This is a genomic window from Sphingomonas phyllosphaerae 5.2, from assembly GCF_000419605.1.
Classification (GTDB): Bacteria; Pseudomonadota; Alphaproteobacteria; order Sphingomonadales; family Sphingomonadaceae; genus Sphingomonas; species Sphingomonas phyllosphaerae_B.
The window spans coordinates 2764356-2875158 of the sequence record NZ_ATTI01000001.1; the positions used below are offsets into that span (position 1 = coordinate 2764356).

Genomic DNA, 110803 nt, shown 5'->3' on the forward strand with positions numbered 1-110803 from the left:
GTGGTGCTGGTCGATTCGATGGCGATCTGCGAGTATTTCGAGGAGACGGTCGAGCGGGTGGCGATGGTCAACGGAACCGCCGCCAACCGCGCCGAGATACGCCGGCTTGTTGCGTGGTTTGACACGCATTTCTACCGCGACGTGACGCAGCCGTTGCTGGACGAGCGGATGATCAAGCGGATCGCGCACCGTACGGCACCGGACGCGTCGCGGTTGCGCGAGGCGATGAAGTCGGCGGTCGGACATCTCGATTACATCGACTTCCTGCTCGATCATCGGAAGTGGATCGCCGGCTCGACGATAAGCCTCGCCGATCTTGCCGCCGCGGCACAGATCTCGGTCGCCGACTATCTCGGCGGGATCGACTGGGCGGGTCATGCGCTGACCAAGGCGTGGTATTCCGCGTTCAAGAGCCGGCGCAGCTTCCGCCCGCTGCTGGCCGAACGGATCAGCGGGATCGAACCGCCGAGCTATTACGAGAACCCCGACTTCTGATGCATGCCACTCACGACCCCGCCGCTCTGCCCGCCCCGGAGATCGCCTTTGACGATTTCCTCGCGGTCGACATCCGCATCGGGACGATCGTGGCAGCGGAGCCGTTCCCGGAGGCGCGCAAGCCCGCGTACAAGCTGACGATCGACTTCGGCGGCACGATCGGCATGAAGCGGTCGTCCGCGCAGATCACCGAACATTATACCTGCGCGGAACTGCCGGGCCTGCAGGTTGCGGCGGTGGTGAACTTCCCGCCGCGGCAGATCGGCCGTTTTATGTCGCAGGTGCTGACGCTCGGCTTCCCCGATGCCGACGGCAAGGTGGTGCTATTTCATCCGGGCATGCCGGTGCCAAACGGCGGACGGCTGTTCTGATGCGGCAGGCACACGGGCAATTGATGATAGCCACCCGCGGGCAAGGACTTGTCGAGGTGACGCGGGAAGTCGCAGCGTGGCTGGATCAGCAAGGCGTTGCGGATGGCTTACTCACCGTTTTCTGCCGTCACACCTCCGCCTCGCTGACGATCAACGAGAACGCTGCGCCAGCGGTTCGTCGGGATCTGGAGCGCTATTTCGCGCGACTCGCGCCCGAATCGCGGGAGTATGAGCATGACGACGAAGGACCGGACGACATGCCCGCGCATCTCAAGACGGCGCTGACAAACGTCTCGCTTTCAATGCCCGTGACAGGTGGTCGGATGGTGCTGGGGACGTGGCAGGGCATCTATCTGTTCGAACACCGCACCGCGCCGCACCGCCGGACGCTCGCGCTGCATGTGATCGGGGAATAGCTGATCGCTCTTCCGGCCCGAAGCTCGCAACGGCAAGAGCTAGTCTAGCAATCCCGGTAATCCGACCTCCGTCGTTGACCCGGAGTCCAGCGCTGGTGCTTTCGTCACCGTTGAGGTCGGCGCGATTTTGATGAATTTCAGTGCAGCGAAAATTCGGCGCATTTGGCTGCTTGCGCACCAAGGCGCGTTTTCCAAGGAGGCGTCAGCGCGGCTCCGCCAACGTCAGGATCGACACCCCCGTCGGCATCGGCACGCGCCCAACCAGGTGCCGCTCGAGCCGGAAAATTCGCTCGAACAGCGCGTTGAGCGGCGCGACGGGCGGTGAGTCGTCGCTGTCGTCGCGTCCGGTAAGTCGCCCTGCAACCCGCGCAGCCGCAGCCAGCGGGAACAGCAGCGAGTTGAAATAGGTGAGCCCCCGCTCCTTCAGCCCCGCCTCGTGAAGTGCACCGAGCAGCGTCATCTTGGAATAACGGCGGTGGTGATGGTTGACCACGTCGTGTGCGCTCCACATCCACTGGTGCGCGGGCACCGCGATCAGGATCTTGCCACCGGGCGCAAGACACGCGCGCATCGCCGCAAGGGCGGCGACATCGTCCTCGATATGCTCCACGACATCCAGCACCGCGATCAGGTCGTAATGCCCGCGCGGCACACCCGGCAGTTCGGGCAACGGCGCAACCGCGACCGGCTTGCCCAGCCGCTTGCTGGCGATTTCGCGCGCCGCCGGATCGATCTCGATGGCATCGACCTCTCCGAACCCCGCCAGCATCGGCAGGTTGTGGCCGGTACCGCACCCGATTTCGAGAATGCGCGCCTGCTGCGGCAAGCGCCCCTCGCGGGTCAGATAGTCGGCGAGGATGTCACGGCGCGCGCGATACCACCAGTGCGTGGAATCATGCTCCGCCATGCGATCGTAGACGCGGCGATCCATCAGCAAGTGACCTTGTTCAAGCGAAGACCCAGAAGCGATTGAGCGCGAAGGTGACCAGCGGGGTGACGAACAGGATCGGCACCAGCGGCCACCACGTCGCGCCATGCAGCGGCCCGGTCAGCAACCACACGAAGAAGGTGTTCATCGCGAAACTGACCAGCGACACGATGAAGAAACGCCCGCCGGTCCGCGCCAGATTGTCACGATCCCCCACGCCGCGAAAACTCCAGCGGCTGTGCATCACATAACCCGACAGCATCGCTACAAGATAGCCAAGCACATTGGCGACCAGCGGCCAGATACTACGATCCGGCAGCGGCCACCGCGCTTGGCCGTAGGTAGCAAGCGGCCAGTAAACGACCGCGTAGAGCGCCGTGGCCGCACCGCCGGTCAACCCGAAGCGCACCAGCTGCCAGAACAGCGCCTGCCATTCCTCCGCCTTGCCGTCCGATCGCAACGTCGTCACACCCGCCCTTTCCGCCCGCCCGCCTAGGGCCGCGCACCGTCGCTGGCAATGGCGCGCTGCGTGGTCGTCAGGGGATCAGGCGATCGGCACGCAGTTGCTCGAACAGCTTGAAGAACGCATCGTCGGTCGGCTGATAGCCGGCGAAGCCGAGCCGCCGGCTCTTCGACATGTCCGTCACCACCTCGAACGGGCGCCCGAGATCTGCATCGGTGTGCCAGGGCGACGCCAGCCGCGCGAGTTCCGGCTCGGCCAACCCCTCGCGCATCGCAATCTCACGCCACCGCCCGGCATCGTCCGCCATCTGCTCCTCCAGCGGACGCACGCTGCCGTCGAAAGGCGCCGCCTCCACCCCGAACCATTCCGCAATCCGGCCCCACATCCATTGCCAGCGGAAGACGTCGCCGTTGACGACGTTGAACGCCTGATCGTGCGCCGCCTCGGTCTCCGCCGCCCACAACAGGTGGCGCGCGAGTTGCCCCGCGTCGGTCATGTCGGTCAATCCGCTCCACTGCGCCGCCGACCCCGGAAATCGGAACGGCCGCCCGCTCGCGCGGCACAAGGTCGCATAAACCGCCAGCGTCGTCCCCATGTTCATGGCGTTGCCGACCGCCTTGCCGATCACGGTATGCGGGCGGTGCACGCTCCACGTGAAGCCGTCGCGTGCCGCCGCGGCGAACAGCTCATCCTCCTGCGCGTAATAGAAGTTCTCGACGTTCAGCCGACCCTGTTCCTCGCGGAACGGCGTCGCCGGCAACTCGCCTTTTCCGTACGCCTCGAACGGGCCGAGGTAATGCTTCAACCCCGTAACCAGCGCGACGTGGCGTGGCGCGCTTGGCTTGGGCAAGCCATCCAGCAGGTTGCGCACCATCGCGGCGTTGACGCGGATATTTTCGGCCTCGCTGTCCTGCCGCAACCACGTGGTGACGAACACCGCATCGGGATGAAGGTCGGCCAGCGCCGCCGCGGTTGCTGTCGCATCCTGAAGATCGGCAATGACCGGCCGGACGCCGGGTTGCCCGCTCGGCCGTCGCGCAAGCCCATAGACCGTCCAGCCCTGCTCCACCAGCAGCGCCGCCGTCGCACTGCCGACGATCCCGCTCGCGCCCACCACCAATGCCGTCCTGCTCATCTGCATCTCCTTGTTACATCAGAGCTAGGCAGCGTAGGGCGCACGTTCCAGACGGCACCATCCGGTGCCCGGGGTACCAGGAGGTCACCATGCAGCCGGGAAGCCCGGACACTGAATGGCGCGAAGATTGCGCACCGCGTCGCGTCCTGGAACTGTTCGCGACCAAGTGGACAAGCATGGTGCTGCACACGCTCCATGCGCGCCACGGCGGCACGGCGCGCACCGGCGTGCTGCTGCGTAGCCTGCCGGGCATCTCGAAAAAGATGCTGACCCAAACAGTGCGCGACATGGAGGCAAGCGGCCTGCTTGATCGCCACGTGCACAGCACCACCCCGCCGATGGTGGAGTATCGACTGACGCCCCTGGGGAAGCGCTTTGTCGAGCCTGTCGAGCTGCTCTACGGCTGGGGGCGCGACAATGCCGATGCGCTCGACGCTTTGGTACCGCGCGCGCGATCGCGGCGCGAGTAGCTCCTGCGCGACAATCGCCGCCCGTTGCCGTTTGCCGGCCCGGCTCGTAAGCACCGGCACATCGACGGGCCGCGCGGCGGCGTGAAGGGAAAGTGTTGACCAACGATCTGTTGTCGCCCGCCACGCGCAACCGTGCGGCGCGCCTGCTCGACCGCCATTGGATGCGCCTGACACTGCTGGCATGGGCCGGCATCGCGATCTGGTATCTGTGGCAACGCTGGGCGGCGATCCACTGGCTGTCGCTGGGCGATACCGACGACAACATGCGTTTGATGCAGGTCCGCGGGCTGTTGAACGGCCAGGGCTGGTTCGACCTGCGCAACTATCGCCTCAACCCGCCGGGCGGCTTCAACATTCACTGGTCGCGGCTGGTAGACCTGCCGATCGCCGGCCTTATCGTGCTGCTACGCCCCTTCGTGGGCGCCGCGGAGGCGGAGCGGCTGGCATGCGGCATCGCACCGCTGTTGCCGATGGCGGTGACGCTTGCGGCGCTCGGCGCAACGCTGCGGCGTCTGGTGCACCCGTTCGCCTGGCCGCTCGGCCTCGCGCTGTTCCTCGCCACCAACGTCTGCCTCGGCATGTTCATGCCCGACCGGATCGACCATCACGGCTGGCAGCTGGCGATGCTCGCGATCACCGTTGCGGGCTTGTGCGACCCGCGGCGCGCGCGGGGCGGCATGCTGGTCGGCGCCGCGACTGCGGTGTCGCTGACGATCGGGCTGGAGATGCTTCCCTATGCCGCGATGGCCGGCGCGATCATCGCGCTTGCGTGGATCTGGGAGCGCGGCGAGCGCGAGCGGCTGGCGCTTTACGCGCTGGCGCTCGCTGGCGGCACCGCGGCGGGGTACGCGGGCTTCGCGTCCTACGCCAACCGGATCTACCGCTGCGACGCGCTGACCCCGGTCTACGCCTCGACGGTCGTGTTGGCCGGCGGGCTGCTGCTCGCGCTGGCGATGCTGTCGCCGCGTCGCCCGGTGGTGCGGCTGGTGCTGGCGGTCGCAGCCGGCGCCTTGATCGCCGCGTTCTTCGCAATTGCCTTTCCGCAGTGCCTCGGCCGCCCGGAGCAGGTCTCGAACGAACTCTACACCAGCTGGCTGTCCCAAGTCCGCGAGGCCAAGCCGATCTACCGTCATCCCTTGCGCGTCGCGCTGCCGATCGTGACTTTGCCGCTGATCGGGCTGATCGGTGCGTTGTTGGCGACATGGCGTGCGCGCCGGCAGGCGAGCCTGCGCGGCTGGGCGTGTGTCGCGCTGTTCGGCGCGTTCGCGGCGCTGATGCTGCTGTGGCAGGCGCGCGCCGGGCCGGCAGCGCAATTGCTTGCGATCCCAGGTGCGGCGGCGCTGGCGTGGATGGCGGTGCCGTGGCTCGCCGCGCCGCGTTTCTGGTGGGCGAAGGTTGCCGCAGCCGTCGCACTGTTCGTCATCGTCTCGGGCAGCTTCACGCAGATCGTCATCGACAGTTTCAAGGTCGACCGTCCCAGCGCCTATGTCCGCCGCGTCAACAAGGCCACGGGCCGATGCCTGACGATTCCAGCGATGCGGCCGCTGGACCGATATCCGGCGCAAACGGTGTTCACCTTCGTCGACCTGGGGCCACGGCTCATCACGCTGACGCACCACGATGCCATTGCGGGTCCGTACCATCGCAACGGCGACGCGATCCTCGACGTCCACCACGCCTTCCTGCGTTCGCCACAGGAGGCCCGCGCCATCATGAAGCGCCACGGCGCGACGATGTTGCTGGTGTGTCCGGACATGGCCGAGTCTACCAACTACCGTGCCAAGGCTCGCGGAGGCTTCTACGACCGGCTGGCCAAGGGCGAGCATTTCGACTGGCTGGTGCCGCTTCCAATCAAGAAAGGTTCGCCGTTCCGGGCATTCAGGGTGGAGTGATCCGGATAGCGCGCAAAGCCGGAGCGTAGGACGCGATCGAACGCCGGTTATCTCCGGTGAAGGTGCCTCCCTCGACCGAGGCCGGGTGACGCGAGCGCGAACGAGGCACGAGCCGACGGCTCCGGAAATCAACGCGAGCCCACGCCGGGGCGGGTCAAGCTACCGTAGCTGCTCCATGATCCCATCGATCACGAACTGCACGGCCAGTGCTGCCAGGAGCACGCCGAGCAACCGCGTGATGACCGCCTCGATCTTCACGCCCATCACGCGCATCAGCGGCCCGGCCGCCAGCAGCGACAGCAACATCAGCAGCAGGTTCGCGGCCAACGCAGCCATGACGACCGCCGTCTGCTCGATCCCGTTGCTGCGCGCCGTCAGCAGCATCACCGATGCGATCGAGCCCGGCCCGGCGATCATCGGCATCGCCATCGGGAAGATCGAAACGTCGTCGGCTTCTTCGGTGGTGATCTTGGCGGCGCGATCCTCGCGACGCTGGGTTCGTTTTTCGAACACCATCTCGAGGGCGATGAGGAACAACATGACGCCGCCCGCGATCCGGAACGACGCGAGTTCGATGCCCAGCGCACGGAGCAAAGGCTCGCCCGCCAGCGCAAAAACCAGCAGGATCAATGCCGCGACCACTACCGCGCGCACCGCCATCGCACGGCGATGCTCCGCCGTCGCGCCTGCCGTCAAACCCGCGAAGATCGGCGCGCAGCCGGGCGGGTCGATGATGACGAACAGCGTGACGAACGCCGAGACGAACAGTTCGAGCATCAGAGCGCCCGCATCACAGCGCGGGATCGATCGCGACGCCCGCGCGCCGCGAGGCCGCGACCAGCGTGTTGCGCATCAGCACCGCAATCGTCATCGGCCCGACGCCGCCGGGCACCGGGGTGATCGCCCCGGCGACCTCCGCCGCGCGCGGATCGACATCGCCGACCAGCCCCGCCTCCGTGCGGTTGATGCCGACGTCGATCACGGTTGCCCCGGGCTTGATCCAGTCGCGCTGGACGAAACCCGCAATGCCGACCGCGGCGACGACGATGTCCGCCTGCCGCACATGGCCCATCACATCGCGCGTCCGGCTGTGCACGGTGGTGACGGTGCAGCTTTCCCGAAGCAGCAGCGCCGCCATCGGCTTGCCGACGATGTTCGAACGGCCGATCACCACCGCCTCCAGCCCGGCGAGGTGCGGATGGATGTCCTGGAGCAGCATCAGGCAGCCGAGCGGGGTGCACGGCACCAGCCCGTCCAGCCCGGTCGCCAGCCGCCCGGCATTGACCGGGTGGAAACCGTCGACGTCCTTGTCGGGATCGATGCGGGTGATGACCGCACGTTCGTCGATGTGGCGCGGCAGCGGCAGCTGCACGAGGATGCCGTCGACGGCTTCGTCGGCGTTCAGCCGGTCGACGAGCGCGATAAGCTCCGCCTCGCCGACATCAGGCGACAGGCGGTGCTCGAAGCTTTCCATACCTGCCGCGACCGTCGCCTTGCCCTTCGAACGGACGTAGACCGACGACGCCGGATCCTCGCCTACCAGCACCACGGCCAGCCCGGGCTTACGCCCGGCGTCCCGCGTGAAGGCGGCGGCGGCGGTCGCGACACGGTCGCGCAGGGTGGCGGCGAAAGCTTTGCCGTCGATGATGCGGGCTGTCATGGCACGATCGCATAAAGCGAAGCGGCGGTGCGCGCCAGCGCTTGCGGATCGCCGGCGATCGTCAGTCGCTTCGTCCGCGCGGTCTGGCCGGCGACCAGCGTCACGTTGCGCTTCGCTACGCCGAAATGCCGCGCTACCAGCGCGATCAACGCCGAATTCGCTGCGCCATCGACCGGCGCGGCGGCAAGCCGCGCGCCAAACTGCGTGTCATCACCGGCCAGCAGGGCATCGCGACCGCCACGCGGCGTCACCCGTACCGCGATCGCGATGCCGTCCGCCGTCTGCCGCCAAGCCGTCAGATCGCAGCGCCCGTCGCCGCGCTGACGGCGATGTTGTTCAGGATGATGTTCAGGATCGCGAGCAGCACCAGCACCACGGCCGGCGCGAAGTCGATCCCCCCGGTATTGGGCAACATCCGCCGGATCGGACGGTAGAGCGGCTCGCTCAAGCGATCGAGTCCCTCGTACAGCGAGCGCACGAAGTTGTTCGAGGTATTGACCACGTTGAAGGAGATCAGCAGCGACAGGACGAACTGCACGATGATGATCCACCATACGAGGTTCAGGATCACCTGCAGGATCTGGATGATGGTGAGCGTCAGCACGCGATTGCGTCTCCGAATGGGTGTATCGGTAATATAGATCACCGAAGGGCCGGGCGAAAGGCCGCGGCTAGCGGCGGATCAGCGTTCCTGCGCCGCGCTTGGTAAATATCTCCAGCAGCATGGCATGGGGAATGCGCCCGTCGAGCACCACCGCGGCGTCCACCCCGGCCTGCACCGCCGCCACGCACGTCTCCAGCTTGGGGATCATGCCGCCGCTGATCGTGCCGTCGGCGCGCAGCGCGGCGACCGCGGCGGGATCGAGATCGCTGACCAGATTGCCCTGCTTGTCGAGCACGCCGGCAACGTCGGTCAACAGGAAGAAGCGTGCCGCCCCCATCGCCGCCGCGATCGCACCGGCCATCGTATCGGCGTTGATGTTATAGGTGTGACCGTCCGCGCCGATCCCGATGGGGGCGATCACCGGGATGATGCCGTCACGGCTGAGCGAATCGATGATGCGCCGATCGACCGCGACCGGCTCGCCGACGAAACCCAGGTCGACCTTGCGCTCGATCCCCTGCAACGGATCGGGCGCGCGGCTGCCGACCTTCTCGGCTTGCACCAGCCCGGCGTCCTTCCCCGAAATACCGACCGCACGGCCACCGGCGCGGCCGATCCAGCCGACGATCTCCTTGTTGATCGATCCGGCGAGGACCATCTCGGCGATCTGCGCGGTTTCGGCATCTGTGACGCGCAACCCGTCGACGAAACGCGACTCCACTCCCAGCCGCTTGAGCATGCGCCCGATCTGCGGGCCGCCGCCGTGCACCACGACCGGGTTGATCCCGACCGCCTTCAGCAACACGACGTCCTCGGCGAAATCGGCCTGCGCTTCAGGATCGCCCATCGCATGCCCGCCGTATTTCACGACGAACGTCTTGCCGGCGTAGCGTTGCAGGTACGGCAGCGCTTCGACCAGGGTTTCGGCCTTCAGCGCGGGCGACAGGTTCGGATCGGTCATGCCGGCGCCATAGCGGCGGCGGGGCCGGCGCGAAAGGTCAGGCGTCCAGCCGCCGCCCGACCGCCACCATCAGGTAGATCAACGGCGGGACCAGCGCGATCGACAGCACGACCTTCGCCAGCATCTGCCCTGCCATCAGCCAGCCGACCGCCGACATGCCGAAGGCGATCGAGATGAACAGGATCGAGTCGACGATCTGGCTCAGCGCGCTGGCGGTCGCGGCGCGAAACCACAGCAGCTTGCCGCCCTCGCGACCCTTCAGCCACGAGAAGATCGTCACGTTCAGCGTCTGGGACACGCCATAAGCGACGATCCCGCCCGCCCAGATCCACGGCGTGGCGCCCATCATCTGGTTGAAGGCGGCGAGATGCCCGGCGTTCATCTCCGGCGCAGGCGGCAGCACCAGTACGACAAGCGTCAGCACCATCGAGACGAGCAGCGGCACGAACCCCATCAGCACCAGCCGGCCGGCCATCCTTTGCCCATGCAATTCGGCAATCGCGCTCGATGTAACGACCAGCAGCAGGAAAGCGAAAATTCCTGCCTCGACTGCCAGCGGCGGCAGCCCCACCAGCGGCCCGAGTTGCGAGATCGTGCCGAGCGACACCTGTTTGTTGCCCAAAACGCCCGCGATGCAGACCATTCCGCCGTAGAAGATCGAGAAGGCGAACAGCGAGCGGGGGATCGGGGCGGCGGCAGCGGGTTCCATGCCGTTCCGTAGCGGGAGCGACCGGCCACGGGCAAGGACTTGCGTCGATCCCGCTACTCCCTGCCTATCGTTCTTGGCTGGCGATCATGCCCGGTGCATGTCATGGCGCGGACCTTCGGCTGCGAAGAAGAAAAATGCAAAGAATCCTCATCGGTCTGGCGGGCATCGTCGTCATCCTGCTGCTCGCGGTGCTGCTGTCGGCAGACCGGCGCGCGATCCGCTTGCGGATCGTGTCCAGCGCGTTCGCGTTGCAGGCCGCGATCGCGGTGATCGTGCTTTACTGGACGCCGGGGCGCGCGGCCTTGGCGGGCGCATCGTCGGGGGTGGCGGCGCTGCTGGGCTATTCGCAAAAGGGTACCGAATTCCTGTTCGGCAACCTCGCCAGCCCGGCCGTGGGCGGGCAGAGCTTTGCGATCGCGGCGCTTCCGGTCATCATCTTCTTCGCCAGCCTCGTCTCGATCCTCTACTATCTCGGCGTCATGCAATTCGTGGTTCGCTGGATCGGCGGCGCGATCGAAAAGGTGATCGGCACCAGCAAGGTCGAGAGCCTGTGCGCGGCCGCCAACATCTTCGTCGGGCAAAGCGAATCACCACTGGTGATCCGCCCCTATCTGGCCGGGCTGACCCCGGCGCAGGTGTTTACCGTCATGACCAGCGGGATGGCGGGTGTCGCGGGCACGATCCTGGCTGCCTATGCATCGATGGGGATCAGCATCGACTATCTGCTCGCCGCCAGCTTCATGGCCGCGCCCGGCGGCATCCTGATGGCCAAGATCATCATGCCGGAGCGCGTGATGGCGCCCGAAGGCGAACTGCCGCTGGGCGACGTGCCCGACGAGGCGCGGCAGATCGCGCTGGCGGAAGCGCGGATCAGCGGGCGCGGTCCCGCTGCGCTGCTTCCGGAGGGCACGCCCGGCGAGCCGCTGCCCGAAGCGACGCACGACGAGGAAAAGCCCGCCAACCTCATCATGGCCGCCGCACAGGGTGCGCAGACCGGCGTGAAGCTGGCGGTGGCGGTCGGCGCGATGGTGCTGGCGTTCGTCGCGCTCGTCGCACTGGCGAACGGGCTGCTTGGTGCGGTCGGCGGCTGGTTCGGGCATCCGGAGCTGAGCTTCCAGGGGTTGCTGGGCTATGTTTTCCAGCCGGTGATGTTTTTGCTGAACGTGCCGTGGAACGAAGCCGGGATCGCCGGCGGGCTGTTCGGCGAGAAGATCGTGTTGAACGAATTCGTCGCCTACATCGACCTCGGCAAGCAAGCGGCACAGCTCTCCCCGCGCACGATCGCAGTGGTGACGTTCGCGCTGTGCGGCTTCGCCAACTTCAGTTCGATCGCTATCCAGATGGCGGTGACCGGCAGCCTTGCGCCCAACCAGCGGCCGACGATCGCACGACTGGGGCTGCGCGCGCTGGCGGCCGGGAGCCTCGCCAACCTGATGAGTGCAGCGCTCGCGGGGCTGCTGATCGGCTGAATCTCAGCACGCGAGCGGCTCATTCGCGTCGTTGCGAGTGCCGTGACGCATGACGTTGCCCACGCCACGATCGTAGTGGCGGCACGTGGTCCGCCACCTCATCAAAAAGATTGCCGTTCCGTCATCCCTAAGTCGACCCGGAGCCGCACTTCCGACGCCCTTGATCGACAGCGAACCGCCGATCGATCCGGGAGACATCACCCGATCCGGGGAGACGCAACTCGCCCCTCCGCCGCGAATTTAGGCGCGCGGCCCAACCGCGCCGCCGCGGCTAGATCCAACCACCGCTTACCGCCCAGTTGAACAATCAAGAAAAAAGGCCGCCGGATCGCTCCGGCGGCCTTTTGCACGCAACCGTGAAAGTCGAATCAGGCGATGCTGATCTTGGTCGCGCTACGGCGACGGCGCAACGCCGCGCCGACCACGCCGAAGCCCAGGATCATCGTCATCCAGGTCGTCGGCTCGGGCACGCCGCTCGTCACCTTGATCGAGTTCAGCTTGAAGGAGTCGTTCCGGTTGTCAGGGCCATTGACCGAGCCGCCGATGATCCAGACGTTGCCCGCCTTGTCCGGCGACAGATTGTAGTTCTGCGTCGCAGTATTGTACTTGGCGCTGTCGCTGTTGAACCAGAAGTTGCCCGACTGCTTGCTGGCATCGTAGCCGAGGCCGTTCGTGATCGAGTTCAGCATCGTGCTCGTCATCGTCGCGTTATAGTTGCCGGCTGCGCGTGCGATGAATGCATCGTTGTCGCTGTAGTTGTTGCCGTTGATCGCGAACGGGTTCAACACCGCCGATTGAAGCGACACAACCTTGTCGAACTGCAGAACGACGAACTCCCACCCGTTGAGATTGTCGATCGTGTGCACGTTGCTGCCGACCTCGCCCGCCTGCAGAACGCCGAGGCCGTTCGCGCCCCACGATGCGAGCGCCGACGCGGTGTAGTTGCCGTCGAGGCCGCGCGTCCAGGCGGTCGCCTTCACGTTGAGCGTCTGCTTGTTGTCGGTCGAGGTGACGGTATAATTGATGCTGTTGTACGCCGTGTTCGTCTTGATCGCGGCGGCGCCAGACTTGCCCACCGCGGTGTCGATGATGAAGTCGGCGGCCTGTGCCGGCACTGCGGCGACGAGCGCCCCGGCGGCGAGCGCGACGTGCGCGAAACGAATCATTGAATTTTCCCCTTCGAAACTGGTCTTTCGTTGACAACTGTCTCGCCGGTTCGTCGCGCAGACGCAACGACGTGCCGCAGTGCACACGTCTCAATAGGAGACAAGTCAGCGGGTTATGCCTGATGCTGGCATCGCACGCGTCGAGCGCCTATGTGCTCCGTGATGACCGAGATCACCGTCGCCGCGCTGCAACTCGCCTTCTCCGCCGATATCGACGCGAACATCGCCAGGGTGTCCGAAGCGGTGCGCGAAGCGCATGGCCGCGGGGCGCAGGTGATCCTGCCGCCCGAATTGTTCGAGGGTGAATATTTCTGTCGCGTCGAGGACGAGGCGCTGTTCGCCAATGCCGCGCCCGTGAACGAGCACAAGGCGGTGCTGGCGATGCAGGCACTGGCCGAAGCGCTCAAGGTGCACATCCCGACCAGTTTCTTCGAGCTCGATGGCCCGCACCATTACAATTCACTGGCGATGATCGGGCCGGACGGCGAGATCCAGGGTGTCTATCGCAAGAGCCACATTCCTGACGGTCCGGGTTATGAGGAGAAGTTCTACTTCCGCCCTGGTAACACCGGCTTCAAGGTGTGGAACGGCCCGCGCACGCAGGGGCACCAGACGAAACTCGGCGTCGGCGTCTGCTGGGACCAATGGTATCCGGAGACGGCGCGGGCGATGATGCTGATGGGAGCCGAGCTACTGTTCTATCCGACCGCGATCGGCAGCGAGCCGCACGACACCTCGCTGGATACCGCGCGGCTGTGGCGCCGCGCAATGGTCGGCCATGCGGTATCGAACGTCGTGCCGGTGATCGCCGCCAATCGCGTTGGGGTCGAACACGGCCAGACCTTCTACGGCACCAGCTTCATCACGGACGAGCGCGGAGACATTCTTGCCGAGCTGGGCCGGGAGGAAGAGGGCGTGATCGTCGCGACGATCGATCTGGCCCGCGTACGACGCCACCGCGCCGCGTTCGGCTTCTTCCGCGATCGTCGACCGGAACTGTACGGTCGGCTGGTGCAGGATATCTGACCGCCGCCCCCCAGCTCGATCAGGGACGCAATTCCAGCGCGCGGGCGAACACTGCCTCGAACATCGCTGGCGTCAGCCGTCCGGTATTCTGATTTTAGCGTGAGCAATGATAACTGTCGATCAAGACGCGTCCGTCAGGCACGCGGTGCTCGGCGAGGTGCGCAAAGCGTGCCTTGGGAAGCCGACCGCCCAGCACCTTCACCGTCGACTGGTGTGCGATCTGCCCCAACGCCACGAACACGCGCGCGTTCGGCAACGCCTCGACCTGCGCGGCGAGATATCCGCGGCAGGTGCGCACTTCCTCGGGCGTCGGCTTATTGGCGGGCGGCAAGCACTTGACCGCATTGAGGATCATCGCGCCGCGCAGCCGCACGCCATCGTCGGGGCGTGCCGCGAACTCACCGTCCAGCAATCCGAAACGCGCCAGCGTGCCGAACAGCAGCGGCCCGGCACCGTCACCGGTGAACGCGCGTCCGGTGCGGTGCGCGCCGTGCATCCCCGGCGCCAATCCGACGATCGCCAGCCATCCATCGGGATCGCCGAACGCCGGCACGGGGGCGTTCCACCAGTCAGGATGCCCTGCCCCCACCTCTTCCCGGAAAGCGGCCAGCCGCGGGCACAAGGCGCAGTCACGCGGCGGCTCGGTGTCGGGCAGCGAAGGGGGTGCGAAGGCCATGCCGGTGCGATAGGCGCAGCACGGTGAGCGGTTCAATCTATCTCGTCGCACTCGGCTCGAACCGTCGCGGGCGGCACGGGCCTCCACGTGTGGAGGTCATCGCGGCGCTCGCGCTGCTCGGCGGGTGCGCGTCGCCGATCGTCGCCAGCGCGCCGCTCGGCCCGTCGACGCGCACCTTCGCCAACGCCGCTGCCTTGATCGCCAGCGACGAGGCACCGCCGGCGCTGCTCGCGCGGCTGAAGGCAATCGAGCGCGCGTTCGGCCGACGCAACGGGCGGCGCTGGGGGCCGCGCGTGATCGACCTCGACATCATCGCCTGGTCGGGGGGGCGCTGGCGCAGCGCGACGCTCGCCATCCCGCATCCGGCGTTCCGAACGCGCGCTTTCGTGCTGACGCCGGCCTGTGCGATCGCACCGCAGTGGCGCGATCCGGACAGCGGGCTGACAATGCGTCAGCTTCATGCCCGGTTGACCCGCGCGCGCCCCGCCCCTAACCGGCTTCGATCCGTGTGAGGGTCCGTAGCTCAGTTGGTAGAGCAAGCGACTTTTAATCGAGAGGTCCCGGGTTCGAGCCCCGGCGGACCCACCACACGGATGCGGCACGCAGGCACGTTCTGTGCGCCAGCCTGCCATCGGCGTTGAGGCCCCTAAGTCGAACCCGCGCAGCCCCGGGCACCACCTTGCAGCGGCGTAACGGTTCTACCGCCGTCATTAGGCCCGCGGTCGGTGGGAAGGTCGACAGCGGTCATCGGTGAAGTGCGAGCCTCGCGCCTAGTAGATATCGCGGCAATAGCGCCCGTGCGCGGCAAGTTCCTCCAGCCGCTCGTCCCCGAGTATCTCGCGTAGCGCTGCATCGACTCCGCTCGCCATTCCCGCCAGGCTTCCGCAGACGTAGATCGCTGCGCCACGTGCGATCCAGTCGGCAACCGCGTCCGCCGCTTCGGCGACCAGGTGCTGGACGTAACGCCCGCATTCCGCGTCGCGCGAGAAGGCGAGATCGACGCGCGCCAGGACGCCGGCCGCTTCCGCTGCGCTGAGCTCCGCCGCGAATGGCCGATCGCTGCCGCGCGCGCGCTCCCCGTACAGCAGCCAGCACGCCGCCCCGCCGGTCGCTACCCGCGCCCGCAGATGCGCCATCAACCCGGCGAGCCCGGTGCCGTTGCCGATCAGGATCAGCGGCGTCGCGGCATCCGCGGGGGGCATGAAGCCGGGATTGTCGCGTACGCGCAGTCGAACGACGTCCCCGACCTGCGCGGTGGCGGTCAGCCAGCCAGAGCCGACCCCAAGCGAGCCGTCCCCGGCGCACATCTGCCGCACGAGCAACTCGATCACGCCCGACGCGGCGATCGACGCGACCGAATAGTCCCGGTGCGCCAGGGGCAGGGTGGCCGCCGTGCCGTCATCCGGCAGGCTCCGGTCGCGCAATGCGGCGAGCGCGGTCGCATCGGCCTCGCGACCGGTCGTCGCCAGCCACTGCGCGACTCTCGCCGGATCATGTCGCGGCATCACCTCGGCGATCGCGCCGGGCGTCCAGTCGGTGGGCGCATCGGGCGTCAGGACGAGGTGGTACATCGCCGCGCCGGGGCTGCCGGGGTTCACATGCGTGCGCCTGGCCAGCGTCCACGGCTGGTAGGCGGCCGGCGACCAGTCGGGCTGGATGGCATGACCGGCGATGGCGGCGAGTTGCTGCTGCCAATGCCGTTCGGCATCGCGATCGTCGCCATCGACCTCGACCAGATCGAACAGCCGTCGCGCGCCGCCAGCATGTAGCCACGCATCCAGACGATGCCCGAATGCGCAAAAATCGGGATATTCGCGGTCACCGAGTGCGAGCACCGCATAGTCGAGCCCACGCGCCACCGGCGGCGCCGTCATCACTTGCGCTTCGAAGCGGCGGGCGCGGTCGGGCGCATGACCCTCGCCATAGGTGGAAACGACGAACAGCGCGCGCGACGCCTTGGCCAGCATGTCCGGCTCGAGCCCGGCGAGCGCGCGGACGGTCGCACCCGGAAAAGCCGCCGCGCTCAGCCGCGCCAGGCGTTCGGCATTGCCGGTCTGCGAGGCGTGAACGACCAGCATACCCGCACCCGCGTCGCTCGTGACCGGGTCTGGGCTGAGCGCGATCGCGGAGAGGGCGCGCCTGGTACGCCGCCGTGCGAGATAGAGCAGCAACCCGGTCACGGTGAACAGCGGCATAGCCAGGCTGGAGAACAGCATCACGATCCGCCCCGGCAGCCCGAAGAATTGCCCGGTGTGCAGCGCGTAGAAATTGCCCGCGACGATCTCTCCGACGTCGCGCTCGGCGTAGCGATCCGCTTTCACCAGCGCACCGGTCTGCACATCGAAGCGCAATTCATCGGTCATCCGGTCGAAGCGCGCACCGCGCGGCAAGACCCGCATCACGACGGGCTTGTCGCCCTTGGCAGGGCTGATCGCGACCCGCTCATAGCGTCCACCATCGCTGCGCAGGAACCCCGCCCACGCCGGCTGCAGCGGCAGCGAAGCGCCCTTCGCTTCGTCGCGGCGCGCCTCGCGTGCGCCGCCGGCCTTGCCGGTCAGCACGTAGCGCGCGCCCTGCCGATACCAATCGTAGCTCCACGTCAGCCCGGTCAGCGCACTCAGCAAGTAGAAGATCACGACCCAGCCGCCGACCACCGCGTGCAGCGCGCGATGAAGGTTGCGACCGGTCTTGCGCAGGTCGAGTACGAACCACGCCCGCCAGTCGAGCGCACGGCGCGGCCAGCGCAGGTACAGCCCCGACAAAGCGAAAAAGATCAGTGCCATCGCGGCAAAGCCGGTGATCTGCCGCCCGATGCCGTTGGGGCCGCCGGGCAACGCCAGCCACCGGTGGAGGTCCATTACGGTGCGGAAGAACCGCTCGCCGGTGGGATGGCCCAGCAGCGCGCCGGTACGGGGATCGACGAACACATGCTCGCCGCGTCGCTGCCCCTTCGGTGGAGCAAGCGTCACCTCGGCGGCCAGACGCGGGTCGCGCTGCATCACGAGTTGGGTCACCGCCGCCCTGCGCTGTCGCGTTACCGCCGCGGCCAATGCGTCTGGCGATAGCGGCGGCATCGCGGACGGCGCCAGCGTTACCACCCCGGGGCTGAGCGCCGCCATGATCTCGTCCTCGAAACTCATCAGCGCGCCGGTGACGCCCATCACCGCCAGCACGAAGCCAGCGGTGATGCCGAGGAACCAATGGATCTGGAACAGAATGCGGCGGGTCATCAGCGACGTGCCGCCGCGACGCTGCGGTTCCAGTCACCGATGATGGTCTTCATATCTGCTCTATCCCCCTGCTACGGGGGACTTACACTAATGATAGAGCTTCGCAATAGCCGAGCTTAGAAGTCCGACCACTCCTCGTCCGCAACTGCCAGCGCGTTCCCGCGCGTGCCGGTGACAGGGCGGCGAGCGGTACGGGCGAGATCGCGGCCGGCCTGGGCGGCGCGCGCCTGCAGATCGTGGACCGGCGACGCGGCGACCGCCACCGGGATGGCGCGTGCGCGGCCATCGATGCGGAAGCGTGAAACTTCGGCCATCAGCCGGTCGGCTTCCTCGGCAAGGCTGCGCGCGGCGGCGGTCGCCTGCTCCACCATCGCGGCGTTCTGCTGCGTGACGCCGTCCATCTCGGAGACGGCGGTGTTGACCTGCTGAAGCCCGGTCGCCTGGTGCTCGGCGGAGGCGGCGATCGTCGAGACCAGCGTGCTGACCTCACCGATCCGGGCGATGATCCGCTGGAGCGCCTTGCCGGTCTCGCTGACCAGCGCGACGCCGGCGTCGACCTGTTCGGTGGAAGCGTGGATCTTGACCTTTACGTCCTTGGCAGCGTCGGCGGAGCGCTGGGCGAGTGCACGCACTTCGCTGGCGACGACGGCGAAGCCCTTGCCTGCATCGCCGGCGCGCGCAGCCTCGACCCCGGCGTTCAGCGCGAGCAGATTGGTCTGGAAGGCGATGCCATCGATAACGCTGATGATTTCGCTGATCTCCGACGACGACCGCTCGATCCCGCCCATTGCGGCGACGGCGCGGCGCACGACCTCGCCGGAGCTTTCCGCTTCGGTACGCGCGTCGCCGACCGCGGTGTTGGCGCGACGGGCGCCGGCCGCGGTCTCACGGACCGTGCAGGTGATCTCCTCCATCGCGGCCGCAGTTTCCTCGAGCGATGCGGCCTGCTGTTCGGTGCGCTGCGACAGGTCGTCGGACGCCTGGCGAATGTCGGCCGAGCCACTCTTGATTCCGTTGGCAGCGCCGGTCACCGCCCCGATCGCGTCGGCCACCGCCGACATCGCACGATTGAAGTCACGCCGAAGTGCTTCGTAATCGGCCGCGAACGGCGTCTCGAGGCGATGCGTCAGGTCGTTGTCGGCAAGCCGCCCCAGTCCGTGCCCGAGCGCATCGACGACCTCGCGCTGCGCCGCCGAGGACAAGGCGAGCGCCTGACCGTTGCCGCGGAACACCTCCATCGCCTTGGTCATCCGTCCGACGCAATCGCGCGATTTGGTGTAGCGGATCTCGCTGGCGTAGTCGCCGCGCGCCAGTGCCTCCATACGCACGACGGTGTTGACGTAGGGATCGCAGACCAGCTTGCGCGAGGCGATCGCCACAAGGCCGACCAACGCCACAATGCCGGCGACGATGCCGACCGCGACGGTGCTCGACACGCGTCCTGCCGCCAACCCGCCGGTCGCGGCGAGCGCGATCAGCGCCGAGCCGGTGTAGACGATGCCGAGTGCCGCGAACTTCGTTCTGATCGGCGCATCATCGCGAAACCAAGCGATCATCGTTGTCCCTCCATTGCGCACCATTCTTGAAGCCTGCTTAGCCGTCATGCTTGAAATATATGTTAATTCCGTCGGCTCTCGTGAGCTGAACCGAAGCGTCGCCAAAAAGTTGTGCCGCGTGACAGACAAGCGGAAGACAAAGTATGATACGATCGATCCTGATGGGCGCGGTGGCAGGTGCGCGAGCGATGACACCCCTCGCCGCCCTGGCTTTGGCGACACGTGACAAGGGTGGGCGTGCCTCGCTGCTCTCGGCCGGGTCACTGGCGTTGGCGGCCGGCGAACTGGCAGGCGACAAGCTGAAGCAGGCGCCCGACCGTGTCGAACCGGCGGGTATCGCGGGCCGGCTGCTGAGCGGGGCGCTGGCCGGTGCCGCATGTGCGCCGCGCGGCGAGCGGGCGATCGGCGCGATGCTCGGCGCCGCAGCCGCGGTCGCTGCATCGCACCTTACCTTCCGGCTGCGCGCTGCCGCCGCCGAACGGTACGGCCAGACCGCAAGCGGGCTGATCGAGGATGGGCTGGCGGTGGGCAGCGCGGTGTTGCTGGCGCGACGTTGATTTTCTTGCACGGCGATTGCGACGAAGATGCGCTTCGTGAGTTTTGCGCCTGAAGGCAGAAGGGGAAAAGCTCATGGTTGACGATCGCAACGCCCGTATCCGCGAACAGGCCTATCGCCTGTGGCAGCAGGAAGGCGAGCCGCACGGTCGTGACCGCGAGCATTGGGAAGAGGCCGAGCGCGCGTTCGCGGGTGAGGGCCCGGTCGCCGACGAGATCGATCCGAAAATCGAACCTGATGCGGGCGCTTCGGCGTCCGAGATCGGTGCAGATGTCGCCGACGCATCTGTCGGGCAGCAGCAGCCCGAGGCGGCGGAGGTCGGTGCGGGGTCGCCAGCGCCTGTCGCGGCCGCCAAGCCCGCTGCGGCGAAGAAGCCTGCAGCGCGGCGCAAGCGCGCCAACTGACACGCGCGCCGACGCGCGTCGGCGATGCCATCATGACTGCGCCATTTTCCTCCTGACGGGAGCACATCGTTGCACGACTTGCCGGACCGGCTCCTGCCGGGATCGCCCTATCCGCTTGGCGCCACGTTCGACGGCGAAGGGGTCAATTTCGCGGTATTTTCCGCCAATGCCGACGCGATCGACGTCTGCATCTTCGATTCCGCCGGAAAGCGCGAGTTGCAGCGCCTGCCACTGACCGAATGCACCGACGAGGTGTGGCACGGCTATTTGCCCGATGTCGGCCCCGGGCTCGTCTACGGGCTGCGTGCGCATGGCCGCTATGCGCCCGAAGAGGGCCATCGCTTCAACCCCAACAAGCTGCTGCTCGATCCCTATGCGCGCCGCATTCAGGGGCAGATCAAGTGGACCGACGCGCTGCACGGCTATCGCATCGGGCATCGCCGCGAGGACCTGTCCTTTGACAAGCGCGACAGCGCGCCGGCGATGCCGAAGTCGGTGGTGGTCGACGACCATTGGGATTGGTCTCGCGACCGGCGGCCGAACACGCCGTGGGCGGAGACGGTGATCTACGAGGCGCACGTCAAGGGGATGACGAAGCTGATGGAACTGGTGCCCGCGCGCGAGCGCGGGACCTATGCCGCACTCGGACACCCAGCCGTGATCAAGCACCTGCAACGTATCGGCGTGACCGCGATCGAGCTGTTGCCGATCCACACCTTCACGCAGGATCGCTTCCTGCAGGAGAAGGGTCTGCGGAATTACTGGGGCTATAACACCCTTGGTTTCTTCGCGCCGGAACAGAGCTACATGGCGTCGGAGCATCAGGACGAGTTGCGGCGCGCGGTCCACCGGCTGCACAAGGCCGGCATCGAGGTAATCCTCGACGTGGTCTACAACCACACCTGCGAGGGCTCGGAAAAGGGGCCGACGCTGTCGTGGCGCGGGTTGGACAACGCCAGCTACTATCGACTGGTCAAGGACGAGCCGCGTTACACGATCAACGACACCGGGACCGGCAACACGCTGAACATGAGCAAGGCGCGCGTGATCCAGATGGTCGCGGATTCGCTGCGCTATTGGGCGACCAGCTTCGGGATCGACGGGTTTCGCTTCGATCTCGGGCTGACTCTGGGTCGCGAGGAGCATGGCTTCGATCCCGGCTCGGCCTTCTTCGACGTGCTGCGGCAGGACCCGGTACTGGGCCGATTGAAGCTGATCACCGAGCCGTGGGATGTCGGCCCGGGCGGCTATCAGCTCGGCAATTTTCCGCCCGGTTTCGCCGAGTGGAACGACAAGTACCGCGACACGGTGCGCGAATATTGGCGCGGCGAACCGGGCAAACGTCCCGATCTCGCGGCGCGGCTGTCGGGTTCGGGCGATCTGTTCGACCGGCGGGCGCGTCGCCCGTGGGCGAGCGTCAATCTGCTCGCCGCGCATGACGGCTTCACGCTCGCCGACACGGTGATGTACGAGGAGCGCCACAACGAGGCGAACGGCGAAGACAATCGTGACGGTCACTCGCACAATGCCTCGTGCAACTGGGGTGTCGAGGGGCCGACCGACGACGAGGCGGTGAACGATGCGCGCGGCCGCGTGATGCGCTCGATGCTGACCACGTTGCTGACATCGCTCGGCACGCCGATGCTGGTCGCGGGTGACGAATTCGGGCGCACGCAACAAGGCAACAATAACGCCTATTGCCAGGACAATGAGATCAGCTGGCTCGACTGGAAGGCAGCGGCGACCCCCGACGGGCAGGCGCAGATCGAATTTACCGGACGCCTTGCCGAGTTGCGCCGCCGCTTCCCGGTGCTGCGCAGCCCGACCTTCCTCTACGGCGAGGAAACAGCCGCGGGCGGCGTAAACGACATCGAGTGGTGGGACGAACGCGGCGCGCAGCTATCCCCGGAGGACTGGCAGAACCCGGACGGCCGCGCGCTGATGATGCGCCGCGCCATGGCGACTGCGGACGGCGAGATCGAGGCGGTGTCGCTGCTGCTCAACGCCTCTGGCGACCCGGTCACCTTCCACTTCCCGACCCCGCACGCGACGCGCACCGTGCTGGTCGACAGCGCGAAACCGGAACAGGGTGAGGTGTCCGTGGAGGACAGCTACGAGGTCGCGCCACAAGGTGCGGTGCTGGTAACGTGGCGGACGGCGGCATGATGCGCTGGGGTCCGGAGCCGCTGCCGAACGGCGGCACGCGCTTTCGGTTGTGGGCACCCGATGCAGAAGGCGTGACGCTGGAGCTGGACGGCATCGACGAGGTCGCGATGACGCGCGGCGAAGACGGCTGGTACGCACTCGACCGCGCGGAAGGGCCGGGCACGCGCTATCGCTTCCGGGTCGGGGATCAGGCGGTGCCGGATCCGGCATCGCGTGTGCAGTCGGGCGGGGTCCACGGGTGGAGCGTGGTGCCGGAAACGGCGTTCGAATGGCAGCATTCGTCGTGGCGGGGACACGCTTTTCACGAATTGGTGATCCTCGAGTGCCACGCGGGAACGCTGGGCGGCTTTGCCGGCGTCATGGACCGGCTGCCCGCGATCGCCGCGACCGGGATCACCGCGATCGAGCTGATGCCGGTCGGCGCGTTCGGCGGCACGCGCGGCTGGGGCTATGACGGCGTGCTGCCCTATGCGGTTCAGGAGGATTACGGCTCCCCCGCCGATCTGCGCAGGTTGGTGGACGCCGCGCACGGACTGGGCATCAGCGTGTTCCTCGATGTCGTCTACAACCACTTCGGACCGGACGGGAACTACCTCGGCGCTTATGCCGCGGACTTCTTCGATGCCGCGGTGCACACGCCGTGGGGCGGTGCGGTCGCGGTGGAGCGCGCGCCGGTCGCGCGGTTCTTCGTCGACAATGCGCTGATGTGGCTGCGCGACTATCGTATCGACGGGCTGCGCTTCGACGCGGTCCACGCGATCCGCAACCCCGGCTTCCTCGATGCGATGGCGGCCGAGATCCGCGCCGCGCTGCCCGATCGCCCCGTCCACCTCGTGCTGGAGAACGAGGAGAACGACGCGGCACGCTTGCGCGACGATGCGTTCGACGCGCAGTGGAACGACGACTTCCACAATGTCATGCACGTGCTGCTGACCGGCGAGAGCAACGCCTATTACGCCGACTTCGCCGATCGCCCCGCCGAGCGGCTGGCGCGGTGCCTGGCGGAAGGTTTCATCTACCAGGGCGAAGGCTCCGCCAATCACGACGGCGCGGTGCGCGGCACGCCGAGCGCGCATTTGGCGCCGACGCGCTTCGTGGCCTTCCTCCAGAACCACGACCAGGTCGGCAACCGCGCGTTGGGTGAACGGCTGCTGTCGCTGACCGACACGGCCAAGCTGCGCGCCGCGACCGCGCTGCTGCTGCTGTGTCCGCAGATTCCGCTGTTGTTCATGGGCGAGGAAGAAGGAAGCGCCACGCCGTTCCTGTTCTTCACCGACTTCCATGACGAACTCGCGGACGCGGTGCGCGAGGGGCGGCGCAAGGAGTTCGCCAAGTTCGACGCCTTCGCCGACCCGCAGGCGCGCGAACGCATCCCCGATCCCAATGCCACGAGCACCTTTGCGGCCTCGATCCCGCAGCCCGGTCAGGACGCCGCCGAATGGCGCGTCTTCTACACGGAATTGCTGACGCTGCGCCGCGACCGGATCGTCCCGCAGCTGGGTGGCGCGCAGTCGGTCGGCGCGCAGGCGCTGGGCGAGGCCGCCGTCGTGGCGCGCTGGCGGCTCGGCGACGGAACGACGCTCGGGCTCGCAATCGATCTCGCCGACGAACCCGCGACACTGCCCGGCGGGGCCGACCCGATCTTCACCTGCGGCGATCGCTTCGTCGCATGGATCGAGGCGTGACCGACCTCGATACGCGCGCGGCGGCAGCCGGACTGTCGCGCGACTGGGAGGATGCCGACGGACGCCCGCAACGGGTCGACGACGACGTGCTGGAGGCGATCCTCGCCTGCCTCGACACCACGCCGCCCGAGGCGCCGTTCCTCTCCGCCGACGCCGGGCAGCCGATCGCGCTGCCCGGCGGCGTGACCGGCACCGCCGAGTTGCTGCTCGACGATGGCCATCGCCTGACGCTGCCGATCGGCGAAGACGGTGCGCTCCCGCCGGTCGAGCGTGTCGGCTACCACCGGCTGCTTGCCGGCGACCGCGCGTTCACGCTCGCGATTGCGCCACGTCGTTGCGCGTTGCCGCCGCGCGGCTGGGGTGTCGCGGTACAGGTGCCGAGCCTGCGCGGCAGCACCGACAGCGCGTTCGGCGACGCCGGGGCGCTGACCGAAGCCGCCGCGGCCTTTGCACGCGTCGGCGCGCAGGCGCTGGCGATCAGCCCGACCCACGCGCTGTTTCCTGCCGACCCGACACGCTTCAGCCCCTATTCGCCCTCGACCCGGCTGTTCCACAACGTGCTGCTCGCCGATCCGGGGCTGATCGGCATCCCGCTTCCCCCTGCCCCCGCCGCCGCCGCCGCCACTGCATTGATCGACTGGCCGGCGGCGGCGCGGGCGCGGATGGCGCAGTTGCGCGCCGCGTTCGAACTGGCGAGCGAAGGTGCGCTGTCGGCGGCGCGCACGTACCGGCGGCAACGCGGTGCCGCGCTGGAGGCGCATGCGCGCTTCGACGCGCTGCACGCGCAACTCGGCGGGAACGGCTGGCAGGACTGGCCGGCCGAATATCATGATCCGACAGGCGAGGCGGTAATCCGCTTCGCCGCCGAGCATGAGCACGACGTCGCGTTCTTCGCCTTCCTGCAATGGCTTACCGATCTCGGGCTCGCCAGTGCGCACCGCATCGCGAAGGAGCGGATGGCAACAGGCATCGTCGCCGATCTGGCGGTGGGGATGGATGCGGGCGGCAGCCATGCGTGGAGCGCGCGGGCCGAATTGCTGACCGGGCTGACGGTCGGCGCGCCGCCCGATCCGCTCGGACCCGATGGCCAGAACTGGGGGATTACCGCGCTCGACCCCTTCGCGCTCCAGCGCACCGGCTTCAGCGCCTTCATCGATACGTTGCGCGTCGCGTTGGCGCACGCCGGCGGCATCCGCATCGACCATGCGCTGGGGCTGGAGAGGTTGTGGGTGATCCCGGCCGGCGAAGGCGCGGATCGCGGCGCATACCTGCGGATGCCCGGCGACCACATGCGCCGTATCGTCGCGATCGAGGCGCACCGCGCCGAGGCGCTGGTGATCGCGGAGGATCTGGGCACAGTGCCGCCCGGCTTCCGCGACACGTTGGCGCAGCGCTGCATGCTCGGGATGCGCGTGCTGCCGTTCGAGCGCGACGAGGATGGCGGGTTCACCGCGCCTGCCGCATGGGACGAGCCGGCCGTGGCGATGAGCGGCACGCATGACACTGCGACACTTGCCGGCTGGTGGCGCGAACGCGACATCGACTGGGCCGAGCGGCTGGGGCGCAGCGGCGGCGACCGCCCGCGGCGCGCCGCCGAACGCGCCGCATTGTGGCACGCGATGGGCAAGCCCGGCGATCCGCCGGCCACACCGCCGATCGATGCGCTGCTCGCGCACGTCGCCAGTGCACCCTGCCCGCTCGCGATCTTCCCGCTGGAGGATCTGCTCGGGCTCGAGGAACAGCCGAACCTGCCCGGCACGATCGACGAACATCCCAACTGGCGGCGGCGGATGGACGCGCCGACCGCGGCGCTGCTCGCGCGCCGCGATGTCGCGCGCCGCATCCATTCGCTCACCGCGGAGAGACACGCATGACCCCCCGCGCCACCTATCGTTTCCAGTTCCACAAGGACTTCACCTTCGCCGACGCCGAGGCGCTGGTCCCCTATCTCGACGATCTCGGCATCAGCCATCTCTACGCATCGCCGATCACCACCGCGGCACCCGGTTCCACGCACGGCTATGACGTGATCGATCCCACGACGATCAACCCCGAACTGGGCGGCGAGCCGGCGTTCCGCGCGCTGGTGGCGGCGCTGCGCGCGCGCGGGATGGGCGTGATCATCGATATCGTCCCCAACCACATGGGCGTGGCGGGCGAGGCGAACCGTTGGTGGCACGACGTGCTGGCGCGCGGACCGGCAAGCGACCATGCCGCGGTGTTCGACATCGACTGGCGCGCGGCCGTGGTAGTGCCGGTGCTCGGCGCACCGCTGCAGGAAGCGCTCGCCAACGGCGACATCGCGCTGGAGAAGGTGGAGGGACGCTGGCACGTCGTTGCATACGGCGAGCATCGCTTCCCCGTCCGCGACGAGGACCAGGCGGACGCCGACGCCGTGCCGCTCGCCGAACTGCTTGCGCGCCAGCATTACCGCCTCGCCTACTGGCGGGTCGCCAACGACGAACTCAACTGGCGGCGCTTCTTCTCGATCAACGAACTCGCCGGGGTGCGGATCGAGGATCCCGCCGTGTTCGAGAAGACGCACGCGCTCTACTTCCGCCTTCACGACGAAGGATTGATCGATGGCGTTCGCATCGACCACGTCGACGGGCTGACCGATCCGATCGGATACACCCGACGCCTGCGCGAGCGACTCGGCCCGGATGCGTGGATCGTGATCGAGAAGATCCTCGCCGCGGGCGAGCCGCAGCCGCTCGGCTGGGGGGTAGACGGCACCAGCGGCTACGACTTCATGGAACAGGTCGCCGCGCTCCTCCACGATCCCGCCGGTGCCGAACCGCTCGGCGCGTTGTGGGAAGAGGTCAGCGGGCGCAGCGCCAGCTTCGAGCCAGAAGAGTTCCAGGCACGGCAGGACCTGCTGGCATGGCAATTCTCCGGGCAGCTCGATGCCTGCGTCGCCGCCTTCCATGCATTCGCACCCGACGGGATCACCGCAGCGATGCTGCGCCGCGCGATCGAGCGGTTGCTGTGGGTGTTCCCGGTCTATCGCACCTACGGACCTGCCGCGCCGGAGAGTGATGCCGCGATCCGCGAACTGGCGCGCACGCGCGTCGCCGAGCTGATCCCGCCCGGCGAGGCGCACGTCGTCGACCTGATCCTGTCGTGGCTGGCCGGCGACGGCGACGCGCAGACCGCCGATGCGGTGCGGCGCTTCCAGCAATTGTCCGCTCCGATCGCCGCCAAGGCGGTCGAGGACACCGGCTTCTACCGTTACGGGCGGCTGCTGTCGCGCAACGACGTCGGCTTCGATACCGAGCGGATGGGCATGGCCCCGGCCGACTTCCACGCGCTGATGACCGAGCGCGCCCGTGACGTACCGCGCGCGATGCTGACCACCGCCACCCACGACCACAAGCGCGGCGAGGATACGCGCGCGCGCCTGGCGGCGATCAGCGCGCAGCCGGGCATGTGGCGTGACGCCGCGCTGGCGTGGCTGGACCGCGACGACGGAGGGGTCGACGATGCCGACCGCTACATGCTGTTCCAGTCGCTGGTCGGCGCATGGAGCGGCGACGGCGCGAGCGCCGACTTCGTGGAGCGGATCACCGCGTGGCAGCAGAAGGCGCTGCGCGAGGCCAAGCTGCGATCGTCGTGGGAGGCCCCGGACGACGCCTATGAGCAAGCCGCCGCCGCGCTGGTCTCGGCGCTGCCGGACGATGCAGCGGCGCTGGCGCTGATCGAGCGGACCGTTTCCGCGCTCGACACGGTCGCGCGCGCCAACACGCTGGCGCAGGTGCTCCTGCGCTACACGCTGCCGGGTGTGCCGGACCTTTATCAGGGCACAGAGTTCGCGGACCTCAGCCTGGTCGATCCCGACAACCGCCGGCCGGTCGATTACGCCGCACGCCGTGCTGCGCTTGCCGGCGACCCGCCGCCCAAGCTGCGGCTGATCGCGGCGCTGCTGCGGCTGCGGCGCGACGACCCCGTACTGTTCGCGGACGGCGACTATGCGCCCGCCACCGTCGATGGTGCCGACGGCGCGCACCTGCTCGCGTTCGAGCGCCGCCTCGACGGACGTATGCTGCGCGTCGCCGTCGCGCTCCACGGACACCGCCCCGATCCGGGGACGCGCATCGCCTTCGCCTCCGGCCACGTCGCCACTGCGAGCGTGCTGTTCGGCACCAATCCGATCTGGTACGAACTGGCCTGAGCCGACCCCGTAAGCCGTCCCGCGATGGAACGGCGGCGACCGGCGCGGGAGACGGGTGGTGCCGCGCGGCACGCGAGTCACGCAATTGTCGTACATGGGGTGCACGGGAACGCTTGGCTTGGCGGGCGCTCCGTGCTTCGGGGCGCCCTGCATGTTTTTACAATTCGTTCGGGATGGAGTTTGATGTTCGCTTGGTTCCAGCGGCTGCTGCCGAAGACGGGCAATTTCTTCGAGCAATTCGAAGGACATGCCGCCATCGGCCTGTCTGCCGCACGCGCGACGGCACGGTTGCTGGAGGGCGGCCCGGATCGTCCCGCGCTGTTCGCCGAGATCAACCGGCGCGAACATGAAGCCGACGAGATCACCCGCGACGTCCTGAAAAGCGTGCGCGCGACCTTCCTGACGCCATTCGATCGTGGCGCGATCACCGCGTTGATCGGCGCGCTCGACGATACGATCGACGAGATGTACGCCGCCGCGTCGGCGATCGACCTGTACGGCCTCACCGATTATGCGCCCGAGATGCGCGAGATGGCGGCGGTCGCGGTCGAGGCCGCGGAACTGTCCGTCGAGGCGATGCCGCTGCTGCGTGACGTCAACCGCAACGGCGGGCGGCTCCACGAACTGACCGAGGCGCTGATCCGCCTGGAGGGCAAGGCCGACGAATTCCACGCTGCCGGGCTGCGTCGCTCGCTCCAGCAATATGGCCAGACCGATACGCTGCGCTTCGTGGTGGAACGCGAGATCTACAAGCATCTCGAACGCATCCTCGATGCCTTCGAGGATGTCGCCGACGAGATCGACGGCATCGTCATCGACCACGCCTGATCGCCGGTCATGCACGAACTCGCTTTTCCGCTGCTGGTCGGCCTGATCGTGGTCGCACTGGCGTTCGACTATCTGAACGGCCTGCACGACGCCGCCAATTCGATCGCGACCGTCGTCGCCACGCGGCTGCTGTCGCCGGTCCGGGCGGTGGCGTTCGCGGCGTTCTTCAACTTCGCCGCCTATTTCCTTACCCTTGCCTTCCCCAGCTTGCACGCGGTGGCGGAGACGATCGGCAAGGGGCTGATCGACAAGGACGTCGTTACCCCCGGGGTCATCTTCGGCGCGCTGGGCGGCGCGATGACGTGGAACGTCGTCACCTGGCTTAAGGGTATTCCGTCGTCGAGCAGCCACGCGCTGGTCGGCGGGCTGGTCGGCGCCGGCGTCGCGCATGCCGGGTGGACCGGTGTGAAATGGGCCGGGCTCAACAAGACGCTGATCGCGATCGTGCTGTCACCGATGATCGGCATGTTCCTGGCGATGGCGGTGATGCTGATCTCCAGCTGGGCGCTGCGCCGGTCGACCGCACCGCAGGCGGAGCGCAGCTTCCGCACCTTGCACCTGATCTCGTCGGCCGCCTACTCGCTGAGCCATGGCCTGAACGACGCGCAGAAGACGATGGGGATCATCACCGTCCTGCTCTATTCGACCGGATATCTGAGCGGTCCGTTCGAGGTACCGCATTGGGTGGCGATCAGCTGCTATATCGCGATCGCGCTCGGCACGATGACCGGCGGCTGGCGGATCATCGAGACGATGGGATCGCGCATCACGCGCCTGTCGCAGCACCAGGGTTTCAGCGCCTCGGCGGCCGGATCGATCGTGGTCTTCACCGCCTCGACGCTCGGCATCCCGGTATCGACCACGCACACCATCACCGGCTCGATCATCGGCGCAGGGGTCTCGCGGCGCGCATCGGCGGTGCGCTGGGGCGTCGCCAAGAACGTGGTGGTCGCGTGGATCATCACCATCCCCGCTTCCGCCGCGGTGGGCGCGCTGGTCTATTCTACGACGCTGCTGTTCTGATCGGATCGAAAACGGCCGTTACGGATTGGTAACAGTAGCAAGGGCGTTGATGGAGATCAGGTTGCGGCGCGTGTTACTTGTTCCCGTGCTACTCGCCGCGGGATGCGCGCGCCACGATCCGGCGCCCGCGCCGCCGCGCATCGACACCACGATCGCGCCCTTCCCTGACCAGACCTCGACAATCGTCGTGCCGGTGACGGCCGACCTGCGGATGCTGGAGCGCGGGCTCGACCAACGCACCCCGCGCGTGCTGTGGACGATCGACGAGCATCGCGACAAATGCGTTCGCGGCAAGCGGGTCAATCTGGGCATCGGGCGCGTCAAGGTGACGCCCGACCTCGGCTGCCGGATCATCGGCGAGGTGACGCGCGGCACGATCCGCGTCACCGGCGTGGGCGACCGGCTGAACATCACCATGCCGGTCTCGGCCGTCATCCATGTGCGCGACGTCGGCGGGGTGTTCGGCGAAACGGTGACCGCCCGCGCGATCGTGAACGCGACCGGGCGGCTCGGCCTGGCAGGCGACTGGCAGCCGCGCGCCACGCTCGACCTCGCCTACGACTGGCGCGAGCCGCCGGGGATCGACATCGCCGGGCAGCGCATCAGCTTCACCAGCCGCGCCGACGAAAAACTGAAGCGCGTCGTCGCCAAGCTCGAGCGCGACCTGCCCAAGGAAGTCGCCAAGCTCGACCTGCGCACGCAGCTGGACGGTGCGTGGCGGCACGGCTTCACCGTGATCGAACTCAGCAAGCGCAACCCGCCGGCATGGATGCGCATCGCGCCACGCGCGCTCGGCTTCGGCGGCTACAAGATCGAAGGACGGCAATTGCGCCTGACGCTCGCGGCCGAGGCGCTGACGCAGACCTTCGTCGGGCCTCGTCCCGCCGATCCGGCGCCGACGCCGCTGCCTCCGCCGTCGCAGGTCAAGGGTCAGCCGGGCCTGCGCTTCTTCATCCCCGTGCTCGCCGACTATGCGCAGCTGGAGCCGATCGTGCTGCGGACGCTGCGCAAGCTGGCAGCGAAGGGCATCACGCTTACCGGTGTCGGCCCGGTCGACGTCGCATTCGGCAAGGTCACCGTCTATGCCACCACCGACAACCGGCTGGCGGTGGGCGTCGTCGCCAAGGTGACCCCGCGCGACAGCAAACTGCCGGCGACCACCGGCGAGGCGTGGCTGACGGCGCAACCGTACAACGAGGAGGGCTCGCAGCTGGTGCAGGCGCGCGACGTGCAACTCGCGGCGGACACCGATTCGACGGCGGTCGACCTGATCGTCAGCCTGCTGGACGCCACGCAGGTGCAGCAGGCGGTGGCGCTGGCGCTTCGCCACGATTTCGCACCCGATTACCAGCGCGTGCTCACCAAGGCGCAAGCCGCCATCGGCGCACGACGACAGGGCGACTTCTTTCTGTCGACGGAGGTGTCGCGGGTTACCACCGGGCGGCTGCAGGTCACCGGCGCGGGGTTGTTCCTGCCGGTGCGCGCGGAGGGTACGGCGCAGATCGCATATCGTCCGCGTTGACGGCCGCGCGGCACGATCATCGCGCCGCGCCGCCCGCCGATCAGAAGCGCCAGCCGATCGCGACCTGCAGGATCGGCCACACCTTCACCTTGTCGACGTCGTCCTGCAACGAGATCCGCTCACGCTCCAGCGCCGCCTTGAAGTCGGCATCGTTGCGGGCGGTGCCGCTCGCCTGGAACTGCTCGAGCTTGAACGCGCCCTGGAACAGCACGCCGATCTCGCTTCCGACGAAGAAGCCGCGGCGGTTCTGCCCCGCCCAGCCGAGCGTCAGCGCGGGCGAAAACTTCTTCGGCGTCGCACGTCCCGACAGGCGCCCGACTTCGGCGGCGGTGAAATCCTGGTCGCCGATCGTCACCTCTTCGTCCGGGGTCAGCCCGACGGTGATGCGGTTACGGTTGATCCGCGCGCCGGCCGACACGCGGAACGCGCCCCCGAACGGATAGACGTCGAGCATCGCGCCATAGCTTTGCAGCCGGAACTTGCCGTCATATTCCAGATCGTCCGACTCGGCTGTGCCGTTGACGGTCAGGAACCCCGCCCCGCCCCGCACGCCGACGTGATCGTTGAAGCGTACCGCCAGCTCCGGTCCGATGCCGAGCGTTCCCGCGGTCACCGCCGCGCGCACGTGTGTGCCGCCATCGGCAGCGGCGTCCTGCTGCGCCATCGCCGGCGTCGCGGCCAGCACCAGCCCGGCCGCCGCAGCGACCATCGATAATCTACGCATGATATTCCCCCTGACGTCCGCCCCCCCGGGCGGTACGCGCACGCCTGTGGAGGAACGCGCCGCACACGTCATACCCCGAACGGATTAGGCTGCGCACGATAGCGCAAATGCGCGACGCCGCGGACGAGCGATAATGTCGAAATAGGCAGATCCGGTCGGACGCGAGATCGAACGTCTGCCACCTGTCAGCCGACGCAACCGCTTTCAGCTTCGGCTTCGCAGCGGGACTCGCGTTGTCGAAGCAGGCGGATCGAAGCGCTGCGAGGGCCGAACGGCGAAACTTCCCCATGCGGCCTCGTTTGGCCGACCCTGCCAAAACCCCGGCGCAGCGTGAGGTGCCCCTTCACCTGCCGCGGGTAAGTAGCGGAACGCTCAGGTCCGGGATGACGGTTTCGGCGCGGCCGTCCGGTTTGCAAGGGGCGCTGGACGGGCCGGACACGCCGGCCGCGCGGTCCGGTTCCTCGGGCTTGGCACATCTCGCCTATTCACAAGCTAACCGAACCGCGCACCCACTTCGGCACGCGCCGGTATCCGACTTTCACTACCGTCGGGTCGGTGCCGAGGGGTCGGATCGTCCCATGCCGCAGTTGCGACGCGGCCGTTCAGAAGCCGGCGTAGTCGCTAAAGCGCGTGATCGTCGGGTCGAACTTCAACACCACCTTGCCGGTGGCGCCGTGGCGCTGCTTGGCGACGATCAACTCGGCAAGGCCGTAGACACGCTCCATGTCGGCCGCCCAGCGCGCGTGATCCTCGAACACCTTCGCCTCATCGCCTTCCATCGGACGCTTCGGCTCGCGCTGCGCGGTGTAATAATCCTCTCGGAAGACGAACCACACCATGTCGGCGTCCTGCTCGATCGATCCCGATTCGCGCAGATCCGACAGCATCGGGCGCTTGTCCTCGCGGCTTTCCACCGCACGGCTCAGCTGCGACAGCGCCAGCACCGGGACGTTCATGTCCTTGGCCAACGTCTTCAGCCCGCGCGAGATTTCGGAAATTTCCTGCACGCGGTTGCCGTCGCCCTTGCCCGACCCGGTCAGCAGCTGGAGGTAATCGACCACCACCAGCCCGATCTCGTTGTTGTGGCGCCGCTGGAGCCGCCGGACACGGGTGTGAAGCGACGCGATCGTCAGGCCGCCGGTATCGTCGATGAAGAACGGCAGGTTTTCCAGCTCGGCCGCCGCCGCCGCCAGTTGCTCGAACTCGGCCTTGCTGATCTTGCCCATGCGCAGCGCCTCGGAACTGATCCGCGACTGTTCGGCCAGGATACGCGTCGCCAGCTGGTCGGCGCTCATTTCCAGGCTGAAGAACGCGACCTTCGCGCCGACCGACTTGGCCGGCGGGATGCCGTCGCGCATGTCGCGCATCCAGCGCTGCGCGGCGTTGAACGCGATGTTGGTGGCCAGCGAGGTCTTGCCCATGCCGGGGCGCCCGGCGAGGATCATCAGATCCGAGTGGTGCATGCCGCCGATCTTCGAGTTGATCGAATCGAGCCCGGTGGTGACGCCGCTGAGGTTCCCGCCCCAGTTCAGCGCCTTCTCCGCCATCTTCACGGCCGCTGTACTGGCCTGCGCGAAGCTCTTGACGCTGTTCTCGGCACCGCCGTCCGCGGCGACGCGGTAGAGCTCTTCCTCCGCGGCCTCGATCTGCGCGCGCGGGTTCACTTCCTCGCTGGTGTCCATCGCGCGATCGACCATCGAATGACCGACCGACACGAGCGTGCGCAACATCGCGAGGTCGTAGATCTGCGTCGCGAACTGCCGCGCGCCGATCAGCCCCGCGCCCGAGCCGGTCAGGCTGGCAAGATAGGCGACCCCGCCCAGCTCCTTGATCCCCTCGTCCGCCTCGAACATCGGCCGCAGCGTGACGGGGGTGGCCAGCATGTCCTGCGCGCGCAGCCCCTTGATCGCGGCGAAGATTCGCCCGTGGACCGGTTCGTAGAAGTGCATGGGCTCCAGCCGGTCGACGATGTCGTCGGCAAGGCGATTGTCGATCATCATCGCGCCCAGCATCGCCGCCTCCGCCTCCACGTTGCGCGGCAGGTGGACGGGTTCGGCCGGGGCCGCGTGAGGAAATGCCAGAGTCGCCATCCCCCAGCCTATAGCCGCACGGCCCGCCGCCGGAAACGCGCTTGCGATGAAGCGGCCTGTGGAAATCGCGGACGATCGTCTCTATCGCCACGCGGATGGCCGATCCGCGGATCATCGACATCACATTGGACGAGCACACGATCCTGTGGCGCTCGGCCGATATCGAGCAGGAACGGCGGATCGCGATCTTCGACCTGATCGAGGCCAATCATTTCGCGCCGCAGCGCGCGCATGCCGACGGCTATGCCGGGCCCTATCGCGTGACGCTGGGCGTCGAGGAAGGTCGGCTGGCGATCGCCATCGCGCGCGAGGATGGCGCGCATTTGGAGATGCTGGTGCTGGGGCTGGCGCGTTTCCGCCGCCCGATCCGCGACTATTTCGCGATCTGCGACAGCTATTTCCAGGCGATCCGCCAGTCCACGCCGGCGCAGATCGAGACCGTCGACATGGCACGCCGCGGCATCCACAACGACGCCGCCGAGCTGCTGCGCGAGCGGCTCGACGGCAAGATCCATATCGATTTCGACACGGCGCGGCGGCTGTTCACGCTGATCTGCGTCCTGCACATCAAGGCTTGAGATACATATCATGTGGGGTTTGGGACGGCTCGTGCTGTTTCTGGCGGCGTTTGCGCTGGCCGGCGTCGCGGGATGGCGACTCGCGATGCGCTGGACGCCGTCGCTGGAGCGCTATCCCGTGCAGGGCGTCGACGTTTCGGAGACGACCGGCACGATCGTGTGGCCGGTGCTGAAGGGCGCCGGCGCGCAATTCGGCTATGCGGTGGCGACCGTGGGCGCGACGACCCGCGACCGCAACTTCCAGGCGAACTGGGACGCGATGGCGCGCGTCGGCATGAAGCGCGGCGCGATGCACGTCTTCTCGTTCTGCCAGTCGCCGCGCGTGCAGGGCGACGTGTTCAATACCGTCGTGCCGCGCGATCTGCGCGCGCTGCCCGCGACGATCGACTTCGCCTACGATCCGCAGTGCGGCGACCGCCCGGAGCGGGCCGCGCTGTTGGCGGGCGTGCGCGCGATGATCGAGCGGGTCGAGGCGCATACCGGCACCGCCGTGATCCTGCGCATCGCCCCCGACGTGGAAGGCGACTACCACCTGACCGAGGCGATCGACCGGCGTTGGTGGGCGGTGGGCAATTTCCTGAAGCCGGGCTATGGCGCGCGCGGCTGGACGATCTGGCGCGCGAGCGATGTGCGCCGCATCGACGGCGTGCAGGGCCCGGTCGACTGGAACGTGGCCGTACAAGGAGCCTTTGCGCGATGACCGACGAAGCAATGCGCCTGATCGCCGCCGCGCGTACCGCCGCCCGCCACGCGCACGCGCCCTATTCGCGCTTCGCGGTCGGCGCGGCGGTGCTGCTGACGGATGGCAGCATCGTGACGGGCGCCAATGTCGAGAACGCCAGCTACGGCTTGTCGCTGTGCGCCGAAACGGTGGCGATCGCGACCGTGTCTGCTCAGGGGCGGCTGCGCGAGGTCGTCGCGGTCGGGGTGATCGGCGGGCTGATGGACGCCGCAGGCCAGGTGACCGGCGACACGCCGGTGCGACCGTGCGGGCGCTGCCGGCAGGTATTGAACGAAGCCGCGCAGCTCGGCGGGCGCGACCTGGGCGTACATTGCGCGGGCGCGGACGGGGATGACGTGGCGAGCTATCGACTCAGCGAGTTGCTCCCCGATGCGTTCGGGCCAGCCGATCTCGGCATCGCCTGATCCGACGCCAGCGCGGGCGTCCCGATGCGATGACGAACGTCGCGGCGCCCTTCCTTCGCAGCGGCGGCAGCCGGATGGTGCGGGCGGTCGGACTCGAACCGACATGTATTGCTACGGCAGATTTTGAGTCTGCTGCGTCTACCATTTCGCCACGCCCGCGCGTGCGACCGGGCGGCCTATACGGCAGAGATATGACGATGGCTAGGTGTCGCCGTCTTGACCCGTCGCCCGCTTACACGTCATCGGAATCCGCATAGGAGAGACGCATGAGTGACACCGTGTACCCCGCCCCCACCGGAACCGGCGACAGCATCGACCGCACCGGAGCCGATGCTGCGTGGCAGCGCGCGGTCGCCGATCCCGACGGCTTCTGGCGCGAGGAGGCACGACGGATCGACTGGATCACGCCGTTCACGCAAGTGAAGGACACGTCGTTCGACGAGGCCGACTTCCGCATCCGCTGGTTCGCGGACGGCACGCTCAACGTCTCCGCCAATTGCGTCGATCGCCACCTTGCGACGCGCGGCGACCAGACCGCGATCGTCTGGGAAGGCGACGAGCCCGGCGAGACCAAGACGCTCACCTATCGCGAGCTGCACCGCGACATGTGCCGGTTTGCCAATGTCCTGAAGAAGCTGGGCGTGAAGAAGGGCGACCGGGTCACGCTCTACCTGCCGATGATCGCGGAGGCGGCGGCGGCGATGCTCGCCTGCACGCGGATCGGCGCGATCCACTCGATCGTGTTCGGCGGCTTCTCCCCCGACAGCCTCGCGAACCGCATCCAGGATTGCGACTCGAGCGTCGTGATCTGCGCCGACGAAGGCTGTCGCGGCGGCAAGCGCGTGCCGTTGAAGGCCAATGTCGACAAGGCGCTGGCACACTGCCCCGGCGTCGGGCACGTGCTGGTCATCCGTCGCACCGGCGGCGATGTCGCCATGACCGAGGGCCGCGACCTGTGGCTGCACGATGCGCTGTGCGACGTCGAGGACGATTGCGCGCCCGAGCCGATGAACGCCGAGGACCCGCTGTTCATCCTCTACACCTCGGGATCGACCGGCAAGCCCAAGGGCGTGCTCCACACCACCGGCGGCTACCTGCTGTGGGTGACCAAGACGTTCAAGGACGTGTTCGACTATCGCGACGGCGAATTGTTCTGGTGCACCGCCGATATCGGCTGGGTCACCGGGCACAGCTATGTCGTCTATGGTCCGCTGGCCAACGGCGCGACGACGGTGATGTTCGACGGCGTGCCCAATTATCCCGATCACGGGCGCTTGTGGGAGACGATCGACCGGCTCGGCGTCAACATCCTCTACACCGCCCCCACTGCGATCCGCGCGCTGATGCGCGAGGGCGACGACTGGGTCACACAGCATCGCCGCACCTCGCTGCGGCTGCTCGGCACCGTCGGCGAGCCGATCAATCCGGAGGCGTGGAACTGGTATTACCGCGTCGTCGGCGACGAGCGTTGCCCGATCGTCGACACGTGGTGGCAGACCGAGACCGGCGGCATCCTGATCTCACCCCTGCCCTATGCGACCGACCTGAAGCCCGGCTCCGCGACGAAGCCGCTGCCGGGCGTCCAGCCGCAGATCGTCGATGCCGACGGCGCGGTGCTGGACGGCGCGACAGCGGGCAATCTGTGCCTGATCGACAGCTGGCCCGGCATGATGCGCACGGTGTGGGGCGATCACGAGCGCTTCTTCCAGACCTATTTCAGCACCTACCCCGGAAAGTATTTCACCGGCGACGGCTGCCGGCGCGATGCCGATGGATATTACTGGATCACCGGGCGGGTCGACGACGTCATCAACGTCTCCGGCCACCGCATGGGCACCGCAGAGGTCGAATCGGCGCTGGTGTCGCATACGAACGTCGCGGAGGCCGCAGTGGTCGGCATGCCGCACGAGGTGAAGGGTCAGGGCATCTACGCGTTCGTGACGCTCAACGCCGGCGTCGCGCCGTCCGACGACCTGCGCACCGAACTGCGGCAGTGGGTGAGGAACGAGATCGGGCCGATCGCCAGCCCGGACGCGCTGCAGTTCGCGCCCGGCCTGCCCAAGACCCGCTCGGGCAAGATCATGCGCCGCATCCTGCGCAAGATCGCCGAGAACGACACCGGCAGCCTCGGCGACACCTCGACGCTGGCCGACCCGTCGGTGGTCGACACGCTGGTGGCGGAACGGGTGCGGTAGGCTCCCGCCGTCATTGCGAGCGTAGCGAAGCGATCCAGAGCCGGATCAGGACGCCCTGGATTGCTTCACTGTGCTCGCAATGACGATTATTTTGCGGCTTCTTCGCCGTAGAACATCTCGCCCATGCGGATCTCTTCGCGCCCCTGCGACACGCGGTGCGCGTTGGTATCGCGCAGCGAATAGACGCAGCCGCAATATTCCTGCTGGTAGAAATGCTCGCGCTTCGAAATCTCGATCATGCGCGCCGCACCGCCGCCCTTGCGCCAGTTGAAGGTCCAATAGGCGATGTCGGGATAATGCGCCGCCGCGCGCTCGCCGCAGTCGTTGATCTGCGTCATGTTCTTCCAGCGCGAAATCCCCAGCGACGAGGTGATGACGGGAAAGCCATGTTCGTGCGCATAAAGCGCGGTCCGCTCGAAACGCATGTCGAAGCACATCGTGCACCGCGCGCCACGTTCCGGCTCGAACTCCATCCCGCGCGCCCGCCTGAACCAGTTGACGGTGTCGTAATCGGCATCGACGAAAGGAATATCGTGCTTTTCGGCAAAGCGGATATTCTCCTCCTTGCGCAGGATATATTCGTCCTTGGGGTGAATGTTCGGGTTGTAGAAGAAGATCGTATAGTCGATCCCGCTGGCGGTCATCGCCTCCATTACCTCGCCCGAACAAGGCGCGCAGCACGAATGGAGCAGCACCTTCTTGTGCCCGTCGGGTGGGGTCAGCAGCGGGCGGTCGTAGTCGGTCGTCATGCGCGCCGCCTTAGCGGAAAAGCGCGGCCACGTCACCGCGCGCCGGACCTGCAAACAGCGCACGGCGATACAGGCCCGCCATCGTCGATGCGAGCATAGCGAGGCAACTCAACGCGTCGCGATCCGGCGATGGACGACGCTCGTCCCTGCGCGGTCAACGCCGCATCAGGCCACCGAGCACGCCGCGCATCACCTGCCCCAGCAGCCCGCCACCGCTGCCGGCGCGTCGCCGCGACGATCCGAACACCGCCTTGGTCACCTCGTTGGCGACGGCGCGGCCGACGGCCGATGACGCGGAGCGCGTCGCCGACGTCATCGCACGGTTCCACGGGTCGCTCGCCGCCTCGCGCGTGGCGGTGCGTTGCGCGCGCTCGGCCTCGCGCGCGACGCGGGCGTCTTCCTTCGCCTGTACCGCCGCCGCCTTTTTCGCAGCGCTCGATGCACGCGCCGCCGCGACCGCAGCCGCCGCCTCCTGCGTCTTGGTCGCGAGCAGTTCCTCCGCCGATTCGCGGTCGACGAGCGTGTCGTATTTCGCGCCGATCGCGTCGGTCTGGATCAGCACGCGGCGCTCCTCGGGAGTCACCGGACCGACGCGGCTGGCCGGCGGGCGGATCAGCGTGCGTTCGACCGGCGACGGCGCGCCATCGCTTTGCAGCAGTGAGACCAGCGCTTCGCCGGTCCGCAGTTCGGTGATCGCGGTCGCGACATCGACGCCGGGGTTCGCGCGGAACGTCTCGGCCGCGGCCTGCACGGCCTTGCGATCGCGCGGGGTGAAGGCGTTCAGCTTGTGCTGCACGCGGTTGCCGAGCTGTCCGGCGACCGCATCGGGCACGTCGATCGGGTTCTGCGTGATGAAAAAGACGCCCACGCCCTTCGACCGGATCAATCGCACCACCTGCTCGATACGGTCGAGCAGCGCCGCCGGCGCCTCGTCGAACAGCAGATGCGCCTCGTCGAAGAAGAAGCACAGCTTGGGTTTGTCGAGATCGCCGACCTCGGGGAGATGCTCGAACAATTCGCCGAGCAGCCACAGCAGGAAGGTCGAATAAAGCTGCGGCGAGGCCATCAGCTTGTCGGCGGCGAGGATATTGACCAGCCCGCGCCCACGATCGTCGCTGCCGAACAGGTCGTCCAGCGCCAGCGCCGGCTCGCCGAAGAAATGCTCCGCGCCTTGCGCGCGCAGTTGCAGCAGCGAGCGCTGGATCGCGCCGACCGACTGTTTCGACACGTTGCCGTAGCGCGTCGTCAGTTCGTCGGCGCGCTCGGCACAATGCGCCAGCATCGCCTGCAGGTCGTCGAGGTCGAGCAGCAGCAGCCCCTCTTCGTCCGCGACGTGGAAGGCGATCGTCAGCACGCCTTCCTGCACCGCGTTCAGCCCCATCAGCCGCGCCAGCAGCAGCGGCCCCATCTCGCTGATCGTCGTGCGTACCGGATGCCCCTGCTCGCCGAACAGATCCCAGAATTGCACCGGCATGTCGGCATAATGCCAGTCCGCCAGCCCGATCTCCGCGGCGCGCGCGGCGAAGGCGGCATGGGTCTTGGCGGTCGCCGATCCCGGCATCGCGAGCCCGGACAGGTCGCCCTTCACGTCGGCGAGGAAACAGGCGACGCCGGCGGCGGAGAAGCCCTCGACGATACCCTGCAAGGTCACGGTCTTGCCGGTGCCGGTCGCGCCTGCGATCAACCCGTGGCGATTGGCGCGCGCCAGTTCCAGCCGTTGCGGTGACGCTCCACCCTCGCCTGCGCCGATGAAAATGCCGCCGTCTGCCATCCGCCGCGTCCCAAACAAAAGAGCCGCCACACCATGCGGTGCGGCGGCCCGTTTGACCAGTGTCGCCCGGCGTACGCCTTACTTGATCTTCACCGCCATGAAGACGCCGCTGGTGCGCCCGCGCGTCAGGTTGAGCAGCACCGATGGCCGCCCCGCCGATTTCGCCGCGGCGACGATCCGCGCGACGTCCGCCGCGGTGCGCACCGGCTGCGAATTCACCGCGGAGATCACGTCGCCTCGCTTCAGCTTCTGCCCGGCGTCGCTGGACGGATCGACCGCCCCGACCACCACGCCCTGCACCGTCGAGTCGACACCAAGCGAGCGCGCGATCTGCGGAGTCAGCGGTTGTACCGCGATCCCGATCGAGCTGGACGCCGGCGCTGTCTGCGTACCGCTGTCGTCGTCGCCCGGCAGCCCGTCTTCACCGTCCTCACCGCCGGTCAATGCGGCGATCTGATCGTCGGTCGGCCGCGTCGTGACCGTCGCGTTCAGCGTCTGGCGCTTGCCGTCGCGGATCACGTCGAGGCGGATTGACGAACCCGGCGCCGCATTCGCGACCAGCGACGACAGCGTCCGCTCCGGCGTCACCGCCTCGCCGTTGATCGCCACCACGACGTCGCCCGCGCGCAGCCCCGCCTTCGCGCCCGGACCACCCGGCTCGACGCGACCGATGATCTCGCCCTGGTCCTTGGGGAGGCCCAGCGCGCCGGCGATGTCGTCGGTCATCCGCTGAATACCGACGCCGAGATAGCCGCGCTTGACCGTGTCACCCTTCATCAGCGTGGCGAGGATCGGCTTGGCCTCGGTCGCAGGGATCGCGAAACCGATGCCGATATTGCCGCCCGACTGCGAATAGATCTGGCTGTTGATGCCGATCACTTCGCCGTTCAGGTTGAACATCGGACCGCCCGAGTTGCCCTGGTTGATCGCAGCGTCGGTCTGGATGAACGTGTCGAACGGACCCGGCTGACCGGTCGAACGATGCACCGCGGAGACGATGCCCGCGGTCACCGTGCCGCCCAAACCGAACGGCTGGCCGATCGCGACGACCCAGTCGCCGACGCGGGCTCGGGTCGAATCGCCCAGCTTCACGAACGGCAGCGGGGTCGGCGAAACGATCTTCAGCACCGCCAGATCCGAAGTCGGATCGCGGCCGATCAGCTTCGCCTTATATTCCTTGCGATCCTGCAGCGTAACGGTGATCGACTCGACCGTCGCGCCCTTGGCCGCCGGGGCGATGACGTGGTTGTTGGTCACGACATAACCGTCCGCCGAGATCAGGAAGCCCGATCCGAGCGACTGGCCTTCGCGGGTCACCGGCGCGCCACCACCACCGCCGCCGCCGCCGAACTGGCCGAACAGGTCGCCGAACGGCGTACCGGCGAAGGGATTCGCCTGCTGCTGGACGGTCACCTTCTGGGTAGTGGAGATGTTGACCACCGCCGGCTGGAGCTTGGCGACCATGTCGGCGAAGCTCATCGGTGCCCCGCCACGCGGCGCGGCGGCGCTGATCGCGCCCGGTTCGTTTTGCGCGATCTGGGCGGTCGCCGGATTCTGGAAGGCCAGGGACGCCGCAGTGCCGCCAAGCAAAAGGGCGCCGGTCAGGGCGTAAGCATAACGCACGGTTTTCATGTCCTTTTGGTCACCCGATCCGAAAGTGATGAATATTCTGCATCTTGTGCCGCAATCGCGATGAACGGCGTTTGAATATGAACGACGTCGTCAGCACGAATCAACGGCCTCCCCCCTCGAACGCGCGAAGATAGCCATTGTTCGGGCTCATGATGATATTGGTCGACCCTTCGGGCGGCGTGTTGCCATCGGCGCCGAACGTGTGGCGATAGCTCTGCATCGCGCGATAGAAATCGTAGAAGTCCGCATCCTTGCTGAACGCGTCGGCATAGACGCGCGCGGCTTGCGCATCGGCCTCGGCCCGCACGATCTGCGCCTGCTTCTGCCCTTGCGCGCGGATCGTGTTGGCTTCCTGCTGGCGCGCGGTGCGCATCCGCTGCAACGCGCTGTCCAGCGGGCTGCCCTCCGGCAAGTCGGCGTGCTTGATGCGGACGTCGACGATCTCGGCACCGTATTGACGTGCCGAGCTTTGCAGCGAGTTCTGGATCGCGTCCATCACCGCGCCACGCTCCGGGCTGAGCAGCACCGCGAACGGCACCTTGCCCAGTTCGTTGCGCAATGCCGTGCCCAGCAGCGGGCGCAACTGGTCGGCGACGCGTTCCTCGGTGTTCGAGGTGCTGCCGGTCGAGGTCACCGCCCGCAACGGATTGACGATCCGGAAGCGCGCATAGGCGTCGACGTTCAGCCGCAGCTGGTCGGTCGACAGCACCAGCGTATTGTCGAGGTCGGCGTCGAGCACGCGCTTGTCGATCCACACGATCTTGTCGATGAACGGCACGCGCGCGATCAGGCCGGCGCCATCGGCACCGATCGTCTGCCCGGGCTGCCACTGGTTGACCAGCCGCACCGGATTGTTGAGCCGCAGCACCACCGCCTGCTGCGTCTCGGGCACGATCGCGAACGTCGCCGCGGCGAGGATCGCCACCACCAACGCCAGCATTCCCGCTGCGATCGGGTTACGCATCCACTGCGACATCAGCGCTGCCCTCCCTGCGCCGCGACAGCGGGCGCGGTGGTCGACGCGCCTTGCGTCGGTTCGACCAGCTTCTTCGCGCGGTCCAGCGGCAGATACGGTGTCACGCCCGGTGTCTCGACGATCGTCTTGTCGGTCTTGGCCAGCACGGCCTCCATCGTCTCGTAATACATGCGGCGGCGCGTCACTTCGGGAGCGAGGCGATATTGCGCGTAGACCTGGTCAAAGGCCGATGCCTCGCCCTGCGCGCGCGCGATCACCTGCTGCGAGTAACTGCGCGCGTTGTTCAGGTTCCCGACCGCTTCCTGTTGCGCGGCGGTGACCGCGTTGAAGTCATCGACAAGTGCCGCCGGCGGCGACGCCTGCTTGATCGACACGCCCTGCACGCGAACGCCCGCCTGATAGCTGTCCAGGATCTGCTGCATCACCTGCGTGACGCGGGCCTCGATCGTGCCGCGACCGGCGCCGATCGCCTCGTTCATCTGCGTGGTGGCCAGCACCGCACGCATCGCGCTCTCCGCGGTCGCGCGTACCGTCTCCTGCGGATCCTTGATCTCGAAGACGTAGTTGCGCGGGTCCGACACGCGCCAGCGGACGGTATAGGCAAGGTCGATGATGTTCTGGTCGCCGGTCAGCACCGTCTCGCCGCCGTCCTGCGGGAATTCGTCGGTGCGCACCTGTTCGACATCGACCTTCGTCACGTTGACGATCGGCGCGGGCAGCGTGAGGCGGATGCCGGGCTCCAGCATCCCCGAATATTTCCCGAAATAGGTCACGACGCCGCGCTGCTGCGGCCCGATCTGGTGGAAAGAGGTGAGCAACAGCCACACCGCCACCAGCAAGACGACGCCGATCAGCCACAGCGTCCGCGCCGACGCGCCGAGCGGCAGTTGCGGGCGACCGCCGCCGCCGCCGCCGCCGCCCCCGCCGACACGGGCCTTCTTCAGGAAATCATCAAGCGCGGTGGGCTTGGACGGAGCGCGCCGTCCGCCCGGCGGCACCGACCAGGGATTGCGCGGGCCGGCACTGTCGTCGCCGCCGCCTCCCCAAGGTCCGTTATTGTCGGCGGCAAGAATGATCGGGCGCCGGAACCAGCGTCGCAAGATGGTCATGAAGGTCTTTATAAGAGCGCCGCCGACGAAAAACAGTGGCAAGCCGCGCCGACGGGCCTACGGATCGCGGCCATGAGCGATAAAGACGTCACGACCCGGGTGGTGGAGGCGGTCCGCGCGGTCGCGGGCGCCCGCGCCACGGTGCGAATCGAAGGACAGCGGATCGGCGTCGTGATCGACGCCAGCGGTCTCGACGTGTCGGCGCGCGACGCGCTGGAGGCGAGCGTGCGCATGGCGGCCGCGCTGCCCGGCCACGAGGTGCGCATCGTCGTCACGGCCGAGCGCACGCAGCGCCGCATCGTCGCGGTGGCGAGCGGCAAGGGCGGCGTCGGCAAATCGACCTTGTCGGCCAATCTCGCCATCGCGCTGGCACGTGGCGGGCGGCGCACCGGGCTGGTCGACGCCGACATCTACGGTCCGTCGCAGCCGCGGCTGATGGCGGTCGAGGGGACGCGCCCGCAAGCGCGCGACAAGGTGCTGCTGCCGGTCGCCACCCCCTACGGCGTGCCGTTGCTGTCGATGGGGCAATTGGTCGAGCCGGGGCGCGCGATCGCCTGGCGCGGGCCGATGACCGCGGGCGCGCTGGGACAATTGATCGATGCCGACTGGGGGGCGACCGACACGCTCGTCGTCGACCTGCCGCCGGGCACCGGCGACGTGCAATTGACGATGGTGCAAAAGCATCGGCCGGCCGGGGCGGTGATCGTCTCCACGCCGCAGGATCTCGCGTTGATCGACGCACGCCGCGCGATCGACCTGTTCCAGAAGGCCGGCGTGCCGATCATCGGACTGGTCGAGAACATGGCCGGCTATGCGTGCCCGCATTGCGGCGAGATATCCGATCCGTTCGGGCATGGTGGCGCGGAGGCGGCAGCGGCGGAAGCGGGGATCGCGTTCCTCGGGCGGGTGCCGCTCGACATCACGATCCGCACCGCGTCCGATGCAGGGCAGCCGCCGGCGGCCACGGACGACGACCGCGTGTTCGCCCCGATCGCGGCGCAGGTCGCGACGTGGCTGGACGGGCTGTAAGGGAGCGAAGCGTCCGGGCCTGCCTGAGGACGCGCGCATACTTCGACGAGCGTCGTCGCGCGTTACGCCCAAACGACCACCGTCGGTCGTCAGCGCCGAGTGCCGGTGCGTGGCCTGATCCGGCGCCTCGTGATCTATGGCCGACGCGAGAAGGATGACGCCAGCTGAATTCGCGGAGGGATATCGCGTCTCCGAATCCCGAAACGAAGCTGGTTCCGCGTCCGATCCGGAATGTCGATCAACCTCAGGCGGAGCTGGCGTTCACGCTTCATCCGGCCGAACACCATTCGGAAGTCGATCGCGCCGCTCTCCACGGGATAGTGGCGGAGAAACAGAACCCCGGTTCGAAGCCGGCCCGACACGCTCGCACGGCTGGCCAAACGGGCCTGTGCCCACGTCCAACCTGCGCCCACGTCCAAGCCGGCATCGCGACCAGCCTGGGCGGGATCGACATTCAGCGCTTCGCGGGTGCCGGACTGCCCGCCGATAAAATCGTGATCTGTTCGGGCGAGCCGCGCTCCCACGATCGGGCAGATTCGCTCCCTCCACCGGTCGCTGCAAGCGTAGCGAAGCCACCCAAAGCGTCGTGCGGAACGTTGGCTTGCTTCGCTACGCTCGTAATGGCGGCGCTTCGGAATGTCCGGCCGAATGTCGAACGGTCCGGCGAAGCGATCCTGCGCGGGATCGCCTCGCTGGCTCACGATCGAGGACGGGCCGCTTACGGCTTGGCCGGCGGAATCACGCCAAGTGACTTGCCATCCTTGGCTGCCGGATCGATCGACGGCGCGCCCGAGGCCGGCGTACCGGTGTTCGCGAGGTCGGCGGTGTCGCCCTTGGTGGCCTCGGTCACGTTCGCGACGGCCGGATCCGTTGGCGCACCCGCCGCCGGAGCGGCGGGCAGCGGCAGGTTCGATCCCTGCTGGTTCAGGTACGCGATCACGTTCGCGCGATCCTCGGCATTGCCGAGACCCGCGAAGGTCATCTTGGTCCCGTTTGCGAACTTGCGCGGCGAGGTCAGCCACGCGTTCATCTTCTCGAAGTCCCAATTTCCGCCGACGCTCTTCAACGCATCGGAGAAGGCGAACCCGCCCTTGCCCTGCCCGACCGGCTCGCCCAGCGTGCCGTACAGGTTCGGGCCGATGCCGTTGGCGCCGCCCTGGTTGATGGTGTGGCACGCGGCGCACTTCTTGAACACCTCAGCGCCCTTTGCGGGGTCGGCCGCGCCCAGCAGCGCCGCGATCGGCACCACGGCGGCGCCACCGCCACCGCCGGCTTCCTCGACGCCCTCGATGGCATAGCCCGGCTTCTCGGGGCGCTCGCCATGGAACAGCATGCCGCCCGCGATCGACAGCCCCAGCGCGGTACCCGCCGCCGCCAGCGCCCAGCCGAAAATCGTGTTGGTCCGATCGTCCATGTCGCCGTTTCGCCCCTCTTCCTTCACCGTTCCATAGAAAGGGCTATCCCGCATCGCAAGCGCTTGAGCAGCGTCGCGCACGCTTCGTGGGTCCAATCTTCGTCAAACAGCGATCCCGCACGCCGTGGAAGATCGCCCACGAGCACCGTACCACCGCGCGCAAACAGGTGAAGAAGCCGCTCCGCGCGAGTCCGCCTCCGACGGGGCGCGCGTCTCCGCGACCTTGTTCTGATCCGGTTTGGACTTTACGCGCAGCGACCATGCAAAGTTACGCCGAACCCGCCCGTCCGATCGTCGCCGCCATGGCCGCGGCCGCCGCCGCGGCGCCCGACCGGGCCGTCGCGTTCCAGGGTGCGCCGGGCGCGAACAGCCATGTCGCAGTGCAGGAAGCGTTTCCGACCGCGCTGCCGCTGCCGTGCTTCAGTTTCGAGGATGCGCTGGATGCGGTGAAGACCGGCGCGGCGGATTGCGCGATCATCCCGATCGAGAATTCGCTGCATGGCCGCGTCGCCGACATGCATTTCCTGCTGCCTGAATCCGGGCTGGTCATCACCGGGGAGCACTTCCTGGCCATCCGCCACGCGCTGATCGGCTATGCCCCGCGCGACGGCGTGCGACAGGCGATGAGCCATCCGCAGGCGCTGGGCCAATGCCGGCATTGGCTGAAGGCGCACGGCATCGCGCCGGTCAACTACCCCGATACCGCGGGCGCCGCGGCAATGGTGGCGGAGCTGCGCGATCCCGCGATCGCCGCGCTCGCGCCGCCGGGTGCCGCGGCGATCTACGGGCTGGAGCTGCTCGCCACCGACATCGCCGATGCCGACCACAATACCACGCGCTTCGTCACGCTGGCGCGCGGCGCCCGGCCGCTGGCGGGCGACGGGCCATGGATGACGACCTTTATCTTCGAAGTGAAGAACGTGCCGGCCGCGCTTTACAAGGCGATGGGCGGCTTCGCGACGAACGGCGTCAACATGACCAAGCTGGAAAGCTACCAGCGCGGCGGCAGCTTCGCCGCCACCGAGTTCTACGCTGACGTCGAGGGGCGCCCCGGCGACGCGGCGTTCGACCGCGCGATGGAGGAACTGGGCTTCCACTCGAAATGGGTGCGCGTGCTCGGCACCTATGCGCAGGCCCGCAAGCGCGGCTGAGCACCGCGCCCGCGAGCCCGGCGAATCAGATCGCCGTCCCGCGCACCACGCCCCACGCGGCATAGGTGCCTGCCATGATCGCGACCGAGCAGGTGATCCCGAACAGCACGTAGCCGACGTACATCAGCATCGGCGGGTTGGCGCGCGCCAGCTTGCGGTTGCGCGACGCGCCCGTCAGCACGAAACTCAGCAGCATCCCATACGTCAGTGCAACGGCTTCGATCATTATCCGCCCCTCGGCTCCACGACAGTCCACCACGACGCCCCCCGGCGTCCGTGCGCGATTAACCATATCGGCCGTCCGTCACGAAGTCGTTAACGCGCGCCTCGCCGCTTGCCTCCCACGGCTCGCCGACTAACAGGCGTGCATGTCCACCCGACTCGCCGTCTTCGATTGCGACGGCACGCTCGTCGACAGCCAGGCCAATATATGCCGCGCGATGGAGCACGCCTTCGCCACGCTCGCGCTGCCCGCGCCGCCGCGCCCGGCGGTTCGCGCGATCGTCGGGCTCAGCCTGGTGGAGGCGATGGCGCTGCTCGCGCCCGAGCTTGGCACCGCGGCGCATCTGGCGCTGACCGACGCCTACAAGACTACCTTCCGCCGGATGCGCGAGGACGGCGAACTGGATGCCGAGCCGCTTTACGACGGGCTGGTGGCGGCGCTGGACGCGCTGGCGGCGGACGGCTGGATGCTGGGCATCGCCACCGGCAAGTCCGATCGCGGACTGGCGCACGTCCTCGCGCTGCACGGGCTGACCAGGCGGTTCGTCACCTTGCAGACCGCCGATCGCCATCCGTCGAAACCGCATCCCGCGATGCTCCACGCCGCCATGGCGGAGGCGGGCGCCGTGCCCCATATGACCGCGATGATCGGCGACACCAGTTTCGACATGGCGATGGCACGCGCCGCGGGCGTCCGCGCGGTCGGTGTGACGTGGGGCTATCACCGCGAGGCGGCGCTGTGGAGCGCCGGCGCGCAGGCGATGGCGCAACGATGTGCCGACCTGCCGGCGTGTCTGGCGGCATGAGCGACCCGGCCCGCGCGCGCTGGGCGGCGATCGTCGGGATCCGGCTGGCCGCCACTGCCGGCGCATTGCTGGGGGTCGTGCTGCTGGGGCGCGCGCAGACGCTTGGCCCGCGCGTGCTGGGCGTTGCGATCGTGCTGAGCGCCCTGTGGATGATGGCGACGGTGCCCCGCGCACTCGCGCGACGCTGGAGAAGCCCGAAATGAAGCGGTTCTGGACCGAGGTCTCGATCGACGCCGACCGCTCGATCCGGCTCGATGCACGCCCCGTGCGCACGCCCGGCCGCGCGCCGCTGGCCGTGCCGACGGCGGCGCTGGCGGCGGCGATCGCGGAGGAATGGCGCGCGGTCGGCGAGACGATCGATCCACGCGCGATGCCGCTGACCGGGCTGGCCAATGCCGCGATCGACCGCGTCGCCGCCATCCCGGGCGATTTCGCCGCAGGGCTGGTGCGCTATGCCGAGAACGACCTGCTCTGCTACCGCGCCGATGGCCCGACGCCGCTGATCGCGCGGCAGGCCGCCGCCTGGGATCCGCTGCTCGACTGGGCAAGCCGGCGCTACGACGTGCATTTCACGATCGTTGCGGGGATCATGCACCGGCCGCAACCGCCCGCGACGATCGCGCGGCTGGCCGAGGCGGTCGCGAGTCGCGACGCCTTCCATCTCGCCCCCCTCTCGCCGCTCGTAACGCTGACCGGCACGCTGGTGGGGGCGCTGGCGCTGGCCGAACACGCCGTCGATGCCGATAGCCTGTGGGCCGCCGCGATGGTCGACGAGGATTGGCAGAGCGAGCAATGGGGCGAGGACACGCTCGCCACGCAGGTGCGCACGGCCAAGCGTCACGATTTCGACGCGGCGGCGCGGTTCCTGGCGTTGCTGGACGCGGATCGTATGTCCGAAAACCCGCGATCGGCGTCCTTTACCCACTAGCCGCACCGGCCGAAAAGCTGCTGCATCAGCAGTAATCAGGTGCGTCCATGCAACATATCGATCGAAGAATGGTCCTGACCGCAGCAGCGGCACTGACCGGCACGATGCTCGTCGGCAAGACGGCGTCCGCACAGAAGGTGGATGGTCTGTTCGACGCATCGAACAATCCTGCGCCCGAGAAGATCGCCCCCTATCGCGCCCGGTTCGGCCGGACGAGACCGCTGGTTGCCATCGTCGGATTGAACGAAGGCACGATCATCAGCGATTTCTGCATTCCCTTCGGCGTGATGGCGCGATCGGGCGTGGCCGATGTCGTGTCGGTCGCCGTGACACCCGGTCCGGTGAAGATGCAGCCGTTGACCTTCCAGCTGCAGGAAACGGCCGCCAGCTTCGACAAGCTTCATCCCGAAGGCGCCGACTATATCTTCGTTCCCGCGGTCGAGAACGACAATGATCCCGGCCTGCTACGCTGGATCAAGGCGCAGGCGGCCAAGGGCAGCACCGTGATCAGCATCTGCTACGGCGCGATGGCCGTTGCCAATACCGGCCTGTTCGACGGGCATCGCGCGACCTCCCACTACAGTAACGAGCAGATGCGGGTGCGCCGCTTTCCGAAGGTGCGGTGGCAGAAGAACATTCGCTACGTCGCCGATGGCAAGGTCGTGTCCAGCGCCGGGGTGAGCGCTTCGATGCCGACCTCCATCGCACTGGTCGAGGCGATCGCCGGCCCCGCCAAGGCCGCACAGGTGGCGCGCGACGTGGGCATCGACGGCTGGAGTTCGAAGCATGACAGCGATGCGTTCCAGTCCGATCCGGGCAACGCCGACATGCCGCCGCGCGACGCGCGACCGGACGTGACGCTCGCCATTCCCGTGCAGGCCGGCGACGATGAGATCGCGCTCGCGCTCACCGCCGAGGCCTACAGCCGGACCGGAAATACGATGGCGTATGCCGTCGCGGCCAGCAAGGCGCCGCTTCGGCTCGCGCATGGGCTGGTCGTCCTGCCTGACATCGTCGCGGGCGACGGCACGCGCATCGATCGTACGCTGGCGCGGCTCGAAGCGCATGAAGCCACCCGTGCGCTCGACATCGCGCTCACCGACATCGCGAAGACGTATGGAGTCAAGGCGGCGCGCAATGTCGCGTTGTTCATGGAGTATCCCGGCCCGCTGGGGTGAGCCTCGGGCTTGGTGCCGCTCCCCCATGCGAACTGCGCCACTGCCGCGCTTTCGGGCGGGCGAAAGCAGGGCGGTGCGAACGGCGGCCCGGCCGATCCGGTCGGATCACCCCTGTTTATCGGGCAAAGATCCCTCGATTTTGGCCATGCGCCGGTTTGTGGGTAGCGACCCGCCTTTTGAGCGATACGGTCGTTGCTCCACGCGCCTTGCCGAGGACCTGCATGGCCAGAACGTTTGCCTTCTTTCTGTGCGACGGATTCCAGTTGCTCGATCTGGCCGGGCCGTTGGCGGCCCTCGATGCCGCCAATCGTCTTCTCGGGCATGCGCATTATCAGATCGAACTCGTGTCTGATGGCGGAGGATTCGTGCGGGGAGATGCCGGAGTCGGATTGGCGACCCACCCCGCCGCGTCGATCGTCGCAGAAGCGGTAGTCGTGGTGGGTGGCCGGATCGCCCCGATGCAGGAGGCCGGCAACGTCGCTGCGATCCGGCACGCGGCGCGTGGCGCGGAGAGCACCGCCAGCATCTGCACCGGCGCCTTCCTGCTTGCGGCGGCCGGGTTGCTGGACGGTCGACGAGCGACCACGCACTGGCAATTCGCGCAGGAACTGCAGGACCGCTATCCCCTGGTGACGGTCGACGCCGACCGCATCTTCATCAATGACGGTGCCGTCTGGACCTCCGCCGGGATGACCGCCGGTATCGACCTGCTGCTCGCGCGGATCGAACTCGATCACGGACCGGAACTCGCCAAGGCGGTGTCGCGCGAGTTGGTGGTCTATCACCGGCGTCCCGGCGGGCAATCGCAATTCGCGGCGATCGCCCAGATGGAACCGCGGACCGATCGTATCCGCAAGGCGCTGACATTCGCGCGCGATCACCTGTCGGAACCTCTGTCGACCGAGCGCCTCGCAAGTGCCGCCTGCCTGAGTGTCCGTCAATTCAATCGCCTGTTCCGCAAGGAAACCGGCGTCACCCCGGCCCGTGCCATCGAACGGTTGCGCTGCGAAGCGGCCCGCATCCGCCTGCGCGATGGAAACGAGACGATCTCGGTCGTCGCGCAGGCCGTCGGCTTCGCCGATCCGGAACGCATGCGCTGCGCCTTCATCCGCAGCTACGGTCACGCCCCGCAGACGCAGCGCAGGCTCGATCAACCACTGTCTGCCGGGAACGACGGCCTCGCGTGTTGGCCACCGATGCGGCTCTGAATTCAGCGCGGGCCGACGCGGCACCGCGCCCGCTTGCCGTGCCGCCGTGCTCGGGGCACCGCGCGCATGCGATGCGCAGGTGACCGCGACAGGTCACGACAGGCGTAGCAGCGTCTGTCGGGCAATCCCATATCGGAGCGACCCACGGGCGCGCAGCACCTGCGCCACCACCGCCACCACCCACGCGCCACCGCCAGGCGCCACCGCCGGGCGCCCTCTCCCGTGCGGCGGCGCTCCGGCGCGATGCGGCCCAGCGGTCGTCGGCATCGGCGGCGAACAGCTGGCCCTCGTTGCAGACCGCACGGATCAGTTCCTCGCCCGTGACGCCGTCACGCGCCAGCTTGCGCCCGGCTTCCTCATCGCTGCACAGGACGGTGCGGCAAAAGGTCTGTGCAGGCTCCGAAAGATTGCTAGGACGCGTCTGCGCCAGACAGCCAGGCTGTTACGTTCGATCATACCAACCGGGGTAGGCTACCATTGGATAAGTGGCGGAAATCCAGGTATTTCGCGGCGTGACCTTCAGCGTAGCCACGCGCCCTGGCATCATTCGCCTGACCGCTGCGGCGGCACTGGCGCTCGCCGCCACCGCGTGCGGGCGCCGCGCCGACGTGGGCGCGGTGGTGGTCAGCGTCATCGGTACCGAGCCGACGCTTGCCGGGCGTGATCGCGCCGCGCTGTCGGCCGGCGACCGGCTCCTCACCGACTCGCTTGCGGAAGGGCTCGTGCGCTTCGACGCGGTCGGGCAGATCGAGGCGGGCGTCGCCGAGCGCTGGATCGTCATCGACGACGGGCGCAGCTACATCTTCCGGCTCCGCAACGCGCAATGGACCGACGGCACACCGGTGCGCGCCGCCGATGTCGTTCCGTTGTTGCGCCGCCAGATCGCACGCAATTCGCGCAACCGCGTCGCGCCCTATCTCACCGCCGTCGCCTCGGTGGTCGAGATGACGCCCGAGGTCATCGAGATCGAGCTTGCCCGTCCCCGTCCCGATCTGCTCAAGCTGTTCGCACAACCGGAACTCGCGCTGGTCCGCGCGCGTGACAGTGGCGCCGGCCCGTTCCGTCGTCGCCCGGGCACACGCGACGGCGCGCTGCTCACCCCCGCCCCCGACCCGAACCGCGATCCCGACGAAGAAGGCCCGACGCCCGAGCAGAACGTACGGCTGCGTGGCGAACGCGCCGCGCTCGCGATCCTGCGCTTCGTCGAGCGGCATTCGGATCTGGTCAGCGGCGGCACGCTTTCCGACTGGCCGATCCTCCAGGCCGCCAACCCCGCTCCCGCCAACGTCCGCATCGATCCGGCAGCGGGATTGTTCGGGCTCGCGATCGTCAATCGCACCGGCTTTCTCGCCGATGCCGCCAACCGCGCCGCAGTCGCGCAGGCGTTCGATCGCGCCGACCTGACCGGCAGCGTCTCGCCCGAATGGCTCCCGCGCGAGACGATCCTCCCCGACCAGCTCGACGCCGCCGCACCGCCCACCCTGCCGGCGTGGGCGGCTGTCCCGCCCGATCAACGTCAGGCTGCGGCGCGGCGCCAGGTTGCGGCATGGCGCGCCGCCAACGGCGTACCGGTCCTGCGGCTCGCTTTGCCCGGCGGCCCGGGAGGCACCTTGCTGTGGGCGCGTCTGGCGCGCGACCTGTTCGCGATCGGCATCCGTCCGGAACGCGCCACGCTCGACGACACGTCCGCCGACCTGCGCCTGATCGACGACGTTGCCCCCTATGACAATGCGCGCTGGTATCTCGCCGAAGCGTGCGTGGCCTGCGCGCCCGAGGTCGCCACCGCGATCGAGGCCGCGCGGCTCGCCGATACGCTCCCGGAACGCGCCGCCGCCACCGCACTCGCCGATCGCCTGCTGACCGAGGATGTCGCTTTCGTGCCGCTCGCCCGGCCACTGCGCTGGTCGCTCGTCGCGCTGCGACTGCGGCAGTGGCAGCCGAACCCGCGCGCCTGGCATCCATTGAACCGGCTGCGTACCGACACCAACTGACGTATCATGGTCGCTCGCCCCACCCCGCTCAATGCCTCGCTCCTCGACACGCTGCCGGTCGGTCGCGATCCCGCCGCGGTGCGCCGTCGCGTCGAGGCGGTCGAGCGCCTGCTGGAAGGCTTGTACGTCATCCCCGGCATCAATCGCCGTGTCGGGCTCGACGCGGTGGTCGGGCTGGTGCCGGTGGTGGGCGATGTCCTCGCCGGTGCGATGGGGATGTGGCTGGTGTGGGAGGCCCGCAACCTCGGCATGGGACGCATGGCGCTGTTCGGCATGACGGCGCGCGTCGGCTTCGACACGCTGCTGGGGATGGTGCCGCTGGTCGGCGACGCCGCCGACTTCTTCTATCGCTCGAACACCCGCAACCTGAAGCGCATCAAGAAGCACCTCGACAAACATCACCCCGCCACGGTGACGCTCGACGGCTGATCGCGGCGGCTACGATGCGTGCGGTACGAACACGGTGCCGCCGGGCATCGCGCGCGGCACGCCGGTGGTGCCCGGAAAGCTGATCGGCAGCCCTTCCAGCGTCCGTACCGCCATATAGGCGAATCCCTCCGCCTCCAGCCCGTCGCCGTGCCAGCCGAGCGCGTCGACCGGCTCCGGTGTCAGCCCCGTCCGCACTGCGATCATCGCCAGCAGCGTGGGATTGTGTCGCCCGCCGCCCGCCACCAGCAGGCGCTGCGGTGCGCACGGCAGCAGCGCCAACCCTTCCGCCACGCTCGCCGCCGTGAACGCGGTCAACGTCGCCGCACCATCCGCGGCGGAAAGCCCGCGCGCCGGCTGGATCGTGAAATCGTTGCGGTCGAGTGACTTGGGATAGGGTGCCGCGAAGAACGGATGGTCGAGCATCGCGGTCAGCACCGCCTCGTCCACCCGCCCGGCAGCCGCCAGCGCACCGCCCGCGTCGAATCGTGCCCCGCTCTCCTGTTCCACCCAGCTGTCGATCAGGCCGTTCGCCGGCCCGGTATCGAACGCCGCCACCGCCTCGCCGGCGTCGACCAGCGTGACGTTCGCCACCCCGCCCAGGTTCAGGATCGCGATCGGCGATGCCACTCCGGCGGCCAGCGCGGCGTGATAGATCGGGATCAACGGCGCCCCCTGACCGCCGGCCGCGACATCGGCGCTGCGGAAATCGGCGACCGTGCGGATTCTGGTGACGTCGGCCAGCACCTGCCCGTCGCCAATTTGCCAGGTCCAGCGCCGGTCGGGGCGATGCGCCACCGTCTGCCCGTGGAAACCGATCACGCCGACATCGCTCGCCGCCACGCCGGCATCGCGCAGCAGCTTCTGCACTGCCAGCGCATGGGTGCGCGTGATCAGCGCGCCAGCAGCCACCAGTTCCGGGCTTGCCCGCGGCCGTGGATAGGTCAGCGCCAGCGCGGTCGCCTCCGACAATTGCGCACGCGCCGCATCCGAATATGGCTCGCCCCGGAACGCGATCGAGCGCACCGAACGCCGCCCGTCGGTTTCGATCAGCGCCGCGTCGATCCCGTCGAGCGAGGTGCCCGACATCAATCCGATCGCCAACATCGCCGCGCCCTCCCGTTTCAGATCGCCACCGCTATCGCGCGCGACGCCGCCACTGGCAAATCGGACCGTCTCGCATTATGTGCGGACGATCCCATGGCAACGCAAATCCCCTCACCGCCCCGCGTGGGCATGGTCTCGCTCGGCTGTCCCAAGAACCTGGTCGACAGCGAACGGATCCTGACCCAGCTCCGCGCCGACGGCTACCAGATGTCGGCCGACTATTCCGGCGCCGACGTCGTGCTGGTCAACACCTGCGGCTTTCTCGATTCGGCGAAGGAAGAATCGCTCGAGGCGATCGGTGAGGCGATCGCCGAGAATGGCCGCGTCATCGTCACCGGCTGCATGGGCAAGGAAGCCGAGACGATCCGCGCGCGCTTTCCGGGCGTCCTCGCGATCACCGGCGCCCATGAATATGAGCAGGTCGTGGAGGCTGTACACGCCGCCGCGCCCGCCGCGCTCAGTCCGTATGTCGACCTGATCCCCGACGCCGGCCTGAAGCTGACCCCGCGCCACTACAGCTACCTGAAGATCTCGGAGGGCTGCAATCACCGCTGCTCCTTCTGCATCATCCCGTCGCTGCGCGGCGACCTGGTCAGCCGCCGCCCCGACGCGATCCTGCGCGAGGCCGAGAAGCTCGTCGCGGCGGGCACCAGGGAATTGCTGGTCATCAGCCAGGACACGTCGGCCTATGGCATCGACATCCGCGACCAGTCGCGGATGTGGAAGGGTGCGGAGGTGCGCCCCCACATGACCGACCTCGCGCGCGAGCTCGGCCGGATCGCGCCATGGGTGCGACTCCACTATGTCTATCCGTATCCGCACGTCGATCAGGTCATACCGTTGATGGCGGACGGGCTGGTGCTCCCCTATCTCGACATTCCCTTCCAGCACGCCGCGCCGTCGGTGCTGCGCCGCATGAAGCGGCCCGCCAACGACGCCAAGGTGCTCGGCCGAATCAAGGCGTGGCGGGAGATCTGCCCGGACATCGCGATCCGCTCGACCTTCGTCGTGGGCTTTCCCGGCGAAACCGAGGCGGACTTCCAGTATCTGCTCGACTGGCTGGACGAGGCGCAGCTCGACCGGGTCGGCGCCTTCCGCTTCGAACCCGTCGAGGGCGCGTCCGCAAACGCACTGCCCGATCCGGTGCCGGAGGAGGTGAAGGAAGAACGTTACGCGCAGATCATGGAGAAGACCGCCGCGATCTCGACGGCGAAGCTCGCTGCCAAGGTGGGACGCACGCTCGACGTCATCATCGACGCGGTCGATGCCGAAAGCGGCGGCGCTTCCGGGCGATCGATGGCCGACGCGCCGGAGATCGACGGTGAGGTCCACCTGCGCGATGCCGGCCATCTCGCGGCCGGCGACATCCTGCGCGTCGTGATCGAGGATGCCGACGAGCACGATCTGTTCGGCGTACCCGCCTGACCATCAAGCCTCTGAGCCGATGCGATAAATTGGCATGCCTCACGATCGGTTAACGATCCGGCCCTAAACCCGCCGGATTACCGATGGAGACACCATGCCGCGCCGGATCAGGTCCCTGTTGTCGTTGTTGAGTGACGAAGTCGCCGCGCACGCCGACCGGTCGGAAGCGATCGCCGGGCAAACACGGCTGCTGGCGCTCAATGCCGCCATCGAAGCCGCCCGCTCCGGCGAGGCGGGCCGCGGCTTCGGCGTCGTCGCGCAGGAAGTGAAGACGCTCGCCGCGCAGGCGAGCAGCTCGTCACGTGCCTTCCGCGAGGAACTGCTCGGCCGTCTCCAGCAAGGTAGCGGGATCGCCGGCGACCTCGTCAGCGAGCTCGAGGGCGGACGGCTCGGCGAACTGGCGCAGTCGATCGCCGACGCCTTGTCGCGCACGCTGTTCGACCGCACGATCGACGTCCGCGTGCTCGCCAGCGACCATTCGGTACGCGAGAGCCTGCTGCTCTCCGATAACGACCGCGCCATCGCCCGCGCGGTGGAGCGGATGCGCTCGCTGCTCAGCTTTTCCCCTTACTTCCTCAACGGCTTCGTCGTCGCTGCCGACGGTCGGATCGGGGCGTGCGCGCATGAAAATGCCGCGGTGCGCTCGGTCCGCTTCGACAGCTTCGCGCAGTTCAGGGCGGTCATGCAGGGGCCGCTACCGGCCGGCTGGTCCACCGACGAGGTCTGGCCCAATCCCTGGTCGCACGAACGCAAGGTCCTGATCTTCACCGCACCCGTCGCGGTAGAGGGGGTGACGATCGGGGTCTGCTATCTGGAATATGATTTCGAAGGGCAGGTCGCGCAGCTCATCGACGTTCTCAACCGCTCCTCGCGCCGCGCGACCATCTCGATCGTCGACCCGCACGGTCGCATCGTCGCCACGACGGGCACGCGCCGCTTCCACGAACAGCATCCGCATGCCGCCGGCGGGGCGGCGCGCATCCAGTCGCTCGACGGGCTGGTCGTCGCGCAGGCGCGGGTCCCGACCGACCACGGCATCCCGGGGCTCGATTTCCGCTGCGTCATCGAAGACCATGTCTCCAGCGACAGCGAGATCGTCGCGGCGATGTCGGGGCTGGCGGCGTGAAGCCGCCCGCCGGTCGGTAGCGGGTAGCGACCCGTATCCATGACGCAGGGCGGCTTCCGATAGGAACGCCATCGGCGAAGTCTGTACCGGCCCGCAATGGCGGCAGAAAACGGGCCGCGCTCGTGCGTCTGGCGGCCGATGACATGGGCAGGATCGATCGGATGTGGGGCGGGAATTTCGGTCATCTCGCAAGCCGTTGACCGAAAGGTAATTCCTCCCGCCTAGCGCCACGTACGGGGCAAGGAGGCGCACATGGGAATATTGGACTCGCTCGCCAGCTTCATCGACAATGAGGGCTTGGCCGAAGCCTTTGCGGTGAAGCCGGACGATCCCGCGAAGGTGCGGAAGCCGATGCGTGACGGGATCGCCCGGACGCGCGAGCAATATGCGGCGCGCGGCAACGGCACCGTCAAGGCGAGCGGGCGATGGTGGCAGGTCCAGAACGGCATCGTCGCCTTCACCGTGAAGGTCGGCGGTGGCACGCTCCCCCTGAACGGCGCGTCGACGAACCACATCCCCGAAGCCATGTTCGACGTCTTCCTGACCAAGCTGGAGCAAGCGCTGGACGCCGGTGAACTCGACGAAGCGTTGAAGCTCAACCAGGACGAACGGGCAAAGTCGCAAGCCCCGGGCGGCGGCGCGCGCGCGGCGGACCTCCCTGCGGGCAGCGACCGACGTCCCGGCATCGACCGCGAGGACTGGGATGACCTCACCTGGGCGCAACGCCAGAAGGTCAATGCGCTGTATCGCCAGGGAAAGAATCCGGACGGCAGCGCAATCGCCGAAGTCGGCTACAAGCCCGACGCGCCACTTGCGGCCTGAGGAAGCGCCGCGGTGGGCGGCGCCCTTTCTCAGGCTTGCGCCTCGGAGCGGCGCGTTGCCCGCGATCGCGGCGGCAACAGCCATCGCTTCAGCCACGACGCGGCGTGCGCCTCATATCCCGCGTGGATGGCGTAGGCGACCAGCACCAACAGCCCGGCGACCGCAACCGGCACCAACGGTGCCCCTATACCCGCGCGCGTGCCCACGGCGGCGATGATGCCCACTCCGAGGTGATTATGGAGCAGATAAAGCGGGTAACTGACCGTCCCGACGAAGAACAGTCCACGGGTCGCCAGCAGCTTCTGAATCGCGACCGAGCGCTGGCTTGCCGCGAACAGCACCACGACACCGAGCAAGGCGGCCTTGTCGCTCCATAGCACGACTCGAAAGTTCGTCAGCGAGCAGACCAGACCGATCGCGACCGCCAGCCAATACAGGCGCGGCGATCGCGCCTCGTGCGCGCGGTAGAACAATGCACCGCTGGCGAACCATCCGAAAAACTCCAGCCCCGCCCACCACAGCGGCTCGGGCGCGCGGCCCAGCAGCGGCACCGAAATGTAGCGAAGTCCGGCGGCGATCACCCAAAGCGCGATCAGGCCGGCCACCGCCCGCTTCCAGCGAAACGCGAAATACAGCACGCCGAAAATTACGTAGAACGAGAATTCGGTGACCAGCGTCCAGTACGCGCCATCGACGGGCAGAACGTCGATCTTCATCAACCCGTGGTAGAAAGACGGGCTAATAAAGGTGAGCGCCACCGCGATATCGCCTACCCGATACCCTCCCGTCGGCATATCCGGCAGCATGGTCGACGCTGCGGCCAGCAAAACCGAACAGAGCAGCAGCGCGGGGGCCAGCCGGATCCAGCGACGTATCAGGAAGCGCACCACGTCCGTCGACGTCTCCAGCGTCCTGAAGATCACGAAACCGGAAATCAGGAAGAACAGGTACACGCCCAGCCATCCCTGCCCGAAGAACGGCAGCGCGCGATGGCGGTCGCCATACGGCAGGTTCGCGGCGTAGGTCGCCCCGTAATAATGCCAGCCGATCACCGCTATCACGGCGACGCCGCGCAGGCCGTCGAGATAGCGGATGCGATGCGCGGTATTCTCGACGGAGTCGGCACCATGCCCCTCCAGCGGCGTCATGCGGCCGTCGAGACCAGAAGGGGGCTGCCGCAACCCCCGGTGTTTCGCGCGACATTGCCTGCGATGCCGGCCCGCATGGGGCGACCGGCTATGGTCGAACCCCGCCGCCCCGTCCGAACGACCGCCGTCCCCGCAATCTGCTTCATATCGCGTCCCCCGGCGCACGATTGCCGAGGCGCACCGCGGTTGTCGACCTTTTCCCTGCACGCACCGTTGCTGGATCGAAACACCATGTCCATACCGCGCTGCCACGGGAAGGCTGAACTTGAGTGGGTGAGTGGCCGAACGACAAACGTCGAGCACCACGAGGGTTGGTAGCGGAGGAGGGACTTGAACCCCCGACACGCGGATTATGATTCCGCACGAACGTCGCTTAGGTCCTTGCCTTATTAGCCTCTTGTTGCTTCCATGTCGCACTCAGCATGCGGCGTAGCGATGACCAAGGACCTGATATGCGTGAACGTATCCTATCTCAGATGCAATGGCCGATGGTGCATAACGGCGATGTGCCGTTGGATCGTAGAATGATGGACATGGTACGGCCCTTCTCAGACGCTTGGGCTGCCGCCTTCTGGGAGTTGGAAAATTTAGCCTTGTTTAATCAAGCGGCGTATTACAATGTGGAGAGCAGGAACAAGCATCTTGATGAGCATGCAGCCGCCATCAAGTCTTGGACACCGCCCAACGAAGATGATGACGAACTTTACGAGCAATTTAGCCTTGCACTCTCGCGCGAACGCAACACCATCATAGGAGGAGAACTTGAGGTTGAAGCAATCGCTCGCTACGCTGACGAGGTCACGATCATAGCTTGTTGGGCCTTTGCAGAAAAGAATCTAAACGATGGCCTATCTAAACCACGAGGATTATTAGGCCTAGCGGATGCTCGAAGCCATCGATGGCCCGATATTCGGGCATCGTTCCTAGAGTGCGGCCTTGAGCTTGAAACCTTGGATTCCTTTGCAGATGCAGATGAGTGCCGCCGAGTAAACAATGCCATTAAGCATGGCGGCCTAGTAGACAGAGGCTTGGCTCAAATTCCCTTTTTCGCGCCTTCAGCGGATAAGAACATTAGCACGCTGGAGCTCGAAACGCAGCGATATTACTTCGGGGTGGCGGACTTTATAGGAGCGATGTACGAATCGAGCTCGAAAATTTTGGCAGCTTTACCGAGCTAAAGCGCGGATAATAATGACCCCGTCGTTTAAGCTAATAGCTCGTTCGCCGTCGCCGCCGCGACTGCTGCGTCGCCAATGTCGTCGCGGATCAAATGGCCGTAGGTGTCGAGGGTAATTTGCACGCTTGAATGGCCAAGCCAAGTCGTCAGCCGCTTGAGGTCGATACGCTGCTTTATCCAAGCGCTCGCGGCATAGTGTCGCAGGGCATGGAAATCGTATCGAGCACGGCTGCCCGGCTCATCACTGCCAGACTTCGCAACAGCCGGCCGCACCAGCCCTGCCTTTACCTGCAATGGCCAGTATTCCCGGTTGAGCAGGTTGGAGTGCAACCGCACCCCGCCCTCGCTATTCGGAAACAGCAGACCTGCCTCTGAGTGCGGTGCCCGCAGCATCCACTTCCGCAGCTCGGTGACGAGCACCGGCGGGATCGGGATCGTCCTCGTGCCGGCCTCCGACTTCGGCGGACCGATCGTGCCCCACTGGTCTGCCCGCTGCGTGACGTGGATCTCGCCACGCTTCAGGTCGACGTCCTCTCGACGGAGCCCACGTATCTCGGATGAGCGCAGGCCGGAAAGAGCGACCGTCAGCAGCATAGGATAGAGGCCCGGAAGCTTCTCATCGGCGGCAGCCGCCGTGAGCAGAGCGCGCACGTCCTCGCGACTCGGGATGGTCACCCTGCCCCGATCCCGGCGCGATCGGACAACCTTCACGCCCTTGGCAACGTTCTGCGCCACCAGGCCCCGTCGCTGCGCCTCCGTGATGATGCTGGACAGCCCTCGCACGACCTTGCCCGCCATCGCCGGCGATCGCGTCTCAAGGAGCGCGTCTTTGAACGTTTCAACGGACGGCATGGAAAGCTGGGAGAGCTTCTTGTCGCCGATAAGCGGCTTGATGTGCAGCTCCACCCATTCGCGATACTGCTTGATCGTAGAGCGCTCGCGGTCCTTCGACTCGGCTGCTCGGACCCAGATGTCGGCTGCCTGCCCGACGGTGATGCTCTGGCTGTCCGCGGTGTGGACGCCCTTGCTGACCTCCCAGGCGGCTTGGGTGCTCCATGCCTCAGCATCCCGCTTACGGGTGAACTGCTTCGCCCGGCGCTTACCAGCGCTGTCGCGGTAGTCGACCAGCCATGCCGTCTTCTGCTCGCCGGAAGGCGTCGTCCAGGTGCGCTTGCGGATCGCTGTCACCGCCCAAAAACCTTTTCTATCGAGGCAGCGGCCTCCTGAAATTCACGCTGCTTCTCACGAATATAATCCTCGAACGAGAGGATTATATCAGAGCGACTTAAATCGGGTCGAACATCCCTTACGAGGCCGATCAATACGGATGAGAGGTCGTGAATGTTGATAATCAGGTTCCTCCACGTTTCTCCGACTGACGGTGGATTTTCCCTGTGACTACCAAGCGCCAAGCCCAAGCCGTCGGCAGTTATTACTGCGATCGATTCGTAGTAATCGAACTCACCTTCACCTTCCTCACTTAGGTCTCGAAGCGCCTCAGGGTTTAAGACTAAAGAGAGCTTGTTCGTCTCTGGCGGAACTTCCCAGGTGTTTAAGTAGTCAACGGGGCTCATCGCAACTAAGAACGCTCGCGCTATCTGCCACCAATTTCCTTCGATGATGCGCACGACACGCTTCGGAGCCATTCCCGCCTGAGTCAGCTCGGTTGCCAAGGCAAGTTGCAGTAGGCTGGCGACGGAATAGGCTGCTCGGCGCCCAGTGCCTGTGTTCACGCCCGCCGGGAAGCCTTGCCGCTGCAGGTGCTTCAGGCGCGCTCGGAACGCGATGCGCTTGTCCGTAGCCACCCGGTTCAGCTTGGCTAGAGCACCTTCAACATCGGAATACGAGAACTCAACCGCCACAGGCCACCTTAGACGAGGTTTACAATTCCTTCTTGCACGAACGTGGCGGCAGGTCTAGCAAGACGAGGATCAAACTTAGTCTTAAGCGGAGAAGATGGAATGCTGAGTGAAGACCTTCTCCCCGGCGCTATCGCCGCTGCCGCGTTCATCGGGGTCAAGCCGCGGGCGATCTACCATATGACCGAGCAAGGCCATCTGCCCGTGATCCGCAAAGGTCGCCGCCTCTTTTTTCGCAAAAGCGAACTCGAGAAGGCGTTCAGTTCAGACGTTGCCTGATCTGACGTCAGATGACGGCGGTAACTCGGAGCGACGCGCAGCCGCAAGGTGCGACATATGGCAAATGATCAGCATCTTTTAAGCCGACCGCTCGCTGTCAGCATTGCTGATGCGGCGACCGTCCTGCAGCGAGATCGTGCGACGATCTATCGAATGATCAAGAAGGGCGAGCTTCGACCAGTTCGCTACGGCGGCCGGCAGTCGATTCCGTTCGATCAATTGATCCAGCTGACGACGCCGGTGGGCACATGAAGCCAAACGGCCCCCGCGCTTTGGACGCGAAGGCCGTTAGATGTGAGCTTGCCGGCTACATCTTCGGCTATACCATCAACCATCATGTGGATGCAAGCCGATGACCGGCGCGGACCTGGAGAGGCTTTACGCTTCAGCCGTCAAAAACGTGCGCCAACCGCACTTGGATAGGTTGCGTGCCGCGGGGGTGACCCCGGCCACCATCGCCCGGCTTGGCTCAGCGTATCCGCCCTTCGGCGTGCTCTGCGGCGAGGTCGAACGATCCAACCGCTTCAACGCCGGCGAGGGCAAGCCGCACGTGATCCAGCCCGTAGTCGAAGGATGCGGCTTGATAGATCTTGTCGCCTGGCGAGTGGGCGAACCGGCGCGCTGGGGGCTGGTGAGCGGCTTAGGTTGGCTGCTCAATGCTGACACGTGCCTCGGGTCCCGCTGGGACGCGGACAAGCTGACACTACATGCCACGCCCCTCGATTGGCTTCGCGCCGATGCGCATGGCGGCGTCGTGCTCGACTGGCACGCCCCAGATCTAGCCTGGCTTCGAAGCTTCAGCTTGATCGAGTGCGGTGATGCTCTGCTCGCCATCTCGGTACGGCGTGCCCTCAGCAAGCCGCGACGTCTGCCCGTGATCACGGTAGCGGAGGTGCGTCATGTCGCGTGACCCCTTAGCCTCGGCCACCATCTTCTGGATCGCTGAGCGCCAAACGCGCGAGGTTCAGCGCCGCGCGATCGCGGCCGTCAATTTGCAGCGGCAGCGTCTCCGTGCTGCCAAGCGGTCCCGGCTTGGGGAGCGATGCGCATGAATGCTCCGCAATACGATGACGACTTCGACATGCCGCCAAGCCCGCCGATCGAGGCGTATGAAGGGCGCCGACCGAGCAGCAAGCGCGCGCAGGCCGGCTCGGAAGACGGCGCGGATTGGATCCTGCCGATCGTTGACACAAATGCGTGGGTTGGTCGCATCCCTCCCGCCCGGCGCTGGATCGTTGACGGTTGGCTTGCTCGCGCAACGGGTGGCGCGTTGTTCGGTGAGGACGGCATCGGCAAGTCCCTGCTCGCACAGCAGCTCGCCACATGCGTTGCCGCGGGGAGGCCGTTTCTCGGCTTGGACGTCACGCATGTGGGCGCGATGTACATCACGTGCGAGGATGACGAGCTGTCGTTGTGGCAGCGGCAACGCGCAATCAACAAAGCCCTCGGCCTGCCACTCGATTGTGCGCCCGCCATGCTGTCCACGCTGGCGGGGCATGTCGCTGCGCAGCTCGGCGACTTCGATGAGGCCGGGACGTTCCAGCCTGGGCCCATGTTCCATGCGATTGCCAGGCGAGCCGAGAGCATCAGCGCCGGCCTGATCGTGTTGGACAACATCGCGCACCTTTTCCCCGGCAACGAGATCGTGAGGCGGCAGGTCGTTGGGTTCCTTGCCGCAGTCGACAAGCTCGCGCTGCAATGCGACGCCGCGGTGCTTCTGCTCGGTCACCCTGCGAAGGCGGTCGGCTCCGAATACTCGGGCAACCTGGGCTGGTCGGCACACGTCCGCCAGCGCTGGTTCCTTGGCTGGGGTGATCCTGAGCTCAACGACATGGATACCCGTGTCCTGCGGAAGGCCAAGGCCAATCTAGGTAAGAAGGGTGAGGAAGTCGCATTCCGCTGGCACGAATGGGCATTCGTCCGCGACGAGGATCTCGGGAACGATCTTGCGCGTGAGTATGCCGAGGTCGCTAAGCACAACCACGACAACGAGGTTTTTCTCGCCTGCCTCAAGCTACGTAACGAGCAGCGCCGGCCGGTTTCCGACGCGAAGGCCAGTCGCACCTATGCTCCTAAGGAATTCGCCTTGATGCCAGAGGCGAAAGGTATCGGCGCCGGCCGCCTTGAAGCAGCGATGGACCGCCTGTTTCGAACCTCCTCAATCGAGCGCGCGACACTGCCTTGGAAGCGCGATCGAAAGGCAGTGGAAGGTCTGATGGAGCGCGCTGACTAGTGCGCCGACCTCTGCGCCGACCGCGCGCTGACTGGTTGCGCTGACGTGCGCCGACTACCCGCGCTGACATGCGCCGACGTGCGCTGACACACACCTATCATAGATAGGGCGGGACGTCCCCTTAGGGGGACTCGCCCCATCCATGATTGAGAGACCGCGCAAACCAGGGGTGAGCAGGAAGATGGTGGAATCTGCCTTCTGGACAGTCTGGACGGTTCGCGCGCGCGAGCAGGCGACCACTCCCCGGCAACCCAACACCGGCTGCTCGCACCTTGCCAGCCCGTACAATGTCACGTAATGAGCGTTAGGCGATATTGTACGAGGGCAGAACGATGACCCGGGCCGTGGCTTACTACCGCGTTTCAACCGCGAAGCAGGGTGCATCTGGGCTTGGGCTCGATGCTCAGCGAACGGCCGTTGAGGGCCTTTGCACAACGAAGGGTTGGGAGATCATCGCCCCGCCCTTCACTGAAGTTGAAAGCGGCAAGCGTGATGACCGGCAGGAACTCACCAAGGCAATCGCGCATGCGCAGATCACTGGCGCCAAGCTGGTCATCGCCAAGCTTGACCGACTGAGCCGCAACGCAGCGTTCCTGCTTACGCTGAGAGACAGCGGCGTCGACTTCGTGGCGGCTGACATGCCGGACGCCAACAGTCTGACGGTCGGGATCATGGCACTGGTGGCGCAGCAGGAGCGCGAGGCCATCTCTCAGCGCACCAGGGAGGCCCTTGCAGCGGCAAAGGCGCGTGGGACTAAGCTGGGCAACCCAAACGGAGCTGCTGCCCTCCTGCGGGCCGCTAGGGGCAACACGGCAGCCATGGAAGCCGCGCAACGCAACGCCAACAACCATGCTGAGCGATTGCGTCCGGTTCTCGCCCGCCTGCGCAGAGAGGGCCTAACCTCGCTTGGCGCGATCGCCGCGGCGTTGAACGCCGAGGGAGTCCGCACGCCTCGTGGTTACCGGTGGCACGCCTCTTCAGTCCGCAACCTGATGGCACGCCTGGCCAACTGACGGCGGTAAGCTGGAGCACCTAGACGCTTACCTGTCTAGGCATGTCGCTAGGTCGTCTAACAGTCCGCACCGATGAAGCTCGCGAGACGTTCCTCGCCACCCTTGCCAACGCCTGCAACGTTACTGCTGCATGCAGAGCCGCAGGGATATGCCGGCAGACCGCCTATCAGTGGCGCGAGGACGACAAGGCCTTCGCTGAAGCTTGGAAGGGCGCGCTGGAGGAAGCGGTCGACGGGTTGGAGAAGGAAGCTTGGCGCCGCGCTGTCGAGGGCGTGGACAAGCCGATCGTCTACCAGGGCGCGGTCACCGGCACATACCGCGAATATTCCGATCGTATGATGGAGATCCTGCTGAAGGCCCATCGTCCCGAAAAGTACATCGAGCGCACCCGGAGCGAGAACCTGCATGCCGTCGCCATCACCATCCAAGGCCCAGCCGCCGACCTTTGAGCTGACCGACAAGCAGGCCGAGCTACTGACCGCGGCATCGAGCCCTGCCCGCCACGTGCTCGCCTATGGCGGATCGCGCTCAGGCAAGACGTTCGGCTTCTGCTACTGCATCGCCAGCCGCGCCCTGATGGCACCAAACAGCCGGCACCTGGTCGCCCGGCTTCACAATGTCGATGTTCGCCAGTCCATCATGCTCGACACGTGGCCGAAGATGATGAGGCTGGCGTTTCCGGGTGTGCCGTTCGACATCAACAAGACCGATCAGTTCGCGATCCTGCCGGGCGGTGCGGAGGTCTGGTTCAGTGGGCTAGATGACAAGGAGCGGGTCGACAAGGTGCTCGGCAAGGAGTTCGCGACCATCTACGTGAACGAGGCGAGCCAGGTAGCCTACGAGACGATCACGACACTCCGCACCCGCTTGGCGCAGGCATCGCAGAAGCTCGACGGCAGGGCGCTGAACCTCAAGGCCTATTACGACCTCAACCCGACCGGCCGCGGGCACTGGACCTATCGCGAGTTCGTGGAGCAGGTGCGTCCTGAGAACGGCTTGCCGCTGGAGCCTGAGAGCCGGGCTCATGTGGTGCTCAACCCGAAAGACAATCCGCACCTGCCGGCCGAGTACCATGCTGAGCTAGACGGCTTGCCCGATCGCCAGCGTCAGCGCTTCCGCGACGGTAAGTACCTCGCGGAGGCACCTGGCGCGCTGTGGTCGCTGTCCGACCGGGAAGCGGATGACGGGCGCACCATGCCGGGCATCGACAGCCTGCGTGTGGCCACGGCCCCTGCCCTGACGCGTGTTGTCATTGGCGTTGATCCGTCGGGCTCTGATGGATCGACTGGCGACTCTCAGGGCATCGTCGTCGCCGGCCGCGCGAAGGACGGGCACGCGTACATCCTGGCTGACCTGTCTTGCCGCCTGTCCCCCGATGGCTGGGCTCGCGTGGTCGCCTCGGCGGCTGAGCGATACGGCGCCGATCGTGTGGTCGCCGAGCGCAACTTCGGTGGGGCAATGGTCGAGGCCGTGCTTCGATCGGCGGCACCGAACCTGCCCGTGAAGCTGGTGACCGCCAGCCGCGGCAAGGCTGTGCGCGCCGAGCCGGTGGCAGCGCTGTATGAGCAGGGCAAGGCGCATCACGTCGGCACGTTCTCGGACCTCGAGGACCAAATGACGATGACGACGACGTCAGGCTTCCAGGGCGGCGGCTCGCCCGATCGCATGGACGGGCTGGTGTGGTGCCTGACCGAGCTGATGGAGCCCGAGCGGCCGCGCTACAATATCGATGCGTTTCTCGGCACCGGTGATTTCTCGGACGAGAACCTAGCACGCCGATGGGCCCGGGAAGGTTCTACCATCGCCGGGATCGCGGACGCGCTGCATCGGTCGCCCGGATGGGTGGGAGAAACTCTCGCGGTTAACGGCGTTAGCGCAGGTGACAGCGATCGCGCCTGACCGCGAAGAGAGTATTTGCCCCTCTGCCATCTCTCTGATCGGCTCATTGGCGGTGACCATCCCTCATGGATGCAGGCCACGAACCATATATGATACATCGATGGTTGGTCAGAGAAGGGTTGCAAGTATGAAGCATATCGCATCGGGATCGGTGATTTTGGCAGCTGGCGAGCGGCTTAGCGTTGAGCATGGGCGATACACCGTGACCTTCGTTCCTGATGACGCCGCGCCCGCGAAACCGGACGAGTTCTTGGTCCAAGTTCCGCACGGGTATGGTCTTGGAAGAGTGTCCACGAGCACTGTGGGGAGCGAATGGGAGAGCGGAAATACGACCCTGCGCGTAATGTTTATGCCTGGAGGTGCGGCCGGCGAGCTCGTGAACGCCAACTATCATCTTTTTGAGGCAGACTGATGTTGGGCGCGGGGCGGCTATGATGGCCCGTCTCCGCGCCTTTGCAGAGTGCGACTAACGGCGGTAAGCAGCTTACACGAGGCGGCATAGCCATCGTGGCATGCCCGTCCGCACCTCGCCGCGCAACGAGACCGGCCTGATAAAGCCCCGTCGCCCGAAGCCCCGCGACTTTCGCGAACGATACCTGGAGACGGGCTGGGATCGGGAGATCGAGGAGCACTACCGCTGCAACTGGCGATGCATTCGCAGGTGGATCCTGGAGGAAGGGCGTGAGCAGCTGCGCGCTGATCGAGCCGCGGCGGTGCGGGCGAGGCGTGCGGCGAACCGAGCACCTACCGCCGATCTGACGGCGGTAAGCATCCCAGTCTAGCCAGCTATCTTGCTCATCGGCCCGCGTTCCGCCCGGCCGATCGGGAGAAGGCTATGCAATGCTATCGGGTTTCAGACGGCAAGACCGTCCCTGAGAGCGAGGCGCTAGACGCCACCGGCCTTCGCAGCGGCTACAATGTGCGCCAGGCATTCGTCCGGCCCGGCGACTACCTCAGCTTTGACCTCATGATGTGCGATGCCGCACCGGCCGCACAGCAGCTCACCAATGCTCAGCGCACCTTCGCGTCTTCTCCTGAAGGCAAGAGCATCGCCGCCTACGCCAAAAGCGTGTTTGATGCCGGAGAGGCGCACAAGCCTGAAGGCCAGCGCGGAACGTGGACCGATGAGATGGCGAACGCCGTCCTGCACAAGCGCTTCGCTGCGGATGCTGCCCGATCGAACCCGGTCGCTGACGTCGAGTCCGCGGCCCTCCGCGCGCGTGAACACGCTGCCTACCAGCGGAGTGGCGACCTCAACGCCTGGCGCCGCGGCTAGCACCAACCCCCACCATCAACGGCCCCGATTACGGCGCTACCAGGAGAACGAAGATGGCAAAGCCCTTAGACGACCGGATCGCCGCGGCCCTCGCGGACAATGCACGCGCGGCCACCGTGTCGGACCTGATCAGCGAAATCGGCGAGCGCATCACCGCAACCGAGCGGGAGCGCGACCGCCTCACCACCATTTCGACGGCCCTTTCAACTGGCGAGGACGCTGCCGAGCAAGCCGCGGCCGATGCTGCGAAGCTCGCCGCCCGCGCCACCCGATTGGCAGGAAAGAGGAGTATTCTCGAGCAGCGGCACGCGGAGTTGCTGAACTCGGAACGCCGCCGGCGCGCCGCTGAGTTCCGTGCAGGGACGCTTGCGGAGCGCGACCAGCTCGTGTCCGAACTGCGCGAAACGTGGCCGCAGCTAGTCGACCAGATCACTGGCTTGCTGAAGCGCGTCGTCGCAAACGATGCGGCAATCGAGCGGTCGAACCGCGACTCTGCCGGTGAGCAGCTGGTGAGCGCCGAGGCGGTCGTTCGTGGATGCACCCCGATGTTCATGCACCGTGGCGAGCATGTGCCGCGCCTTACGCGCATGCAGATCCCCGCCCTCGACGTGACAGCGCAGCCGATTGGCAGGGCGCATGTCTGGCCTCCGCATCACGCCGACGGCGCCGTAGTGGCACTGTCGACCGGGTTTGCCGAACTGGAGCGGGCTTATGCCGCTCGTTGAGATAGCCGGGTCTTTCTCCGCCCGGCTGCTGCTGGACGGCTTTGAGGCGCTGGTCAGCCCCTCGGGCCGTTCCAGCAGCCCCTTTCAGATCATCGGCCGCACTCGCTTCTCCGCGGTCGATGGCCGGCGCCTGTTTCTTGGTCGTGCAGGCGCCGGCACCCCCTCACCGCTCATGCTCGGGACAAGCTGATGCCGCGTCAGATGATCTACACGGCTACGCAGGCCATCGCCTACCCGGGCATGAAGCGCTCGATGGATGAGTGGGACGCGCAGACCTACACCGCGGTGCAGAGCGTCTATGGCAGCTGCGCGGTCCAGCGAGCCGGCAAGCAGATTTGCAGCCCGTTGCTGGGCGGCGAGTTCGTCGGCATCGCGCTCCCGCCTCGGCTGACCACCACCAGCTACGATGCCTGGGACGACTACGATAACTGCCCGGTGCTTACCGAGGGCGTGATCGCTGCGATCGCTGATGCCGCTATCCCCGAAGGCGCCGGCCTGAACTGGAACAGCGCGACATGGCGCTGGACGCCGGGCCAGGTGGGTGGATCGATCTACCGCACGCCTGGCGTCGAGGCTGAGACGGGGGCTGCCGGCAACGGGTCGCTCTTCTGGCTCCGCATCCGGCGGGTGCCAAGCTGATGCTCGCGAGCCAACCAGCCGAGATCGAGCGCATCGCCGCAGCCTATCCACCAGAAGCCGCGTACGTGCCGGCCGTTGAGCGCGAAAGGTTCTTCACCGAAGCACAGCAAGCCGGCTGGCGCCTCCGTTTCGGAGCTCCTGGCACGCCCGCCACCAACGAAGCTGAGGAGGCCTGAATGCCGAAGATCACAGGTGGCAAGAGCCACGCCGCGCGCCTCAAGCGCCTGACCAGCCCCGCAGCGATGGAGTCAGTTGGCCGCGCTCTCTACGCCGCCGGGGAGCGTATCCAGGTCGCAGCGCAAATCAGCATCACCGAGGGCGCCGTCAGCGGCAAGGCCCACCTGCCCAGCGCTCCGGGCTCTCCCCCGAACAACGACACCGGCGTGCTGGCCAACAACATTGAGACGGCGCGAGACCCGGACAATCCGCTTCGTGTCACCGTCTCGTCCAACGCGCCCTACGCGAGCAGCCAAGAGTTCGGGAACAGCAAGCTGCCAGAAAGGCCGTACATGCGCCCGGCTGTGGCGCGAGAGCGCAAGGCGGTGACGCAGCTCGTCGGGCAGGCGGTATCCGCAGCTATCAAGGGGGAGCGCTGACGAATGGCAAAGACCATCGGCTCGGTCCTCAACACCTTCTACGGTCCACTGTCCGGCCTCGTCATCAAGGGCGGCGACGGCTTCAAGCAGGGGCTCATGAACGCCGGGGCAGCGCTGGGCGGCCCGACCACGTACGCCGCTTACGTCGCGGGCAGCGCCATTACCGCTGCAACTGCGCCGGGCGCCAGATCTGAAACCACACTCGCTTCGCTGCGTACCGAGCGCCCCGCTCGCGTCTCCGCATACGGAGCAATGAAGCGTGCTGGAGCACTGATCCTATGACCCTGCTGATCGGAACCACGCAAGGCGCTGCGGCGCACATCATCAGCGACGGCGCGAGCTACGACGCCACTGGCAAGGTAACTGCGATCGAGTCCAAGGTCGCCGTCTTCCCCGAGTGGAATGCCGCCATCTCCTACGAGGGCTGGACCCATCCCGAACACATCGCGATCATGGCGCGTGGGTCCGGGTTCACCAGCGGTCGTGACCTCGTCCGCGGCTTGGGCGAGCTGGCGTTCGACGTGCTGGACTGGCAGCTACGCCACGAGCCGAACGCGCCGTCGCCCGAGCTTCTGCTGTGCGCGGCGGTGTTTGCACCGGAAGTCGGTCCCTCGGTCTGGGTGGCGCACTCAGGTGGGCAAGCCGTGCGTCAGGGGCTCGCGCCCGGCCAGCCGCGGCATGTGCAGGCCTATTCGAACTTCGGCGCCATCAACGAAGCGCTCGGCCGAGACGCTGACCTGCGCGACGCGCGATCGTTCGATCTTATCCGCGATGGTCGAATCGTCGCAGAGGCGGCTCGAAAGAGCGAGTGGAACGAAGGTGACGAGGGCGCCGGCGTCGGTGGGTTCGTCGAGCTGACCACCGTCTCGGCAGGCGGGGTCGAGAGCAGGGTGTTCAAACGTTGGTCGGACAAGGTGTGGAAACAAATAGATCCCGCCGGCTGTCATCGCCGCGGTGTGAGCGCGCGCCGACCTGACCCGGGTCGGTCTGGCGCACCCGTTGTGGGATGCCGGCAGAATGGATAGCTGCCGTGCTTCCTTCCAACAGGAGTATCAAATGTCAGACCTTTCCCCCCGAGAAATTTCGGACATCAAGGCGGCTGAGAGCGGTGTGGAGGTGGAAGCAGGTGCCTCGGACGGTGCTGCCCGATATGACCGCCTCGCCGCTGCCGGCTATGTGAAGGAGATCGAGGGGCCGGCTCCAAACAGAGCGTGGATCATCACGGCGAAAGGGTACGAAGCGATCGCGGACGCCGTTTGACGTTACGGCTGCCAGATGTCACGCCACTAGTCGAAGAGGGAACCCGCGCCAGCAGACGGTGACGCATCCTGCGACGCCGACATCAGCTGCGACGGGTATGGCTTAGCCAGCGCGACGGCGTCGTCGAACGGGCACGTAAGCCAGCGCTCCTCGTCTTCTTCGTCGAGCAGCACCGGCATGGCCTTCGGGTGGATCGGCGCTACCAGCGGGTTCGGGTCGGTCGTCAGGAAGGCGAAAACCGCACCGTTCTCGACCGGCCTCCACACACCCGCGAAGCTGACGATCGGCCGGCTGGGCACGTCGAACCAGTGCAGCGGCAGCTTTCCGTTAGCGCCGCGCGCCTGGCCGTATTCGCTGAAGCTGGTGAACGGCACCAGGCAGCGCCGCTCCGGGTTCATCAGCGCCGATCGCCAGAACGGCGAGGTGTAGTTGCGGACGTTCGTCACGCGCTTGTCGAGCAGCACCGGCTTGCCCGTCGCCTTGTCGATTCGCTTGCCCGGCACCTTGTGCGGGAAGCCCCACGCCATGACGTCGAGCGCGCGGGCGCCGTTCTCCTGACGAACGACGTACGCCGGTTTGTCCGGGAACAGCTCAGGCGGCGGGATCGTGAGATCGGGCGGGAAAGGGGAGGCGACGCCGTAGCGGGCGGCCAGCGCGATCTGCGCCTCGGTCATGCGGTAGCGGTTGCACATGGGTCGATTCTTTCCTGCCAGCCCTCGACGGACACCGCGTTCATACGATTGGTTGCAAGCGGCTTTTTCACTCAGCTGGATGAGCGTCGCTCTGTGTCACTACGATGTCTGGCCTCTGCAAGCGGTCCGTAAAATAGTAGAGGCCTACCAGAGTCGAAACGAAGACATGGCTAAGCCAGAAATTGTAAGCGAAAAGGAATGCTCCACTAACCCACGCTTTCAAGTAAGTAGGAAGGAAAGAGCGCGCTCCTGGAGCAAGAAGCTGCGCTAGCAATCCAACAGCATAAAGCGCGAATGCTGTAAACGCCAAATAGCCGAAGAGTAGGCAAAGAAACCGTCGCCGCTCAAGCGGTACGCGCTCTGCGGAAAAGCGCGGCGCGGGGTTGCCGCTTAGCGGCTGCAAGAGAGCCGCGGTTTCCGCGGTGGACAGCAACGTCAGGGCCGCAACGAAAAAGCCCCCAAGAATCGCGTACAGATTTTGCAGGCCTGCCAGAAAGCCCTTTTCTGCGAATGGAGAGGGTATCTGAGGCCAAAAAAGAAGGATGCTGGTCAGAAGGATAGACCCGGTAATTGGAAGGGCATAGTCCCACATCCACTTTATAGGGTGGCGCACACGCCAATATCGCAGGGGGGCCAGAAGCATCATAGTTCAAGTATCTGTCTTACACGAACTTGGCGCACATCGCTCGGATAAAATCGTCGTTTAGCTCAGTCGCACAATCGGCCATCGACGCTTCGATCTCGATTAGTTCACGATGTGCAAACATAGCCGTTCCGAGATCAGCAATATCTGTAGACATCTCCGACGTTCCGCCCCTCATCTCACCTGGCATTCGCCAATTAACTCGCATGCGATCATAACCTGCACCCGCAGCCTTCAACGCCAAGTCATTTGCGGCTTGCCTGAAAGTTCTTCCGGGAGCAGGGGTTACCTTAACGGAAAGAAGGTGGCGTCGGACTTGATACTCAGGATTTTCGTCAAAACTCGGAACAGGGCTAGTGTCAAGTAGTTCGACCGGCAGGAACTTGCCACGATCTAATGCGCGCGTCATTTCTTGGGATTGCCGCGGGTGGACCTCAACAATCGGACGGTACGCATTCATCCGGCCTGTTGCAGGATTTTTGAACTGGTCACCCCGCTTTTCTGCAAGTTCTTTGAATACACTTGCAAGTAGGCGACTTACGGGTGTTCGGCCAATGCCGCGAGTCTCCTCGATCAACATCCTGTACCTTCCCCGCGCCTCCATGTCCTCAATCAGGGATATGACAACATGCGCGCTCGCACCTTTAACCTCTCCAGGCAGCTTGTCCGGGTTTCTCGCTGTTCCATCTTCGAAATGAACAAAGCTTGGATCAGATCCGCGACGGTCTCCCAGTGTGATTAAAAGGGCCAAGCCAGGTGTTTCATCATCGATGTCGACAACGCGACATTTGGCTATTCGAGCGACCCTACTTTCTTTTTCATAGACGCGCTTCGCCTCACCCTCCTCGACCAACGCGGATAGGTCAGCAACATAGTCCTTAATATCTGGCTGCGGTGCCTTTTCGGCTGACGCGTGCACCTCCAGGTCGCAAAACAAGCACCAACGACTCAGACTGTCTACCATCAGGATCCCCCTGAATCGGATGTGCTAGTGAGGCGGCGCTTATTGCACAACGGCTCGTCGCGAGCGGACCGCATTATCTAAACTCCGCCCAAACCGCATGCTGCCGCTTTACCAGTTCGGCGACGAGCCAGCGGTGCGCCTGCTGAGCCCCGCCCCATGGCTTGCCGACGCTCTCCTTCGCCGCGGTCCAGTATGTCGTCAGCAGGTCTGAACTCGCCAAGCAGGGACGCAACACACGCAAGGCCAGCCGAACAGCCGGCGTGCACACGTCCTCCTGCACCGCGCGTTGGGCGGCGTCTTTCAGCACAAGCAGCGCCAGGTTCATCACTAACGTCCTGGCTCGCTGCTCTCGTAGCTCGCGATCGTTCCGACCGAACGGCACTGCGTCGACCCTCACGTCGCGGTCCTCGCCTACGGCGCACTGGTGGCAAACAAATTCCTGCCGAGCCGTGGGCCAGTCCATCGTCTGCCGGTGAAAGCTGCGTGACGTAATCACCGCCTCCAGATCGTGCACCTTTACGGTTTTGCACACGCGGCACGTGACCCGGAGCGAGGCCTCTATCTTCCGCAGGTCGTACAGGGTCTTCGGATCACCAACCACATTCGCGGGCTACGCAAGCGCTAGCAGCGGCAACTGCTCGCCGCGTACCGCCAACACCGCACGCGCCTGAAGCGCCGCGTCGACTGCCTGCCGGTAGTGAACCGTCCCGCATCGCTCAGCCTCGCTAAAGCCGACTGGCGCCCATTCGTCACTCGGGTAGCAGGCGTCGTAGATCGCGCGCGCAGCCGCACGCAGCAGGAGGTCGTGCTCCATGCCAAGGCTCCTTCGATGTCGGTGCGCCGTCGATCGGCGGAAGCGCAGGCTACGCCAAGGCCCGCGTGATTCGCAAGAACATTACGAGAACGGTCGCGGTCAGGCGGGCGCCTCCGTCAGTCGAAATCGTTCCAGCTCGTGTCACGACAGGCTGACGTCTGCCTTGCAGCCGCCAAGCCGAACTGCTCCTCTATAATCCGGTCGAGTTGCACGCGTGCCCACAGCAGGTTTGCCCCCTCGCGCACGCCCTGAGCCCTGAAGCGCGTCAGGAACGTGCTGGCGCTGATACCCATGTATGCCGCGGCGACCGGCGCCGTCATGCGGGCGGGCCAGTCCGGGAGTTGCTTAATGCGGTCGAGCGCACTCACTTTTTCCGCGATGCCTTGCGCTCGGCCTGCGCCTCCAAAAAGCCAAGGGGCTTGTCACCAGCGCGTCGAGCCGCTTTGCGAGCGAGGATCTCGCTGAACTTGGGTCCCGAGCTAGGCTTTGGCTGGACTGGCGCTTCCTGCCGGACGCGAGACTCGATGAACTCTGCCAAGTCCTCTTCCCGATAAGCGATGCGACGCGCGCTTACGGCGACGTAGCTGATCGCGCCGGTGCGCTTCAGATCGCGGAGGGTGCGCTCGGAGATGAGAAGCCGTTTCGCCGCCTCTTGCGGGGTGAGCAAGGTTGTCATCAGCCGGCCGCCGCACACTCGGCTTCAGTCACGCGGCACGCGCAATGCCACCAGCTTGAGGATCCGGCGCATCGCCTCGGGCCGGCTCATCGGCTCGTGTGCGGCAATCCAGGCGTCGAGTAGGCTTAGCTCTTCAGGCGGTAGCTTCACCATCACCCCCGTCGATCCGACCGCAGGGCGACCCCTCTTTTTTTGGATATCGGGTATTGCGTCCGTCATAGTTAACGGATATCTAAAACGACGAGCCAGCGCAAGGCTTAGGACCCTCGCGCCGGCTCTGACCACAACCGTTCTAGAGGAACGAACATGGCTGACCACGCCCGTATCACGGGTGCGCCGACGTGCGCACCCGCTTTCCAGCACCTCCGCCGGTGCCTGAGCGCTGAAATTGAGACACATCTGGCGCGCGTCGACTCGCTGATCGCTCGGCTTGATCGCCTCGATAGTGACTGCGACCTCGAAGACGACGATCCCGCTGGCGACGTGCTGGACGAACATGGCGAGGCGCCGAGCAATGACGGAACGCGCATCCTGCCGATCGTAGCGCTTTATAACATCGACCAGTCCCGCGGGCCAATGAACCACCGACGCGCTATCCATTCTTATCTGACCGTGCAGGAGGGCTGCTGACATGGCAAACACCCCCTCTCGCCGCGCCCTCATCGGCGGCGCCAGCCTCGCCTTCGCGACTGTTGCCGCATCGACCATCGCCACCACCGCCGCGCCTGCGCCGGCAGCTGGCATCAGCGCTGATCTTGCGGCCCTGATCGCGGACGCGAACCAAAAGCGCGAACGGCTCGATTGGCATCACCGAAATGTTGTCGAAGCCGCCAAGGGTACGTCCCGCCACAGGGCGGAGATCGATGCCAATGACGCAATGGGCGACGCGTACGCCTACGCGGAGGAGGCGGTCGCCGCGCATCCAGTTTCGACGGCGAGCGACCTGGACGCCAAGATGGCTTTTATCCTCGCCAACCGCATGAACGAGGGGAACGACTGGCATAAAGAAATTGCCGCCGATGTGAGCCGTATTGTAGCCACGGGAGCGCTGGCATGAACGGCAGCCCTCCAATCCCCGCGGCCGCCCGTATCGCTCGGAGCGGCAACGTTCGCGCGATCCGACGTGGCATTGCGATCCCCGACCCGCGCGAGGAAGATCTGAAGAACGCCACGCTCGCGCGGCTCGCAGCCTCGTATCGCGAGAAGGCGTACCAGCTCGCGCAGACGGAGCCGGACAGCCACGAACACCGGCTTGCCCTCCACATGGCCGGGATTGATGACAAGCTGCCTCGCAACAACCTTCGCGTGCACATCACTCCCGTCACTCCCCGTCAGGAATGGTTCTACGACGCGTTTCGTCGCTGGGTGGTGGCGCGAGATGCTGCAGCCCTAGCCAACAGTCGGGACCTGCTCGCCTGTCACCTTGATCGCCAGGACGGCGGGGAGCGCAAAAAGGCCACGAAGATTGAGCGCGACCGGGCCGAAGCCGATCTGCGGCACGCGACCGAAGAAGCTTTGCGGACCCCGACGACGCGCAAGTGCGATGCGGCTCGAAAGCAGGACCTTATCGGCAAGCGAGAGTGGGCCTCCGTCCACCGACCCGAGTGGCAGACCATGGTGGACGAGGATCTCGCCCGCTATCCGGCGCCCAAGCGTCGCCAGAAGACGGAAGCGAAGGCATGACCTTGCCTGCAACCAAGGGGGCGGCGTCGCCCGCTCCCAAACTGCTGGCCCGCATCGTCGGCGCAGTCGAGCCCTGGTACGATTGGGGCACGATCCATATCGAGCGCATGGAGGGCACCAATGCCGAGACGTTAAATCCCGGCGGAGAAGGCCCGGTGCGGTTCATCCAGCTCCAGTGGTTCGGCATCCACATCGGCTTTCAGATCGGGTCGACCCCAAAGAGGTGGGGTCGATAAACCGGCATCATCGGGGGAGAAAACATGGCACCTCGCATCCACTCAGTAGCGACGCTGGCAGATCACTGGGGCTGCTCGACCGACACCATCTACGCGCTCGTGAAGAGCGGTGAGCTGCCTCACTTCAAGCTGGGAGGGAAGCTAATCCGGATACGAGGTGATGAGGTCGAGCGGTTTGAATGCCGCTCGATCCCATCAGAGGGTATCGCGGCGTCCTCGTCATGGTCTGGCACGAACAGGGACGACGCGACCAACATGCGCTTGGAACGCCTGATTGAGCGTCAGCCGAGCCGGCGGGCATCTACCTGATCCGCCGATTCGACGCGGTAGATCATGTCGCATCCGTGTTGCACGGAGCCGCCGGGAGCCATTCGGAAAGCACGGAAAACTGCGGAAAATGATCGCAGCACCCGACAAAAGCCAATTGCACCCGCAAGGAGGGCAAAACAGCTAAGAAATGGCGGATTTCTGCGCACGAGGGTTGGTAGCGGAGGAGGGACTTGAACCCCCGACACGCGGATTATGATTCCGCTGCTCTAACCAGCTGAGCTACTCCGCCCCGTTTCCGGGAGCGCCGAACCCTCGTGAGGCGCGGGCTATATCAGCCGAATGGCGCGGGTCAAGCGGTGAACATGTGCCTGGACAGCATTTCCCACGGGCCACCGCGATACCACCACGCCGCCAGCCCGGCGATCGCCACCGGGCGCGGGCGGAAACCGGCGCGCAGCGTCTCCAGCAGCGCCTTGGCCACTGCCGGCTCGACCTTGTTCTGCACCGTGACATGCGCACGCCAGCCGCCGGCATCCTGCGGGGTCAGCAGCCCCGCGAACGCGTCCGCCAGCCGGGCGCGGACCGCCGCCAGTTCCGGGCTGTCGATCCGAAAGGCCACCCCGCGTCCCAGCGACATCACGTCGGCGATCCGCGCCGCCGGGGCGGCGACGCCGCGCGTTTCCGCCACCAGCCGCTGCCGCAATTCCGCGGCCAGCGTCGGCGGCAGGTGGTGGAACATCGTCAGGTGCGCCGCCAGTTGGTTGCGCTCGGGCGGGAAATGCGCGCGTCGCTCGGCCTCGAAGAACGCCTGGTCCTCGCGCCCGAACAGCGCGGTGACGATGATCGGAGCAAGGGCGCCCGCGTCGGTCAAATCTCGATCTGGCTACCCAGTTCGACGACGCGATTGGTCGGCAGCCGAAAGAACTCCATCGCGCTTTCCGCGTTGCGCAGCATCCAGCTGAACAGCTTCTCGCGCCAGATCGCCATTCCTGGCCGCTCCGACGCCAGCAACGTCTGCCGGCTCAGGAAAAAGCTGGTGTCCATCATCCTGAACGCCGCGCCACACCCGCCGAACGTGTTGAGATGCGCGGGAACGTCGGGCTCCTCCATGAAGCCGTAACGCAGGATGACGCGGTGGAAGCCCTGCCCCAGATCCTCGTGCAGGAAACGATCCTCCTCCGGGAAATACGGCATGTCGGTGACGCGCACCGTCAGCAGGATGACGCGATCGTGCAGGACGCGATTGTGCTTCAGATTGTGCAGCAGCGCGTGCGGCACGCCCTCCGGTGTCGAGGTCATGAACACTGCGGTGCCCGACACGCGCGTCGCCGACGTCGCCGCCGAGTCGATGAAGATCCGGATCGGCATCGCCGCCTCGCGCATCCGCTCAATCATCAGCTTGCGCCCCTGCGACCATGTGGTCAGCAGCACGAACACGATCACGGCCACCAGCAACGGGAACCAGCCACCGTCGGGCACCTTGGTCAGGTTCGATGCGAAGTACAGCCCGTCGATCGAGAGGAACACGATCTCGAACAGCGCCGTCGCCCACAGCGGCCAATGCCACACGCGCCGGATCAGCACCCCGATCATGCACGTTGAGATGAACATCGTGCCGGTCACCGCGATCCCGTACGCCGCGGCGAGGTTCGACGATTCGCCGAACCCGAAGACCAGCAACAGCACCATCACCATCAACGCCCAATTGGCGGCGGGGATGTAGATCTGGCCCGCTTCGGACGCGCTGGTGTGCGTGATGCGGATGCGCGGCATCAGCCCGAGCTGCACCGCCTGCTGCACCACCGAATAGGCGCCGGTGATCACTGCCTGGCTGGCGATGACGGTCGCCATCGTCGCCAGGATCACCAGCGGCAGTCGCCAGTCCTCCGGCGCCATCAGGAAGAACGGGTTCTGCGCGGCTTGCGGCTGCTCGAGCAGCAGCGCGCCCTGCCCCAGATAGTTGAGCATCAGCGCCGGCAACACGAACGCCAGCCACGCCATCGCGATCGGCCGGCGGCCGAAATGTCCCATGTCGGCGTACAATGCCTCGGCACCGGTCACCGCCAGCACGACCGAGCCGAGCGCGAGAAACGCCAGCCCGCCGTCGTTCAGCGCGAAGCGGACCGCGTATAATGGATTCAACGCGAACAGGATGTCCGGCCGCTGGATGATGTGCGCCACGCCCATCACCGCCACGACCACGAAATAGACGACCATGATCGGCCCGAACAGCCGCCCGACCTTCTCGGTCCCGATCGATTGCATGTAGAACAGCGCGATCAGGATCGTCACCGCGATCGGCAGCACGAACGATCCGAAGCCCTGCTCGACCGTCGCCAGCCCCTCGACCGCCGACAGCACGGAGATCGCGGGCGTGATCATGCAGTCGCCGAAGAAAAGCGCCGTCGCCAGGACGCCGAGGATCACGAGGCTCGGCCCCCATTTCTTCCCTGCGCCGGATCGCCGCTGGATCAGCGCGAGCAATGCCAGGCTGCCGCCCTCGCCGTTGTTGTCGGCGCGCAGCACGATCAGCACGTATTTGACCGTCACGATCAGCATCAGCGACCAGAAGACGAGGCTGATGACGCCGAAGATATGCAGCGGATCGACGGCGAGCGGGTGGTGCCCGACGAACACTTCCTTCATCGCATAAAGCGGGCTGGTGCCGATATCGCCGTAAACGACGCCGATCGCGCCAAGCGCCAGCTTCCCGAGACCACCACTTTGATGATGATTGTGATGAGCCGTACCCGCCTGCGCGCGTACCGCAGGGTCGGTCGTCGCGACGCTCATGCGCCGGCCACCGCTATCGAGACAACATCCGCATGCGTGGCCATAATGTGGCGCGCCTAGCACGCGGCCGATGGCCCCGCAACGCGGAACAGGCAGCGAACAGAAATGTTATGTCCGTCGGAAGGACATGTGACCATGAGCGATACCCATAATCCGAAGAGCGAGCCGTTCTCCAATGCGGAGAAGGATCCCGATGACTGGACGACCGGCGATGAGCCGATGACCGGCGCGCAGGCCAGCTACCTCAAGACGCTCAGCGAGGAAGCCGGCGAGGAGTTCGACGAGTCGCTGACCAAGGGCGACGCCTCCAAGCGGATCGACGCGCTGCAAGAGAAGACCGGCCGGGGCAAATAGGGCTTTGGAATCGGGAGCGCGACCACCGCGTCGCGCTCCCGCCTGCTACGTTCGCTCACAGACCCGCAACGCGAGCGACCATCTCCCCCGCTCTGCCTTTATACCAGCCGCGCCTAGCGCCGCTGCGACATCGCGATGAGTCGCTCGAGCAACGCCAGACGCCGCGCGATCTCGGCACGGTACGGCGTCCCTTCCGGTGACAATGCCACCGCTCGCGTCCACAACATGCGCGTCTTCGTCAGATCGCCCGCCTCCAGATACGCGAAGCCGAGATAATATGGCGGCGCCGGATGCTCGGGCGCCAGCCGCGCCGCCTGCCGGAACGCCAGCAGCGCCGGCGGCGACACGACGTGCCCGGCATCCGCCGCCAGCGTCACCCCCGCCCAGGTCCACAGGATAAAGCTCTGCGGCAGTTTCGACAGCCCGCCCAGCATCACCCGCGCCGCCGCATCGTCGTTGCCGCTACGCGTCATCGCATCCGCCGCGACCAGATAGGCGGTGTCGGCATTGAAGCGCCCGAACATGCTGTCGCGAAGCTGGGTCTCCTCGATATCGATCGGCGTGGTGGTGGCCGCGTGCTGCGGCGCTGCGGCCGGCAGCGTCGGCCGCCCCTGCCACGCATAGCCGACGCCGCCGAGGCACAAGGCCGCGCCCAGCATCGACCACAGCAGCCGATCGACGCGCAGCACGAACGCCATCGCCGCAAACGCGGCACCGCCGAGCAGCAAAAGCGCGAAAAAGCCCATTATCGCGGCTCCAACGTGCGCGTTTCGTGCATTTTACCGGCCATTTGCGGAGGCATGTATTTCTCGTCGTGCTTGGCGAGCAGATTGGTCGCGACGAACGATGCGTCGGCGCGGAAATGCCCCTCGGCGACCACGCCCGATCCTTCGCGGAACAGGTCCGGCGCGATCCCGCTGAAATGCACCGGGGTCGTCGCCTTGCCGTCGGTCACCACAAAGTCGATCGCCACGCCATCGGCGGCGCGGCGTATCGATCCGCGCTCCACCATCCCGCCCAGCCGCACCGCCTTGTCGGGCGGCGGCAGCGCGCCCGCGACATCGCCGGGCGCGTAGAAAAACGCCGCCTGATCGCGCAGTCCCGACAACGCCAGCAACGCCGCGACGCCGACCGCTGCCAGCCCGAGCAGGACCAGCATCAACCGTTGGTTCTTCCTCGTCATTTCTCGGCGTCCCGCATCTGGCGCCAGCTCCACCAGCCGAGCAGCGCCGCGCCCGCCAGCGTCAGCGTGTACGCGGCGGTCACGAACGGCCACGGGTTCATGCGCGCGCCCGCCGCCGCAACCGCGCCTCGGCCTTCTCACGCGCCAACATCGCACGCATCCGCATCAGCACGACGGCGCCGAAGAACAAACTGAAGCCCGCCAGCATGATCGGCAGCGGCCAGAGCAACGATCGATCGATGCTCGAACCGGTCAGGCCGATGCTCGGTCCCTGATGCAGCGTGTTCCACCACACCACCGAATAGCGGATCACCGGCAACAGCACGGTGCCCGCGATCCCGTAGAGCGCAGGGATCCGTCCATCACCGTCGCGCTCGCGATCGGCCTGCGCCAGCGCGATAAAGCCGAGATAGACGAAGAACAGCAGCAGCATCGACGTCAGTCGCCCATCCCATTGCCACCACGTTCCCCAGGTCGGCCGCCCCCAGATCGCGCCGGTGACAAGGCACAATGCGGCGAAGATCGCCCCCGGCGCCGCGATCGCGCGAGCGGCGATCGCCGCCAGCGGATGCCGCCACACGAGGAAGACGATGCTGGATATCGCGATGCCGCTCCATCCGCCCATCCCCAGCCACGCGGCCGGGACATGGATGTAAAGGATGCGCACCGTCTCACCTTGCAGATAATCGGCAGGGGTCTGCGTCAGCCCCGCCCAGCATCCAATTGCGATCAACGCCACCCCGGCCCACCACAGGATGGGGGTAAGCGGACGCGCGATCTTCAGGAAACGCGCCGGATTGGCAAAGGCATGTAACGCTGGCACGCGAGCGAGATAAGCGAAGTGAGGGCGGTCGTCACCCGCCAAAAAGGTGGGGCGGCCGTGGCGGCCCGCTTTCCCTGGACTCGGGTGGGACGAAGCGGCCCCGGGCCACGCACGCGCCGCCCCGGACCGCTTCGCAACCTGTTACCGCCCGATCAAACGCCGCGCGATCCGGTCCGCTACCTCGGCCGTCGGATCGCCCGTCGTCGCGGCTTCATCCCACACCTGATCGAGGCGCCCGGGGATCTGCGCGATCCGCGCCATCACTTCGGCCTCGTCGCCATGACCGAGATATTCCAGCCCGACGTTGATGATCCCGCCGGCGTTGATGACGTAATCGGGTGCGTAGACGATCCCGGCATCGTGCAATCGCTGCCCGTCGGCGCGCGTCTCGAGCTGGTTGTTCGCGCCACCGGCGACGATCTTCGCCTTCAGCGTCGGGATCGACCGCTCGGTCAGGATCGCGCCCAATGCGTTCGGGCTCACGATGTCCGCATCGGTCGAAAGGATAGCCTCCGGAGCCACCGTCGTCGCGCCCAGCTCGGCGGCCATCCGCTCCGCCCGCACCTGATCGACGTCGGCCAGCGTCAGCACCGCGCCGTCCTTGGCCAGCAACCGCGCGAGACCGCCACCGACCGATCCCAGCCCCTGCACCGCGACGCGTACGCCGCGCATGTCGTCGCTGCCCAACCCGCGCTTCGCCGCCGCCCGCACGCCCAGGTACACGCCGTGTGCGGTATACGGCCCCGGATCGCCGCCAGCCGCACCCTGCGCCACCGGCAGGCCGGAGACGTAGCGCGTCTCGCCCGCGATCACCTTCATCCGCGCTTCGGACATGCCGACGTCCTCCGCTGTGACGTAGCGCCCGCCCAGCGACTCGACCGCGCGCCCGAATGCCACCAGCTGCGCCTCGCTGATCGTCGCGCCAGGCTTGTCCGCCAGCACGACGCCCTTGCCGCCGCCCAGGTCCAGCCCGGCCATCGCGTTCTTGTAGCTCATGCCGCGCGATAGTCGCAGCGCGTCGGTGATCGCGCGCGAATCATCCGCGTAATGCCAGAAGCGCACGCCGCCCGCCGCCGGCCCGAGCGCGGTCGAATGGACCGCGATGACGGCCTTCAGACCCAATGTCGGATCGGTGAACAGGTGCAGCCCTTCGTGGCTGTCGAAATCGGAATAGTCCCAGACCGAGGTCATCGTCTCTCCATCACGCGGCATTTAATTTCCGGGCGACGCAATATTCTTGTCGCCGGCAAAACGCCAGCAAGAAACGGAAAGGTGTGGGAAATGGGGCGACCGACGGGACTTGAACCCGCGACCCTCGGTACCACAAACCGATGCTCTAACCAACTGAGCTACGATCGCCGCGAAGGCCGTGCCCCTAGCGGCGGTGTGGGCGGTTCGTCAAGCGATTCAGAAGCGCCCGTCTACCGCAAGGGTCCGCGCAGCGCCATTGGCGGTGAAGCCGCCACCGTCCAGCCGTGCGGCGATCGCCGGATCGCTCGGCACCAGCGTCAGTTCGGCACGATAGCGCCCGTCGGGCCAGAGCCGCAAATTCACGCCCTCGCCCGCACCGCTGGCCAGCGGCAACAGCAACGCGCCGGCATCGCAGCGTGCGTTTCCGCTCAGCGCGCCCGGCAGCGGCTGCCCGACGAACGCTCCCGCCAGTGTGGCGCGCACGCGCCCTCGCGCAGCCTCGCACGCGCCGTCGACGAAGCGCACCGTGACGGCATCGAGGTTCAGCGCGGTCACCGGCAAGGGCGCGAACGCGTTGCCGGGCGCCAGCGGCCCGGTGGCGTCGATCACCGCGGCCCGGTTACGCGCGATCTCGACCGTGCCCGACAACCGCTGCGCCGGATCGTCCGACTCGCTCTCCAAAGCGATCCGTGCCCGACCGATCAGCAGCGCCAGCGGCGACAGCCCGGCATCGAGATCGCCAAGCGCGATCTCGCCGAACCGCGCCTCCACCAGCCGGCCCGACCACAGGCTTCCGGTCACCTCACGGGCAGTGAAACCCTGCCCGTCCAGCCCCCCCCATCCCAGCGCGAGCCGCAACGGCAGGAACGCCAGCATCGCCAGCGCGAAGACCGCAAGGAACAGCGTCCGGCGCCGGGTGGCCAATGCGATCCGCATCTATGCCCCCCGCGCCCGCAACGTCATCGTCGCGGTGACACTACCGGGTCCATTACCCGACACGCTCAGCGAGTCGACGAGGATGCCTTCGCCCTCCAGCGCTGTGATCCATTGCATCAGCGCACCCGCTCGGGCCGTCGCGATCGCCGCGCGTACCCGCCCGGGCGCCTCGATATCGAGGCTGGCAAGCGTGAACCCTGCCGCATCCGCGCGTGCGCGCACGATATCGGCGAGCGGCGCCGATAGCGGCGTCGCACGGCGCTGCAACGCCTTCACCTGCGTCAGCCCGGCCTGGGCGCTGCCCAGCCGGATCACCGCATCGGTGTAGCGCTCGCGCGACGACGACAGCCCGCCGCGCACCGGCCGGATCACTATCCCCCACAGCAGCGTCACCGCCGCCAGCGCGACCATCACCAGCAGCAAGCGCCGTTCGCGCAGCGATCGCCCGTCGAACCACGCCCTTAGACTGTTCATGGCCGCACCGTCATGTCGCCGGTCAGCCGCCCGGCCGATTGCTGGAACACGCTCGATTCCACCGTGAACCCTGCGGCAGACAACCGCGACTTGACGGTGTTCGCCTGCGCCTCGCCTGCCAGCGAAAGCGAGACGCGCAAGCTTCCGTTCGGCTCGAACTGCAACGCAGTCACTTCGCTCTCCGGCACCGCCTCGACCACCGCGTAGACCGCCGCCGCCGTCCGCGTGAACCCCTGCCCCGGCCCGCGCAGTGCCGCCAGCCGCTCGCCCAGCATCCGCGCGGCGTCGCCCTCGCCGGTGCCGCGTGGCAGGCCCTGCCGCGCGATCTCGCCGGCGCGCTGCTCGACCGCATCGGCGCCGAACGAATAACGCATGATCCGAACGACATCGATCGCGAGCGTTGCCAGCAAGATCAGCCCCGCGAGCACCGCCAGCCGCCGTACCAGCAGCCAATCGATCGCATTGCGCCGACGACGCCGCGCGAACGCGCCCTGCCGCAGGTCGATCGCCGGCTCGGCCATCGCGCCCACCACCGCGGCATGCACCGCCGCGCGGTCTAGCAACCGCGGCGTCTCGCCACGCGTCACCAGCCCGGTCAGCACCGGCTCGTCCGCCCAGCCGGTCGTGCGTCCGCGCACCACCGCCTGCCCCGCCAGATCGGCGCGCCAATATCCTTCCTCGGGCTCGGGCAGCAGCAGCGGCGCGGGCAAAATCGCGACCGGATCGACCCCGCGCTGTGCCATGGCAGCCAGCCACCCCGCCATCCGCGCCGGCGCCACGACAGCGATCGCGCGCTCGCCCTCGCGCTCACGCCCGACCGCGACGTGCAGATCGTGCGCCGGCTCGGCGGTCGCGTCGCTCACCACCACCCGCGCTGCCGCCAGCGCCTGCGCAGGCGAACGCGCCGGCAGGCTGGCCCAGTGCAACGTCACCGCATCGGCGGGCGCAACCGCGACGACGCGATCCTCTGCGCCAAGTTCCGGTAGCCCCTCGCCTTCGCGCTCGACGGCATCGTCGCGGATCCGCCACCATCGCCACGGCTGCGAATCATCGGTCGGCAGGAAGAGGAGCGTCGCGGCGGTCATGGTACATCCCCCCATTGCCGCGTCGCGAGCCGGACGGGAAGGGTCCGCGCGTCGATCAGCCCTTCCTCATGCAATTCCGCGCCGCCGTTGACGACGTCGATGCGGAGCGCGAACCATTTCGTCGTCACGCCGGTCTGCTGGGTCGCGGCGACGTCGGCCGTACCCCCGCCACTCGCTACCTGCGCCCAGAACTGGTCCTTGCTGACATAGCCGCCCGGCGGTCGCCGCAGCAGTGCCGCCTGCGCCTGCGCGACCCCCATCGTGTCGGGCAGGAGCATCGCGAGCAGCGGCGCCTGCTCCGGTAGCAGCGTGTTGATGTTGATCACCGATTCCTGCGCTACCGGCAAGGTACACAGCCACGGGCGCAGGATCTTGTACGCCTCGGGCGACACCCCCTTCACCGCGCGCAACTCGCTGACGTCGGCCATCAGCGTACCGCCCGTTCGATAGCCCCGGTACGCCTCGTTCTCGGCGCCGCCCGGCAGCGGATCGTCGTCGCTGTCCAGCCAGTCGGCCGTGGCGGTCGCGATCCCATCGCCGCCCGGCACGCGAAGCAATCGGACCAGCCGTTGAAATCGCGTCAGCGCCTGCGTTTTGACCAGATAGGCATCGCCGAACCCGAACGTCACCAGACCGTTGAGGTTGAAGCAGTTTCCGCCGTCGGTGACGCGCGCAGTCGCGGTGCCGCCGGGGATCGGCAGGCCGAACGGCCGCCCGCTCCATCCGCCGGTCAGGGCCACGCGGTCGCGCGCCTGCTGCATCAGGGTCGTCACGCGCCGCGTCGCCAGCGTCTCGGCTGCATAGGCATAGCCACGCGCCGCATCCAGCGCGACCGCGTTGGCCGCCAGCCGGGTCGACAACCGCAGCCGCTCCAGCGCGGTCGCCGCCATCACCGCGATCACCGCGACGAGCAACAGCACCGTCAGCAGCGCCGCGCCGCGCTCGCCGGCCCGCACGCGCCTCGCGACGCGCCGGGTGGTTTCTCCCCCGTTCCCACTACGGTCCGTGACCCGCTCGCTGCACGGCCGAGCGGTCCGGCACCGACCCGGGACTGCGTTCCCCGGCGCGGGGTTGGACGTCGGGTCAGCGCGGCGCATCGATCGTCCCCGGCGCGCCCGTCCCGGCGCCAGGCTGGAGACCGGACGGGGAACCGGGCGATCCGCTGGCGTCGGGCGCTCGCGGTGCGCCGGTGCCGACCAGGAACAGCAGCCGGTAGGTTTGGCCGCCCGCGCGCACGATCGTCAGCTCCATCGCCTGCGGCAAGGCCGCGCGCTGGTCGCCCTGCCATGTATCGCTCCACGCGCCGGCGTAGCGAAAGCGCTCGCGCACTTCCTGCACGCGATCGAGCAGCAGCGCGGCCGGCAGCGGCGCCGATCCGTCCAGCGCGGCGTAACCGACGCGCTCGATCCCGTCGGCGGTCAGGCGATATTCCACCTTCTGCAACGTCGCGCGCGGTGCCTGGTCGGGGTTCGCCCAGCCGCCGCGTACGAAGCGCATGATCGGCTGCGCGCCGCGGTCGCCCGAGAAGGCGGGCAGCAGGATACCGCGCTGGTCGCGCGTCGGCCGGTCCTGCGCCTGCGCCAGGTCAGCGGTCAGGATCGACACCAAGCGGTTGAGCGCGGCATTGTCGTCCAGCGCCACGCCGGTCGCCTGCTGCGCACGGACGCTGAACGCGAGCAAGCCGACCCCGGCGGCGGCGATCATTCCGAAAATCATCAGCGAGATCATCACCTCGACCAGCGTGAACCCGGTCTGAGAGGGTGGCAGGCGGCGCGTCATGATCCCTGCCCGGTCTGACCGGAACCCTGCAGGCTTCCGTCTGGCTGCCTGCTCAGCGGCTGACCGACCTGCGTCTGGATGGGCGCGGGAGGCGGCCGCACCATCGTCGCCCGTCCCAGCACCGCGCCGCCGCTGTCGCTTTCACTGACGGCGACGTCGATCCGCTGGACGTCGCCGTCGCCCAGCGGCTGTACGTCGCGCGCCCATGTCCAGCTGCGCCCGCCGGCCTGCTCGATTCCCGTCGCCCGCCCGCGCACCGGCGGCTGCGGGTCGGTCACCGCCTCGATCGCGACGTTGCGCGCGACGATCTGCGCCAGCAGCGTCGAGGATACGACCCCCGTCGAGCGGATCGTCTGCCCCTCCAGCCGGATCAGAGCGAGCGCGGCGAGGCTGAGCACCACCAGCGCCACCATGATCTCGATCAGCGTGAACCCGCGCGTGCCCGATCCGCGGCCGTCCGGCGCGACGTCGACATCGCCCGCGCCTCGTACCTCGCCCGCAAGGCGCATCACGCTCGAACCGCCCGCATCATGCGTGCCGCGGTGGTCGCCGGCTGTGGTGCCGGGCGCGTGCTGCGACACGTTCACGGCAAATGGCTGCGAGTTCGGTCGATCCCAAGAAGACGAACGGCGACGATCGATCCCGGGCTCGCCACCCCGGCGGGAACCGGCCTCGACCGTTCCGGCCGACGGCAACGCCGCTCCGTCAACGCCTTCCGGCACCACCGCATCCGGTTCTCGCGCACGTCCTCGCACGCCCTGCAGCGCCGGCGCGCACGCCCGCGCCGATTGCGCCTCACCCTGCAACACGCACCGTTCCGTCGGCATCGACCACCACGTCGGTCCGCATTCCCTCGCGTGTCAGCGTCACGGTCATCGCGCGGTCGGCCAGCCCGGTCGTGTCGAAGGTCAGTCGCTCGCGCGCGGCGCCGGTCGCCGCTGTGCCGGGCTTCCAGCGCTCGACCCGTAGCGCACCGTCCATCGGCGTCCACGCGCCGCCACGCCACTGGTCGAAGCCATAGCCACCCGGTGTCACCCACAGGCTTACCGGACGTGCCTCGACGATCGCGGCGTCGTGTGCTGCGCGGGTACGCACCGCGAAGCGCGCCGCCTCGTCCATCAGACGCCCACGGGTGTCCGGCATCATCAGCACCGCGATCGCCGACGCCAGGCCGATGACGGTAATGACCACCATCAGCTCGATCAGCGTGAAGCCGCGCGCGCCGCAGGGCGCGCGCGCATCCGCGTTACTGCCAGGATCCGATATCGGCATCGATCCCCTGTCCGCCGTCCTTGCCGTCGGCACCCAGCGTCCAGATGTCAGCGGCGCCATGCTGCCCCGGCGAGGCATAGAGATACGGCCGGCTCCAGGGATCCTGCGGTAACCGCTTGATGTAACCGCCCGCCTGATAGCGCGCCGCATCCGCGCCCGCCGGCGGGGTCACCAGCGCCTGCAGCCCCTGCGTCGTGGTCGGATAGCCGCCCATCTGCAGGCGATAGAGTTCGAGACCCTGCTCGATGGTCGCGATATCGGCCTTCGCCTTCTGGATGCGTGCGGTGTCGCCCGACGGCAGCACGTTGAGCGCGACGATCGTCGCGAGCAGGCCGATGATGACGATCACCACCATCAGCTCCACCAGTGTGAAGCCGTTTTCGGCGGAGCGCCGCCGGGGCGTGAAGCCATTGCGCCTTTTCCGGGTCTTCTTTTGCGTCGACATAGGCATTCTCATTGTCCGGCCAGCGTGTTCAATTGGAGGATCGGGAGCAGGATCGATAGCACGATCGTCGCCACGATCGCGCCCATGATGACGATGATGAACGGCTCCAGCAGCGACATGGCGGTAGCGGTGAAGCGGTCGAACTCGCGCTCCAGATAATCCGCCGCGCGTTCAAGCATCTCGTCCAGCCGCCCCGCCGCCTCGCCGCTTGCCGCCAGGTAGACCAGCAGCGGCGGGAAAACCCCGGCGCGCCGCATCGCTGCCGACAGGCTGCCGCCGCCGCGGATCGATTCGGTGATCTCGTCCGACGCCGCCTTCAAACGGCGGTTGTGGATGGTGCCGCCGGTCAGGCTCAGGCCCTCCAGGAGCGGCAGCCGGCTCGCCACCATCGTCGACAACGTACGCGCCATCCGCGCGGCGTGCAGGTCGCGCAGCAATCGCCCGAGAAGGGGGACGCGCAGCAACCACGTGTCGAACGCCAGCCGCACGGGCGGTTGCCTGAGCAACGCCCACGCCCCGAAACCCAGTGCGACCAGCATCAGCAGCATCAGCCACCACCAGCCGACGAGGATGTCGGACAGGCCGATGACCAGCCGGGTGAGCAGCGGCAGTTCCTGACCGACCGTGTCGAACTGCTCCACCACCTGCGGCACGACGAAGGTCATCAGCGCCAGCACGACGCCGAGCGCGACGATCGCCAGCACCGACGGATAGGCCATGGCGGTCAGCAGCTTGCCGCGGATCTCCGCCTGCCGTTCCAGCAGCGTGGAGAGCCTTTCCATGATCTGCGGCAGCGTTCCCGAACTCTCGCCTGCGGCCACCATCGCGCGGTAGAGCGGCGGAAAGCTCTTTGGCTCGCGCGCCATCGCATCGGCCAGCCGCCGCCCCTCGACCACCGCGGTATGCACCGTCTGCACGATCGCGCGCACGCTTTCCTGCTCGGTCTGCCGGGTGATCGTGCGCAGCGATTCCTCCAGCGGCGAGACGCGGTTGAGCGTCGCCAGCTGTCGCGTAAAGAGCGTCAGCTGCTTGCCGGACATCTTCGCACGCCCCAGCTCCAGACCGAACAACGGCCGGCTCCGCGCCTGCGGCGTCGCGCCCGGCTCGATCCGCACGACGTACAATCGCTTGCGATCCAGCGCCTTGCGCGCCGTCTCCAGATCGATGGCGCTGACATGCCCGCGCGTCTCGTTCCCGCGCGTATCGATCGCGAGATAGTCGAAGTCAGCCATGACCGACATGCTCGACGGACGCATCTCGAGCGCGCCCGGTGCTGCGCGGACCGAACCGCATTACGGCGTCAGTGCGCATCGGCGATCGCCACTTCGGCGGCATCGGCATTCTCGCTCCGCGACACGCGCACGGCTTCCTCGGCGGTCGTCTGGCCGCTCTCTACCAGCCGCCGTGCGGCGATGGCGAGCGTGTCGTTGTTGACGAAGGTGTGGCGCGCAATGGCATCTTCGTCGCCACCCTCGTTGATGAGCCGGCGGACCGTGGCGTCGACGCGCACCGCCTCATAGACGCCGATCCGGCCACGAAAGCCGGTCCGGTTGCAATGTTCGCAGCCGACCGCCTCGTACACGGTCGCTTGCGGGTCGATGCCCAGCAACGGCGCGACCGTCCCGGAAGCTTGCACCGGGCGCGCGCAATGTTTGCACAGACGACGCACCAGCCGCTGCGCGATCACCGCCCGCAACGTCGAGGCGAGCAGGAACGGCTCCACCTTCATGTCGCGCATCCGCGTGATCGCGCCGACCGCGTCGTTGGTATGGACGGTCGACAGCACGAGGTGACCGGTCAGCGACGCCTGCACCGCGATCTCCGCGGTCTCGCGATCGCGGATCTCGCCGATCATCACCGTATCGGGATCCTGCCGCAGGATCGCGCGCAGCCCGGCCGCGAAGGTCAGCCCAACCTTGGCATTCACCTGCGTCTGCCCGACGCCCTCGACGGCATATTCGACCGGATCCTCGACCGTCAGGATATTGCGGCTGCCGTCGTTCAGCAGGCGCAACGCGGCATAGAGCGTCGTCGTCTTGCCGCTGCCGGTCGGGCCGGTGACGAGCACGATCCCGTTCGGCTCCGCGATCGCGTCGCGCAGCAACGCGTGCATCGGCGCGCTCATCCCCAGCGCGTCGAGGTTCAGCCCCGCATTCTCCTTGTCGAGAATACGCAGCACGACCCGTTCGCCCGCGCGGCTCGGCAGGGTCGAGACACGCACGTCGAGCAATTTGCCGCCGAGCGTCAGCCCCATGCGCCCGTCCTGCGGCACCCGCCGCTCGGCGATGTCGAGCCGCGCCATCACCTTGATCCGGCTGACCACCACCGGCGCGACGTGCGGCGGCATCCGCAACGTCTCGCGCAGCACGCCGTCGATGCGCATCCGCACGACGAGGCCGGTCTCGTACGGCTCGATATGGATATCCGACACGCCGTTGCGCGCCGCATCGGCGATGATGCCGTTGATCAGGCGAATCGCGGGCGCATCGTCCGCGGTGTCGAGCAGATCCTCCGCGGTCGGAAGCCCCTCGGCGAGCAGATCGAGTTCGTCGCCCATGCCGACCGCGGCGGCGGCGGTCGCCTGCCCGTCCATGGCGTAATTCTCGCCCAGCAAGCGGTCGAACGCAGCGGGCGGCACGACCGCGACGTCGAACGCGCGGCCGAGCACACGACGCACCTCGATCAGCGCGCGCGGATCGCTGCCCTCGCGCAGCGCCACGCCCTGCCCGTCGAGCACCACGCCGAACTTGCGTGCAAAGGCATAGGGAAGCGCGACCGGCGCGATCGCCGGCACCGCCCCCATGACGGGTGGGGCCAGCACCGTCGCGCCATCCGCCGCGGGCGGCAGCGGCGCCGCCGCAGCGTCGAGTTCCGCTCCGGTCCGCACGATCATCGCGGCTTCTTACCCCCGGTGATGACGCTGGTGGAATTACGGTACACCGGCACGCCGACGCGCGGATCCTCGAGGCTGCCCGGCTCGCCCGCGGGCGGCAGCGGCGGCGAGGCGCCCATGTAATCGCGGACCAGCTCGTCGATCGACGGCTCGGCCGTAGGGTCCTGCAAGCCTTGCTGGAGCCGCAGGTAGCCGTAGCGCCGCTCCGTCACCCGGCGGTTTTCCTCCGCCGAGCGAATCACGGTCGGGCGGATGAAGATCATCAGGTTCGACTTGGCGCGCGTCTTGGCGCGGCTCTTGAACAGATTGCCCAGCACCGGAATGTCGCCGAGGAACGGGATCTTCTCGATCGTGCGCCGCTCCTCGTCGGACAGCAACCCGCCGATCACGCCGATCGCGCCGTCGTCGACGGTCAGCACCGTCTCGACCTCGCGCTTGTTGAGAATGAGGTCGGAATTGTTGCTGCTGACCGGGCCGGCGATCGAGCTGACCTCCAGGTGGAGGTTCATCTTGATCGTGCCCGACGAATTGACCTGCGGCCGCACGTCGAGCCCGATGCCGACGTTCTGGCGCTGCGTCGTGCGGAAGGCATTGTCGAAATTGTTCGACAGCGCCTCGCCGGTGGTGATCGGGATTTCCTGCCCGACCAGGGTGTGCGCTTCCTGGTTATCCAGCGTCATGATCTGCGGCACCTGCAACAGGTTCGACTGCGTATCGCTTTTCACCGCATTGATGATCGCGCCGAAGATCGTGCTGCCGATCTGCCCGCCGAAGCCGCCGAAGCCGCCCTGCGACCCGATGATCGAGCTGATCGCGGATTGCGTCAGCTGGTTCGACGCGCTGTTGTTGGTGTTCGTCTCGGTCCGCGTGCCATCGGGGGCGATCACCACCGTCCGCGTCGAGCCGAGCCGCTGCGCGCCGACCGCACCCGCGATCTGGAGGATGTTCGGCGCCGAATTGCTGAACGTCGACGCCGCGAAGGCGCCGCCGTCGACATTGCCGAGCAGGAATTGCGCGCCGAGCCGGTTCACGGTGCTGTCCGACACCTCGGCGACGATCGCCTCGACCAGCACCTGCTGCCGGCGTTGATCCAGCTTCGTGATCACGTCGGCAAGCTGGCGCTGCACGTCGGCCGGCGCAGCGACGACGATCGCATTGGCCCCGGCATAGCGGGTGACGACCGCCGCAGTGCGCGCGCCCTCGCCGCGGATCGCCGCCTGCTGCGGCTGGCTGCCGGACTGTTGCGTCGTGTTCTGCTGCGACTGGTTGCGGGTCGCGGGCTGCGGCGTCGCGCCGACGCCGGTCGACCCGGTGCTGCTGGTGCTCAGCCCGGTGCGACTCAGCCCCTGTTCCTGGATCGCATCGGGCGCCTGGCCGACGAGTTGCTGGAGCACGGGCAGCAACTGGTTGGCGTCGGCATTCTCCAGGAACACGACGCGGATTTCGGTGGCGTTGCGTGCACTCTGATCGAGTTCGCGCGCCAGATTCGCCAGGCGCGCGACCGTCTGCGGATCGCCGCGCAACGCCACGGCATTGCTGCTCTCGATCGCGACCGCCGAAGCACCGCCGGTCGCCGCCGCCGCGCCGCCCTGCGCGCCGCCGCCGAGCAACCCGGTGAGCGCCGTCGCCACCTCCGTCGCACGCGCGTTCTTCAGCGCGATGATCCGCGTCGCCGACGTGTCCGCGTCGATACGGCGAACCACTTCGCGGACGCGGCGCACATTGTCGCCGAAATCGACCACCACCAGGCTGTTGCCGCCGCGATTGGCAGTGACCGACCCCTGCGCGCTGACCAGCGGGCGCACCGTATCGACCGCCTGCGCAGCGTCGACGGAGCGCAAGCGGATGATCTCCGTCACCAGCTGGTTACGCTGCGATCCGGCGAGGCCGATCCGCCCCGGCTGGCTGGCGGCATTGTCGATCGGCTGGACGCGGAACGCCCCGTTGGCGGTCGGCACCGCGATCAACGCATTGGCGCGCAGTGTGGAGAGGAAGACCTCCAGATATTCGGTTCGCGACAGCGGCCGGTCGGTGACGACGGTCACCTTCCCCTGCACGCGATTGTCGATGATGAAGGTGCGCCCGGTGACCTTCGCGGCATCGGCGATGAAGGCGCGGATATCGGCGTCGCGGACGTTGAGCGTGGTCTGCGCCGCCGCCGGCTGTACGGCGGCGAGAATGGCGAGCGGGGACAGGAGCGTGGCGGTACGGTTCATCGTGCTACCGGAATGGTGAGCGGCAGCGGTTGCCCGCCGCGCTCGACCGTGAGGGAAAGGGTGCCGCCCGACGCGCGGGCACGCGTGAGCATCTCCAGGTCGGCGGGGCTGGAGATCTCGCGCCCGGCGACCGAGGTGATGACGTCGCCGTCGCGCAGGCCGGCGGCGCGGAACGCCGCGCCACCCTGCCCGCGCACCGTGACGCCGTTCATCTTGCCGGACTCGATCCGCGGGATCGCGCTGATCTCGGAGCGGAGTTGCTGCGGCGACACCTTGGGACTGTTTGCTGCCAGCGGGCCGCCGGCCATCGTCTCCGGCGGTGCCGTGCCCGGCGGCGAGATCGACGGAGCCGTGAGCGATGGGGCGGCGGGCGATGCCGCCGATGCGCCTTCCGGTCCGGCCACCGAGCCCGTGCCGCTGCCGGACTGGTCGAGGAACAGGTCCTCGCTCCGCCCGCCGCGCTCCAGCGTGACGTGGTCGAACGCGACCGACTTCAGGACCACGCCGGGCGCGACCTCCTCGCCCACCGCAACGCTTTTCTGAACGCCGTCCGGCCCCGCGATGATCGCCGCGCCGCGCGCCTGCGCATCGTCCATGCGGGTGCCGTAGAGCGTCATTTGCAGCGAGGTGACCACTGCCGGCCCCTGCGCCTGCGCGCCGCTGACGCGGTAGAAGGGATCGAACCCGGCGAGCACGCCGGCGGCGTCGGCGGGAACGGTCGGGCCAGCCGGCATCCACGCGCCGAGCGGCGAGACGGGGGTCAGCACCACCCACGCGAGCCGTGCGCATTGCACCGCCAGCGCGGCGATCAGTGCCAGCTCGGCCGCCGAATAGATATTCACCACGGGCAGCCGCCGCAGGATCGCCCGCGCGCGGGCATCGAACTTCAAACGCATCGCCCTGGCCAACTCCCCGCGTACGGCCGCTAGGGAAACCGTATTACGAGCGTATTGCGTGTTTGTGTAATATTTCTGCGCTTGGGCGTCGTTGCCGGCCTGTGGCAAAAGCCGCGCATGGTCACCGATCCGATCGCCGCCCGTCTCGCCGCGCTGCCGGGTATCCAGCGCTTGCCGAGCCCTAAGCTCACCCTGTTCATCAAGCGCGATTTCCTGGACGGCGCCGCCTGTGCCCGGCTGATCGAGTTGATCGACGACGGGCGCCGACCTTCCACGATCGCCGACCCGAACGGCGACACGGCGTTCCGCACGAGCGAGACGTGCGACCTGCCCGCGGGCGAGCCGGTGGTGGCTGCGCTGGACGCCGCGCTGGCGGCGGCGACTGGGCTCGACCCGCGACACGGCGAGCCCGTGCAGGGACAGCGTTACGCCGTGGGTCAGGAGTTCAAGGCGCATACCGATTATTTCGAGCCGAACGGCGCCGACTTCGCGCGCTATTGCGGACTCGCCGGCAACCGCACCTGGACGGCGATGATCTATCTGAACGCGCCCGAGGCGGGCGGCGCGACCCGCTTCAAGGCCGTCGACAAGACGATCCAGCCGGAGCGTGGCAAGCTGGTGTGCTGGAACAATCGGCGCGCGGACGGCGCGCTGAACCCGGCGACGATTCACCACGGCATGAAGGTGCGCGCGGGCACGAAATACATCGTCACCAAATGGTACCGCGAGCGCCCCTGGGGCTGATCGGCCGGCGCTGCACCTTCCGGCAAGGAGAAGTGCAGCGCTGGCGGCGGGATCAGAAGCTAACGTTCGCGCCGAGCGTGAACATCCGCCCGAGGCGATAATTATTGATGTCGACGCGGTTGCCGTTTTCGAAGGTCTGGAACTCCTGATAGCGCGTGCCGGTCAGGTTGCGCATCTCGGCCTTGATCTCGACCTTCTTGCCGCTGACGTCGACGGTCTGGCGCGCGACGAAATCCAGGCGGATACCCGGCTTCTCGGTGATATCCGGCTGGAAGCCCACACCGCCCAGCAGCGACGGACCACGGTTCGTCACGCGCTCGCTTGCATAATTGAACAGCAGCGTCGCCTGGGTGCCGTTGTCCTTGTCCTCGAAGCCGAGTTGCAGGTTTACGAGATGGTCGGACTGCCCGGTGAGCGGCGCGCCATCACGGAACAGGCTGGCGGCCGGCGCGAAGTTCGCCTGGCACCCGCCAAGCGTCGTTCCTTCCAGAACGCCCGCGACGCACGTGCGATCGGCGGTGAGCGCCGAGTGGGTCCAGGTGTAATTGGCGATCACGACCGCACGCTTGCCCGCCATGCCACCGGAAATGAAGTCGAGCGGGATATACTTCTGCGCCTCGACCTCGACGCCGTACAGCTTGGCACGTGGCAGGTTGGTGAAGCCGGTCTGGAGCCGCGCGTCCGGCGTCGGGAAGAACCCGACCTGCTCGATCGGATTGTCGATCCGCTTGTAGAAGCCGGCCAGCGTGATGCGCTGATCGCGCGCGAAGAACCACTCGTAACGCGCCTCGAGATTGTAGAGCTGGGAATCCTTCAGCCGCGGGTTGCCGAAGAAGAGGCGATCCGATTCGAAATCGCGGAACGCCTGTGGTGCCAGCTCGCGGAACTGCGGGCGGGCGAGTGTCTTGGAGGCGGCGAGGCGGAGCTGCATGTCCTGCGCGAAATTCCACGTCAGCGTCGCGGCCGGCAGGAAATAGTCGTTCTTGAGACGCGTGCCCGTGGCATTGACCGGCGTGACGCGCTGCGTCGCGGTCTCGTAGCGAACGCCGATGATGGCGCGCACCCCGTCGAATGCCTCGGCCTCGGCCTGCACGTAGCCGGCGTGGACACGCAGCAGCGCGTCATAGGCGTACGAGCCGTTCTGACCGGCGTCGAAGCGCATCTGCACCGCGGTATCGCTCGGATTGCCCGAGCCGGGGACCGGGCAGCCGTTCACCACGTCGGGCGACAGCAGGTAATCGGGACGGAGGAGGTTGCAGGGGAACGGGATCGCGCCGCCGGTTACCGTCTGGTATGTAAACGGCAGGCGGGTCGAAGTACGATCGTTCTGCGAGTAGTAATAGCCCGCCGACAAGGTCATCGGACGCTCGCCCGGCAGCTTGTAGGCGACGTCAGCCTGGCCTGAATAAAGGTTTTCGTTCAACTCGCTGAACACCACAGTCGCAAAGCGATCGAACGCGTTGGTCGCTTGCCACACCCCAGGGCAGCTAAGGCCGGTGTCGCTGGCAGGCGCAGCAGAGATATCGGCATTGAGCGACGTGTTGCACAAATAGATGAATTGACGTTCGTATGGCGAGTTGCGCTGGGAATTGGCGTAGGCGCCGCGCACGTCAATCGACAGATCCTGGACTGGCTTGAACTCACCAACCAACTGCGTTTCGATCAACTTTCGCTCGAACCAGCTGGTGTTCTGCTGGAATAGCGGGTTGCCGCTTGAGTTATTATAGACGGTCGCCGCCGAGGCGCGCCCCTGCTTGAGTGTGTCGTGGATGTAGACGTTGGTCCAGCGCACGCGGTTTTCGCCGAATTCAGCGCCAAAGCCGAGCAGGCCGTTCACAACCGCGCGATTGTCGGTGATGACCGTATGGAAATCGTTGCGCAGCGTGCCGTCGTCGCTGACGGTATCCTGCTGGGTCGCGTCGCGCGTGCGCCAGGTGTTCGACACGCCGACGCTGCCGATCAGGCCGACACGGGTCGAGCCGAGGTCGCCGGTCACGCCGAGATCCATGCTGCCCGAATAATTGGCGGGCGTGTCGCCGTTGCGCTGTAGCAGGGTAGTGCGTGCGTTCGACAGCTGCAGCACCTGCGCGCCCGGGATCACGCCGGAACCGGTCGGCGCCTGCTTGATGAAATCGGGAACGTTCCGCTCGCCGCCATCGTAGCCGAGCCAGTCTGTCTTGGAACCGAAGTAGGTGTAGCCGAGCTTGCCGGTAGACTCGGTATCGAGCCCTCCCGACGCCCCGACAGTGAAGAAGTTCTCGTCCGGGATCGCCTTCGTGGTCAGGTTGATGACGCCGCCGCCGAATTCGCCGGGGTAGTTCACGGAATAGGTCTTCTGCACCAGCGCCGAGCCGACCACGGTGGTCGGGAAGATGTCGAGCGGAACAGTGCGGCGCAGCGGCTCTGGGCTTGGCAGAGGCGACCCGTTGAGCAGCGCTGACGAATAGCGATCGCCAAGGCCACGGACGAACACGTAGCCATTGCCGACGACCGAGAGCCCGGTGACGCGGGTCAGCGCGCCGGCGATATCGCCTTCGCCGGTTCGCGCGATATCCGCCGAGGACAGGACGTTGACGACCTGCGCGGTGGCGCGGACCGCGTTGGGGATGTTGCGACCGACCACGACGATGTCGCCCGCGGTGCTGGCGTCGACGCCCGGCGCCGAAATCTCGGCTTGATCGTCAGCGCCGCCCGGTACGGCAGCGTCGCTCGCCTGCTGCTCCTGCTGCGGCGCGGCGTCCTGCCCGGTCGTGGTGGTGCTGGTCTGCGGTGGGCCGGCGGGTGCCGACGAAGCGGGTGCGACCTGCGCCAGCGCCGCGGGGGCGACCAGCGTGGTCGTCAGGAGAAGGAGCGAGGCAAGGGTGCGCTGGCGCATGGTCGGTTTCCAGTCTGGTTCTAAAAAGCGGGCCCGGGTGGCGCGGTCAGGCGCTCCCCGGGCTCCGCCGAGCATCACGAGGGGCTAAGCGCGCCTCAGCGGCCCTGGCACTGGAAGTAGATCGAGTTGAAGGTCGGCGGGCCAACGTCCTGCAGCGCGCTGTTCGCGGGGCGGATCGTCGTACGATCCGCACCGGTACCGGCACCTGCGATGATGTTGACGCAAGCCTGGTTCGCCGCGGTCTTTACGATGCCGTTCACGAAGGCGAAGTCCGCACCGCCGCGGAGACGGATCGCAGCCGGGGCGGACGCGGTCTGGACGAACGTGAAGTTGGCGTAGCGCCCGTATGTGCGCGGGAGCAGATCCTCTGCGCCGTTCGAGTCGATCTCGGTCGCGAACGAGTCTGCGGTCGAGCCACCGGCCTTCTGCGCGGCGATGATGAACTGCATGAACCCGCGCCAGCCGTTATCGACGTCAAAGCCGTCGTCATCCGCGCCGGTGACCACGAAATACCGCAGGTTGGTGGCGCCGCCGAAGATTTCGATGCCATCGTCGGCCGAGTTGTGGCTCTGCACATGGTCGATCGTGGTGCCCGAGCCCGTGCCGCCGAGCGTGAGACCCTGCAGCTCGTTGCCTTCGCTGATCGCGATACCGGTGTAGCGTATCTGGACGTACTGCATCGTACCCGAGCTGTCCGCAGCGTTGGTGCCGCCGTACTGGCGCCCGCTTACACCCTCGATCTGCTGCTGGCAGGGGGTGGTCGCACCCGTGGAAGCGCCGTCGGCGGTGTTGGGACCAGTGCCGGTGGCGCAGACCGCGGTCGGCGCGCGGCCGAGCAGGATCACACCGCCCCAAAGGCCCTGCGACGAGTCCGAGACGCCGTTGTTCACAAGATTCTGCTGGGCGGTGAAGATGATCGGCGCATCGGCGGTGCCGACCGCGTTGATCTTGCTGCCGCGATTGACGAGCACCACGTCGTTCGAGGTTTCCGTGGAGTCGGCGGCCAGCACGACGCCCGGCTGGATCGTCAGGGTCGCGTCGCTCGTGCCATCGACACCAACCTCGGTGAGGCCACGGAAGCGGTAGACCAGCCCCGGGATCTTCGCGAGTGTCAGGTCAGCGCTGATGACCGACGGCAGGCGACAATAGCGGAACGTCGCTGCGGTCGTGACGGCGCCCGCGCTGTTGCGCACTTCGTTCGTACCGTCGTCATTCAGCCCGGTCGGGCAAGAAGCGGCCGGAGTACCGGCGCCGATTGAAGGAACGGCGGTGCACGATCCGCTATTCAGGAACGTTGCGCTCGACGAATTGCAGGTCCAGCCGGAGAAAGCATTGTCGTTGGGACCGCTCAGCGCGCCAACGAAGCTCGTGTTCTGGATGAAGCCGGTGTTGCCCAGCACCGTCTGCGGGTTGCTGGCGGTGGTGAGCGAGGTGCCGTTCACCGGATAGACGCCGTTCAACGTCGTGCCGAAGCCGTTGAGATTGTTGTTCTGACCGGTGTTCACCAACGCGAGTTGCTCGTCGGCGGTGATCGTGACGCCGGACTGCGTCGTAGCCAGCGCAAACTGCGCCGCCGTAAGGGCGGTCGGCGTGGCAGTGCCGGTCGGGGTCGGGGTGGGTGCGGGCTGGTTGATCGTGATCGGAATGCTGCCCGCGCCCGGCGAAGCGACGTCGTCAGCACCGCATGACGCCAAGAGGAACGCGGCACTGGATGCCAGCAGAATTTGGCTGCGGCGGCTGAAGCTGACCATGACTCACTCCCTTGATTGATTTGGGCTCGATCCCCTGAGCCCCGAGACGAGTCGGGCACGACTGCCCGCTCGTTCCGTCCAGAGCGCGGCTAGGGACCGGGAGTGACAACTCCATGGAAGTTCGGAGACGCCGAGATGACACAGGTGTTGCGGTTCGATGACACCGTGCCGATGCGGGACAAACGAAAAGCCCCGCCGGTCTACGCGACTGGCGGGGCTTTTCGTTATCCGGATGGTGGGCGCGACAGGGATTGAACCTGTGACCCCACCCGTGTGAAGGGTGTGCTCTACCGCTGAGCTACGCGCCCATCCGATGGCGGAGCGGCGCATCTACGCAAGCGCTTCTGCCCTGTCCAGAGGGATTTCTCGTCAGTTCAGCGAATCCTTCAGGACCTTGCCGGCCTTGAACTTCGGCTGGCTCGACGCCTTGATCGTCATCGGTTCGCCGGTGCGCGGGTTGCGCCCGGTGGAGGCCTTGCGCTTGCTGACCGCGAAGGTGCCGAAACCGACCAGCCGCACCTCGTCGCCCTTCTTGAGGCATCCCGAAATCGTGTCGAACACCGCCTCTACCGCGCGGCTCGCCTCGTTCTTCCCCAGTCCGGCGGCTGTCGCGACCTGCGCGATCAGTTCCTGCTTGTTCATCCCGCAAAACCTCGTTTGGCTGTCGTTACGTCTAAGAAATGGATTCGCGGATGGAGACCCGCATCCGTCCAGTAAAGGCGTGACAGCGGCTGCAAGTCAAACGAAACCGCCGCACCGATGGGACGGTACGGCGGTGACAATCGGTTGAGTTGCTAGCCTAAATCAGTGGTGCAGTTCGCCGCCGACCGGCGTGATCGGTGCCGGCGGCAGCGCGGCGAGCTCGTCGGCCTCGGTCCAGTCGATCGCCTCCAGCGGCTCGACCAGCGCAAGCCGGAGCACCTCGTCGACATGCGCAACGGGTACGATCTTCAGCCCGTCGAGGATGTTCTGCGGGATCTCGGCCAGATCCTTCTCGTTCTCCTTCGGGATCAACACGGTCTCGATCCCGCCACGCAGCGCGGCGAGCAGCTTCTCCTTCAACCCGCCGATCGGCAGCACACGCCCGCGCAACGTCACCTCGCCGGTCATGGCGATCTCGCGACGTACCGGGACGCCGGTCAGCGTCGAGACGATCGCGGTGACGAGACCGATGCCCGCGGACGGCCCGTCCTTGGGCACCGCACCCTCGGGCAAATGGATGTGGATGTCCTTGCGGTGGAACAGGCTCGGCTTGATCCCGAACGACGGCGAGCGTGCCTGGACGAACGAATAGGCGGCCTGCACCGATTCCTTCATGACGTCGCCGAGCTTGCCCGTCACCTTCGCCTGCCCCTTGCCGGGCACCGTAACGCTCTCGATCGTCAGCAATTCACCGCCGACCTCGGTCCACGCCAGCCCGGTGACCGCGCCGATCTGATCCTCGGTTTCGGACAGGCCGTGGCGGTACTTCTGCACACCCGCGAACTCGCCGAGATTGTCGGGCGTGATCGTCACGCTCTCCGCCTTGCCCTCGAGAATGCGGCGCAGCGCCTTGCGGCACAACTTCGCCACTTCGCGCTCCAGCGTCCGCACGCCGGCCTCGCGCGTGTAGCGCTGGATCAGCGCCCGCAGCCCATCGTTGGTAAGCGTGAACTCACCATCCTTAAGGCCATGCGCCTCGATCTGCTTGGCGATAAGATGCCGTTCGGCGATCTCGACCTTCTCGTCCTCGGTATAGCCCTCCAGCCGGATGATCTCCATGCGATCGAGCAGCGGCTGCGGCAGGTTCAGCGTGTTGGCGGTGCACACGAACATCACGTCGGACAGATCGATGTCGATCTCGAGATAATGGTCGTTGAACTTCGCATTCTGCTCCGGATCGAGCACCTCGAGCAACGCCGAGGCCGGATCGCCGCGGAAATCTTGGCCGAGCTTGTCGATTTCGTCGAGCAGGAACAGCGGGTTGCTGGCACCTGCCTTCTTCAGGTTCGTCACGACCTTGCCCGGCAACGAGCCGATATAGGTGCGACGATGGCCGCGGATCTCGGCCTCGTCACGCACGCCGCCCAGCGACTGGCGGATGAACTCGCGCCCGGTCGCCTTCGCGATCGACTTGCCGAGCGACGTCTTGCCGACGCCCGGCGGCCCGACGAGGCACAGGATCGGCCCCTTCAGCTTGTTGGTGCGCGCCTGCACGGCGAGATATTCGACGATCCGGTCCTTGACCTTCTCCAGCGCGTAATGATCCTCGTTCAGGATCGCTTCCGCGGCGGCGATGTCCTTCTTGATCTTGCTCTTCTTGCCCCACGGCAGCCCAAGCAGCACATCGAGATAGTTGCGCACCACCGTTGCCTCGGCGCTCATCGGCGCCATGGTCTTGAGCTTCTTCAGCTCGGCGGTCGCCTTGGTGCGCGCTTCCTTCGACAGCTTCAGCGTGGCGATCTTCTGGGTCAGCTCGGCGAGTTCGTCGCCCTCGCCTTCCTCACCCTCGTTGCCCAGCTCGCGCTGGATCGCCTTCAACTGCTCGTTGAGGTAATATTCGCGCTGCGTCTTCTCCATCTGGCGCTTGACGCGGCTCTTGATCTTCTTCTCGACCTGCAGGACGCCGAGCTCGCCTTCCATCAGCGCATAAGCCATCTCGAGCCGCTTGAGCGGATCGGATTCCATCAGAAGCGCCTGCTTTTCTGCCACCTTCACCTGGATGTTGCCGGCGACCGTATCGGACAGCCGGCCCGATTCCTCGATCTCGCCGAGCTGTGCGGCGAGCTCCGCGGGCAGCTTGCGGTTGAGCTTGGCATAATTCTCGAACTGATCGACCACCGAACGCATCAGCGCCGCCGCCTCCGGCCCTTCGACCTCGGCGTCGGCGACCGCCTCGACCGTGGCGGTCAGATAATCGCCCTCCTCCACCAGCGTCTCGAGCGTCGCGCGGCCCTTGCCCTCGACCAAGACGCGCACCGTGCCGTCCGGCAGCTTCAGCAGCTGAAGCACCGTGGCGGTGACGCCCATCGTGTACAGGTCGTCGCGCGCAGGATCATCCTCGGCCGGATCTAGCTGCGCGACGAGGAATATCTCCTTGTCGGCGGCCATCGCGGCTTCCAGCGCAGCGACCGACTTGTCGCGTCCGACGAACAACGGCACGATCATGTGCGGAAAGACGACGATGTCGCGAAGCGGCAGAACGGGGAAAGTGGACGTCATGAAAACTCCGGAGCCGCCCATCGGGGGCGACCATCGACGTCTATATGGTGCATTGAGCCGCAGCATCAACTTCATGCTGGCGCTCGCCGTCCCGGCGTCGATCAACGCGGCGCAACTGCCCGCCAAGGGCGAACCGCCGATCAGCGCGCAGACGCAGCTATCGGGCGGCGTGCGTCCCGCAGGGCAGGCCGATCTGGCGCTGCGATCCGCCGATCTGTCGTTCGCGCCCGATCCGGCTACTCGGCGCATGACGGCGCGGGCGACGCTGGTGCTGGAGGCGAGACGCGACGTCGCGGCGCTGACGCTCGATCTCGATTCGAACTATGCGGTGCGTTCGCTGACGCTGGACGGCGCCGCGGTCCGGTTCGAGCGACCGGACGGACGGATCGTGGTGTCGCGGGCGCTCGCCGCGGGGAAACGCGCCACGCTCGCGATCGCTTATGACGGCACGCCGCACGTCGCGGTCAACGCGCCCTGGGACGACGGCATGGTGTGGTCGACCACGCGCGACGGTCGCCCGTGGATCGCGAGCACCACCGAAGGTTATGGCTGCGACCTGCTGTGGCCGTGCCTGGATTTTCCTACCGGCGAGCCGGAGGTGGCGACATTGCACATCACCGCGCCGGCGGGATTGCAGGCGCCGTCGAACGGGCGGCTGCTCGGCGTCGACACCCTGCCGGACGGGCGCACCGTCTGGAACTGGCAGGCGCGCCACCCCAATACCTATGCGATCGCGATCAACATCGGGCCGTACGAAGTGATCGAGGGCGCGTACCAGAGCCGCTTCGGGAACACGATCCCGCTCCGTTACTGGCACTTGCCGGGCGAGAGCGAGAAGGCCCGCGCGCTGTTCGACGAGTTCGCGCCGACCCTCGACTTCTTCGAACGCGTGATCGGCCCCTACCCGTTCGGCGACGAGAAGCTCGGCGTGGTCGAGACGCCGCACAAGGGCATGGAGCACCAGACGATCAACGCCTATGGCAACGGTTACGCCAAGGCGCCCGAGGGCTTCGACTGGCTCTTCCACCACGAGTTCAGCCACGAATGGTTCGCCAATCAGCTGACGGCCGCGAATTGGGACGATTACTGGCTGCATGAGGGCTTCGGCAGCTACATGCAGCCGCTGTACGGACAGTGGCGCGAGGGCGACGCGCGCTATGCAGTGATGATGGAGGCGCAGCGCAACCAGATCGCCAACCGCGCCGCGATCGTCCGCGACCGCGTGCTGACCGAGGAAGAAGTGTACGAACCCGCGAAGGGCGGTGCCGGCACGGACATCTATTACAAGGGTTCGTGGACGCTCCACACGCTGCGCTGGCTGGTCGGCGACCAGGTGTTCTTCGACTCGGTACGGCGGCTCGTCTATGGCCGGCGCGATCCCGCACCCGGTAACTTCCGCCCCCGCTACGGCTCGACCGCCGAATTCCAGACGATCGTCCGCGCGGAGAGCGGCCGCGATCTTTCGTGGTTCTTCGACACCTATCTGCGCGACCGTGCGTTGCCAGAACTGACGATGACGCGCGACGGCGACACGCTGCGGCTGCGCTGGATGACGGAAGGCAAGCGCGCGTTCCCGATGCCGGTGGAGCTAAAGATCGACGATGCGATCCGGCGGGTCGAGCTGCCCGAGGGCACCGCGTCGATCACCGTGCCGGCAAGTTCGCACGTGGTGGTCGATCCGGCGGCGCGCATCCTGCGCCGTTCGGCAGCGGTGGAGGAATACCAGGCATGGCAGAGGGAACAGCGCACGCGCCAGTGATCCCGCGGATCGCTGAGATGGCGGCGATCTTCATGATCGGCGACGGACTGCTCGGGTTGACGCAGCCGCAGCGCCACACCGGCTTGTGGCAGGAAAACGCGCTCGGCGCCGAAGTGACGGTGCGGCCGTTCGTCGGCCGACCGGGGCGGCGGCGGCTCTACGCGCTGGCGCAGATCGCCGCCGGGCTGGCATTGGCGGCGCGGCAGCGCGGATGACCGATCACGGCACCACCGTCGTGAAGAGATAGACCGCGAAGATCACCAGGTGCACCGCGCCCTGCAACACCGTGGTGCGGCCGGTGCCGAGCGAGATCGTGGCGATGAACAGCGACAGCGCGAGCAGGATGATCTTCATCGCGCTGAGCCCGAGCGCCAGCGGCAGGTCGAGCACCAGGCTGACGATCGCTACAGCCGGGATCGTCAGCCCGATCGTCGCCAGCGCCGAGCCGAGCGCGAGATTGAGGCTGGTCTGGATCCGGTTGCGTGCGGCGGCGCGATACGCCGCCAAACTCTCCGGCGCGAGCACCAGAGCGGCGATCACCACCCCGACGACGGCGAGCGGCAGGCCTGCGCCGAGCACCGCTTCCTCGACCGTCTGCGACAATGCCTTGGCCAGCAGCACGACCGCAACCAGCGCGACCAGCAAGGTGGAGAATGCCGCGATCGTCGTCTGCCGCGACGGGATCGCGACATGGGCGTCGTCGCCGGCCTCCTCGGGCATGAAATATTCACGGTGGCGCAGCGTCTGCACCATCACGAACATACCGTAGAGGAACAGGCTGACCACCGCGACCAGCACCAGTTGCGAGGTGGCGTAATACGGGCCGGGCGTGGTCAGCGTGTAGTTGGGCAGCACCAGCGTCAGCACCGCCAGTGCCGCAAGCGTGCACAAGGCGGCGCTGACCCCGCGCAACGTGAAGCGCTGCTCGCCGTGCCGCACGCCGCCGACCAGCAGGCAGAGTCCGATGATGCCGTTGAGGATGATCATGATCGCGGCGAACACCGTATCGCGCGCCAGCGCCGAGGCATCACCGGCATCGGACAGCATCAGCGAGACGATCAGCGACACCTCGATCACGGTGACCGCGATCGCGAGCACCAGCGTGCCGAACGGTTCGCCGACGCGGTGCGCGACGACTTCGGCGTGATGGACAGCCGCCAGCACGCAACCAAAAAGCACGATCGTCGCGCCGATCGTTCCCGCCGCCCCGTAAGAATAAAGCGACAGGAGTACCGTCACCATGCCCAGCGCCGGCATCGCCAGCGTCCACAACGGCAGGTCGAGCCGGTGGAGCAGCGAACGGCGCACATCGGCGGGTGGCAAGGCGTCTCGGGTGGTCATGCGGCTGGCGGGGCTCCCTTTCCCAACCAATGCATGAGGACCGGACACGATCCGTGCCCGTAACGATGGCCTGTATCCGGCCACCCGCGCCCGTCACGAAAAAGGCGGGTGCGAAGCCTTTTGCCTCGCACCCGCCCCGATCCTCACGTCACCCGCGGGTCAGGCGACCTCGCCGGCCTTCTTGCTCTTCTCGGCATAGACACGCACCGGGTCCTTGCGGCCCTCGACTACGTCCTTGTCGATCATCACTTCGTCGACGGAGTCCATTCCGGGCAGGTCGAACATCGTGTCGAGCAGGATTGCCTCCAAGATCGAGCGCAGCCCGCGCGCCCCGGTCTTGCGCTCAATCGCCTTCTTGGCGACCGTGGTCAGCGCGTCGTCGGTGAAGCCGAGCTTGACCTCCTCCATCTCGAACAACTTCTGATACTGTTTGACCAGCGCGTTCTTCGGCTCGGACAGGATCTTCACCAGCGCCGGGATATCGAGATCCTCGAGCGTCGCGATCACCGGCAAACGGCCGACGAACTCGGGGATGAGCCCGAACTTCAGCAGATCCTCCGGCTCCGTCTGGCGCAGCACCTCACCCGTGCGACGCTCCTCCGGAGTCGCGACATAGGCGCCGAAGCCGATCGACTTGCCCTGCAGGCGGTCGCCGATGATCTTCTCCAGCCCGCTGAACGCGCCGCCGCAGATGAACAGGATGTTCGTCGTATCGACCTGCAGGAACTCCTGCTGCGGATGCTTGCGCCCGCCCTGCGGCGGAACGCTGGCGGTGGTGCCTTCCATCAGCTTGAGCAGCGCCTGCTGCACGCCCTCGCCGGAGACGTCGCGGGTGATCGACGGATTCTCCGCCTTGCGGCTGATCTTGTCGATCTCGTCGATGTAGACGATGCCGCGCTGCGCCCGCTCGACGTTGTAATCCGACGCCTGGAGCAGCTTGAGGATGATGTTCTCGACGTCCTCGCCGACATAGCCGGCCTCGGTCAGCGTCGTGGCGTCCGCCATCGTGAACGGCACGTCCAGGATACGCGCCAGCGTTTGCGCCAGCAACGTCTTGCCGCAGCCGGTTGGCCCGACGAGCAGGATGTTGCTCTTCGCCAGCTCGACGTCTGCGCCCTTCGCGCCGTGGTTCAGCCGCTTGTAGTGATTGTGCACCGCCACCGACAGCACGCGCTTGGCCTGCTTCTGCCCGATGACGTAGTCGTCGAGCACGTCGCAGATCTCCTGCGGAGTCGGCACGCCGCCGTCCTTCTTCGCGACCAGCGCCGACTTCGTCTCCTCGCGGATGATGTCGTTGCACAGTTCGACACATTCGTCGCAGATGA

Annotated in this window: 114 protein-coding genes, 5 tRNA genes and 1 pseudogene (2 of these 120 only partly in view); 59 read left to right on the forward strand and 61 right to left on the reverse strand. The window is 66.9% G+C overall.

Going from position 1 to position 110803, the window contains the following annotated elements; all coding sequences use genetic code 11:
* The 3 genes in view from SPHPHY_RS0112970 to SPHPHY_RS0112980 are tightly spaced (each overlapping or abutting the next) and all read left to right on the forward strand, a layout consistent with a single transcriptional unit that may run on beyond the window.
* On the forward strand, window positions 1-495 hold the 3' portion of the coding sequence (locus SPHPHY_RS0112970; protein WP_022687118.1) for a glutathione S-transferase family protein. 177 nt of this gene lie to the left of the window's left edge; only the last 495 of its 672 coding nucleotides appear in the window; its start codon lies beyond the left edge, outside the window; its stop codon occupies window positions 493-495.
* A complete protein-coding gene (locus tag SPHPHY_RS0112975) occupies window positions 495-866 on the forward strand; it encodes a tRNA-binding protein (protein WP_022687119.1) in 372 nt (123 codons plus the stop codon). The genes SPHPHY_RS0112970 and SPHPHY_RS0112975 overlap by 1 nt, the downstream gene beginning before the upstream one ends.
* Window positions 866-1282 carry a secondary thiamine-phosphate synthase enzyme YjbQ gene (locus tag SPHPHY_RS0112980; RefSeq protein ID WP_022687120.1) on the forward strand — a complete coding sequence of 139 codons (417 nt, stop codon included), beginning with the start codon at window positions 866-868 and terminating at the stop codon, window positions 1280-1282. The genes SPHPHY_RS0112975 and SPHPHY_RS0112980 overlap by 1 nt, the downstream gene beginning before the upstream one ends.
* 202 nt (window positions 1283-1484) lie before the next feature.
* Here the strand turns inward: SPHPHY_RS0112980 and SPHPHY_RS0112985 are convergent, their stop codons facing one another.
* The 3 genes from SPHPHY_RS0112985 to SPHPHY_RS0112995 form a co-directional block, all read right to left on the reverse strand.
* Window positions 1485-2213, reverse strand: coding sequence for a class I SAM-dependent methyltransferase (locus SPHPHY_RS0112985; RefSeq protein WP_022687121.1), 729 nt, complete (start codon window positions 2211-2213; stop codon window positions 1485-1487).
* A 16-nt stretch (window positions 2214-2229) separates the two neighbouring features.
* Entirely contained in the window at window positions 2230-2679 is a 450-nt protein-coding gene (locus tag SPHPHY_RS0112990; protein WP_022687122.1) for a GtrA family protein, read from the reverse strand.
* Window positions 2680-2746: 67 nt separating this feature from the next.
* Window positions 2747-3808, reverse strand: coding sequence for an SDR family oxidoreductase (locus SPHPHY_RS0112995; RefSeq protein WP_028056887.1), 1062 nt, complete (start codon window positions 3806-3808; stop codon window positions 2747-2749).
* A gap of 89 nt (window positions 3809-3897) precedes the next feature.
* Here SPHPHY_RS0112995 and SPHPHY_RS0113000 point away from each other — a divergent pair, with 89 nt between their 5' ends.
* Both SPHPHY_RS0113000 and SPHPHY_RS0113005 read left to right on the forward strand, forming a co-directional pair.
* Entirely contained in the window at window positions 3898-4278 is a 381-nt protein-coding gene (locus SPHPHY_RS0113000) for a winged helix-turn-helix transcriptional regulator (RefSeq protein WP_022687124.1), read from the forward strand.
* Between the two features lie 161 nt (window positions 4279-4439).
* Window positions 4440-6170 (forward strand): AcrB/AcrD/AcrF family protein, encoded by a 1731-nt coding sequence (locus tag SPHPHY_RS0113005; RefSeq protein WP_156025169.1) that lies wholly within the window; start codon window positions 4440-4442, stop codon window positions 6168-6170.
* 159 nt (window positions 6171-6329) lie between these two features.
* On the opposite strand, the gene SPHPHY_RS0113010 is transcribed toward SPHPHY_RS0113005, so the two are convergent.
* The 6 genes from SPHPHY_RS0113010 to SPHPHY_RS0113035 all read right to left on the reverse strand — a co-directional run bounded on the left by SPHPHY_RS0113010 (window position 6330) and on the right by SPHPHY_RS0113035 (window position 10104).
* Window positions 6330-6947 carry a MarC family protein gene (locus SPHPHY_RS0113010; protein ID WP_022687126.1) on the reverse strand — a complete coding sequence of 206 codons (618 nt, stop codon included), beginning with the start codon at window positions 6945-6947 and terminating at the stop codon, window positions 6330-6332.
* 13 nt (window positions 6948-6960) lie between these two features.
* On the reverse strand, window positions 6961-7830 hold the full coding sequence (gene folD / locus SPHPHY_RS0113015; RefSeq protein WP_022687127.1) for a bifunctional methylenetetrahydrofolate dehydrogenase/methenyltetrahydrofolate cyclohydrolase FolD: 870 nt from the start codon (window positions 7828-7830) through the stop codon (window positions 6961-6963).
* Window positions 7827-8129: a DUF167 domain-containing protein gene (locus SPHPHY_RS22035; RefSeq protein ID WP_028057116.1), complete on the reverse strand. Its 303-nt coding sequence runs from the start codon at window positions 8127-8129 to the stop codon at window positions 7827-7829. The genes folD and SPHPHY_RS22035 overlap by 4 nt, the downstream gene beginning before the upstream one ends.
* Window positions 8126-8434, reverse strand: coding sequence for a YggT family protein (locus SPHPHY_RS22040; RefSeq protein WP_022687129.1), 309 nt, complete (start codon window positions 8432-8434; stop codon window positions 8126-8128). Before SPHPHY_RS22040 ends, SPHPHY_RS22035 begins: the two co-directional genes overlap by 4 nt.
* A 67-nt stretch (window positions 8435-8501) precedes the next feature.
* Window positions 8502-9395 carry an acetylglutamate kinase gene (argB, locus tag SPHPHY_RS0113030; RefSeq protein WP_022687130.1) on the reverse strand — a complete coding sequence of 298 codons (894 nt, stop codon included), beginning with the start codon at window positions 9393-9395 and terminating at the stop codon, window positions 8502-8504.
* A gap of 37 nt (window positions 9396-9432) precedes the next feature.
* Window positions 9433-10104, reverse strand: a complete 672-nt coding sequence (locus SPHPHY_RS0113035) for a queuosine precursor transporter (RefSeq protein ID WP_022687131.1) — start codon at window positions 10102-10104, stop codon at window positions 9433-9435.
* Window positions 10105-10238: 134 nt separating this feature from the next.
* On the opposite strand from SPHPHY_RS0113035, the gene SPHPHY_RS0113040 reads away from it, so the two are divergent.
* A complete protein-coding gene (locus SPHPHY_RS0113040; protein WP_022687132.1) occupies window positions 10239-11573 on the forward strand; it encodes a NupC/NupG family nucleoside CNT transporter in 1335 nt (444 codons plus the stop codon).
* A 368-nt stretch (window positions 11574-11941) separates the two neighbouring features.
* On the opposite strand, the gene SPHPHY_RS22550 is transcribed toward SPHPHY_RS0113040, so the two are convergent.
* Complete coding sequence (locus SPHPHY_RS22550) at window positions 11942-12739, reverse strand: PEPxxWA-CTERM sorting domain-containing protein (protein WP_022687133.1); 798 nt, start codon at window positions 12737-12739, stop codon at window positions 11942-11944.
* 162 nt (window positions 12740-12901) lie between these two features.
* On the opposite strand from SPHPHY_RS22550, the gene aguB reads away from it, so the two are divergent.
* A complete protein-coding gene (gene aguB / locus SPHPHY_RS0113050) occupies window positions 12902-13765 on the forward strand; it encodes an N-carbamoylputrescine amidase (RefSeq protein WP_022687134.1) in 864 nt (287 codons plus the stop codon).
* A 19-nt stretch (window positions 13766-13784) separates the two neighbouring features.
* On the opposite strand, the pseudogene SPHPHY_RS20150 reads toward aguB, so the two are convergent.
* Window positions 13785-14441: pseudogene (locus SPHPHY_RS20150) on the reverse strand (uracil-DNA glycosylase).
* Window positions 14442-14464: 23 nt separating this feature from the next.
* On the opposite strand from SPHPHY_RS20150, the gene folK reads away from it, so the two are divergent.
* Window positions 14465-14953 (forward strand): 2-amino-4-hydroxy-6-hydroxymethyldihydropteridine diphosphokinase, encoded by a 489-nt coding sequence (gene folK / locus SPHPHY_RS0113060; protein WP_022687135.1) that lies wholly within the window; start codon window positions 14465-14467, stop codon window positions 14951-14953.
* A tRNA-Lys gene (locus SPHPHY_RS0113065) sits at window positions 14954-15029 on the forward strand.
* Between the two features lie 182 nt (window positions 15030-15211).
* Here SPHPHY_RS0113065 and SPHPHY_RS0113070 read toward each other — a convergent pair.
* Both SPHPHY_RS0113070 and SPHPHY_RS0113075 read right to left on the reverse strand, forming a co-directional pair.
* The gene (locus SPHPHY_RS0113070; protein WP_022687136.1) at window positions 15212-17671 is read right to left on the reverse strand and encodes a PepSY domain-containing protein; all 2460 of its coding nucleotides are present in this window, start codon (window positions 17669-17671) and stop codon (window positions 15212-15214) included.
* A 116-nt stretch (window positions 17672-17787) separates the two neighbouring features.
* Window positions 17788-19227, reverse strand: coding sequence for a methyl-accepting chemotaxis protein (locus SPHPHY_RS0113075; RefSeq protein ID WP_022687137.1), 1440 nt, complete (start codon window positions 19225-19227; stop codon window positions 17788-17790).
* A 143-nt stretch (window positions 19228-19370) separates the two neighbouring features.
* Here SPHPHY_RS0113075 and SPHPHY_RS0113080 point away from each other — a divergent pair, with 143 nt between their 5' ends.
* The 9 genes from SPHPHY_RS0113080 (at window position 19371) to SPHPHY_RS0113120 (ending at window position 31582) form a co-directional block, all read left to right on the forward strand.
* Window positions 19371-19784, forward strand: coding sequence for a hypothetical protein (locus SPHPHY_RS0113080; protein ID WP_022687138.1), 414 nt, complete (start codon window positions 19371-19373; stop codon window positions 19782-19784).
* A 73-nt stretch (window positions 19785-19857) separates the two neighbouring features.
* Complete coding sequence (locus SPHPHY_RS20155) at window positions 19858-20187, forward strand: DUF2934 domain-containing protein (RefSeq protein ID WP_022687139.1); 330 nt, start codon at window positions 19858-19860, stop codon at window positions 20185-20187.
* A 69-nt stretch (window positions 20188-20256) separates the two neighbouring features.
* Complete coding sequence (glgX, locus tag SPHPHY_RS0113090) at window positions 20257-22353, forward strand: glycogen debranching protein GlgX (RefSeq protein ID WP_043130056.1); 2097 nt, start codon at window positions 20257-20259, stop codon at window positions 22351-22353.
* A complete protein-coding gene (gene treZ, locus SPHPHY_RS0113095; RefSeq protein WP_028056889.1) occupies window positions 22350-24038 on the forward strand; it encodes a malto-oligosyltrehalose trehalohydrolase in 1689 nt (562 codons plus the stop codon). The genes glgX and treZ overlap by 4 nt, the downstream gene beginning before the upstream one ends.
* Complete coding sequence (gene malQ, locus SPHPHY_RS0113100) at window positions 24035-25912, forward strand: 4-alpha-glucanotransferase (RefSeq protein WP_028056890.1); 1878 nt, start codon at window positions 24035-24037, stop codon at window positions 25910-25912. Before treZ ends, malQ begins: the two co-directional genes overlap by 4 nt.
* Window positions 25909-28209, forward strand: coding sequence for a malto-oligosyltrehalose synthase (treY, locus tag SPHPHY_RS0113105; protein ID WP_022687143.1), 2301 nt, complete (start codon window positions 25909-25911; stop codon window positions 28207-28209). The genes malQ and treY overlap by 4 nt, the downstream gene beginning before the upstream one ends.
* 183 nt (window positions 28210-28392) lie before the next feature.
* Complete coding sequence (locus SPHPHY_RS0113110; RefSeq protein ID WP_022687144.1) at window positions 28393-29037, forward strand: DUF47 domain-containing protein; 645 nt, start codon at window positions 28393-28395, stop codon at window positions 29035-29037.
* Window positions 29038-29046: 9 nt separating this feature from the next.
* Window positions 29047-30060: an inorganic phosphate transporter gene (locus SPHPHY_RS0113115; RefSeq protein WP_022687145.1), complete on the forward strand. Its 1014-nt coding sequence runs from the start codon at window positions 29047-29049 to the stop codon at window positions 30058-30060.
* A 70-nt stretch (window positions 30061-30130) separates the two neighbouring features.
* The gene (locus SPHPHY_RS0113120) at window positions 30131-31582 is read left to right on the forward strand and encodes a DUF4403 family protein (protein ID WP_231370419.1); all 1452 of its coding nucleotides are present in this window, start codon (window positions 30131-30133) and stop codon (window positions 31580-31582) included.
* Between the two features lie 40 nt (window positions 31583-31622).
* Here the strand turns inward: SPHPHY_RS0113120 and SPHPHY_RS0113125 are convergent, their stop codons facing one another.
* Window positions 31623-32306, reverse strand: coding sequence for a hypothetical protein (locus tag SPHPHY_RS0113125; protein ID WP_022687147.1), 684 nt, complete (start codon window positions 32304-32306; stop codon window positions 31623-31625).
* A 602-nt stretch (window positions 32307-32908) separates the two neighbouring features.
* On the reverse strand, window positions 32909-34396 hold the full coding sequence (locus tag SPHPHY_RS0113130; protein WP_022687148.1) for a replicative DNA helicase: 1488 nt from the start codon (window positions 34394-34396) through the stop codon (window positions 32909-32911).
* A gap of 95 nt (window positions 34397-34491) precedes the next feature.
* On the opposite strand from SPHPHY_RS0113130, the gene SPHPHY_RS0113135 reads away from it, so the two are divergent.
* From SPHPHY_RS0113135 to SPHPHY_RS0113145, 3 genes are read left to right on the forward strand one after another with little or no spacing between them, the layout of a single operon-like run.
* A complete protein-coding gene (locus tag SPHPHY_RS0113135) occupies window positions 34492-34974 on the forward strand; it encodes a UPF0262 family protein (protein WP_022687149.1) in 483 nt (160 codons plus the stop codon).
* A 10-nt stretch (window positions 34975-34984) separates the two neighbouring features.
* Window positions 34985-35674 carry a GH25 family lysozyme gene (locus tag SPHPHY_RS0113140; RefSeq protein WP_043130060.1) on the forward strand — a complete coding sequence of 230 codons (690 nt, stop codon included), beginning with the start codon at window positions 34985-34987 and terminating at the stop codon, window positions 35672-35674.
* Complete coding sequence (locus SPHPHY_RS0113145) at window positions 35671-36120, forward strand: cytidine deaminase (RefSeq protein WP_022687151.1); 450 nt, start codon at window positions 35671-35673, stop codon at window positions 36118-36120. The genes SPHPHY_RS0113140 and SPHPHY_RS0113145 overlap by 4 nt, the downstream gene beginning before the upstream one ends.
* A gap of 75 nt (window positions 36121-36195) precedes the next feature.
* On the opposite strand, the gene SPHPHY_RS0113150 is transcribed toward SPHPHY_RS0113145, so the two are convergent.
* A tRNA-Leu gene (locus SPHPHY_RS0113150) sits at window positions 36196-36279 on the reverse strand.
* Between the two features lie 107 nt (window positions 36280-36386).
* On the opposite strand from SPHPHY_RS0113150, the gene acs reads away from it, so the two are divergent.
* Window positions 36387-38315 (forward strand): acetate--CoA ligase, encoded by a 1929-nt coding sequence (gene acs / locus SPHPHY_RS0113155; protein ID WP_022687152.1) that lies wholly within the window; start codon window positions 36387-36389, stop codon window positions 38313-38315.
* 86 nt (window positions 38316-38401) lie between these two features.
* Here the strand turns inward: acs and SPHPHY_RS0113160 are convergent, their stop codons facing one another.
* The 5 genes from SPHPHY_RS0113160 to hflK form a co-directional block, all read right to left on the reverse strand.
* Window positions 38402-39064 (reverse strand): epoxyqueuosine reductase QueH, encoded by a 663-nt coding sequence (locus SPHPHY_RS0113160; protein WP_022687153.1) that lies wholly within the window; start codon window positions 39062-39064, stop codon window positions 38402-38404.
* A 154-nt stretch (window positions 39065-39218) separates the two neighbouring features.
* A complete protein-coding gene (locus SPHPHY_RS0113170) occupies window positions 39219-40835 on the reverse strand; it encodes a helicase HerA-like domain-containing protein (protein ID WP_022687154.1) in 1617 nt (538 codons plus the stop codon).
* Between the two features lie 78 nt (window positions 40836-40913).
* Window positions 40914-42458 (reverse strand): Do family serine endopeptidase, encoded by a 1545-nt coding sequence (locus SPHPHY_RS0113175; RefSeq protein WP_028056892.1) that lies wholly within the window; start codon window positions 42456-42458, stop codon window positions 40914-40916.
* Window positions 42459-42567: 109 nt separating this feature from the next.
* On the reverse strand, window positions 42568-43443 hold the full coding sequence (gene hflC / locus SPHPHY_RS0113180) for a protease modulator HflC (protein WP_022687156.1): 876 nt from the start codon (window positions 43441-43443) through the stop codon (window positions 42568-42570).
* Complete coding sequence (gene hflK, locus SPHPHY_RS0113185; protein WP_028056893.1) at window positions 43443-44552, reverse strand: protease modulator HflK; 1110 nt, start codon at window positions 44550-44552, stop codon at window positions 43443-43445. The genes hflC and hflK overlap by 1 nt, the downstream gene beginning before the upstream one ends.
* A gap of 72 nt (window positions 44553-44624) precedes the next feature.
* Between hflK and SPHPHY_RS0113190 the strand changes: the two genes are divergently transcribed.
* Window positions 44625-45581 (forward strand): Mrp/NBP35 family ATP-binding protein, encoded by a 957-nt coding sequence (locus SPHPHY_RS0113190; protein ID WP_022687158.1) that lies wholly within the window; start codon window positions 44625-44627, stop codon window positions 45579-45581.
* A 718-nt stretch (window positions 45582-46299) separates the two neighbouring features.
* On the opposite strand, the gene SPHPHY_RS0113195 is transcribed toward SPHPHY_RS0113190, so the two are convergent.
* Window positions 46300-46995 carry a c-type cytochrome gene (locus SPHPHY_RS0113195; protein WP_022687159.1) on the reverse strand — a complete coding sequence of 232 codons (696 nt, stop codon included), beginning with the start codon at window positions 46993-46995 and terminating at the stop codon, window positions 46300-46302.
* 260 nt (window positions 46996-47255) lie between these two features.
* On the opposite strand from SPHPHY_RS0113195, the gene SPHPHY_RS0113200 reads away from it, so the two are divergent.
* Window positions 47256-48146, forward strand: coding sequence for a prephenate dehydratase (locus tag SPHPHY_RS0113200; protein ID WP_022687160.1), 891 nt, complete (start codon window positions 47256-47258; stop codon window positions 48144-48146).
* A gap of 25 nt (window positions 48147-48171) precedes the next feature.
* Here SPHPHY_RS0113200 and SPHPHY_RS0113205 read toward each other — a convergent pair whose 3' ends face one another.
* Complete coding sequence (locus SPHPHY_RS0113205) at window positions 48172-48372, reverse strand: hypothetical protein (protein WP_022687161.1); 201 nt, start codon at window positions 48370-48372, stop codon at window positions 48172-48174.
* 142 nt (window positions 48373-48514) lie between these two features.
* Here SPHPHY_RS0113205 and SPHPHY_RS0113210 point away from each other — a divergent pair, with 142 nt between their 5' ends.
* The 7 genes from SPHPHY_RS0113210 (at window position 48515) to SPHPHY_RS0113240 (ending at window position 54908) form a co-directional block, all read left to right on the forward strand.
* Window positions 48515-49174 carry an HAD-IA family hydrolase gene (locus SPHPHY_RS0113210; protein WP_022687162.1) on the forward strand — a complete coding sequence of 220 codons (660 nt, stop codon included), beginning with the start codon at window positions 48515-48517 and terminating at the stop codon, window positions 49172-49174.
* Window positions 49171-49377 (forward strand): hypothetical protein, encoded by a 207-nt coding sequence (locus tag SPHPHY_RS0113215; protein ID WP_022687163.1) that lies wholly within the window; start codon window positions 49171-49173, stop codon window positions 49375-49377. Before SPHPHY_RS0113210 ends, SPHPHY_RS0113215 begins: the two co-directional genes overlap by 4 nt.
* Window positions 49374-50102 (forward strand): ATP12 family chaperone protein, encoded by a 729-nt coding sequence (locus SPHPHY_RS0113220; RefSeq protein WP_022687164.1) that lies wholly within the window; start codon window positions 49374-49376, stop codon window positions 50100-50102. Before SPHPHY_RS0113215 ends, SPHPHY_RS0113220 begins: the two co-directional genes overlap by 4 nt.
* A 68-nt stretch (window positions 50103-50170) precedes the next feature.
* Window positions 50171-51280: a DJ-1/PfpI family protein gene (locus tag SPHPHY_RS20160; protein ID WP_022687165.1), complete on the forward strand. Its 1110-nt coding sequence runs from the start codon at window positions 50171-50173 to the stop codon at window positions 51278-51280.
* On the forward strand, window positions 51277-52488 hold the full coding sequence (locus SPHPHY_RS20165; protein ID WP_231370420.1) for a GlxA family transcriptional regulator: 1212 nt from the start codon (window positions 51277-51279) through the stop codon (window positions 52486-52488). The genes SPHPHY_RS20160 and SPHPHY_RS20165 overlap by 4 nt, the downstream gene beginning before the upstream one ends.
* Window positions 52489-53000: 512 nt before the next feature.
* Complete coding sequence (locus tag SPHPHY_RS0113235) at window positions 53001-54479, forward strand: ABC transporter substrate-binding protein (protein ID WP_231370421.1); 1479 nt, start codon at window positions 53001-53003, stop codon at window positions 54477-54479.
* 6 nt (window positions 54480-54485) lie between these two features.
* Window positions 54486-54908: a DUF4112 domain-containing protein gene (locus SPHPHY_RS0113240; protein WP_022687168.1), complete on the forward strand. Its 423-nt coding sequence runs from the start codon at window positions 54486-54488 to the stop codon at window positions 54906-54908.
* Window positions 54909-54917: 9 nt separating this feature from the next.
* On the opposite strand, the gene SPHPHY_RS0113245 is transcribed toward SPHPHY_RS0113240, so the two are convergent.
* Window positions 54918-56012, reverse strand: coding sequence for an anhydro-N-acetylmuramic acid kinase (locus SPHPHY_RS0113245; RefSeq protein ID WP_022687169.1), 1095 nt, complete (start codon window positions 56010-56012; stop codon window positions 54918-54920).
* 93 nt (window positions 56013-56105) lie between these two features.
* Between SPHPHY_RS0113245 and rimO the strand changes: the two genes are divergently transcribed.
* From rimO to SPHPHY_RS0113260, 3 genes are all read left to right on the forward strand, one after another.
* Window positions 56106-57437 (forward strand): 30S ribosomal protein S12 methylthiotransferase RimO, encoded by a 1332-nt coding sequence (rimO, locus tag SPHPHY_RS0113250; protein ID WP_022687170.1) that lies wholly within the window; start codon window positions 56106-56108, stop codon window positions 57435-57437.
* A gap of 118 nt (window positions 57438-57555) precedes the next feature.
* Window positions 57556-58563 carry a methyl-accepting chemotaxis protein gene (locus SPHPHY_RS22670; RefSeq protein WP_269213764.1) on the forward strand — a complete coding sequence of 336 codons (1008 nt, stop codon included), beginning with the start codon at window positions 57556-57558 and terminating at the stop codon, window positions 58561-58563.
* Window positions 58564-58815: 252 nt separating this feature from the next.
* Window positions 58816-59385 (forward strand): hypothetical protein, encoded by a 570-nt coding sequence (locus SPHPHY_RS0113260; RefSeq protein WP_156025097.1) that lies wholly within the window; start codon window positions 58816-58818, stop codon window positions 59383-59385.
* A 29-nt stretch (window positions 59386-59414) separates the two neighbouring features.
* Here the strand turns inward: SPHPHY_RS0113260 and SPHPHY_RS0113265 are convergent, their stop codons facing one another.
* The gene (locus SPHPHY_RS0113265; RefSeq protein ID WP_022687173.1) at window positions 59415-60533 is read right to left on the reverse strand and encodes an acyltransferase family protein; all 1119 of its coding nucleotides are present in this window, start codon (window positions 60531-60533) and stop codon (window positions 59415-59417) included.
* Between the two features lie 452 nt (window positions 60534-60985).
* On the opposite strand from SPHPHY_RS0113265, the gene SPHPHY_RS22050 reads away from it, so the two are divergent.
* Window positions 60986-61711: a hypothetical protein gene (locus tag SPHPHY_RS22050; protein WP_156025098.1), complete on the forward strand. Its 726-nt coding sequence runs from the start codon at window positions 60986-60988 to the stop codon at window positions 61709-61711.
* Window positions 61712-61737: 26 nt separating this feature from the next.
* On the opposite strand, the gene SPHPHY_RS0113275 is transcribed toward SPHPHY_RS22050, so the two are convergent.
* On the reverse strand, window positions 61738-62898 hold the full coding sequence (locus SPHPHY_RS0113275; RefSeq protein ID WP_022687174.1) for a tyrosine-type recombinase/integrase: 1161 nt from the start codon (window positions 62896-62898) through the stop codon (window positions 61738-61740).
* Window positions 62895-63572 carry a hypothetical protein gene (locus tag SPHPHY_RS0113280; protein WP_022687175.1) on the reverse strand — a complete coding sequence of 226 codons (678 nt, stop codon included), beginning with the start codon at window positions 63570-63572 and terminating at the stop codon, window positions 62895-62897. The genes SPHPHY_RS0113275 and SPHPHY_RS0113280 overlap by 4 nt, the downstream gene beginning before the upstream one ends.
* A 99-nt stretch (window positions 63573-63671) precedes the next feature.
* Between SPHPHY_RS0113280 and SPHPHY_RS21450 the strand changes: the two genes are divergently transcribed.
* The 16 genes from SPHPHY_RS21450 to SPHPHY_RS0113370 all read left to right on the forward strand — a co-directional run bounded on the left by SPHPHY_RS21450 (window position 63672) and on the right by SPHPHY_RS0113370 (window position 73489).
* Window positions 63672-63848 (forward strand): helix-turn-helix domain-containing protein, encoded by a 177-nt coding sequence (locus SPHPHY_RS21450; RefSeq protein WP_022687176.1) that lies wholly within the window; start codon window positions 63672-63674, stop codon window positions 63846-63848.
* A gap of 57 nt (window positions 63849-63905) precedes the next feature.
* Entirely contained in the window at window positions 63906-64100 is a 195-nt protein-coding gene (locus tag SPHPHY_RS21455) for a helix-turn-helix domain-containing protein (RefSeq protein ID WP_081645308.1), read from the forward strand.
* 100 nt (window positions 64101-64200) lie between these two features.
* A complete protein-coding gene (locus SPHPHY_RS0113295) occupies window positions 64201-64758 on the forward strand; it encodes a hypothetical protein (protein ID WP_022687178.1) in 558 nt (185 codons plus the stop codon).
* 138 nt (window positions 64759-64896) lie between these two features.
* A complete protein-coding gene (locus SPHPHY_RS0113300; protein ID WP_196802168.1) occupies window positions 64897-66081 on the forward strand; it encodes an AAA family ATPase in 1185 nt (394 codons plus the stop codon).
* A 332-nt stretch (window positions 66082-66413) separates the two neighbouring features.
* On the forward strand, window positions 66414-67094 hold the full coding sequence (locus SPHPHY_RS0113305) for a recombinase family protein (RefSeq protein ID WP_022687180.1): 681 nt from the start codon (window positions 66414-66416) through the stop codon (window positions 67092-67094).
* A 41-nt stretch (window positions 67095-67135) separates the two neighbouring features.
* Window positions 67136-67543 carry a hypothetical protein gene (locus tag SPHPHY_RS20170; protein WP_022687181.1) on the forward strand — a complete coding sequence of 136 codons (408 nt, stop codon included), beginning with the start codon at window positions 67136-67138 and terminating at the stop codon, window positions 67541-67543.
* A complete protein-coding gene (locus tag SPHPHY_RS20175) occupies window positions 67500-68993 on the forward strand; it encodes a phage terminase large subunit (RefSeq protein WP_022687182.1) in 1494 nt (497 codons plus the stop codon). Before SPHPHY_RS20170 ends, SPHPHY_RS20175 begins: the two co-directional genes overlap by 44 nt.
* Window positions 68994-69120: 127 nt before the next feature.
* The gene (locus tag SPHPHY_RS0113320; protein WP_022687183.1) at window positions 69121-69405 is read left to right on the forward strand and encodes a hypothetical protein; all 285 of its coding nucleotides are present in this window, start codon (window positions 69121-69123) and stop codon (window positions 69403-69405) included.
* Between the two features lie 423 nt (window positions 69406-69828).
* Window positions 69829-70269 (forward strand): hypothetical protein, encoded by a 441-nt coding sequence (locus SPHPHY_RS0113330; protein ID WP_022687185.1) that lies wholly within the window; start codon window positions 69829-69831, stop codon window positions 70267-70269.
* A gap of 53 nt (window positions 70270-70322) precedes the next feature.
* Window positions 70323-70994, forward strand: coding sequence for a hypothetical protein (locus SPHPHY_RS0113335; protein ID WP_022687186.1), 672 nt, complete (start codon window positions 70323-70325; stop codon window positions 70992-70994).
* 189 nt (window positions 70995-71183) lie between these two features.
* Complete coding sequence (locus tag SPHPHY_RS0113345; protein WP_022687188.1) at window positions 71184-71633, forward strand: structural cement protein Gp24; 450 nt, start codon at window positions 71184-71186, stop codon at window positions 71631-71633.
* Window positions 71633-71809 carry a hypothetical protein gene (locus tag SPHPHY_RS22055; RefSeq protein WP_022687189.1) on the forward strand — a complete coding sequence of 59 codons (177 nt, stop codon included), beginning with the start codon at window positions 71633-71635 and terminating at the stop codon, window positions 71807-71809. The genes SPHPHY_RS0113345 and SPHPHY_RS22055 overlap by 1 nt, the downstream gene beginning before the upstream one ends.
* Window positions 71810-72229 (forward strand): HK97-gp10 family putative phage morphogenesis protein, encoded by a 420-nt coding sequence (locus tag SPHPHY_RS0113355; protein ID WP_022687190.1) that lies wholly within the window; start codon window positions 71810-71812, stop codon window positions 72227-72229. It abuts the gene before it with no gap.
* A gap of 3 nt (window positions 72230-72232) precedes the next feature.
* Window positions 72233-72511 (forward strand): hypothetical protein, encoded by a 279-nt coding sequence (locus SPHPHY_RS0113360; protein WP_022687191.1) that lies wholly within the window; start codon window positions 72233-72235, stop codon window positions 72509-72511.
* On the forward strand, window positions 72508-73254 hold the full coding sequence (locus SPHPHY_RS0113365; protein WP_022687192.1) for a hypothetical protein: 747 nt from the start codon (window positions 72508-72510) through the stop codon (window positions 73252-73254). The genes SPHPHY_RS0113360 and SPHPHY_RS0113365 overlap by 4 nt, the downstream gene beginning before the upstream one ends.
* A gap of 31 nt (window positions 73255-73285) precedes the next feature.
* The gene (locus SPHPHY_RS0113370; RefSeq protein WP_022687193.1) at window positions 73286-73489 is read left to right on the forward strand and encodes a hypothetical protein; all 204 of its coding nucleotides are present in this window, start codon (window positions 73286-73288) and stop codon (window positions 73487-73489) included.
* Window positions 73490-73515: 26 nt separating this feature from the next.
* Here SPHPHY_RS0113370 and SPHPHY_RS0113375 read toward each other — a convergent pair whose 3' ends face one another.
* From SPHPHY_RS0113375 to SPHPHY_RS0113405, 7 genes are all read right to left on the reverse strand, one after another.
* The gene (locus SPHPHY_RS0113375) at window positions 73516-74181 is read right to left on the reverse strand and encodes an SOS response-associated peptidase (RefSeq protein WP_022687194.1); all 666 of its coding nucleotides are present in this window, start codon (window positions 74179-74181) and stop codon (window positions 73516-73518) included.
* Window positions 74182-74843: 662 nt separating this feature from the next.
* Window positions 74844-75788 (reverse strand): hypothetical protein, encoded by a 945-nt coding sequence (locus SPHPHY_RS22060; protein ID WP_156025099.1) that lies wholly within the window; start codon window positions 75786-75788, stop codon window positions 74844-74846.
* Between the two features lie 73 nt (window positions 75789-75861).
* A complete protein-coding gene (locus tag SPHPHY_RS22065; protein WP_156025100.1) occupies window positions 75862-76113 on the reverse strand; it encodes a hypothetical protein in 252 nt (83 codons plus the stop codon).
* Window positions 76114-76398: 285 nt separating this feature from the next.
* Window positions 76399-76602, reverse strand: a complete 204-nt coding sequence (locus SPHPHY_RS0113390; protein ID WP_022687197.1) for a hypothetical protein — start codon at window positions 76600-76602, stop codon at window positions 76399-76401.
* A gap of 116 nt (window positions 76603-76718) precedes the next feature.
* Window positions 76719-76970: a hypothetical protein gene (locus SPHPHY_RS0113395; protein ID WP_022687198.1), complete on the reverse strand. Its 252-nt coding sequence runs from the start codon at window positions 76968-76970 to the stop codon at window positions 76719-76721.
* Window positions 76967-77278: a helix-turn-helix domain-containing protein gene (locus SPHPHY_RS20180; protein WP_156025101.1), complete on the reverse strand. Its 312-nt coding sequence runs from the start codon at window positions 77276-77278 to the stop codon at window positions 76967-76969. The genes SPHPHY_RS0113395 and SPHPHY_RS20180 overlap by 4 nt, the downstream gene beginning before the upstream one ends.
* 24 nt (window positions 77279-77302) lie before the next feature.
* Window positions 77303-77911 carry a hypothetical protein gene (locus SPHPHY_RS0113405; protein WP_022687200.1) on the reverse strand — a complete coding sequence of 203 codons (609 nt, stop codon included), beginning with the start codon at window positions 77909-77911 and terminating at the stop codon, window positions 77303-77305.
* Here SPHPHY_RS0113405 and SPHPHY_RS0113410 point away from each other — a divergent pair.
* The 4 genes from SPHPHY_RS0113410 to SPHPHY_RS22800 are packed head-to-tail and all read left to right on the forward strand — an operon-like array spanning window position 77910 to window position 79506.
* Window positions 77910-78335, forward strand: coding sequence for a hypothetical protein (locus SPHPHY_RS0113410; RefSeq protein WP_022687201.1), 426 nt, complete (start codon window positions 77910-77912; stop codon window positions 78333-78335). The genes SPHPHY_RS0113405 and SPHPHY_RS0113410 overlap by 2 nt on opposite strands.
* Entirely contained in the window at window positions 78332-78961 is a 630-nt protein-coding gene (locus SPHPHY_RS0113415) for a hypothetical protein (protein WP_022687202.1), read from the forward strand. The genes SPHPHY_RS0113410 and SPHPHY_RS0113415 overlap by 4 nt, the downstream gene beginning before the upstream one ends.
* Window positions 78958-79197: a hypothetical protein gene (locus tag SPHPHY_RS0113420; RefSeq protein ID WP_022687203.1), complete on the forward strand. Its 240-nt coding sequence runs from the start codon at window positions 78958-78960 to the stop codon at window positions 79195-79197. Before SPHPHY_RS0113415 ends, SPHPHY_RS0113420 begins: the two co-directional genes overlap by 4 nt.
* Before the next feature lie 24 nt (window positions 79198-79221).
* The gene (locus tag SPHPHY_RS22800; RefSeq protein ID WP_081645309.1) at window positions 79222-79506 is read left to right on the forward strand and encodes a helix-turn-helix domain-containing protein; all 285 of its coding nucleotides are present in this window, start codon (window positions 79222-79224) and stop codon (window positions 79504-79506) included.
* Window positions 79507-79679: 173 nt separating this feature from the next.
* Here the strand turns inward: SPHPHY_RS22800 and SPHPHY_RS0113430 are convergent.
* From SPHPHY_RS0113430 to SPHPHY_RS0113440, 3 genes are all read right to left on the reverse strand, one after another.
* Window positions 79680-79756: transfer RNA gene (locus SPHPHY_RS0113430), tRNA-Met, on the reverse strand.
* A 60-nt stretch (window positions 79757-79816) separates the two neighbouring features.
* On the reverse strand, window positions 79817-80338 hold the full coding sequence (locus SPHPHY_RS0113435; protein ID WP_022687205.1) for a 2'-5' RNA ligase family protein: 522 nt from the start codon (window positions 80336-80338) through the stop codon (window positions 79817-79819).
* A complete protein-coding gene (locus tag SPHPHY_RS0113440) occupies window positions 80335-82260 on the reverse strand; it encodes a potassium transporter Kup (protein WP_022687206.1) in 1926 nt (641 codons plus the stop codon). The genes SPHPHY_RS0113435 and SPHPHY_RS0113440 overlap by 4 nt, the downstream gene beginning before the upstream one ends.
* A 135-nt stretch (window positions 82261-82395) precedes the next feature.
* Here SPHPHY_RS0113440 and SPHPHY_RS0113445 point away from each other — a divergent pair, with 135 nt between their 5' ends.
* Window positions 82396-82614, forward strand: coding sequence for a DUF3072 domain-containing protein (locus SPHPHY_RS0113445; RefSeq protein WP_022687207.1), 219 nt, complete (start codon window positions 82396-82398; stop codon window positions 82612-82614).
* Between the two features lie 113 nt (window positions 82615-82727).
* Here SPHPHY_RS0113445 and SPHPHY_RS0113450 read toward each other — a convergent pair whose 3' ends face one another.
* The 17 genes from SPHPHY_RS0113450 to SPHPHY_RS0113535 form a co-directional block, all read right to left on the reverse strand.
* Window positions 82728-83360 (reverse strand): tetratricopeptide repeat protein, encoded by a 633-nt coding sequence (locus SPHPHY_RS0113450; RefSeq protein ID WP_022687208.1) that lies wholly within the window; start codon window positions 83358-83360, stop codon window positions 82728-82730.
* Window positions 83360-83797: a cytochrome c maturation protein CcmE gene (ccmE, locus tag SPHPHY_RS0113455; protein ID WP_022687209.1), complete on the reverse strand. Its 438-nt coding sequence runs from the start codon at window positions 83795-83797 to the stop codon at window positions 83360-83362. The genes SPHPHY_RS0113450 and ccmE overlap by 1 nt, the downstream gene beginning before the upstream one ends.
* A gap of 97 nt (window positions 83798-83894) precedes the next feature.
* Window positions 83895-84620, reverse strand: coding sequence for a heme ABC transporter permease CcmC (ccmC, locus tag SPHPHY_RS0113465; protein WP_022687211.1), 726 nt, complete (start codon window positions 84618-84620; stop codon window positions 83895-83897).
* A gap of 141 nt (window positions 84621-84761) precedes the next feature.
* Entirely contained in the window at window positions 84762-85811 is a 1050-nt protein-coding gene (locus SPHPHY_RS0113470; protein ID WP_028056899.1) for a Leu/Phe/Val dehydrogenase, read from the reverse strand.
* 91 nt (window positions 85812-85902) lie between these two features.
* A tRNA-His gene (locus SPHPHY_RS0113475) sits at window positions 85903-85979 on the reverse strand.
* Between the two features lie 48 nt (window positions 85980-86027).
* A complete protein-coding gene (gene gspN / locus SPHPHY_RS0113480) occupies window positions 86028-86747 on the reverse strand; it encodes a type II secretion system protein N (protein WP_022687213.1) in 720 nt (239 codons plus the stop codon).
* Window positions 86748-87221: a type II secretion system protein GspM gene (gspM, locus tag SPHPHY_RS0113485; RefSeq protein WP_022687214.1), complete on the reverse strand. Its 474-nt coding sequence runs from the start codon at window positions 87219-87221 to the stop codon at window positions 86748-86750. It lies immediately after the preceding gene.
* A complete protein-coding gene (gene gspL, locus SPHPHY_RS0113490; RefSeq protein ID WP_022687215.1) occupies window positions 87218-88306 on the reverse strand; it encodes a type II secretion system protein GspL in 1089 nt (362 codons plus the stop codon). Before gspL ends, gspM begins: the two co-directional genes overlap by 4 nt.
* The gene (gspK, locus tag SPHPHY_RS0113495) at window positions 88303-89262 is read right to left on the reverse strand and encodes a type II secretion system minor pseudopilin GspK (protein ID WP_022687216.1); all 960 of its coding nucleotides are present in this window, start codon (window positions 89260-89262) and stop codon (window positions 88303-88305) included. The genes gspL and gspK overlap by 4 nt, the downstream gene beginning before the upstream one ends.
* Window positions 89263-89389: 127 nt before the next feature.
* Entirely contained in the window at window positions 89390-90085 is a 696-nt protein-coding gene (gene gspJ, locus SPHPHY_RS0113500) for a type II secretion system minor pseudopilin GspJ (protein WP_022687217.1), read from the reverse strand.
* A complete protein-coding gene (gspI, locus tag SPHPHY_RS22715; protein WP_331271022.1) occupies window positions 90082-90912 on the reverse strand; it encodes a type II secretion system minor pseudopilin GspI in 831 nt (276 codons plus the stop codon). The genes gspJ and gspI overlap by 4 nt, the downstream gene beginning before the upstream one ends.
* On the reverse strand, window positions 90881-91357 hold the full coding sequence (locus SPHPHY_RS0113510; RefSeq protein WP_022687219.1) for a GspH/FimT family pseudopilin: 477 nt from the start codon (window positions 91355-91357) through the stop codon (window positions 90881-90883). Before SPHPHY_RS0113510 ends, gspI begins: the two co-directional genes overlap by 32 nt.
* Window positions 91332-91802, reverse strand: a complete 471-nt coding sequence (gspG, locus tag SPHPHY_RS0113515; protein ID WP_022687220.1) for a type II secretion system major pseudopilin GspG — start codon at window positions 91800-91802, stop codon at window positions 91332-91334. Before gspG ends, SPHPHY_RS0113510 begins: the two co-directional genes overlap by 26 nt.
* An 8-nt stretch (window positions 91803-91810) precedes the next feature.
* Window positions 91811-93034, reverse strand: coding sequence for a type II secretion system inner membrane protein GspF (gene gspF / locus SPHPHY_RS0113520; RefSeq protein ID WP_028056902.1), 1224 nt, complete (start codon window positions 93032-93034; stop codon window positions 91811-91813).
* Window positions 93035-93102: 68 nt separating this feature from the next.
* On the reverse strand, window positions 93103-94605 hold the full coding sequence (locus tag SPHPHY_RS0113525) for a GspE/PulE family protein (RefSeq protein ID WP_196802220.1): 1503 nt from the start codon (window positions 94603-94605) through the stop codon (window positions 93103-93105).
* A gap of 86 nt (window positions 94606-94691) precedes the next feature.
* A complete protein-coding gene (gene gspD / locus SPHPHY_RS0113530) occupies window positions 94692-96911 on the reverse strand; it encodes a type II secretion system secretin GspD (RefSeq protein WP_022687223.1) in 2220 nt (739 codons plus the stop codon).
* Entirely contained in the window at window positions 96908-97807 is a 900-nt protein-coding gene (locus tag SPHPHY_RS0113535) for a type II secretion system protein N (RefSeq protein WP_022687224.1), read from the reverse strand. Before SPHPHY_RS0113535 ends, gspD begins: the two co-directional genes overlap by 4 nt.
* 117 nt (window positions 97808-97924) lie before the next feature.
* On the opposite strand from SPHPHY_RS0113535, the gene SPHPHY_RS0113540 reads away from it, so the two are divergent.
* Window positions 97925-98551, forward strand: coding sequence for a prolyl hydroxylase family protein (locus SPHPHY_RS0113540; protein WP_028056904.1), 627 nt, complete (start codon window positions 97925-97927; stop codon window positions 98549-98551).
* A gap of 52 nt (window positions 98552-98603) precedes the next feature.
* Here SPHPHY_RS0113540 and SPHPHY_RS0113545 read toward each other — a convergent pair whose 3' ends face one another.
* The 5 genes from SPHPHY_RS0113545 to lon all read right to left on the reverse strand — a co-directional run bounded on the left by SPHPHY_RS0113545 (window position 98604) and on the right by lon (window position 106378).
* The gene (locus tag SPHPHY_RS0113545; RefSeq protein WP_022687226.1) at window positions 98604-101426 is read right to left on the reverse strand and encodes a TonB-dependent receptor domain-containing protein; all 2823 of its coding nucleotides are present in this window, start codon (window positions 101424-101426) and stop codon (window positions 98604-98606) included.
* 95 nt (window positions 101427-101521) lie between these two features.
* Window positions 101522-103177: a hypothetical protein gene (locus SPHPHY_RS0113550; RefSeq protein ID WP_022687227.1), complete on the reverse strand. Its 1656-nt coding sequence runs from the start codon at window positions 103175-103177 to the stop codon at window positions 101522-101524.
* A gap of 233 nt (window positions 103178-103410) precedes the next feature.
* Window positions 103411-103485: transfer RNA gene (locus SPHPHY_RS0113555), tRNA-Val, on the reverse strand.
* Window positions 103486-103546: 61 nt separating this feature from the next.
* Window positions 103547-103819, reverse strand: coding sequence for an HU family DNA-binding protein (locus SPHPHY_RS0113560; RefSeq protein ID WP_022687228.1), 273 nt, complete (start codon window positions 103817-103819; stop codon window positions 103547-103549).
* 162 nt (window positions 103820-103981) lie between these two features.
* Entirely contained in the window at window positions 103982-106378 is a 2397-nt protein-coding gene (gene lon, locus SPHPHY_RS0113565; protein ID WP_022687229.1) for an endopeptidase La, read from the reverse strand.
* 73 nt (window positions 106379-106451) lie between these two features.
* On the opposite strand from lon, the gene SPHPHY_RS0113570 reads away from it, so the two are divergent.
* Together SPHPHY_RS0113570 and SPHPHY_RS0113575 are read left to right on the forward strand one after the other, a co-directional pair.
* On the forward strand, window positions 106452-108137 hold the full coding sequence (locus tag SPHPHY_RS0113570; RefSeq protein WP_043131221.1) for a M1 family metallopeptidase: 1686 nt from the start codon (window positions 106452-106454) through the stop codon (window positions 108135-108137).
* Window positions 108107-108352 carry a hypothetical protein gene (locus SPHPHY_RS0113575; RefSeq protein WP_028056906.1) on the forward strand — a complete coding sequence of 82 codons (246 nt, stop codon included), beginning with the start codon at window positions 108107-108109 and terminating at the stop codon, window positions 108350-108352. The genes SPHPHY_RS0113570 and SPHPHY_RS0113575 overlap by 31 nt, the downstream gene beginning before the upstream one ends.
* A gap of 4 nt (window positions 108353-108356) precedes the next feature.
* On the opposite strand, the gene SPHPHY_RS0113580 is transcribed toward SPHPHY_RS0113575, so the two are convergent.
* The gene (locus SPHPHY_RS0113580) at window positions 108357-109478 is read right to left on the reverse strand and encodes a calcium:proton antiporter (RefSeq protein WP_051148321.1); all 1122 of its coding nucleotides are present in this window, start codon (window positions 109476-109478) and stop codon (window positions 108357-108359) included.
* Window positions 109479-109637: 159 nt separating this feature from the next.
* Window positions 109638-110803, reverse strand: partial view of an ATP-dependent Clp protease ATP-binding subunit ClpX gene (gene clpX / locus SPHPHY_RS0113585; protein WP_022687233.1) — the 3' portion only. It continues 103 nt past the right edge of the window; 1166 of the gene's 1269 nt are visible here — the last part of the coding sequence; its start codon lies off the right edge, out of view — the gene reads right to left on this strand; the stop codon is at window positions 109638-109640.

Coding starts and splice junctions, on each gene's coding strand:
- SPHPHY_RS0112975 (WP_022687119.1), top strand. CDS start 495: ATGCATGCCACTCACGACCCCGCCGCTCTGCCCGCCCCGGAGATCGCC.
- SPHPHY_RS0112980 (WP_022687120.1), top strand. CDS start 866: ATGCGGCAGGCACACGGGCAATTGATGATAGCCACCCGCGGGCAAGGA.
- SPHPHY_RS0112985 (WP_022687121.1), bottom strand. CDS start 2,213: ATGGATCGCCGCGTCTACGATCGCATGGCGGAGCATGATTCCACGCAC.
- SPHPHY_RS0112995 (WP_028056887.1), bottom strand. CDS start 3,808: ATGAGCAGGACGGCATTGGTGGTGGGCGCGAGCGGGATCGTCGGCAGT.
- SPHPHY_RS0113000 (WP_022687124.1), top strand. CDS start 3,898: ATGCAGCCGGGAAGCCCGGACACTGAATGGCGCGAAGATTGCGCACCG.
- SPHPHY_RS0113005 (WP_156025169.1), top strand. CDS start 4,440: ATGCGCCTGACACTGCTGGCATGGGCCGGCATCGCGATCTGGTATCTG.
- SPHPHY_RS0113010 (WP_022687126.1), bottom strand. CDS start 6,947: ATGCTCGAACTGTTCGTCTCGGCGTTCGTCACGCTGTTCGTCATCATC.
- folD (WP_022687127.1), bottom strand. CDS start 7,830: ATGACAGCCCGCATCATCGACGGCAAAGCTTTCGCCGCCACCCTGCGC.
- argB (WP_022687130.1), bottom strand. CDS start 9,395: ATGACCGATCCGAACCTGTCGCCCGCGCTGAAGGCCGAAACCCTGGTC.
- SPHPHY_RS0113035 (WP_022687131.1), bottom strand. CDS start 10,104: ATGGAACCCGCTGCCGCCGCCCCGATCCCCCGCTCGCTGTTCGCCTTC.
- SPHPHY_RS0113040 (WP_022687132.1), top strand. CDS start 10,239: ATGCAAAGAATCCTCATCGGTCTGGCGGGCATCGTCGTCATCCTGCTG.
- SPHPHY_RS22550 (WP_022687133.1), bottom strand. CDS start 12,739: ATGATTCGTTTCGCGCACGTCGCGCTCGCCGCCGGGGCGCTCGTCGCC.
- aguB (WP_022687134.1), top strand. CDS start 12,902: ATGACCGAGATCACCGTCGCCGCGCTGCAACTCGCCTTCTCCGCCGAT.
- SPHPHY_RS0113070 (WP_022687136.1), bottom strand. CDS start 17,671: ATGACCCGCCGCATTCTGTTCCAGATCCATTGGTTCCTCGGCATCACC.
- SPHPHY_RS0113075 (WP_022687137.1), bottom strand. CDS start 19,227: ATGATCGCTTGGTTTCGCGATGATGCGCCGATCAGAACGAAGTTCGCG.
- SPHPHY_RS0113080 (WP_022687138.1), top strand. CDS start 19,371: ATGATACGATCGATCCTGATGGGCGCGGTGGCAGGTGCGCGAGCGATG.
- SPHPHY_RS20155 (WP_022687139.1), top strand. CDS start 19,858: ATGGTTGACGATCGCAACGCCCGTATCCGCGAACAGGCCTATCGCCTG.
- treZ (WP_028056889.1), top strand. CDS start 22,350: ATGATGCGCTGGGGTCCGGAGCCGCTGCCGAACGGCGGCACGCGCTTT.
- treY (WP_022687143.1), top strand. CDS start 25,909: ATGACCCCCCGCGCCACCTATCGTTTCCAGTTCCACAAGGACTTCACC.
- SPHPHY_RS0113110 (WP_022687144.1), top strand. CDS start 28,393: ATGTTCGCTTGGTTCCAGCGGCTGCTGCCGAAGACGGGCAATTTCTTC.
- SPHPHY_RS0113115 (WP_022687145.1), top strand. CDS start 29,047: ATGCACGAACTCGCTTTTCCGCTGCTGGTCGGCCTGATCGTGGTCGCA.
- SPHPHY_RS0113125 (WP_022687147.1), bottom strand. CDS start 32,306: ATGCGTAGATTATCGATGGTCGCTGCGGCGGCCGGGCTGGTGCTGGCC.
- SPHPHY_RS0113130 (WP_022687148.1), bottom strand. CDS start 34,396: ATGGCGACTCTGGCATTTCCTCACGCGGCCCCGGCCGAACCCGTCCAC.
- SPHPHY_RS0113135 (WP_022687149.1), top strand. CDS start 34,492: ATGGCCGATCCGCGGATCATCGACATCACATTGGACGAGCACACGATC.
- SPHPHY_RS0113140 (WP_043130060.1), top strand. CDS start 34,985: ATGTGGGGTTTGGGACGGCTCGTGCTGTTTCTGGCGGCGTTTGCGCTG.
- SPHPHY_RS0113145 (WP_022687151.1), top strand. CDS start 35,671: ATGACCGACGAAGCAATGCGCCTGATCGCCGCCGCGCGTACCGCCGCC.
- acs (WP_022687152.1), top strand. CDS start 36,387: ATGAGTGACACCGTGTACCCCGCCCCCACCGGAACCGGCGACAGCATC.
- SPHPHY_RS0113160 (WP_022687153.1), bottom strand. CDS start 39,064: ATGACGACCGACTACGACCGCCCGCTGCTGACCCCACCCGACGGGCAC.
- SPHPHY_RS0113170 (WP_022687154.1), bottom strand. CDS start 40,835: ATGGCAGACGGCGGCATTTTCATCGGCGCAGGCGAGGGTGGAGCGTCA.
- hflC (WP_022687156.1), bottom strand. CDS start 43,443: ATGTCGCAGTGGATGCGTAACCCGATCGCAGCGGGAATGCTGGCGTTG.
- hflK (WP_028056893.1), bottom strand. CDS start 44,552: ATGACCATCTTGCGACGCTGGTTCCGGCGCCCGATCATTCTTGCCGCC.
- SPHPHY_RS0113190 (WP_022687158.1), top strand. CDS start 44,625: ATGAGCGATAAAGACGTCACGACCCGGGTGGTGGAGGCGGTCCGCGCG.
- SPHPHY_RS0113195 (WP_022687159.1), bottom strand. CDS start 46,995: ATGGACGATCGGACCAACACGATTTTCGGCTGGGCGCTGGCGGCGGCG.
- SPHPHY_RS0113200 (WP_022687160.1), top strand. CDS start 47,256: ATGCAAAGTTACGCCGAACCCGCCCGTCCGATCGTCGCCGCCATGGCC.
- SPHPHY_RS0113205 (WP_022687161.1), bottom strand. CDS start 48,372: ATGATCGAAGCCGTTGCACTGACGTATGGGATGCTGCTGAGTTTCGTG.
- SPHPHY_RS0113210 (WP_022687162.1), top strand. CDS start 48,515: ATGTCCACCCGACTCGCCGTCTTCGATTGCGACGGCACGCTCGTCGAC.
- SPHPHY_RS0113215 (WP_022687163.1), top strand. CDS start 49,171: ATGAGCGACCCGGCCCGCGCGCGCTGGGCGGCGATCGTCGGGATCCGG.
- SPHPHY_RS0113220 (WP_022687164.1), top strand. CDS start 49,374: ATGAAGCGGTTCTGGACCGAGGTCTCGATCGACGCCGACCGCTCGATC.
- SPHPHY_RS20160 (WP_022687165.1), top strand. CDS start 50,171: ATGGTCCTGACCGCAGCAGCGGCACTGACCGGCACGATGCTCGTCGGC.
- SPHPHY_RS0113240 (WP_022687168.1), top strand. CDS start 54,486: ATGGTCGCTCGCCCCACCCCGCTCAATGCCTCGCTCCTCGACACGCTG.
- SPHPHY_RS0113245 (WP_022687169.1), bottom strand. CDS start 56,012: ATGTTGGCGATCGGATTGATGTCGGGCACCTCGCTCGACGGGATCGAC.
- rimO (WP_022687170.1), top strand. CDS start 56,106: ATGGCAACGCAAATCCCCTCACCGCCCCGCGTGGGCATGGTCTCGCTC.
- SPHPHY_RS0113260 (WP_156025097.1), top strand. CDS start 58,816: ATGGGAATATTGGACTCGCTCGCCAGCTTCATCGACAATGAGGGCTTG.
- SPHPHY_RS0113265 (WP_022687173.1), bottom strand. CDS start 60,533: ATGACGCCGCTGGAGGGGCATGGTGCCGACTCCGTCGAGAATACCGCG.
- SPHPHY_RS22050 (WP_156025098.1), top strand. CDS start 60,986: ATGCGTGAACGTATCCTATCTCAGATGCAATGGCCGATGGTGCATAAC.
- SPHPHY_RS21450 (WP_022687176.1), top strand. CDS start 63,672: ATGCTGAGTGAAGACCTTCTCCCCGGCGCTATCGCCGCTGCCGCGTTC.
- SPHPHY_RS21455 (WP_081645308.1), top strand. CDS start 63,906: ATGGCAAATGATCAGCATCTTTTAAGCCGACCGCTCGCTGTCAGCATT.
- SPHPHY_RS0113295 (WP_022687178.1), top strand. CDS start 64,201: ATGACCGGCGCGGACCTGGAGAGGCTTTACGCTTCAGCCGTCAAAAAC.
- SPHPHY_RS0113300 (WP_196802168.1), top strand. CDS start 64,897: ATGAATGCTCCGCAATACGATGACGACTTCGACATGCCGCCAAGCCCG.
- SPHPHY_RS0113305 (WP_022687180.1), top strand. CDS start 66,414: ATGACCCGGGCCGTGGCTTACTACCGCGTTTCAACCGCGAAGCAGGGT.
- SPHPHY_RS20170 (WP_022687181.1), top strand. CDS start 67,136: ATGTCGCTAGGTCGTCTAACAGTCCGCACCGATGAAGCTCGCGAGACG.
- SPHPHY_RS20175 (WP_022687182.1), top strand. CDS start 67,500: ATGCCGTCGCCATCACCATCCAAGGCCCAGCCGCCGACCTTTGAGCTG.
- SPHPHY_RS0113320 (WP_022687183.1), top strand. CDS start 69,121: ATGAAGCATATCGCATCGGGATCGGTGATTTTGGCAGCTGGCGAGCGG.
- SPHPHY_RS0113330 (WP_022687185.1), top strand. CDS start 69,829: ATGCAATGCTATCGGGTTTCAGACGGCAAGACCGTCCCTGAGAGCGAG.
- SPHPHY_RS0113335 (WP_022687186.1), top strand. CDS start 70,323: ATGGCAAAGCCCTTAGACGACCGGATCGCCGCGGCCCTCGCGGACAAT.
- SPHPHY_RS0113345 (WP_022687188.1), top strand. CDS start 71,184: ATGCCGCGTCAGATGATCTACACGGCTACGCAGGCCATCGCCTACCCG.
- SPHPHY_RS22055 (WP_022687189.1), top strand. CDS start 71,633: ATGCTCGCGAGCCAACCAGCCGAGATCGAGCGCATCGCCGCAGCCTAT.
- SPHPHY_RS0113355 (WP_022687190.1), top strand. CDS start 71,810: ATGCCGAAGATCACAGGTGGCAAGAGCCACGCCGCGCGCCTCAAGCGC.
- SPHPHY_RS0113360 (WP_022687191.1), top strand. CDS start 72,233: ATGGCAAAGACCATCGGCTCGGTCCTCAACACCTTCTACGGTCCACTG.
- SPHPHY_RS0113365 (WP_022687192.1), top strand. CDS start 72,508: ATGACCCTGCTGATCGGAACCACGCAAGGCGCTGCGGCGCACATCATC.
- SPHPHY_RS0113370 (WP_022687193.1), top strand. CDS start 73,286: ATGTCAGACCTTTCCCCCCGAGAAATTTCGGACATCAAGGCGGCTGAG.
- SPHPHY_RS0113375 (WP_022687194.1), bottom strand. CDS start 74,181: ATGTGCAACCGCTACCGCATGACCGAGGCGCAGATCGCGCTGGCCGCC.
- SPHPHY_RS22060 (WP_156025099.1), bottom strand. CDS start 75,788: ATGGTAGACAGTCTGAGTCGTTGGTGCTTGTTTTGCGACCTGGAGGTG.
- SPHPHY_RS22065 (WP_156025100.1), bottom strand. CDS start 76,113: ATGAACCTGGCGCTGCTTGTGCTGAAAGACGCCGCCCAACGCGCGGTG.
- SPHPHY_RS0113390 (WP_022687197.1), bottom strand. CDS start 76,602: ATGGAGCACGACCTCCTGCTGCGTGCGGCTGCGCGCGCGATCTACGAC.
- SPHPHY_RS20180 (WP_156025101.1), bottom strand. CDS start 77,278: ATGACAACCTTGCTCACCCCGCAAGAGGCGGCGAAACGGCTTCTCATC.
- SPHPHY_RS0113410 (WP_022687201.1), top strand. CDS start 77,910: ATGGCAAACACCCCCTCTCGCCGCGCCCTCATCGGCGGCGCCAGCCTC.
- SPHPHY_RS0113405 (WP_022687200.1), bottom strand. CDS start 77,911: ATGTCAGCAGCCCTCCTGCACGGTCAGATAAGAATGGATAGCGCGTCG.
- SPHPHY_RS0113415 (WP_022687202.1), top strand. CDS start 78,332: ATGAACGGCAGCCCTCCAATCCCCGCGGCCGCCCGTATCGCTCGGAGC.
- SPHPHY_RS0113420 (WP_022687203.1), top strand. CDS start 78,958: ATGACCTTGCCTGCAACCAAGGGGGCGGCGTCGCCCGCTCCCAAACTG.
- SPHPHY_RS22800 (WP_081645309.1), top strand. CDS start 79,222: ATGGCACCTCGCATCCACTCAGTAGCGACGCTGGCAGATCACTGGGGC.
- SPHPHY_RS0113440 (WP_022687206.1), bottom strand. CDS start 82,260: ATGAGCGTCGCGACGACCGACCCTGCGGTACGCGCGCAGGCGGGTACG.
- SPHPHY_RS0113445 (WP_022687207.1), top strand. CDS start 82,396: ATGAGCGATACCCATAATCCGAAGAGCGAGCCGTTCTCCAATGCGGAG.
- SPHPHY_RS0113450 (WP_022687208.1), bottom strand. CDS start 83,360: ATGGGCTTTTTCGCGCTTTTGCTGCTCGGCGGTGCCGCGTTTGCGGCG.
- ccmE (WP_022687209.1), bottom strand. CDS start 83,797: ATGACGAGGAAGAACCAACGGTTGATGCTGGTCCTGCTCGGGCTGGCA.
- SPHPHY_RS0113470 (WP_028056899.1), bottom strand. CDS start 85,811: ATGACCTCGGTCTGGGACTATTCCGATTTCGACAGCCACGAAGGGCTG.
- gspN (WP_022687213.1), bottom strand. CDS start 86,747: ATGCGGATCGCATTGGCCACCCGGCGCCGGACGCTGTTCCTTGCGGTC.
- gspM (WP_022687214.1), bottom strand. CDS start 87,221: ATGAACAGTCTAAGGGCGTGGTTCGACGGGCGATCGCTGCGCGAACGG.
- gspL (WP_022687215.1), bottom strand. CDS start 88,306: ATGACCGCCGCGACGCTCCTCTTCCTGCCGACCGATGATTCGCAGCCG.
- gspJ (WP_022687217.1), bottom strand. CDS start 90,085: ATGACGCGCCGCCTGCCACCCTCTCAGACCGGGTTCACGCTGGTCGAG.
- gspI (WP_331271022.1), bottom strand. CDS start 90,912: ATGCCGACGGAACGGTGCGTGTTGCAGGGTGAGGCGCAATCGGCGCGG.
- SPHPHY_RS0113510 (WP_022687219.1), bottom strand. CDS start 91,357: ATGCCGATATCGGATCCTGGCAGTAACGCGGATGCGCGCGCGCCCTGC.
- gspG (WP_022687220.1), bottom strand. CDS start 91,802: ATGTCGACGCAAAAGAAGACCCGGAAAAGGCGCAATGGCTTCACGCCC.
- gspF (WP_028056902.1), bottom strand. CDS start 93,034: ATGGCTGACTTCGACTATCTCGCGATCGATACGCGCGGGAACGAGACG.
- SPHPHY_RS0113525 (WP_196802220.1), bottom strand. CDS start 94,605: ATGGGGGCGGTGCCGGCGATCGCGCCGGTCGCGCTTCCCTATGCCTTT.
- gspD (WP_022687223.1), bottom strand. CDS start 96,911: ATGAACCGTACCGCCACGCTCCTGTCCCCGCTCGCCATTCTCGCCGCC.
- SPHPHY_RS0113535 (WP_022687224.1), bottom strand. CDS start 97,807: ATGCGTTTGAAGTTCGATGCCCGCGCGCGGGCGATCCTGCGGCGGCTG.
- SPHPHY_RS0113540 (WP_028056904.1), top strand. CDS start 97,925: ATGGTCACCGATCCGATCGCCGCCCGTCTCGCCGCGCTGCCGGGTATC.
- SPHPHY_RS0113545 (WP_022687226.1), bottom strand. CDS start 101,426: ATGCGCCAGCGCACCCTTGCCTCGCTCCTTCTCCTGACGACCACGCTG.
- SPHPHY_RS0113550 (WP_022687227.1), bottom strand. CDS start 103,177: ATGGTCAGCTTCAGCCGCCGCAGCCAAATTCTGCTGGCATCCAGTGCC.
- SPHPHY_RS0113560 (WP_022687228.1), bottom strand. CDS start 103,819: ATGAACAAGCAGGAACTGATCGCGCAGGTCGCGACAGCCGCCGGACTG.
- lon (WP_022687229.1), bottom strand. CDS start 106,378: ATGACGTCCACTTTCCCCGTTCTGCCGCTTCGCGACATCGTCGTCTTT.
- SPHPHY_RS0113570 (WP_043131221.1), top strand. CDS start 106,452: ATGCTGGCGCTCGCCGTCCCGGCGTCGATCAACGCGGCGCAACTGCCC.
- SPHPHY_RS0113575 (WP_028056906.1), top strand. CDS start 108,107: ATGGCAGAGGGAACAGCGCACGCGCCAGTGATCCCGCGGATCGCTGAG.
- SPHPHY_RS0113580 (WP_051148321.1), bottom strand. CDS start 109,478: ATGACCACCCGAGACGCCTTGCCACCCGCCGATGTGCGCCGTTCGCTG.